This is a genomic window from Pseudomonas sp. o96-267 (genome assembly GCF_003935465.1).
In the GTDB taxonomy this organism is placed as follows: domain Bacteria; phylum Pseudomonadota; class Gammaproteobacteria; order Pseudomonadales; family Pseudomonadaceae; genus Aquipseudomonas; species Aquipseudomonas sediminis.
Genome location: NZ_RHQP01000006.1, coordinates 86,568 through 182,942, shown reverse-complemented (window position 1 = coordinate 182,942; position 96,375 = coordinate 86,568). Strand labels below are relative to the sequence as shown.

Genomic DNA, 96,375 nt, shown 5'->3' with positions numbered 1-96,375 from the left:
CAAAATGCCATGGCAATGCGGCATGATGCTCCGGCTTCAATTCAATAACCGTGTTGCACTCAGCTCCTGCAACCGCCATAGATTTCGGCCGTTCGGGCAGAGCCTGTCTGCACACTGATATTTTGTCGCCTCACAGTCCCAGTAGGTGAGGAGCAAAAAGCGGCGCATATTTAAATAATATCTTTCTGAATCACACAGGAAGCTCCGCTCACTAAGTCTCTGATTTCACTGTCGTTCCATTTTTAGCTGTGTATGCGCAGATTTACCTGATCTCGACACGATTCTCGCCGCCATTGCCGCAGGCCTTTTCATCCTGGGCTTCGCATAATGTATATTATGTTAAATTCATATTCCAGCTATCCAATCTCTGAAACTTCAGGTGAAGTGAATTCAGGTGTTTCCCGGCACCTCTAGCGCCTCAGCTCCTTCACCGTATGGGAAAGGTACGCATGCCGCTCTCTCGCCGCTAGAATGCTCGTACTCCCCGGATTGCGAAGTAGTTATGCCAAGGACGTCGAAGAAGAAGCCTGCTGACAACTCCCCGAAACCTGAAAGGCAAGCTCGCCAGAAGAAAGTCTCAAACCCCGCCTCAACCGGTGGCCGTGGGGGTTCCTTTGAGCGCCGTGTACAGGCCATGCGTCTCCTTGCGATGTGCCTAGGGATCCCGTGCGCGGGCGTGCGGGACAATTTCACTATTGTAAGCTTGCTGTTCCAAGGGCGAGTTATGGAGCACAACACCGACGACCTGGTGGTGTTCACTTTACGGCCGAGCACAGGGCAGAAAGCACGACACAATCTTGTGACTTCGGTGTTATGTTGCAATTGATCGACTATTGCTTTGAAGCCATGTTCCGGCACCCGAAGTGCCCCGAAGACTGGGATGTCTATGGCTTTCAATTACTGTTGGTCAAGCTGACGCCTGCTAGGTTGCGAGAGCTGACCCACGAGGCTATCCGAATCAAGATAGCCCTCGCTAAGGAACGTGCTGCCCGAGCAACCAAGACAATCTCATTTGCCGCTCAGATTATCTATGGCCGACTGGTTCCTTTCTACGTGACCACCACGCCGTTCGCGTTCGCAGATGAGCTCATCCAGAACGCAACTACCCCACTGCTCATCTCGTCTAAAGGCGAAGAGACGCAGGCCAACCCTAATATCGAATAAAAACCTGGTTAGGTTCCGCGTCCCCGGGGCGCAATGGCCGGAATGCGCAGCGCTCCCAAGCGGGCATTTGAAGCATCCTGTCCATGGTGCACGAGCATCTCTCAGAATGGACGAACACTGAGCTAAAGGAGCGATTACAGGTGGAAATCGCCCGCAGCTTCCGGTTGATAAAGCACTTTACTGATCTCGATCCGGAGAGTCCGATCGGAAATCCGCCAGTCGATGGCGTCTCCCTCCTGGTAGCCGAGAATGGCCGCGCCGATATCGGAACACACCGAATATTTGCCGGCGCGGCTGTCGGCGTCTTCGGGATAGACCAAGGCCACTTCGATCTCTTCGTCGTCCAGTTGCAGCAAGGCCCTGGAGTTCATCGTGACGACATTGCACGCCACTTCCTCTTGCTTGACGACAACAGCACGCTCGAGCTCATGTTCGAGCTCGACAATGGCCGGCCCCTCCTCGAGTGCAATTAGGTTCTCGAGCCTGGCCTTGTCGATTTCAGTGATTTGGATTCCTGTAACGTCGGTACCGGCACTTTCGCGCAGGAACTGGCGATAACACCCCGCCGTCATGGAAAACGATTTCAATGTCGGCGTTTCGTTCTCGAGCATAAAACCGCTGCGCACAAAAGCTTTCAGCGAGCGCACGTTGTCCGGGTGAATCTTGGCGATGAGCTTCTCGGCGCGCATGTCGAGAAAAGCCAGTTTCATGCCTTCGCGGATGGTACGGGCGCCGAGATTTCGGCCCCATTTGTTACTGTCTCCGATGACCAGGACGATCTCGCACTCCCGGCCGGTCTTGACCAGACGGACAAAGCCCACAGGTTCGTCATGTCGGTCATAGGCCATAAAGAAACGGCCGCCCCGGTTGAACAGATGGGTCAGGATCGGCAACTGCGTCCGATCGATGACTTCCGCGATGGAACGGGAAACATGACGCGAGTCGCTCAGATAGCAGGTGACGCGCTCATCCTGCAACCACTCCATCAGCGTCAGCGCGTGTGCCCGAGTAATTTCAGGGCACAGCGAAATGAAAGGCTTGTTCATCTTCACCACACACTTATATGTAAAGAATGAAAGCCCTTCATGGCTATGGCCATGACGGTTCTTTCGGCGACCGGTTACTTTAAGCCATAACGCGAGTAAAGCCGAACCGTCTGCGCTCTTTTCTCTTCGACAGCCTGCACAACGGGCTGAACCGCCCTCTCCTGCAGTTGCCGCTACAGCTGTGTGCGTATGACTCTTTCGAATTCCACACTACAGCTGCTGTGCTCCTGCAACTGCTGACGGAACTGTGGTGACAGCTGCTCCGCGAGCACTTGCTCGAAACCATGGCGAATTTGTTTTTCGGTTTGCAGTGCCGCGCGTAAACGGGCGCGGCCGCGCTCAGGCAACAGCGAGGCGCTCAAACTGTTCCAGGCATGGCGAAGTACGCCGAACAGGCTGGGATGCTGTGTCGGTCGGCCGCCATAGGTAACGATCTGATTGCGCAGGCAGTCCATCAAGACCAAGCATTGCTGTTCGCGCTCAGCGAATAGCCGCTGCTGTTCAGATTTACTCGTGCTGCCTGCAAGACGTCGATAGCTCAAGCTGGCGTCGTGGCACGTCAGCAGAAGGTGGTTGAGCTGGGCGATGGTCTTGTCCAACGTCGGCATGCACTATTCCTCCCCCCTGCGTGCTCGAATGCAAAGAACTGACGCCGGGTGCGCGCAATGCGCACGCCCGGCAAGCGGGAGCAATCAGTTTCTTGCGCGTTCGACGTTGCGCAGCGCGCGCACTTCATCGTGATTGCGCAGCACGCCCTGGTACTGACGCTCGACCAGGCTGCGGATTTGCGGTGGCAGATTCTTGGTCAGCGCTTCGCTGTAGCGTTCCTTGGCGACGTCTTCGCCGCGTTCGGCTTCGTTGAGAATGGCCTCTTCGTCCTTGCCGGTGACCAGTGATTTCAGGTCGACCCAGCGGCGATGCAGGTCTGCACTCACGCTGGTGCTGTCCTCGGGTTCGCCGCCCAATTCCAGGACGGTTCGTTGCAGCTCTTCCGCCGCTTCAGCGCATTGCCGCGAGCGCTGCGAGAACAGTTGCTTCATGTCGGGGCGTTTGACGTCTTCGGCGCAGACCTTGAAGCCGGCCTCGCCGTCCTTGCTGGTTTCGATCAGCTTGTTGAGGGTGCGTACCAGGTCTTTACGGTCGTCGGTGAGATCCATGTGTCGTCTCCGGGCCGGCTAAACGGCCATTGCTTGGTGGTATGTCCCGTCTTGGGGCCTACATGGATTCCGACGTGCAGGCTGCGCTGATCGTTCAGGGAATATTCCAAGCGGCAAGCTGAGCCGGCTTCAGGTATGCACGCATCAGTTGATACCTCGGCCCGCATGCCGAGGGCGTCTTCGCGGTCATGACCCCTTAGCGCTGGGTTTCAATTTTTTGCGTTTCGATGGATGTGCTGATCATCACAGGCCCGGCAAAAAGCTTGAACGCATGCCAGCCAGTGGAACTCTGTCTACTTCAGGGGAGTTTTGTCAGGGGCCGTTTCGTGACCTGACCGGCGCGATTGCGCCAGATCGAACGAGCATCTTGCTTCCCCAGGGCCGCCGCAGCGTCTCCTCTTTCTCCTTGCGGCGGTTCCTTCTTTTTACCGGAGACGATCCTGGCTCGCTCTGGATAGTGGCCGAACTCAAACACCATTAGGCAGTCACAACGTCGTGGCCTGCCCCACCAGGGCCACGTGCTCGCAACGAACGGACGCATGGAGAGCATCGATGCCACTGCTCAAACTGCTGCATTTCATGGCGCTGATCTGCTGGTGCGGCGCGCTGCTGTACCTGCCTGCGATGATCGCAGCCGGCACCCGCAGTAGTGATGAACTGTTCTATCGCGACCATGCCCACCTCACACGCACGGTCTTCAACCTGCTCGCCACGCCAGCTGCCTTGCTGGCCATCGGCTCAGGCACGGCGTTGTTTCTACGGGAAGCTATTTTCGACCCCTGGTTGATCCTCAAGCTCACCACCGTCGCTGGGATGGTGCTCTGTCACGCCCTGTGCGGCGTACTGATTCTGCGCATCGAACGTGCCACCGAACCTGCACTTCGGCGCAACTGCCTGCTGATTGGCCTACTGCTGAGCGCCCTGATCGGCGCCACGCTGTGGCTGGTGCTGGCCAAACCTTTCTGATCACGGAGTACCCGAGAATATGCCCGGCCTGCCCCGCTCTCTCTACCGTCCAGTAGCTGGCAAGCCGAAGCCGATTCGCTCAGCGTGTATCGACGCCCACGCCGTGTTCGTACACCAGGCGCCCGCCCAGGTAAGCCGCCAGAGCGATCAGCGCGGCGGTCAGGAGCGACAAATACAGTGCCCAGCGTTCCATGCCCTGCTCCGGCCCGGCGTAACGCAGCAACCAGTTGAGCGATGCCAGCGACAGCATCATCACGGCGATAATGGCGTGGCACCAGGCGGTGATCTTGCGCCGGATGCTGCCAACCGTAAGCAGATCGACCAGCCCCGCCATGCTCGCCACCCAGCCACCGAAGGCGCCGACGCCAGCCAGCCAGAGACTCGCGCGCGCCCAGAACGGATCGGCCAACAGCAGATAGGCGATGTCGGTCGCCACCAGACCCAGCAGCGCGGCCACGGGAAAGTGGATCATCATCGGATGCAGCGGATGTCCGGCGATGGCGGCACGACTGACGATAACTTCCTTTATTTCGGCCATCCCGGCCTCCTTGAGCAGGTCAAACGTAAGCGTCATTGGCTGACGCCCTGTTTCAAGTTGACCACGCTGACGCTAGCAGTTCCGTTTCTCGTTGCCTGCGAGGGGCCGCAATCGGCGCTCGACCCGGCCGGGCCGATGGCGCGTGAGGTGGCGATCCTGTGGTGGGCGATGTGCGCCTTCGCCACCCTGGTGCTGATCGTGGTGACAGCGCTGTGGGTGCACGCCATGCGCCGCGAACGGCCGCAAATGGATGCCGCCCGTGCACGCCAGCTGACGTTGCGCTGGCTGGTCGGCGGCGGACTGCTGTTACCAACCCTGAGCGTGCTGCTCCTGCTGCTGTTCGGCATTCCCATTGGCCACCGCATGCTGCCTTTGCCCTTGGCCGGTGAACAGCCGATGCGCATCGAGGTGATCGGCCATCAATGGTGGTGGGAGGTACGCTACCCGGACAGTGGGGTGGTCACCGCCAATCAGCTGCACCTGCCGGTCGGCAGGCCGGTGGACCTCGACGTCACTAGTGCCGATGTCATTCATTCCTTCTGGGTACCGCGCCTGGGCGGCAAGATCGACATGATCCCCGGCAGGGACAACCGCATCCGCCTGCAGGCCGATCAGGCCGGCACCTTTCGTGGCCAGTGCTCAGAGTTCTGCGGCACGCAGCACACGCACATGATTCTCGATGTGCAGGCTCACGACGAAGAAGACTTCGCCAACTGGCTGCAGGCGCGCCGCGAACAACAGGTCAGCGCCCTGCCCGGTCCGGCTGGTGAGGTGTTCGCCGCGCGTTGCGGTCAGTGTCATCGCGTGGCAGGCGTGAGCGAAGGGAATCGCGCGCCGGATCTCAGCGATGTCGGTGCGCGATCGATGCTCGGCGCCGGCGTGCTGAGCAATGAACCAGGCGCACTGTTGCGCTGGCTGCACGAGCACCAACGGCTCAAACCCGGCAACGCCATGCCGCTGCATGACGACCTCGACCCCGATCACCTCAGCACCATCGCCGACTGGCTGGAGACCCTGCGCCCGTGACTACGCCAAGCAACGAACAGGTTGCCGCCCAGGAACAACTGCACGATCAGTTCAACGACGTCTGGGGCAACCCGCGCGGCTGGAAGTCGCTGACCATCGTCAATCACACCACCGTCGGCATTCGCTTCATGCTCACCGGACTTGGGTTCTTCCTGTTCGGTGGCCTGCTGGCGATGCTGGTGCGCACGCAGTTGGCCATACCGGGCTACGACTTTCTCGAGCCGGACGTCTACAACCAGGTTTTCACCATGCATGGCACGGTGATGATGTTCCTGTTCGCCGTGCCGATGATGGAAGGCCTGGCGGTCTACCTAATTCCGAAGATGCTTGGCGCGCGTGACCTGGTGTTCCCACGGCTGTCGGCACTGGGTTACTGGTGCTACCTGTTCGGCGGGCTGATTCTCTGTGCCAGTCTGCTGCTGGGCATCGCGCCAAAGGCTGGCTGGTTCATGTACACGCCGCTGTCCAGCGCGGTGCATACGCCCGGGCCGAACTCGGATTTCTGGCTGATCGGCATCACCTTCGTGGAAATCTCGGCGGTATCGGCCGGTGTCGAGCTGGTGGTGTCGATCCTGCGTACCCGCGCTGAAGGCATGTCGCTGAACAAGATGCCGATCTATGCCTGGTACATCCTGGTGATGGCCATGATGATCGTGGTTGGTTTTCCGCCGCTGATTCTCGGCAGCATCCTGCTGGAGCTGGAGCGCGCGGTTGGCCTGCCGTTCTTCGAAGTGGCGCGTGGCGGTGACCCGATTCTCTGGCAGCACCTGTTCTGGCTGTTCGGCCATCCCGAGGTGTACATCATCTTCCTGCCGGCGGCCGGTATCGTTTCGACCCTGCTGCCGGTGTTCTGCCAACGGCCGCTGGTGGGCTACCGCTGGGTGGTGCTGGCGATCCTCACTACCGGTTTCATCAGCTTCGGCCTGTGGGTGCACCACATGTTCACCGTGGGCATCCCGCAACTGGCGCAGGCGTTCTTTTCCGCCGCGAGCATGCTGGTGGCGATCCCGACCGGTATCCAGGTGTTCGCCTGGATCGCCACGTTGTGGGTCGGGAGGCCGCTGTATCACGTGCCGATGCTGTGGCTGGTGGGGTTTCTGGTGATCTTCGTCTGCGGCGGACTGACCGGCGTGATGTTGGCACTGGTGCCCTTCGACTGGCAGGTGCATGACACCCACTTCGTGGTGGCGCACATGCACTACGTGCTGGTGGGCGGCATGTTCTTCCCGCTGCTGGCCGGCATCTATTACTGGCTGCCGCACTTTTCCGGACGCATGCCGTCGGTACGCCTCGGCAAATGGGGCTTCTGGCTGGTGTTCATCGGCTTCAACCTGACCTTCCTGATCATGCACTGGACCGGCCTGATGGGCATGCCGCGGCGCATTTACACCTATCAGTCCGGTCTGGGCTGGGACCTGCCCAACCTGATTTCGTCGATCGGCAGCTTCGTCATGGCCATCGGTATCGCCACGGTGCTGCTGGATATCGTCCTGCACTTTCGTTTCGGCCAGAAGGCCACGAAGAATCCCTGGAACGCGGACACCCTGGAGTGGAGTACGCATCTGCCGCCCAGCCCCTACAACTTCGTCAGCCTGCCACCGGTGCGCACGCGCCATCCCCTATGGGAGCTGCCCGACCTGGAGGAGCGCATCGACCGTGGTGAATTCGCCTTGACCGTGATCGACCACGGCCGGCGTGAAACCTGGGGCGTAGAGCCGCTGACCGGCAAGGTGCGCGAGATCATCCACCTGCCTGGCAATAGCTGGTGGCCTTTCATCGCCTCGCTGTTCATCGCCTTCACCTGCCTGGGGCTGCTGAGCAAGTTCTACTGGGTCGCGCTGGTGGCCAGCATCGTTGCCGTGCTGGTGCTGCTGCGCTGGAGCTGGGAGAACGGTGCGCACCCACTGGCGGCGCCGGATGCGCGAGTGCAGCCTGGCGAGCCGCCGCTGCACTCGCGCACCTGTGACGGCCCTGGCTTGTGGGGTATGGGCGTGACCCTGCTGGCCAACGGAGCCTTGTACCTGGCGCTGCTGTTCGGCTGGTTCTATCTATGGACGGTATCGCCGAACTGGCTGGTGCCGGACGACCCGGTCATCGATCAGCGTTTGCTGCTGGCCAGCGCCGTGCTGCTCAGCGTCGCCGTACTCTGCCAGCGGCCGGTGCTGCGGCGTCTGCGTCAGGGCCAGGGCGAGCCGGCCACGCTGATCGCCTGCTTCGCCGGCGTGGCGCTGCTCGGCGTACTGCATGCCGCTTTGCTGCTCTGGACCCTGCTTTCTGGCGATCTGGCGCCACGCTCCACTGCACATGACGCGGTGATCACCGTCATGCTTGCCTATAGCCTGGTGCACGGCGCGCTGGCGTCCATCCTCAGCGCCTTGCAGGCGCTGCGCGTGCATTACGGCTACGTGTGCAAGCGCACACCTTACGAACCGCTGGTGGTCGAACAGTTGTGGCAGTACAACCTCGCCGTGCTGTGGATCACCTATTGCAGCGTGGTGCTGTTTCCACCCACCTTCGGAGGTGCGTGATGCAGCCATTACGCAGCCCCTACAACCCGGTTCATATTCCGCTCGGGCTGGTGCTCTGGAGCATCTGGTTCGTGGTCATCTACGGCGGCCTGTCGGTAGGCTGTTCGCTGCTGCCGCCACCTCCTGCACAAGGCCAGTGGACCTGGCTGAACGCCTCGCTAGGTGTGCTCAGCGTGGTTACGGTGGTGGCCCTGCTTGGCCTGGCGCGGCTGTTCCAGCGAGCTGCCAGAAAAGACAGCACCACCCAATCCGAGCGCTTCGTGGCCCGCCTTGCAGCGGGTGTGAACCTGATCGGCGCCATCGCCACCGTCTTCGTCGCCTTGCCGACCCTGAGCCTGCCGCCATGCCTGTAATTGCCCTCGCCCTGCTGTTGCTGCCCGGTACAGCCGCTGCGCATGGCCTGCTCAATGGCCATCTGCACCTGAGCGAGCGCGTGCCGCTGTTTTTGAGCGCCTTGTTGCTTGGTGCTGCCTGGCTGCTTTACGTCATGGGCTGTCGCAAGGTGCGCCCGCATGGTCGGGAGGCGCTGTGGATGCATCTGGCGATGATCATCACCGTGCTCGCTGTGTTCGGCCCCATCGATGACTGGGCGGAAACCAGTACCAGCCTGCACATGGTCCAGCACATGCTGTTCATGATCGTCATCGCACCGCTCTGGGCTCTGGCCCGGCCACTGCCGCAGTGGCGTGCGGTGCTCGGCGGCTGGATGGCCCCGGTGTCCAATGCGATTTTGCGTAGCGGCCGTTATCCGGTAGCGCTGGCGATGCTGCACGGGGCGATGATCTGGGTCTGGCACACGCCGAGCCTGTACATGCTGGCGCTGGAAAATACCTGGTGGCATGCCATCGAACATGCCTGTTTCCTCTTCAGCGCTTGGTTGTTCTGGTGGTCCTGCCTGCGCGCCAACCCGCGGAAGGTGCCGCACGCGCTGATGGCCATCCTCCTGACATTGATGCACACCGGGTTGCTCGGTGCCCTGCTCACCTTCGGCAATGCACCGTTCTACGGTGAGTCCCGAGATCTGGCGGACCAGCAACTGGCCGGGCTGCTCATGTGGGTGCCGGGCAGCCTGGTCTATCTGGCCGCAGCCGGCTGGATCAGTTGGCGCTGGTTGACACGCATCTGGCGACGTCAGGGTGAAAATGCCGGTACTACCCCATAGCGCGTTCTTCGTGCGCGCTAACTTCTTGTGCAACTTCAATCCAAGTCTGCCGACAGCTTCTGGGCGTTTCGGTGAAAGCGTGACGCGCATTTGGTTCAGGGTATTTTTTCTGTCACTGCGAACCAGTTGACTTATTGCTCTGGCGCAAGATGCTGTATGCAAACAATAAAGTTATCGTCGCATTTCCAAGTCCCCGATTCTTTTTAAACTTATTCGTGTGTGCGGAAAATTTGTATAACCTCGGTAAATGATGTCACTTTGGCTTTTGTTTTTACCGATCGTCCCAACTGTTGGTATGCGTGAAGATCAACGCTATGTTTTATGAGGTCATTAAGGAGAGGCTCATGAAACACGACTTGGAAAGTATTAGATCGGCGTTAGCCAATTATGAAGTTGATATGACGCCAAGACCGGACGGCAGCGTCGTGCTTACCGTAGCCCATAAAGAACGGCAACTCGTCCGTGTTCTGGACGGGAGTTGTCCTACTCAGGAGGTGATCAGACTGATTCATTTCGATATGACGCTGGAAGAAGATGGCGAGTCGATCAGCGAAGCGGTCAAACACTGTAATACCAAGCAGTTGCCAACCTATTCGCGCGAGCCGATTTTCCGTACGCGCACCTCCCGTTTGTGGGCCATGAGAAAGCTCACGAAAGAATGAGGGGATACGCACATGCCCAGATGCAAGGATTCAGCAACGATTCGGAACAAGGCCGAAGAGGTGATGGGAAGAATCAGACGGCATATGCCCTATCGGCACCAACTGATGTACGAGTGGCCTTACATGACGGGGGCGACATGCCTCGTGGTTCTTCTGATTTGGCAACCCTTTCACCCAGCGGCGCTGGCAGTAATGCTCTCTCAGCCGCCACCCAGTACCCAGGTAGCCCAGCGTGCGCTTCGGGAGGTCGACTCGAACTGCTATCAGGTGCACAGCGAAGCGCTTGACGAGCAGCCTTGCGAGGAATGTGACAAGGACAAGGTCACCGCCACGCACCCTGAGCGGGATTTTCAGTTCAGCCGCTCCATTCTCACCTGCCGGGATATACACCACGACCCGCTGCGCGCTCGCGCAGCGGACAGGCCAAACAACATGATGATCGAAGTGATCAAGGCCAATCACTCCTTCTAGCCGCCACTGGCGCCCTCGGCTGGCATTTCCAGCCTCTTACCCTGCCCTACCGCTTACCCGCCCCCGATTGTTTGAGCTAACGATTCAAGTGACTGTCGACATGCATAGATGCCAGTCGCGGGATGTATATCATGGGCAACGGGTGAATTTACTTTTTCATTACAGTTGCTGTCGTCAGCGCATTGTCGCTTGCCTGGGTATTCAACTTAGCTTGCCTGATATTGCCGTTGGCAAGATGGCCGGCAAGCCATTTAAGTGAAATCCGGCAAAAGACCATTCGGGCTTTTCTTTATAAATAAGAGGTGCTTATAAGGCGCGCTGCGATCTGTATGGCCAAGTTGCTCTTTATTGGCGCGTCGCAATATTTCTACAGTGGTTATATATGGAGGCATGAAAATGACAGATCAGTACAATTATCTGGATCAGATCACCGCCTACAGCAGTTGCGCCAATGCGTGTGAACAATGCGCATCGGTGTGCCTGCGTGAGAAAGACGCAGGCCATTACCGTTGCATCGAGCTGTGCCGAGATTGCGCAGACCTGTGCCGCCTCACGGCCACCCTGATGTTGCGTGACAGTCCTTACGTGGCAGTGGCCAGCCAACTGTGCCGGATCGCCTGTCTGGCCTGTGCCGAGGAATGCATCCAGCACACCAGTCAGCATTGCCAGGAATGCGCGCATGCCTGTCAGCAGTGCGCAGACGAACCCTTGCTGGAGACAGCCTGAGATGAACAGGAAAACACCGAAGGAAATCGGGCGGACGCCCGTAGCGCGTAGCAACGATAGGTTGCTGGACGACCCGGGTAACGAAGACCCTGGCTCACAGCTCGACGCGCCAGTGCCGCGGCGCCCCTCGACCGGGGCGCAGCAGGAGAAGCCGCCTCGACCTAGCGACGGAAAACCGCGCTAGGCCTGGTGTCGGTTCAGGCTGGAATGCTCTTGGCGCGGGCCTCTCGTGCCCAGATGCGATGTTGCTTGAGCGCCGTCTCGAAGCGCATGTACAGCGGATCGAAGCTGTCGCCGCCGAGCATCCCGTCATCCTCTTCCAGGCCCAGCATGGCCGCCAGCTGAGCGGCATCGCCGCTGAGCGCGACAGGCTTGAGGTGCTTGTAGGCTTCCAGCAGGTAATGCTTGGCCACGCCATCGTCCTGCAGGGTCTTGAGCACGTACTCGCCTCCCGGGACGAATACGGCGTCGACGGTGATCGACGGCTCCGAGGCGAAGCTGCCATCAGGTTGCACTGGCTGGCCGTCGGAGTCCTTCACTGCCGCCGCTGAAGGCGCCAGGAGTTTGGTCACGGCGCCGGCAGCTTCGAGCATCTTCTTCAGGCTGGCGACTTCGTCGGCCTTGCAGCCGGGCGTCAGCAGCCCCGCTACGCGCCGGCCGCGAATATCGCCAGGCAGCAGGTTCATCTGGCTGAGCGCCGGAGAAACCTGCGGCTTGCCTTCCATTTGCGGCGTCGAGGTACTGTCCAGATCGATGCCCAGGTTCTGCGCAACCCGCAGGGCCAGCAGCGGATCGATATGAGCGAGAATGTCTTTCACCTGACGCTCGCGGATGTACAGGCGTTCGACCTTCGACAGCTCGAAGCTGTAGGCATCGACGATGTGCTGCTGCTCAGTCTCACTCATGCTGCGCCAGAACAGCGTGGCCTGAGAGAAGTGGTCGCCAAAGCTGGGCGAGCGCACCCGTACCTTGTGCCCTTGCAGTGGCTCGGGATAGGAGCTGTAGCCACCCCCGCTGGGCGCTGGCGGTGTCTCGCGCGGCCAGTTGCCGTCGATCGAGTTGGGCTCGTAGGAAGCGCGGCCGCGATTGATCTGCTGGCGGTGCGGCGCATCGCGCTGGTTGTTGTGGAACGGACACAGCGGCCGATTGATCGGGATTTCGTTGAAGTTGGGGCCGCCCAGGCGCAGCAGCTGTGTGTCGGTGTACGAGAACAGCCGGCCCTGCAACAGCGGATCGTTGCTGAAATCGATGCCAGGCACCACGTGACCAATGTGAAATGCCGCCTGCTCGGTTTCGGCGAAGAAGTTGTCCGGGTTGCGATTGAGCACCATGCGCCCGACCACGCGCACTGGCACCAGCTCTTCGGGTACCAGTTTGGTCGGGTCGAGCAGGTCGAAGCCAAAGCTCAGCGCGTCCTCCTCGTCCATCACTTGCAGGCCCAGTTCCCATTCCGGGTAGAGGCCGCGCTCGATGTCCTCCCACAGGCCACGACGGTGAAAGTCCGGGTCCTTGCCCGCGAGTTTCTGCGCCTCGTCCCATACCAGCGAACAGACCCCGGCCTTGGGTCTCCAATGAAACTTCACCAGCTTGCTCTGGCCCTCGGCATTGACCAGGCGAAAGCTGTGCACGCCAAAGCCCTGCATCGAGCGATAGGCGATGGGAATGGCGCGATCGGACATGGTCCAGAGCACCATGTGCGCCGACTCCGGGGTTAGCGAGACGAAGTCCCAGAAGGTGTCGTGGGCCGACGCGCCGGTCGGGATCTCGTTGTGCGGCTCGGGTTTGACCGCATGGACGAAGTCGGGAAACTTGATCGCATCCTGAATGAAGAACACCGGCATGTTGTTGCCCACCAGATCGAAGTTGCCCTCCTCGGTGTAGAACTTCACCGCAAAGCCGCGCACGTCGCGCACCGTATCGGCCGAGCCGCGCGGCCCCTGCACGGTGGAAAACCGCACGAACACCGGGGTGCGTTTGCCGGCTTCGCCGAGGAACGCGGCGCAACTCAGGTCGCTGATCGGATCGGTTACCTCGAAATAGCCATGTGCCCCAGCCCCGCGTGCATGCACCACACGCTCGGGAATGCGCTCGTGGTCGAAGTGGGTGATCTTCTCGCGCATGATGAAATCTTCCATCAGCGTCGGCCCGCGTTCACCGCCGCGCAGGCTGTTCTGATTGTCGGCGATGCGCGTCCCGGTGTTGGTGGTCAGCGCCTCCCCTGTCGCGTCCTCGCGGAAACGTTCGAGTTGTTCGAGCTTGGTGTTGCTGTTGCTGCGGTCGAGCGTGTCGCTGCCAGCCATCTGGCTGTTATCGGCGCTGTTCGGTTGCTTGCTCATTGGCTACTCCTGGTTATTCAGTGGCCATGTCATGCATGGTGGCCACGCAAGCGACGGGAAGTCGCTCCGGGTACTTTTTGAGGCGCAGTGCGGCAGTTCCGTTCGACTTGAATTTTTCCGCGAGGCCAGTGATGGCGGGCCGTTGCGCTTGGCCTAGCGCGGCGAATTTGTCCTGAACTTCGTCGCGACCTGCACCTTCTACCCCTGTGAACGCACATCCCAGGAGGATCGAATATGCACCCGTTGAAACCACTGGCCTTACTGGCCGCTGCCGCCTTCGCCATCTGCGCCGTCACCAGCCTGCAGGCTGCCAACAAGTCGGAATCGATCAGCAGCGAGGAATTCGTCGAAGAGGCATCGGCGAAAGGCATCGCAGAGATCGAAACGTCCAAACTGGCCCTGGAAAAATCGCAGAACGAGACGGTCAAGGGCTTTGCGCAGATGATGATCGATGACCACCGTCGGGCGAATCAGCAGTTGGCCGAACTGGCCAAGAGCAAGGACCTGGAAGTCTCCGACGATGCCGAACTGATCAACCAGGCCAAGGCTCTGGTGCTCAAACTGCGCAGCGAGGAAAGCTTCGACAAGGCCTACATGAACAATCAGGTGGTCGCTCACCGCGAAACCATCGAGCTGTTCCGCCGCGCGGTAAATGTCGATGACCAGGAGCTCGCTACGTTTGCTCGTGAGACGCTGCCCAAGCTGGAGCAGCACTTGCAGCGCGCTGAGCAGTTGAACGGCCAGTTACCGGAAGAGTGATCACTTGCCTGCCGGGCTGCTGATGCAGCCCCGCTTCGCCAGGCCAATCAGCCTTGACGCAGACGTTCGTAGTAATAAGGCAACTGCAACAGGGCATAGCGCGCCGTTTGCTCACGCACCTGGTTGCGACCTCCGCTGAACTTCACCGTTTCACTGACGATGCCCTGGTGCTGTTCGAGGCGAATAGCACAGGCGATGCATTGCACGCCGTCCATTTCTCCCTCTGCCTGCGCCAGGCCGGTATTGGCCAGGACGATATCGGCATCGCTGCGTAGCAATGCGCCCAGCGCCATCTCCTGCGCAACCTCTTCGCTGGTGAGACCGAAACGCTCGATGGTGTCGGCACTGACGCCCAGACAACGCTGCTTGGCCTGCGGCGAATAGATGACGAACGCGCAATCAAGTACCTGGCCGCAGCCAGGCACGCCGGCCACCAGTGAGCTGATAAGCCCCGCTGTGCAGGATTCAGCAGTGGCCAAACGCAGCCTGTACTTGCCGAGAAATTTCACCACCTGTTCGACGCTTTGCATCTGCCTGCTCCTGTTAGCTGCCAGGTTGCTCTGTGAAGCGGCCGGGATGGGCAAAGTTCAACCTGTTTACAGGGCGCTCGCTCTGCAAAAAAAGGTCGAACCTTTGTTCGCATCGCCCCGTCAGCTCAAGGGTAAGGGGGAGATCGCGCAACCGTTCATCGCACTCCTCCACGGCCCTCGCCCACAAGGCGAGTCGTCCTCAGGTCCAACCCCATGGAGAGAGACATGGCAAGCGCTGCAGCCTCCGCACACATCCAAGCCACACCCACTCTTTGCGCCGCAGCCAAGCCTCCCTTGCAGATGCACAGCGAGCATCCGCAGCGCAAGCGCGTACTGTTCGTCACCTCGGAGTTCGCTGATCTGATCAAGTGCGGCGGGCTCGGCGATGTTTCCGCCGCTCTGCCCCGTGCGCTGTCGCCGCAACACGATATTCGCTTGCTGATCCCCGGTTACCGGCAAGTGGTGGAAAGCGGCCGACCGATCCGTATCGTCGGACAGTTGCCTGGCCTGGCGGCATTGCCTCCTTGCCAGATCGGCCGTATGGACCTGGCCGATGGGCTTATCGTCTATGTACTGCTCAACCATGCGCTGTACGAACGTGATGGCTCGCCTTACGTCGATGAGCATGGCCGCGACTGGGCTGACAACCACATCCGTTTCGCCCGTCTCGGCCTGGCCGCCGCAGAGATCGCCACGGGCGATGCCGGCATCCAGTGGCGCCCGGAGCTGGTCCATGCCAATGACTGGCCTGCAGCGATGGCGCCGGCCTACATGGCCTGGCGCCAGGCCAATACACCCGCTTTGCTGACCATTCACAACCTCGCTTATCAGGGCCTGTGTGACATGCGTTGCGCCAGTGAACTGGCAATACCCAGTACGGCCTGCGGCGTCGAGGGCCTGGAATTCTATGGGCAGCTGTCATTCCTCAAGGCGGGCATTGCTTACTCGCAGCATGTCACCACCGTGAGCCGCCGCTATGCCCGCGAAATCACCTCGGCGGAACAGGGCTGTGGCCTCGATGGCCTGTTGCGGGCCAAGGTGCAGAACGACCAGCTCAGCGGCATCGCCAACGGCATCGACGAAAGCTGGCACCCCGAGAGCGACCCGCACTTGCTGGAGGGTTTCAGCGCTGGCGACTGGGCGGGCAAACGAGCCAACGCCGAGTACGTCCAGCAATGGCTGGGGCTCGATGACGACGGGCCGCTGTTCGCCGTTGTATCGCGTCTGGTGCATCAGAAAGGCATAGATCTGACCCTGGAAGTGGCCGAACACATCGTCGCGCGCGGTGGCCGCATCGGCGTGATAGGCCAAGGTGAGCCGGCCCTGGAGGTCGCCATGGCGGAGCTGGGTCGACGTCATCCGGGGCGTATCGGCGTGCATATCGGTTTTGACGAAAGCGATGCGCGGCGTCTGTACGCTGGCAGCGACTTTCTGCTTATGCCTTCGCGTTTCGAGCCCTGTGGTCTCAGCCAGATGTACGCCCAGCGCTACGCCTCGCTGCCCATTGCCCGCTGCACCGGCGGCCTGGCCGACACCATCGAGGATGGCGTCAGCGGCTTTCTCTTCGACGCGCCCCCGGCCGCTGCCTATCGCCAGGCCATCGACCGCGCGCTGCAGGTCTTCGACCATCCCGAGCTGCTGGAAGCCATGCGCTGCCAGGCCATGAGCGCCCCGCTCTACTGGCGCCAGTCGGTGCAACCGTATGACCGCCTTTTTCAACGTCTGCTGAGCCAGACCAGTGTTCAACGGGCACCGCGCTGATGTTCAGCCATGGTGCCCGGCCAATGGCCGACGGCCGCGTGCGCTTCGCCCTGTGGGCGCCCAGTTGCCAACAGGTAGAGCTGGAGCTGCGAGATGGCGGGCTGCAGCCCATGCAGGCGCAGGATGACGGCTGGTACGTCGCGCTGATCGAATGCCCAGCCGACACAGCCTATCGATACCGCATCGACGGACAGTGGCCCGTGCCGGACCCTGCCTCGCGCCGCCAGCTCGAAGACGTACATGGCTTCAGCCAGGTCATCGATCACTCGGCCTATATCTGGGATCACCGCGACTGGAACGGCCGGCCCTGGCACGAGACGGTGCTGTACGAGCTACACGTCGGCCTGTTCGGTGGTTTCCAGCAGGTCATCGAGCACCTGCCGCACCTGGCTGATCTGGGCGTCACCGCCTTGCAGCTGATGCCGCTCAATGCCTTCTCCGGAACGCGCAACTGGGGCTATGACGGCGTGCTGCCGTTTGCCCCGGCCAACGCCTACGGTACGCCCGATGAACTCAAGCAACTGATCGAAAGCGCCCATGCCTACGGTCTGATGGTATTCGTCGATGTGGTCTACAACCACTTCGGCCCGGACGGCAACTACCTGGGTGTGTACGCGCGGCAGTTCTTCCACGAAGAGCGCATAACGCCCTGGGGCGCCGCCATTGATTTCAGCCGCCCACAGGTGCGCGACTTCTTCTGCGAAAACGCGCTGATGTGGTTGCTGGACTATCGCGTCGACGGTTTGCGTCTGGACGCCGTACACGCCATCGACGATGACGACTTCCTCAAGGAGCTGGCTGCGCGCGTGCGCTCGGCGCTGCCGCAGCAACGTCAGGTGCATCTGGTGCTGGAGAACGAGCATAACGCCGCGCATCTGCTGCGCGATGGTTTCGATGCGCAGTGGAACGACGATGGCCACAACACCCTGCACGCCCTGCTCACCTTCGAGAACGAGAGCTACTACGCCGACTACGCCCAGGCGCCGACGCGCAAGTTGGCAATCTGCCTGGAACAGGGCTTCGTCTATCAGGGCCAGGCTAATCGTCACGGCCTGCCGCGCGGCGAGCCAAGCGCTGACCTGCCTCCCCATGCCTTCGTGCTGTTTTTGCAGAACCATGATCAGGTGGGCAACCGCGCCTTTGGCGAGCGCCTGACGCTACTCGCCGACGCCGACGCGCTGCAGGCCGCCACCGTGCTCCTGCTGCTGTGTCCGATGGTGCCGCTGCTGTTCATGGGGGAGGAATGGGGCAGCAAACGACCGTTCCTGTTCTTCACCGATTACCACGACGAGCTGGCCAATGCCGTGCGCGAAGGCCGGCGCAACGAGTTCGCCGATTTTTCCCAGTTCAACTCGTCGCACAGCCGCGAAGCCATTGCCGACCCCAATGCCGAGGCTAGTTTCCAGCGCGCGCAGCCAGATCTGGCGCCTGCCCTGGAGCCTGAGCAGCGCGAGTGGCTGACCTTCTATCGCGGCCTGTTGCAGGTGCGCCATAGCCGCCTGCTGCCAGGGCTGGAGCAAGCGCGCAGTCTGAGTGCGCAGGTGTTGGGTGACGGCGCGGTACTGGCGCGCTGGCGACTGGGCAATGGTCCGGCGCTGAGTATCGCCATCAACCTGGGGACCAGCGCCGTTTCCCTGCCTGCAGAGGCCATGCACGGCGAACGCCTGTACACCCTGCGCATCGACGATGCCGACCTGCGTCAGGCGCAATTGCCGCCGCGCAGTGCCCTGGTCACCCTGGAGCCCGCCCGATGAGCGATCGATTACTGGCCGAACTGGCGCAAGCCGCGGATCTGAGCATCGACTGGACCGATGCTTACGGCCAGCCACAGCGCGTATCGGCAGAAGCGCAGCGCAACCTGCTGGAGGCGCTGGGCTATCCGGCGCAAAGCCCTGAACAGATACGCGAAAGCCTGACCTCGCTGGTGCACCGCCAGCATGTGCCGGAAGATTCCGCTCTGCTGCTTCAGGACCAGGGTCAGCCACTGGCCCTGACCCTCTACCCGGCCGAGAGCCCCTATCGACTGACCGATGAGCACGGCAATGTCAGTGAGGGGCGGCTTGACCACGACGGCCATTTGCCGGCGCAACAGCAGCCTGGCTATTACCAGTTGCAGATTCGCGACACTCAGCATGCGCTCGCCGTAGCGCCCGCCGCCTGCATGTCGGTGCAGGAACTATGTGGCAAGACGCGCATCTGGGGCCTTACCGCTCAACTCTACGGCCTGCGCCGCGCCGGCGACGGCGGCCTGGGCGATACCCTGGCGGTGGCGGATCTGGCCCGGCATGCCGCCAATCACGGCGCCGATGCCATCGGCCTGAGCCCGGTGCACGCCCAGTTCAGCGCCGACTTGCGCAGCTACGGTCCCTACTCACCGTCCAGCCGGCTGTTTTTCAATACCCTATATGCCGCGCCCGTCACCTTGCTCGGCGAGGAGCGCGTGCAACGAGCCATTCAAGCAGCCGGGCTGCACAGTGAGATGACCCGGCTGGAGGCGCTGGAACTGATCGACTGGCCAGCCGTGGCCACCACTCGGCAGCGCCTGTTGCGCCAGTTGTATGCGGACTTCTGCCAAACTCCCGGCCAGTTACAGCAACGCTTCGACGCCTTTCGCACAGCCGGCGGCGATGCGCTGCAGCAGCATTGCTGCTTCGAGGCCATCCACGCGCAGCGCTTGCGCGAAGGGACAAGCGGCGATTGGCGTACCTGGCCGGATGAGCTGCGCAGCCCGCATCAAGGCGCCGTGATCCGTTTTGCCATCGAACATGCCGATGAACTGCGCTTTCACGCCTTCTGCCAATGGCTGATCGCCCATGGTCTGGAAGCCGCCCAGGCGACAGCCAGCGGCGCCGGCATGGGCATCGGTCTGATAGCGGATCTGGCGGTGGGCGCCGATTGCGCTGGCAGCCAGGCCTGGTCGCGCCAGGACGAACTGCTGCCACGGGTCACTGTGGGGGCGCCACCAGACGTGCTCAATCGTCAGGGGCAAAGCTGGGGCGTTGCCGCTTTCTCACCGCAGGGTCTGCGCCAGCACGGCTTTCGCGCCTATATCGAAATGCTCCAGGCCAACCTGGCGCATGCCGGCGGCATTCGTATCGACCATGTAATGGGGCTGCAGCGGCTGTGGGTGATCCCCCAGGGCGCGAAGTCGCAGCACGGCGCCTACCTGCGCTACCCACTCGATGACCTGCTGCGCCTGTTGGCGCTGGAGTCGCACCGTCACCGTGCCCTGGTGATCGGCGAAGACCTCGGCACTGTGCCCGAGGGCCTACGCGACAAGCTCGCCGCGCGCAATATCCTCGGCACCCGCGTGCTGCTGTTCGAGCAGGACGACCTGGGTTTCGTCCCGGCCGAACGCTGGCCCGGCAATGCTCTGGCGACCACCACCACCCATGACCTGCCGACGATCAAGGGCTGGCTCGCCGGCCGCGATCTGGAATGGCGGGTGCGCGCCGGCCAGCGCGATGCCGAGCTGCTGGAGGGCGACCACGCCGAGCGTGCCGGTGAGCGCGTGGCGCTGCGCCAACTGTTCGAACGCCAGGGTATGGCGCCCGGCAGCGATGACGATGCCTGCTTGCAAGCCTGTATCGAGCATATCGGCCGCACGCCGGCGCCACTGACCCTGTTGCCGCTGGAGGACGCCTGCGGCCTGGAGCAGCAGCCCAACCTGCCCGGCCCGGGCGATATTCACCCAAACTGGCGGCGCCGCTACCCGCTAAAGGTCAACGAGCTGCTGGAACAGCCAGCTACCAGTGAGCGTCTGGCCAGCCTCGATGGCGCACGCCGGGAGGCTGGCAATGACTGAATTACGCGCCACGCAGCGCCTGCAGCTGCACAAAGATTTCACCTTGCGCGATGCAGCGGCCCAAGTGCCCTATTTGGCTCAGCTGGGTATCAGCCACCTGTATGCCTCGCCGATTCTCACCGCCCGCCCCGGCTCGCAACACGGCTACGACGTGATCGACCCGAGCCGGATCAACCCCGAACTGGGCGGCGAAGCCGCGCTGGTGCAGTTGGTGGACACCCTGCGTGCCCATGACATGGGGTTGATCCTGGATATCGTGCCCAACCACATGGCCGTCGGTGGCGACGGTAACCCTTGGTGGCTGGACGTGCTGGAATGGGGGCAAGGCAGCCCTTACGCCGAGTTTTTCGATATCCAGTGGCAATCCCACGACCCTTTACTCAGCGGCCAGTTACTGGTGCCTTTTCTGCGCAGCGACTACGGCGAGGCGCTGCGTGACGGCACGCTGGAACTGGTGTTCGACGCCAAGCGCGGGCGCTTTCACGCCCAGCACTTCGAGCATCGCCTGCCGCTGACGCCAGCCAGCTACGCCAGCATCCTGCGCCGCAGCGAGGATGAAGCCCTGCGCGAATTGGGTCAGCGTTTCGCCCGCCTGGGCAATGATGAGGCCAGCCGTGCACAGGCCGATCAGTTGTGCATCGAACTGTCCTCTAAGGCGCTCCAGCTAGCGCCCCTGCTCGCCAGCGTTCAAGGCCGTGACGAAGCGGCGCAGCAGCGTCTGCACGCACTGCTCGAACGTCAGCATTACCGCGTCGCCAACTGGCGTACCGCGGCGGACGATATCAACTGGCGACGGTTTTTCGATATCAACGAACTGGGTGCGCTGCGCGTCGAGCATCGGCAAGTATTCGAGCAGACGCATGCCAAGGTCTTCGAGCTGATCGAGCGCGGCCTGATCGACGGCCTGCGCATTGATCATATCGACGGCCTGGCCAACCCGCGTGCCTATTGCAGTCGGCTGCGCCGGCGCATCCGGCAACTGCGCGGCGATGCGCCCTTCCCTATCTTCGTGGAGAAGATTCTCGGCGCCGGTGAACAGCTGCCGCAGGAGTGGCCGGTGGACGGCACTACCGGCTACGAGTTCATAAACCAGGTGTCGCTGCTGCAGCACGACCCGCATGGCGAACTGCCGCTCAGCCAGCTGTGGCAGGCGCAAAGTGGCCGGCCGACAGCGTTCGACGAAGAAATCCTGCAGGCGCGACGTCTGGTGCTGGAGGGCTCGCTGGCCGGTGATCTGGAGGAAGTCGCCCAGCGTCTGCTGCACGTCGCCCGACATGACATCGCCACCCGCGACCTGACTCTCGGTGCCATTCGCCGGGCGCTGCGCGAGCTGATCGTGCATTTTCCGGTCTATCGCACATACGCCCAGGCCTGCGGCCGTTCACAGCAGGATCGGCGCTTCTTTCAGCAGGCATTGGACGGCGCGCGGCAAACCCTGGCCGAAGCTGACTGGCCCTTGCTGCCACATCTCGACGACTGGCTCGGCGGCGCCTTCCTGCGTGCGTTGCCGCCCGGACGCGCGCGGCGTTTGCGTGCCCAGGCGCTGACGCGCTTCCAGCAACTGACCTCGCCAGTGACCGCCAAGGCCGTCGAAGACACCGCGCTGTATCGCGCCGGCGTGCTGTTGTCGCGCTATGACGTGGGCTTCGATGCCGAGCACTTCAGCGCCAGCGTCGAGCATTTTCACCAGGCCTGCGTCGAACGTGCGAACCACCACCCGCTCAACCTGCTGGCCACCGCCACCCATGACCACAAGCGCGGCGAAGACTGCCGTGCGCGTCTGGCAGTGCTCAGCGAACGCGCCGCCTGGTACGCCGAACGCGTCAAACACTGGCAGCGCCTTGCGCAACCGCTGCGTAGCAGTCATCAGCAGCAGGCGCCGGATGGTGGCGAAGAGGCGATTCTCTACCAGGCGCTGATCGGCAGTTGGCCGTTGGGGATGCAAGCGGACGATGACGTCGGCCTGGATGCTTACCTGCAGCGTCTGCTCGGCTGGCAGCGCAAGGCACTGCGCGAGGCCAAGCTCAACAGCGCCTGGAGTGCGCCGAACGACGAACACGAAGCTGCCTGTGCCGATTTCCTGCGGCGCCTGCTGTGCGAGCCAGCTGGGTTGGCCTTGCGCACCGAGCTGGCTGATAGCGTCGCGGCAATAGCTCCTGCTGGCGCCCTGAACGGCCTGGTGCAATGTCTGTTGCGCATGACCACGCCTGGCGTGCCCGATCTGTACCAGGGCTGCGAGTTCTGGGATTTCAGTCTGGTCGACCCGGATAACCGTCGCCCGGTGGACTTCGCCGCGCGACAAAACGCATTACAGGCCAATGATGAGCCAACGGTCATGCTGGCCAGCTGGCAGGACGGGCGCATCAAGCAATGGCTGATCCAGCAGGTGCTGGCGATTCGTGCGGCGCGTCCGTCGCTGTTCAGCCAGGGCAGTTACCAGCCCCTGGCTGTCACGGGCAGACACGCCGCCCAGGTGCTCGCCTTCCTGCGTAGTCACGGTAACCAGCACCTGCTGGTGATCGTGCCGCGCCTGGCCGCCGGCCTGCTCGCAGAGCACGACCTGCCGCATGTTCCCGCACAGCGTTGGGGCGACACCGCCGTGGTGTTACCGGGCGAATTCAACCACTGCCATGTCACCGGCCTGCTCACTCCTTGCCAGGTCGCAGCGCACGAAGCGGCGCCACTTGCCGACGCGCTGGCCGAGCTGCCGGTCAATCTGCTTCGCCTTACCCCTTGATCACAGGAGTTACGCCATGAATGTCGATGAGCAGCGCATACGCGAGTTTGCCTTTCAGATCTGGGAGTCCGAAGGCCGCCCCCATGGCCAGCATGAGCGGCACTGGAAAATGGCCAGCAAGTTGGCCGAAGCCGAGGCGCAAGCCCAACCCACGGCCAAGCCGCGGCGTGTCAGCAAACCCAAGACGGTGCCGCTGAGCGAGGCCGAACAGCCCGCGCTGCTGAAGAAACCCCGTGCCCCGCGCACACCCAAGACGCCGAAAGCCTGAGGTCGCCATCATGTCCAATCACCAGCGCTCACGCGTTACCGAAGGCACGCCGTTCCCGCTGGGCGCCAGTTGGGATGGGCTCGGGGTCAACTTCGCCCTGTTCTCGGCGCACGCCACGCGAGTGGAGCTGTGCCTGTTCGACGAGCGCGGTGAGACGGAGATCGAACGCATCGAGATGCCGGAATACACCGACGAGATCTGGCACGGCTACCTGCCTGACGCCCGCCCCGGCCAGGTTTACGGCTACCGTGTGTACGGTCCCTACGAGCCTGAGGCCGGGCACCGCTTCAACCCCAACAAACTGCTGATCGACCCTTACGCCAAACAACTGGTGGGCAAGCTACAGTGGTCTGAAGCGCTGTTCGGTTACACCATCGGCGACCCGGCCGGTGACTTGAGCTTCGATGAGCGCGACAGCGCGCCGTTCGTGCCCAAGTGCAAGGTCATCGACCCGGCCTTCACCTGGGGCGAGCAACCCAGCCTGCGCACGCCCTGGGATCGCACGGTGATCTATGAAACGCATCTGCGCGGCATCAGCATGCGTCATCCGGCGGTGCCCGAGCCGCAGCGCGGTACCTGCGCCGGGCTGACCAATCCCGAACTGCTGCGGCACATCCGCGAGCTGGGCGTGTCCAGCGTCGAGCTGCTGCCGGTGCATGCCTTCGTCAACGATCAGCATCTGCTGGAAAAGGGCATGAACAACTACTGGGGCTACAACAGCATCGGTTTCTTCGCCCCGCACCCGGCCTATCTCTCCAGCGGTCGCATCAGTGAATTCAAGGAAATGGTCGCGCACCTGCACAAGGCTGGCCTGGAGCTGATTCTCGATGTGGTCTACAACCACACTGCCGAGGGCAATGAGCGCGGTCCGACGCTGTCCATGCGCGGTATCGACAACGCCAGCTACTACCGCCTGCTGCCGGACGAACGCCGCTACTACATCAACGACTCCGGTACCGGCAACACGCTGGACCTGAGCCACCCCTGCGTGCTGCAGATGGTCACCGACTCGCTGCGCTACTGGGCGACCGAAATGCGCGTGGATGGCTTTCGCTTCGACCTGGCAACCATTCTTGGGCGCTACGCCGACGGCTTCAACGAGCGTCACAGCTTTCTTGTCGCCTGCCGTCAGGACCCGGTGCTGAGCAAGGTCAAGCTGATCGCCGAACCCTGGGACTGCGGCCCCGGCGGCTATCAGGTCGGTGGCTTTGCGCCGGGCTGGGCCGAATGGAACGACAAATTTCGCGACAACGTGCGCGCCTACTGGAAGGGCGACCGCGGCGAACTCGGTGAACTGGCAAGGCGCCTCACCGCCTCCGGCGATCTGTACAACCAGCGTGGGCGCCGGCCCTTCGCCTCGGTCAACTTCATCACCGCGCATGACGGTTTCACTCTGCGCGACGTGGTGTCCTACGACCACAAGCACAACGATGCCAACGACGAGAACAACCAGGACGGCACCGACCGCAATCTTTCCTGGAACCATGGCAGCGAGGGCGCCACCGACGACCCATCGATTCGCAACCTGCGCGTGCAGCAGATGCGCAACCTGCTGGCCACCCTGCTGTTCGCCCAAGGCACACCGATGCTGCTGGCCGGTGACGAGTTCGGCCGCACCCAGCACGGCAACAACAATGCCTACTGTCAGGACAACGAACTGAGCTGGGTGGACTGGTCGCTCGACGATGAAGGCCGCGAGCTGCTCGCCTTCTGCCAGCACCTGATCGCCCTGCGTCGGAGCTACCCGATCCTGCGCCGCCAGCGTTTTCTGGTCGGGCACTACAACGAGGAGCTGGACGTCAAGGACGTCACCTGGCTAGCCCCCGACGGCAGCGAAATGACCGAAGAGCACTGGCACGACGAGGAGGCGCGCTGCATGGGCATGCTCATGGACGGCCGCGCGCAACCCTCAGGCGTCAAACGCAGCGGTGCCGACGCCACCCTGCTGTTGCTGCTCAATGCCGGCCACCAGCCCTGCGAGTTCCAGCTGCCCGAAGTGCACGGCGGGCGCCACTGGCTGTGCCTGGTCGATACGCATACCGCGCAAACGGTACCAAGGCCCGTGCCACAGGACGCGGTGGAGCTGCACGGGCGCACACTGCAGTTGTTGGAGTTACTGCGCTAAAGGCCGCCGCGAAAAAAAGCCTGAACCCTGCTTCCGTCTGCCAACTCGAAAAATATAGATGCTGGGACAACCCATGGCGCCGCTCGAGCGGAGCGCCACCTTTCGGCGCGCGTGACGCTTCGCGTCAGTCCCAAGCAAACAATCACCTACGCCGGCCAGCTGGTCGGCCTCGGGAGAGATTCATGAAAGCAGTGGTATTTCACGACATCGGCGACATCCGCCTGGATGACGTGCCAGAACCCGAGGTACAGGCCAGTACCGACGCGGTCATTCGCATTACCGCCTCGGCCATCTGCGGTACAGACCTGCATTTTGTGCGTGGCACAGTGGGCGGCATGCGCAAGGGCACCATCCTTGGTCATGAGGCCGTGGGCATCGTCGAGGCGCTGGGCAGCGATGTGCGCAATCTCAATATCGGCGATCGCGTTGTGGTGCCCTCCACCATCGCCTGTGGCAATTGCAGCTATTGCCGAGCCGGCTACTACGCCCAGTGCGACGAGGCCAATCCCAATGGCAAGCAGGCCGGCACCTCCTTTTACGGCGGCCCGGAAATCACCGGCGCCTTCCATGGACTGCAAGCCGAGATGGCGCGCATTCCCTTCGCCAATATCGGCCTGGTGAAACTGCCTAGCGAGATCAGCGATGACCAGGCCATCCTGCTCTCCGATACTTTCCCCACCGGTTATTTCGGCGCAAAACTGGCCGAAGTCGGTAGCGGCGATACCGTCGCCGTCTTCGGCGCCGGGCCGGTCGGCCAGTTCGCCATCGCCAGCGCCAAACTGCTGGGTGCCGCACGCGTATTCGCCATCGATCACCTCGATGATCGCCTCGACATGGCCCGCCGCCAGGGCGCCGAAGTGATCAACTTCGACCGCGAAGATCCGGTCGACACCCTGCGTCGGCTGACCAACGGCATTGGCGTGGACCGTGCCATCGATGCCGTGGGCATCGATGCCCAGTGCCCTGCCCACGGCCACTCGCCGCGCCAGCCAGAAGGCCACGAATGGCAACCGGGCGATGCGCCCGAGCAGGCCTTGCAGTGGGCCGTCGATGCCCTGGCCAAGGCCGGCACGCTGGGCATCATCGGCGTTTATCCGCACCAGGCACGTGAGTTTCCCATCGGCCAGGCGATGAACAAGAACCTCAGCATCAACATGGGCAACTGCAACCACCGCCGCTACATCCCGCAACTGATCGAGATGGTCCAGGCTGGACGCATCGACCCTGCGAAGATCCTCACCCAGGTCAAGCCCATGAGTGACGCCATCGAAGCCTTTAAGGCCTTCGATCGACGTGACAGCGGCTGGATCAAGGTGCAACTGCAGCCGGCGAAGAACGACGCCAGCCACGGCAGCGAAGAGCAGGTGCATGGCGAGGTGCTTCTCGATCGTGCTATCGCCGACGCCGATCCGCTCGGTGAGTCGCGCTCGAAAAAGCCCGGCAGCCTGTGAGCGAGCGTGACCGAACATGAACAACACCATTGCCAAACCGGAGGTGATCATCGACCGAGTGACACCGGTCAAGCGCCTGCGCGTGCTGACGATCAACACGCACAAGGGCTTCACCGCTCTCAACCGTCGTTTCATCCTGCCGGAATTGCGCAGCGCCGTGCAGTCCACCGGGTCGGACCTGGTATTTCTGCAGGAAGTGCTCGGCGACCATGCCCTACACGCCAAACGCTTCCATGACTGGCCGAGCGTGCCGCAATACGAATTTCTCGCCGACAGCATGTGGCCGCAGTTCGCCTACGGGCGCAATGCCGTCTACCCGGACGGCCACCACGGCAACGCCCTGCTCTCGCGCTTTCCCATTCTCGAACATCACAACCTCGACGTGACGGTCAGCGGCACCGAGCAACGCGGCCTGCTGCATTGCCGTCTCGACGTGCCGGGGCACGATGCCGTGCATGCGGTATGCGTGCACCTGGGGTTACGTGAGGCGCACCGCCGTCAGCAGATGGGGTTGTTGCTGGATTTGCTGGCGACCTTCGAACCCAGTGCACCGGTGATAGTCGCCGGTGACTTCAACGACTGGCGCCTGCGCGCGGACGACCTGCTAGCCCCCCATGGCCTGCGCGAAGCGTTCGAGCATCGCCACGGCAAACCTGCGCGCAGTTTCCCGGCACGCATGCCGCTGCTACGCCTGGATCGGATCTACACCCGCAATGCCTCGGCGCACGAGCCACAGGTATTGTCCACTCGGCCCTGGTCGCACCTCTCCGATCACGCGCCACTGGCAGCGGAGATTCACCTGTGAGTGGCATATGGCGAGACGGCAACCAGCTGCGCCTGCTGATCAATGGCGAAGACTATTACCCGCGGGTGTTCGAATGCATTCGCGCGGCGCGCATCGAGGTGCTGCTGGAAACCTTCATCATCCGTGAAGACAAGGTCGGCCTCGAACTGCAGGAGGTACTGATCGAAGCGGCGCGGCGTGGCGTGCGCATCGTCCTCGCCGTGGACGGCTACGGCACCGCCGACCTGCAGCATGAGTACGTCGCCGCACTGACCCGCGAGGGCGTGAAGATCCATGTTTTCGATCCCAGCCCCCGGCGTTTTGGCATGCGTACCAATCTGTTCCGTCGCCTGCACCGCAAGCTGGTGGTGATCGATGGCCAGCGCGCCTTCGTCGGCGGCATCAACTATTCGGCCGACCATCTCGGCGACTTCGGTGAAATGGCCAAGCAGGACTACGCCGTCGAAGTGGTAGGCCCTATCCTCAGCGACCTGCACGTAGCCATGCAGCGCTTACTACGTCCGGCGCTAAGCGAGCCGAGCCCGGCGCAGCCATCCAGAGAGCCGGTGGGCGATGCGCGCGTGATGCTGCTGGAGCGCGACAACGAGCGCCACACCACTGATATCGAGGACGAACACCTGCGCGCCTTCGAATCGGCGCGCACACGCGTAGTGATTGCCAACGCCTATTTCTTCCCTGGTTACCGCGTGCTGCGCGCCTTGCGCAATGCGGCGCAGCGTGGCGTACAGGTCACCCTGATCCTGCAGGGCCAGCCAGACATGCGCTGGGTCCAGGCCTTCTCGCGCCTGCTCTACAACTATCTGCTACGCGATGGCGTGGTGATCTACGAATACTGCCAGCGCCCGTTGCACGGCAAGGTGGCGCTGGTGGACGACGAATGGTCCACGGTGGGCTCGAGCAACCTCGATCCGCTGAGCCTGGCGCTGAACCTGGAAGCCAACCTGGTGATTCAGGATCAGGCCTTCAACCACTACCTGCATGACCATTTGCTCGAGCTGTCCGCCGAGCACTGCAAGCGCATCGAACTCGAACGCGTGATACGCGGCTACTGGTGGCGCGCGCCACTGGTGTTCCTGTGCTTTCACTTTCTGCGCCGCTTCCCGACCATCGCCGGCTGGCTGCCGGCGCACCGCAAGAGACTGAAACCGCTGGAGCCAGCCGACAAGGCCAGCGGCTATGAAGAGGAAAAAACTGGATGAATGGTGCCCAGAACAACCCCTGGATGCGCTGGGGAAAACGCGCACTGACCCTGTTCTTTCTACTGGCCATACCGGCATTGCTGTACATGCTCGCGCGCAATCTGGACTGGGGCGAAGTGCGCCAGTCGCTCAGCGACTACAGCGTGCAAACACTGGCAGTAGGTGCGTTGATCGCCTGCGCCAGCTATCTGGTGTTCAGTTGCTATGACCTGCTTGGCCGCCAGTACAGCCGCCATCATCTGCCTGCGCGCCAGGTCATGCCGGTGGCGATGGTCTGTTACGCCTTCAACCTGAACTTCACCACCTGGATTGGCGGCGTGGCGATGCGCTACCGGCTGTACATGCGCCTTGGCCTGAGCGCCTCGACGGTGACACGCATCCTCAGCCTCAGCCTGCTCACCAACTGGACCGGCTACATGGCGCTGGCCGGGGTGATCTTCTCCATGCGCCTGGTGCAGTTGCCCGACAACTGGGGCCTGGGCGTCACCGGCCTGCAATTGGTGGGGTTCGCGCTGCTGGGGGTGGTCAGTGCCTACATCGGCATCTGCGCTTTCTCGCGGCAACGCGTGTGGCACTTGCGCGAGCGGTCGATCACCCTGCCCTCACTGAAGATGGCACTGCTGCAACTGTGCCTGGGCGCAAGCAACTGGGCGCTGATGGCGGCGCTGATCTTCTGGCTGTTGCCGGAGGGTGCGGCCTACACCTCGGTACTCGGCGTGCTGCTGATCAGCTGCATGGCCGCAGTGGTGGCGCATATCCCCGCCGGTCTGGGCGTGCTCGAGGCGGTATTTCTCGCCCTGCTGCAGCATCAGTACAGCCAGGCGAGCCTGATCGCCGCCCTGCTCGCCTATCGTGTGCTCTATTACCTGCTGCCTCTGCTGCTGGCCAGCGTCACCTACCTGGTGCTGGAGAAGCGTGCGAAAACCCTGCGCAAGCAGGGTGAGCAGCACATCGAGACCCAGCCCGGCTAGCGAATAGCGAACAAGCGATGCCTGGTGCAATTGCGCCCGGCACCACGGATGCAGAGGCTGCGGTACCCCGTAGGTGCCATCCGGCGGATGGCGGGAACTTGCAAGCGAGGTGGGCGGGTCTACCTCACATCACTCAGCAAAAACGGAGGCCTCCCATGGCCAAGCCACTGCATCTGATCAGCTACATCCTGCACAACCAGCCCCATAGCGTCGAAGTGGAGTCGGAGCGCGAGCAACTCTCGCCAGACCAGGCGCGCTTCTACCTCAGCGCCCTGCACACCTTCGAGTGGCCCAACGAGTTCACCGACGTGCAGGTCACGCGCATCCTGCATCCGAAGAAAGGCGGCAGCACGCCTGCGCACCGCGTACAGCGCTGAAAGCCTGTTCAACCTCTTGCAGTGGGTCGCTGCAAGAGGTTGAACAGGACGCGCCTAGTCTCCCTCACGCTGCGGCAGCGGTACCTGCCAGATATCTTTGGCATATTCGGCGATGGTGCGACCGGAGGAAAACCAACCCATCCGCGCGGTATTCAGCACCGCCGAACGCCACCACTGTTCGGGCCGCTGCCAGCGTTGATCGACCTGGCGCTGCGCCTTCCAGTAGGCATCGAAGTCGGCGCAGACCATGAAGCGGTCCTCGTACAGCAACGCATCCACCAACCCCACGTAGCGCGCTGGATCGTCCGGCGAAAATACCCCGCCGCGAATAGCGCCAAGGGCGGCTTCCAGTCGTTCCGAATCTGCCACCACATCGCTCATCTCCAGGCCCTGGCGCTGCCGGGCGGCAACCTGCTGGGCGGTCATGCCGAAGATGAACAGGTTCTCTTCGCCGACCCGCTCACATATTTCCACATTGGCACCGTCCAGTGTGCCGATGGTCAGCGCGCCATTGAGGGCGAACTTCATGTTGCTGGTGCCGGAAGCTTCCAGCCCGGCGGTGGATATCTGCTCGGAAAGGTCGGCTGCAGGAATGATGGTCTCGGCCAGGCTGACGTTGTAGTTGGGGATGAACACCACCTTGAGCAGCCCACGTACGGTGGGGTCACCATTGATGGTGCGGCTGATGTCGTTGGCCAGCTTGATGATCAGCTTGGCCTGGCGATAACTGGCCGCCGCCTTGCCGGCGAAGATCTTCACCCGCGGCACCCAATCGGTGGTCGGATCGTTGCGGATGGCCTGGTACAGCGCCACGGTGTGCAGCAGGTTCAGCAACTGACGCTTGTACTCGTGGATGCGTTTGACGTGCACATCGAAGATGGCCGTGGTGTCTAGGCTGATCCCCAGCACTTGCCGGACCCGTGCGGCCAGCGCCTCCTTGTTGCGCTGGCGGCAGAGCGCATATTCGTTGCGAAAATCCTGGCGTTCGGCGAAAGGTTCCAGCGCCTGCAGATGATCCTCTGGGCGATGCAGAACCTGCTCGCCCAGCGCATCGACCAGCAGATGAGTAAGCCCCGGATTGACCTGGAACAACCAGCGGCGAAAGGTCACGCCATTGGTCTTGTTGTTCACTCGGTCGGGGTAGAGCCGATGAAGGTCGCGAAACACCGTGTCGCGCATCAGCCGCGTGTGCAGCGCTGAAACGCCGTTGATGCTGTGCGCACCTAGGAACGCCAGGTTGCCCATGCGCACGCGGCGGCCGTAGTCTTCCTCGATCAGCGACACCGCGCGCAGCAGGCGGAAGTCATGGATGTCCTTGGCGCGCAGCGCATCGATATGTTCGGCGTTGATCAGGTAGATGATCTGCAGGTGCCGTGGCAGCAGACGCTCCATCAACGATACCGGCCACGACTCCAGCGCTTCTGGCAGCAGCGTGTGGTTGGTGTAGGCAGTGGTGGCCACCGTCAGTTGCCAGGCTTGCGCCCAGGGCATGCGATGCTCGTCCACCAGCAGGCGCATCAGCTCGACTACGGCGATGGCCGGGTGAGTGTCGTTGAGCTGGATCGCCACCTGCTGCGGCAGGCTTTGCAGGTCCTGATGCAGTCGCAGGTGGCGCTCGATCAGGTCCTGCAGCGAGGCGGAAACCAGAAAGTATTCCTGACGCAGGCGCAGCTCCTGGCCTGCCTCGGTATCGTCGGCCGGATAGAGCACCCGCGAGATACTCTCCGCGCGCACTTCGCCGGCCACCGCGCCGAAGTGATCGCCGGCATTGAAGCGATCCAGCTGCAGGTTTTCCTCGGCGCGCGCACGCCACAGTCGCAGGGTATTGACCGAGGCGCCGCGCCAGCCCACCACCGGTGTGCCGTAGGCGATGGCACGCACCCTCTCCTGCGGATGCCAATGCTGGCGTGTGCCGCCTGCACCGTCGTCCAGGGGCTCCACGCCCCCGCCAAAGCCGATGCGATACGCCACTTCCGGGCGTTCGAACTCCCAGGGATTGCCAAAATCCAGCCAGGTTTCGGTCTGCTCGGCCTGCCAACCATCGACGATCGCCTGGCGAAACAGCCCGTGTTCATAACGAATGCCGTAGCCGTGAGCGGCCAAACGCAGGGTTGCCATGCTTTCCATGAAACAGGCGGCCAGACGCCCTAGCCCGCCATTACCGAGCGCCGCGTCTGGCTCGACCTCACGGATGTGTTCCATCTCCACACCGAGTTCGGCCATGGCCTGGCGCGCCACGTCGAGCAAGCCAAGGTTGCTCAGGTTGTCCACCAGCAAGCGGCCGATCAGAAACTCCAGGGATAGGTAATAAACGCGTTTGGCGCCCTGGCGCTCGACCTGGGCGGAGGACTCTTCCCAGCGGTCGATCATATGGTCGCGCGTGGCCAGCGCCAGCGCCTCGAACCAGTCATGGTCGAAAGCTGTGCTCGGGTCCTTGCCCACGGCGTAACGCAGCTTGGCCAGGATGGCCGCCTTGAACGCTGCTACGGCACTCCCGGCCTCGCTGTGCGATTCGCTCATATCGATCCCCTAACGCGCGCGTAGATTACAGCCGAAACGATGGGTTCGGCTTTTCTTTGTGGCCTTCGCAACGCTGATGAGTTCAGGGTTTTTCTGCCTGCGCCCCATTGATCAAAAAGCCTGAACTTCGACTTGGCGGCTCCCCTCACAACTCATGAACGCCACTGTCGAGGAGATCATCATGCGAGCCATCATTCCCGGCCTTCTGGTCGGCGCGTTAGCGGCCGGCGACGCGTTGGCCGAGGCCTGCTACGTCAGTGCCAGCGCATCCAGCGATGCCATTGCGGAGGTCGAACAGGAGTTCTGCTACGAGTTCACCGGCATGGACAGGGGCGCCATCGACTGGTCGTGCAATAACGCAACCGGCGACATGATCAACAGCGAGCAACGCAAGGTCGCCAGTTGTGCCGAGGCCAAACTGGGCAGTTGCGAAGCGGCGTTGACCCAGGAAACCCTGACCAACTACCGCTCCGGCGACGACGATCGCGGCGAGGCGCGCCCCGCCGTGCCCAATGAGGCCAAGGTGCTCACCCACTATTACCGGGCAGGCGACCTCAAGCAGGTGCGCATCGACTGTGAGAATTCTGGCGGCACCTGGCGGGACAAATGATGGGCGCGTACAAAGGCCTGCTTTTGCTGCCGGGCACCGCTCAGCACATGGCCCATGAACGCATGGTGAGGCGTCAGCTCGGCGAGAAACTCGCCGCCCTGCTCGGTTGCCCCTTCCTCGGCCCGCATCAGCTGGGCACGCAGGTTCGCGGGCGCCACTATTTCTTGCCTGAAGACACCCTGATCGGCGATGTCGGCGCACTGGACATCGGCGGGCCGGACGATTTCTTCGGCGGCCTGGTCGAACATGCCTTTCTCGCCACCAAGGCCATCAGTCATCCTGCCCTCGACGCTCCTCGCCATTTGCCTGTGGGCTGGTCCGAGCGGTTCGCCCGACAGGTCGATGGCGTCACCTTGCAGGGCTTCAGCGTCTTTGCTCTGGAGGATGCCGTAGAGGCCGGACAACACCTGTTACGCGCCGGGCCGATTCGCCTGAAACCGGTGGACGGCACCGGCGGCCGAGGCCAGCAGGTCGTGCGTTCGCCTGATGAGCTGGACAACGCCCTGGCCGCACTGGATGAGCCGCGTGTGAGGGAACAGGGCCTGGTGCTGGAAGAGGACCTGCAGCAGCCCACTACCTACAGCGTCGGCCAGATCCGGGTGGCGGGTATCACCTTGAGCTACCACGGCACCCAGCAGTTGACCGAGGATGGCAAGGGTAACCAGGTCTACGGCGGCTCGCGCCTGACACTGGTGCGCGGTGACTACTCGGCACTGATGACCCTCGACCTGCCGCGAAGCGTGCGTCTGGCCGTGCAGCAGGCGCGCATCTTCGAGATAGCGGCGCTGGAGGTCTACCCCTCCATTCAGGCCTCGCGGCGCAACTACGACGTGGCTCAGGGGCTGAACGCACGAGGGCAGACACGCAGTGGCGTGCTGGAGCAATCCTGGCGCGTCGGCGGGGCCAGCGCGGCGGAAATCTTCGCCCTGGGAGCGTTCATCAAGAATCCGCAGTTGCACACGCTGCAGGCATCGACCCATGAATACTATCGGGACGCACCACCGCCGCCAGACTCGATCTGCCTGTATCAGGGCCAGGACAGCGAGGACGGCCCGCTGGCCAAATACGTCAAAGTGGGGCCGTCATGAGTGCCTGCAGCCAGAGCCTGGACATTCTGGTGGGTGACCAGCACATCGCCGGCACCCTGCTGACCCCACCGAGCAAAGTTCCCGGCGTGCTTTTCGTCCACGGCTGGGGCGGCAGCCAGCAACGCGACCTGGCCCGTGCCCGTGGTATCGCCGGGCTGGGCTGCGTGTGCCTGACCTTCGACCTGCGCGGGCACGAACGCAACGTCGAAGCCCAGGAGCGCGTATCGCGCGAAGACAACCTGGCCGACATTCTCGCTGCCTACGACCTGCTGGCCGCGCACGAAGCGGTCGACCCCGAATGCATCGCAGTGATCGGTACCAGCTACGGCGGCTACCTCGCTACCTTGCTCAGCGTGCGGCGCCCGGTGCGCTGGCTGGCCCTGCGCGTGCCGGCGCTGTACTGGGACGCGCAATGGCAGTTGCCCAAACGCCTACTGGACGTTGCACGGCTCGCCGAGTACCGGCGCACGCCGCAGCGCGCGCAGGACAATCTGGCGCTCGCTGCCTGCTGCGAATTTCGCGGCGACGTGCTGCTGGTGGAGTCCGAGCATGACGACTTCGTCCCGCACACCACGCTGATGAGCTACCGCAATGCTTTTGACAAGGCGCACTCGCTGACCCATCGCACCATGGCTGGTGCCGACCATGGGCTCAGTGAGGACCGTCATCAGCAAGCCTATACGCGCATCCTGATCGATTGGGTCAGCGAAATGGTGGTGGGCGCGCGGGTAGGCGATTACCCGCATCACCTGGTGCGCTATTCCTGAATCGTTGAGCCTTCGATGCCGCGGTTCGTTCTGGGCATTCGCCCACTCAGCCTGCAAAAGGAGACACCGATGAAAATCAGCAAAATCATGACCCGCAACGTCCGCACCCTCGAACCTGAGCGCAGCATTCGCGAGGCCGCCACGCTGATGGCCGATATCGACAGCGGCGCACTGCTGATCAACGAAGGCGACCGTCTGATCGGCATGATTACCGACCGCGATATCGCTGTGCGCGCCGTGGCCGCTGGCCTGGACGGCAGCACACCGGTGCGCCAGGTGATGAGCAGCGATGTGCGCTATTGCTTCGACGACGAGGACATCGAGCATGTGGCCGCCAATATGGCCGATATCAAGCTGCGCCGCTTGCCGGTGCTCAACCGTGAGAAACGTCTGGTTGGCATCGTTTCGCTGGGCAATATCGCCTCCGGTCACAGCCGGATGGCCAACGACACCGTGCTGCGCGGCGTGACCTCCGCTCACTAACCCTCTGTGGGAGGGGCTTTAGCCGCGATAGGCTAAACCTCTCCCACTATGGATTTGGCTGGACCAGAATCATCACTCCAAAGCGCACCTCGCCCTTCGTGCGAGGCGCTTCAGCGGCGACGCTTATTGGGCAGGCCGCAGAATCAGCGTCGCCAACGGCGGCAATTGCAGATTCAACGAATCGGACTGGCCATGAGCGGCCAGTTGCTCGCTGTGCAGCTCACCCTGCGTGCCAGCGCCTGAACCGCTCCAGCAGCTGTCATCGGTATTGAGCAGCACCTGCCAGCGGCCAGCTTGCGGCACGCCGATGCGGTAGCCGTCGAATACCTGCGGAGTAAAGTTGTGCACCACCAGCAGCGGCGCACTACCCTCACCGCCCTTGCGCAGCCAGGCGAACACACTGTTGCGCGCGTCATCGCCGACCAGCCATTGAAAACCGCTGTCCTGGTCATCGAGGCGGTGCAACGCCGGCTCTTCGCGGTACAAGCGATTCAGCTCGCGTACCAGCGCCTGGGCAGCAGCATGCTCTGGGTACTGCAGCAGGTACCAGTCCAGTTGCTGGTCGTGGTTCCACTCGCCCCACTGACCGAACTCGCAGCCCATGAACAGCAGTTTCTTGCCTGGGTGGCTCCACATCAGGGCGAGGAACAGGCGCAGGTTGGCGAATTGCTGCCAGCGATCACCGGGCATACGCCCGAGCAGCGAGCGTTTGCCGTGCACCACCTCGTCATGGGAGATCGGCAGGATAAAGCGCTCGGAGAAGGCGTAATGCAGGCCGAAGGTGATCTGGTGGTGATGGTGCAGGCGGTACATCGGGTCCTGCTGGATGTAACTCAGGCTGTCGTTCATCCAGCCCATGTTCCATTTGTGGCTGAAGCCCAGGCCGCCCTGCTGCACCGGGCGACTGACGCCAGGCCAGGCGGTGGATTCCTCGGCGATCATCAACGCGTCGGGCACTTCGCTGCGCACCACCTCGTTGAGGTGCTGGAGAAATTCGATGGCCTCCAGGTTCTCGCGCCCGCCGTGGCGGTTGGGAATCCACTGCCCCGCTTCACGCGAATAGTCGCGGTAGAGCATCGATGCCACCGCATCCACGCGCAGGCCGTCGACGTGGTACTCGCGCAGCCAGTACAGCGCGCTGGCCAGCATGAAACCGTGCACCTCGGTGCGGCCGAGGTTGTAGATGCAGGTGTTCCAGTCCGGGTGAAAGCCCTCGAACGGGTGCGCGTATTCGTACAGCGCGGTGCCGTCGAACTCGGCCAGGCCGTGGGCATCGTTGGGGAAATGCCCCGGCACCCAGTCGAGAATCACGCCGATGCCGGCGCGGTGGCAGCGATCGACGAAGGCGGCGAAGCGCTGCGGGCTGCCGAAGCGTGAGGTGGGCGCGAACATCGACAGCGGCTGATAGCCCCAGGAACCGCCGAACGGATGCTCCATGATCGGCATCAGCTCGATATGGGTGAAGCCCAGGTCCTGCACGTAGGGAATCAGCCGTTCCGCCAATTCGTCCCAGTCTGGTGCGTGATCGTTATGCCACTGCCAGGAGCCGGCGTGCAGCTCGTAGATCGCCAGCGGTGCCTGCGAAGCATGGCGCTGTTCGCGCTCGCTCATCCACTGCTGATCCTGCCAGACGAAGGCTTCAGCTTGTGGCACCCGTGAAGCGGTGGCCGGCGGCACCTCGGTGGCCTGCGCCATGGGGTCTGCGCGCAGCGGCAGCACACCGTGCTCACCGAGAATTTCGTATTTGTAGCACTCGCCGGGCTGCAGCCGCGGGATGAACAGCTCCCACACGCCGGCCGGGTAGCGCAGACGCATGGGGTGGCGGCGGCCGTCCCAGCTATTGAAGTCGCCAACCACCGAAACCCGCCGCGCATTGGGCGCCCAGACGGCGAAGCGCACCCCAGGCACGCCTTCGTGCTCCATCGGTGCCGAGCCCAGACAGCGCCACAACTGGCGATGGTTGCCTTCGGCGAACAGGTAGAGGTCGGTGTCACCCAGCAGCGGGCCGAAGGCATAGGGATCTTCCGTCTCCTGCACGCTGCCCGGCCAGTGGATGCGCAGGCGGTAGCGCTGCGCCTGGGGCAGTTGCAATTCGAACAGGCCCTGCGGGTCGCTGCAGTGCATGCGTCCCAGCAGCGAGCCGTTGCGGGCCAGCAGGTCCACCGCGTCGGCGTCGGGCAGCCAGACTCGCACCAGGCTCTCGTCGCCTTGCGGGTGTGGGCCGAGGAAGCTGAAAGGATCGCCATCTTCGGCGCGCTGCAGGCGCTGCACTCTGTTCTGATTCAAGGTCGCACTCCCGGCAATTGATTAGCGAGATCCACCAGCCCCTGCAACGGGACATCGATCCAGTCGGGGCGGTGGCCGCTTTCGTAGACGATTTCATAGACAGCCTTTTCCAGGCAGAACAGGTCGAGGGCGGCGCCCTCGCCGTAGCGTTGGTGCCATTCGTGGGGCAAGCCGTTGGCGGCCAGACGATAGGCATCGAGAAAGGCACTGCACGATTGCTCGCGGTAGCGCGACACCACGTCGCGAACTACCTGCTGGGCGTTCGCCGCGCCTTCCACGCCACCGGCGTTACGCTGTGCTACCGCTGCCGCGTAGTCGAAGGAGCGCAGCATGCCGGCGACGTCCTTGAACGGGCTGTGGCGCTGGCGGCGCTCCTCCAGCGAGCGGTTGGGCTCACCCTCGAAGTCGATGATGTAGGCATCGCCCTGCACCACCAGGACCTGGCCCAGGTGAAGGTCGCCATGCACCCGTATGCGCAGGCCACCTGCCGCCTGCGTTGCCAGGCGGGTGACCGCTTCCAGCAACGGTTTTTTCCTGGCCAGCAGCCAGTCGGCCTGTTCGGCTGTCGCCGGGCTCAGGGCGTCACGCTGACGAGCCAGAGCCTGTAGGGCTTCCTGCAGCTGCGCGGTGATGGATTTGGCCCAGTGGGCGCTGTCGCGCTCGCCGCTGAGCTGATAACCGAAGTCCGGATTCTCAACCGGCCGCGCCAGTACCGTGTGCATTTCGCCGACGCGTTTGCCGAGTACGCCGGCGAACTGCTGCAGTTCGCCTAGCGCATCGACATCCGGATTGACGGTGCCGCCGGCCAACTGATCGCGGATGGCGCGGTCGAGAGTGTTGAGCGTCCATTGCCAGGCGTCGCCCTGATTGTCCAGATAACGTTGCATCACCATCAGTGTATGGGGCTGGCCTTGCTCGTCGACCCGCACCACTTCGCCAAGAAATGGCGCGACATTGGCGTAGCCGTGATCGGTCAGGAAGCGCCCCATCTCCACCTCCGGGTGGATACCGGGGAAGCCGCGGCGCAACAGCTTGAGCAACAGCTGCTCGCCGATCAGCACCGAACTGTTGGACTGCTCGGCCGAAAGCAGCTTGAAGTCGTTCTCGTCGATACCGTCGAGCACCAGCAGCGCCACCTCGGCGCGGAACTGCAATTCGCCGCCAGCGCTGCGCAGCACTGCCTGCTCACGCAGCAGGCGCAGGACCTGCTGGCTGAACTGCGGCAGGCTGAAGGCATCGGTCAGCAGCTCCACATGGCGGCCCCGGCGCAGCCGGGCCAGTGCCAGTTGCTGCGGCAGGTCGTTACCCTCGGCGCGTTCCGGCACAGCCGCCAGCGGCAAGCGGTAATGCTCGACGCCACCAGCCCCCGTCACCTGTACCTCGGCTAGCAGCGGCGCGTTGGCATCGTTGCCAAGTGGCATCGCGTACAACACGCTGACGGCCGGGCGCTGTTCACCCGCGAACCAGCGGCGCTTGGGCAGATACAACGGCAGCGACTCGCGCTCCAGCGTCTGCCGTGCGCGCCCGTCCATCACTTCGTTCAGGGCGCGCCCCAGCACCAGGGTCTGCAGCTCCGGCATACGCTCCACCGGTTTCAGGTGCCAGCTGGGCATCTGCGAGGCGTCGGCCAGGTAGAACCAGTAGAAACCGTACGGCGGCAACGTCAGCAGGTAGGTGAGCTGGCCAATGGGCGGGAACGAGGCGCCGCCGATCATCTCCACTGGTACCCGGTCGCGGTACTCAGCCAGTTCCAGTTCGACGGCCTGGGCCGCGCTGGACAGGTTGGCCACGCAGAGGATCTGCTGCTCGCTGCCATCCTCGCCTCGATGCACGCGCAGGTAGGCCAGGATGCGCCGGTTACTCGGCGCCAGCATCGTCAGCGCGCCACGGCCGAAAGCCTTGTGCTGGTTGCGGATGGCGAGCATGCGCCGCGTCCAGTTGAGCAGCGAATGCGGGTCGCGCGCCTGCGCCTCGACGTTGATGGTCTGGTAGCCGTACAGCGGGTCCATGATCGGCGGCAGTACCAGGCTCGCTGGATCGGCGCGGGAGAAGCCGCCGTTGCGGTCCACCGACCATTGCATCGGCGTACGCACGCCATCACGGTCGCCGAGGTAGATGTTGTCGCCCATGCCGAGCTCGTCACCGTAGTACAGCGTCGGCGTGCCGGGCATCGACAGCAGCAGGCTGTTGAGCAGCTCGATGCGCCGCCGGTCACGCCCTACCAGGGGCGCCAGGCGCCGGCGAATGCCGAGGTTGATCCGTGCGCGACTGTCGGCGGCGTAGTAGTTCCACAGGTAGTCGCGCTCGTCGTCGGTGACCATCTCCAGGGTCAGCTCATCGTGGTTGCGCAGGAAGATGGCCCATTGGCAACTGGGCGGAATCTCCGGCGTCTGACGCAGAATGTCGGTGATCGGGAAGCGGTCTTCCTGGGCGATGGCCATGTACATGCGCGGCATCAGCGGGAAGTGGAAGGCCATGTGGCATTCGTCGTCCTCGCCAAAATACGGACGGGTGTCCTCCGGCCACTGGTTGGCCTCGGCCAGTAGCAGGCGATCCGGATAGCGCGCATCCAGTTCGGCGCGGATGCGCTTGAGCACGGCATGGGTCTCCGGCAGGTTCTCGCTGCTGGTGCCGTCACGCTCGATCAGGTACGGAATGGCGTCCAGGCGCAGGCCATCGACGCCCATGTCGAGCCAGAAGCGCATCACCCCGAGCACGGCTTCGAGCACCTTGGGATTGTCGAAATTGAGGTCCGGCTGATGCGAGTAGAAGCGGTGCCAGAAGTACTGGCCGGCCATCGCGTCCCAGGTCCAGTTGGACTTCTCGCTGTCGATGAAGATGATCCGTGTGCCGGCGTACTTCTCGTCGCTGTCAGACCAGACGTAATAATCACGAGCCTTGGAGCCCTTCTTCGCCCGGCGTGCGCGCTGGAACCAGGGGTGCTGATCGGAGGTGTGGTTGATCACCAGCTCGGTGATCACACGCAGGCCGCGCCGGTGCGCCTCGGCGATGAAGCGCCGGGCGTCGGCCAGGCTGCCATAGTCCGGGTGGACATCGTTGTACTTGGCGATGTCATAGCCGTCGTCACGCCGTGGCGAGGGATAGAACGGCAGCAGCCAAAGGGTATTCACACCCAGCTCGGCGATGTAGTCGAGCTTGTCGATCAGGCCCTGAAAGTCGCCGATGCCGTCGTTGTTGGCGTCGAAGAAGGACTTCACGTGGACCTGATAGATCACCGCGTCCTTGTACCACTGCGGGTCGTTGAGGAAGGTCTTGCCGGCGCTGCGCTTGGCCATGGTGATACTCCGTTGTTCACCGGGCGGTCTGGACTCGCCATATGCTGAAAGGCAGGTGCCAGGGTTCGATGCGCATCCACTGCACCTTGCCGTGCCAGGTCCAGCGGTGGCCGTTCATCAGGTCTTCACCGGCCACCGAGGCATCGTCTGGCAGGCCCAGCTCCCACAGCGGCAGTTCGAAGTGCGCTTCCTGGGCGTGATGCGGATCGAGGCTGATGGCGATCAGGATGAAGTTGCTCAGATCAGCCGTGCGCTTGCCGAAGTAGAGGATGTTGTCGTTCCACGCGGTGTAGGCCTGGAAGCCCAGATGGGTCTGCAACGCCGGGTTCTCGCGGCGAATCTGGTTGAGCCGGGTGATCTCGGCGTTGATGTTGCCGGGGGCCTGGTAGTCGCGTGGCCGCAGCTGGTACTTCTCCGAATCGAAGTACTCCTCCTTGCCCGGCACCGGCTCGGCCTCGCACAGCTCGAAGCCCGAATACATGCCCCACAAGCCGGAGCCCATGGTCGCCAGCGCAGCGCGGATGAGAAAGCCGGGCCGGCCGCTGCGCTGCAGGAAATAGGGATTGATATCCGGCGTGTTGACGAAGAAGTTCGGCCGATAGCAATCGCGCCAGGGCGGCTGGTTAAGCTCCTCGAAGTAGGCCTGCAGCTCGGCCTTGGTGTTGCGCCAGGTGAAGTAGGTGTAGCTCTGGCTGAAGCCGAGCTTGCCCAGGCGCGCCATCATGGCCGGGCGGGTGAAGGCCTCGGAGAGGAAGATCACCTCGGGATGGGGTTCACGCACGTCGGCGATCAGCCATTCCCAGAACGGCATCGGCTTGGTGTGCGGGTTGTCGACGCGAAACAGCGTCACGCCCTGCTCCACCCAACCCAGCACCACATCGCGCAACGCCAGCCACAGATCCGGCATGGCGTCTTCGGCATAGAACTCGACGTTGACGATGTCCTCGTACTTCTTCGGCGGGTTCTCGGCATGGCGAATGCTGCCGTCCGGGCGCCAGCTGAACCAGCCGGGGTGCTGCTTGAGCCAGGGGTGATCGGGTGAGCACTGCACGGCGAAATCCAGCGCCACTCCCAGGCCATGTTCGCGGGCCACTTGTACCAGTTGGCGAAAATCCTCGAGGCTGCCGAGCTGCGGGTGCACGGCCTCATGACCGCCCTCCTCGCCGCCGATGCCGTATGGGCTGCCGGGGTCGCCTGGGCCGGCCTTGAGGCTGTTGTTCGGCCCCTTGCGGTGCGCCCGGCCGATGGGATGAATCGGCGGGAAATACAGCACATCGAAGCCCATCCGGGCGATCTCGGGGATGCGTGCGTGCACGTCGGCGAAGGTGCCGTGGCGCTGCTCGTCGCCCAGCGAGCGGGGAAACAGCTCATACCAGCTGGCGAATTCGGCCAGGCTGCGCTCGACGTCCAACGGGTAGTTCGGCGTGCGCAGCAGGTGCGGCCGATATTCGGCGCGGCGCATCAGCTCGTTGACCGAAGGATCGATCAGCACCGCCTCGCGTTCAGACTGCGATTGCGAGGCCTCCATGCGTTCGATCAGCGCTGTAAGCTCGGCACGCAATGGTTCCGGGGCCTGCGCGGCGATACGCCGGACCAGCTGCGCGCCCTCCTGCAGTTCGAGTTCTACCGGCACACCGGCACCGAGCTTCTTCACCAGTTCCTGGCGGAAGCTGGCGTAAACGTCCAGCCAGGCCTCGATGGCGAATTCGCCACGGCCCTGCTGGTCGATGCGCAGCTCTGCGCTCCAGTGATCATTGCCCAGCGCCTGCATCGGCTTGCGCTGCCAAGTGGCTTCGCCACCTGCGCGCCACAGCAGGTCGGCGGCCAGTTGCTCATGTCCATCGCTGAATATCACCGCACTGACCGGCAACGGCCGGCCGCTCAGGCATTTGCTGGCGAAGCGGCCACCTTCAATGATCGGCTGTACCGCTTCAATGGCGATTCTGGGCTGGGCAATGGCGTGTCTGACGGTCTGGTCGGCATGCTGCGGGGACGGCATCTTTCCTGGCTCCTCTACGCCTGGCAGACGTGTTCGAAGGGATGGGCAGACAGGTTTGCGACAGCGCGCGAAGCGCTGCACCTGTCAGAAATTCCGAGGCGGAGGCAGTGGGAAAAGTTCAGGCAGTTTTTGCCCGTTCACCGGGCTGACGGCTATTGCCTGTCGCCCGGCTTTTCATCGGCCTGGTCGTCCGGCTTGGTTCTGGTGCCTGGATCTACCATCAGTGGCATGAGGTGTAGCACCACCAGCACAATCACCGTGGACAGCACGGCGGTGGCCTCGCGCCCGAGGCCGACCGCCACGCCGATGGCGGCCGAGGCCCACAGGCCGGCTGCGGTGGTCAGGCCTTTGACGTCGGAAATGTTCTGGCCTTTGAGGATGGTGCCGGCGCCGAGAAAGCCGACGCCCGCGGCGATGCCCTGGATCACCCGGCTCATTGCATCGGCTTCGGCGCCGTCCTGTTCCAGGGCCATGACGAAGATCGCTGCGCCGAGGCAGACCAGCATGTGCGTGCGCATGCCGGCGGCCTTGCCCATCACCTCGCGTTCGTAGCCGAGCAGGCCGCCGAGGAACATGGCCAGAATCAGGCGCAACGTGGCGCGGGTGATGTGCTCTACCTGGCCGAGGTCAGAAAACTCCTGCGCCAGGGTCGTGAGAATTCGTTCGAGTACGTCCATCGTCGTTCAATCTCCATGGATGCTTTGCATCAGAGCGAATCCGGTGCGCAGAGGTTCGAGTCATCGTTGCCGCCGGTTATCCGAAACCGGGAACCTGTGCTCCATAAGGCATTCAGTTCCCTTAGAGACCCAAACCAGTAGGGAGAACGCTCATGCCACGTGGCAGCAAAGACAAATACACTGCTAAGCAGAAACGCAAGGCCGAACACATCGAGGACAGCTACAAGGAGCGCGGCGTACCCGAAGACGAGGCCGAGGCGCGCGCCTGGGCCACGGTCAACAAGCAGTCCGGCGGTGGTGAAAAAGCCGGCGGTTCCGGGCAGAAGACCAGCGCGGCCAGCAAGGAGGCTGCTCGCAAGTCCTCGGCACGGCGTGCGGTGGCGACCCGCGAGGGCGTGCCCCGGCCCGGCCGGCGCCTGGAAACGATGACCAAGACCGAGCTGATGGACCTGGCACGCAAGCGGGATATCAGCGGGCGCTCCAGCATGAGCAAGGACGAGCTGCTGCAGGCGCTACGCAAGGCCAGCGCCTGAGGCGGCGGGCAATGACTAGGCCGGCCTGAAGGTCTCGTCATTCTCGCGCAGGATTCCCGCGCAGGCGGGAACCCAGAACGCCCTGCGAGCCGGACTCCCGCCTACGCGGGAGTGACGTCCATCAAGACACCAGTTCTCGCTCACGCTCCACGCGCTCGCCGCAATCGCAGCCAGCGCTCTGGCACGGGACCATGCCCTTGGGGTGACGCTGCATGCAGGCTTCGCAGCAATACAGCAGATCTTCGCCCGCCACTTCGTGCACCCACTCGCGAGACTCGACCGCGCAATCGCAATGTGGGCATGCACAGGTATGTGCGTTCATGGCTCGCCCTCCTCGTCGGTGGATACCACTTCATCGGTCCAGGGTTTGCCATCGAGCGGAGCCGAGCGCGCCAGTTCCGCTTCGTCGAGGCCAAAGCCGCCACCGACCTCACTCTCCTCGACCACGCTCAGCTCTTCATCGAGAGCGCCATCGCCGCCACGCTCAAGCGGCGAGCGTGCACCGCTGTCATCGATCAGCGTATCCGGGCTGAGATCGTCGAGGCTGACGTTGTCCTCATGCTCGCTTTCGCCGAGAGTCGCCGCGCCGGTCAGGCCGATTTCATCCTCTGGGTTGGACGATGGACGCGCGGTCGGCTGCAAGGTGGGCTCGCCGGTGCCGAGGCTGTCTTCGTCATCGCTGAAGTCCAGTGGTTGGTCATCGATTCGTTCCGCGGTGGAGCCTGGAGTAGTGTCTTTCATGGGATACCTCCTTCGAACGATATGGGCCGCGCATGGCGACGACGCAGATGCACCATCGCCCGTGCGCTCGACTCAAGGCGAAATCGGGTCGCTGGCAGGAAAGGTTTCTTCCAGCGCATGATTCAGCCGACTTTCCTGGCGCCCCTTGACCCGCTCCATTTCCTTCTGCAGTTTCGGTAGCGCCGCGCGCAGATCGGCCACGCACTCACGCAGGCATTGGAGTTCGCTCTTGGGGTCGCTGATCAAGCCCTTGACCACGCAATGTCCGCTGATCCCGCGCTGCAGCAGCGCAGCGCCGCCAAGGGCCTTGAGCACGCCTGACGAGCCGCCCTGGCAAACGCCGGCGACGATGGCGGTGGCGCCGGAGGCGAGTGAGATGGCACGTTCCAGACGATGAACGTTATGGGTCAGTGACATGGCGTTTCTCCTTAGCGTTGGATGGAGGAGCCCATTGCGGCCCCCGTGAGATTTAGAAAGTCAGGTGCACGGCAAAGGTTCAGGCTATTTGCCGAACGTCCTGCAGGGCGGTCTGCTGCATCAGCCTGTCGACCACGTCGAACAGCGCGGCGCGATGCTCGGCGCCACCGCTGCGAGCGCGGCGGTAGGTAATGAGCTGGGACTCGGCGCTGCCGCCGACACGCGCCAGCTTGCGCGCGTGGCTAATGATCCAGCTGTCCTTGGGCGCAATCTGCTCACCGATGCAGGCCAGCACCTCGTCCAGCCAGGCCGAGAATGGCAAGGTGCTCTGGCTACGCGGTTCGATGAACAGCCCGCGCAGGCCCCGGCGCTTTGCGCGCCAGCGGTTTTCCAGGGTAAGGATGCGGGTCAGCGGGTCATCGAACCAATCATCGTGCGGGGCTTCCAGGGCATGGCCGAGCATGGCGCGAAACAGCCCGGCGATGCACAGGGCATCGTCCAGACGCGGGCAGGCATCGGCGATGCGCAGCTCCAAGGTGGGGAAACGCAATGACGGGCGAATGTTCCACCACAGATTGAGGGCCGAGCCGATGCAGTCGGTATCGGTCATCACCTTCAAGTAGCGCCGGTACTCGGCGTCATCGCGAAAGTGATCGGGAATACCCATGCGCGGCCATTCATCGCACACTGCCTGGCGATAGCTCATCAAACCGCACGGGCGGCCATCCCAGAACGACGAGGACGCACTTAGCCCCAGCAATAGTGGCAGCCAAGGTGTCAGCCGGTTCATCAGGCGGATGCGATCGACGCCTTCTGGCACACCGACATGCACATGCAGACCGGCCAGCACGCTGCGGCTGGCGACGATCCGATAGTCGTCGAAGATCGCCCGGTAGCGCGCCATATCGGTCGCCTGCACGCTGCGCCATTGCCCCAACGGATGGGTGCCGGCAGCGAGAATGCCGCAGCCGAACTCGCTGGCCAGCGCGGCCATGGTCGTGCGCGCCTGACCCAGACAGTCGCGCGCCTCATCGAGGCTGTGCAGCACTGGAGTCACCACTTCGAACTGCGCGGCGAACATCTCTCGCGTCACTCGCTGGCCCAGCGCGCGACGACTGGATATGGCGAATGCCTCGACCCCGTGCTGCGCTACGCGGCGGCTGGCCAGGTCTGTCAGAAAATACTCTTCCTCGATGCCGAATGTGCTCGCTGCCATGACTCGCCTGCTCCCGTTATTCCTGTAGTTGAGAACCGTCGGGAGGCCTGAGTTCAACCTCTTTGATCAGTTGTCGGGCAGCGAAAATTCATGGGGAATCTTTATTCGGGTGAACAGCTCCTATGCAACACATCGCCCTCTTATAGATGGACTTATTCAGGAGATCTGCCCCATGTCGATAGCCAGTTTCATCGACAGCCCCGGAGCCCAGCCCGTTTCGCTCGCTCCCGTTTCAGGCCCGTTTCAGAGCCTTTATCAGCAGCTGTTGGCTGAGCCCGAACCGGGCCATCCGCAGGCGCGCGAGTTTCTGTTGGAGTGCTTGCAGGAAGTGGCGGAGCTACCCTGCGAGCTGCCACAAAGCCCCTTTGAACTGGCGGCCTGGTCGCAACGTCATCACAAGCAGGTAGCAGCGGACTACGCTGACTATCTCGCCAAGCGACATGCCGGTGAAGGCCGCCGTTACTTCCCGCGCAAAGCGGATGCCCTGCACTTTCTACGAGCCGTGGCACCAACGAAACTGGTCGACGGTGCCTGGCTGTACGGCGTTTTGCCGCACTGGCGCGACTATCGCGTGTATCCGCTGGTGCGCACCTACCTGGAAGAGCTTGGCGATGGGCTCGCGGCGCAGAATCACGTACTGATCTACCAGCGCCTGCTGGCTGGCCAGGGCTGTGACGACACACTGGAACTGGATGATGGCCTGTATCGCCAGGGTGCGATCCAACTGGCGCTGGGCCTGCTGGCCGACGAGTTTCTGCCTGAAGTGATCGGCTACAACCTCGGCTACGAACAATTGCCGCTGCACCTGTTGATCAGTGCCTTCGAGCTCAATGAGCTGGACATCGACGCCTACTATTTCAAGCTGCACGTCACCATCGACAATGGCTCCAGCGGCCACGCTGCCAAGGCCGTACAGAGCGTGCTGACCAACCTGCCGCGCGTGGGCGACGCCCAGGTGTTCTACCAGCGTGTGCTGCGTGGCTACATGCTCAATGAGCTGGGTGTGGGCTCGACGGACGTGATCGAAAGCTTCGACCTGGAGCAACAGTTGCTGCAGATGTTCGAGCAAAAGCGTGCGGTTGCCAGCCAGGTGCATTCTGACTACTGCCGCATCGCCGGTCGCACGGTCAATGAATGGCTGGGCAGCACCAGCAGTGTGGCGAGCTTTCTCGAAGCGCTGCAAAGCAATAACTGGATACGCCGCGACACGGACCCGGCCTGCAGCCGTTTCTGGCGCCTGATGCAAGGCCCTGGCGCCGCCATGTTCGGTGTTTTCAGCAACTACGAGCGCCAGCTGCTGCACGACTGGATTGCCGGCAGCTGGCAACCGGACGCGCCAGCGAAACCCTTCCGTCCACGGCGCCGGCCACAACCCGCACTCTCGCTCGCAGGCGGTACGCAGCATGGCGAACTGGACCGCGAACGCCGCGAGCTGATTCAGGAGCTGCAAGGTATGGACGTCTATCGCCGCGAAGCTCGTCTGATCGGCCTGCAGGCGCCCGCACAGCATTGGTCCAGTGCTGGCCTGGCAGCCACTCGTACCTTCGCGGCGCTGATCCAGTAGCCGCCCTGCCCCTGGAACCCGCGCATGCTCGAACCCGCCTTCAACGCCCCGCAGAGTCTCGCCCTGCTACGCCTGGGTACGCTCTTGCGTGCCCGCGGTTATCGCTTCGTCACCCCGACGCCGCTCACTCATCAGCGCGTCAACCAGCGTCCGGGTAATGCGTTGGCCAAGGACTTGCGCGATGTTTTCGGCTGGAGCCGGCCGTTCGCTGACGGCGTGCTGGATGAGGAAATCGTCGAATGCATGGGCGAGGCCGAAGTGCTGCAATCTCACGCGCAAGGCTGGATCAGCCAGGTGCGCTGGTCCAGCCTGGGCGACGGGCTCTATGTGCACTCGCGTTTTCCAACGGAGGAAAGCGACGCGGTGTTCTTCGGCCCCGATACCTACCGTTTCACCCGCCTGCTGCGCGATTACCTGACGCACAGCAATCAGCCGCTACGACGTATTGCCGATATAGGCTGCGGCGCCGGCCCAGGCGCGATCACGGCGGCCTTGCTGCGGCCGGGTGCTGAAGTGATGGCACTGGATATAAACCCCAAAGCGCTGAACCTGACCGCCGTGAATGCCCGACTGGCCGGCATCTACAACCTGCGCATACAGAGCAGCGATCTGCTGCGCGATGTGGATGGACAGTTCGATCTGATCATCGCCAACCCGCCCTATATGCTCGATCCACAGCAGCGCACCTATCGCCACGGCGGCGGCAAGCACGGCGCCGGGCTGTCCCTGGCGATTTTCGATACGGCGATGGAAAGACTGGCGCCCGGCGGCACGCTGTTGCTCTACACCGGGGTAGCGATCGTCGATGGCGAGGATCCGTTGCTCAATGCCATACGCTTATCGCTGCGTGACACCTGCTGGGATTGGGACTACGAAGAGATCGATCCGGACGTGTTCGGTGAAGAGTTGCAGAAAGCCGAGTATGCCCAGGCTGAGCGTATTGCCTGCGTGGCGTTGCGCCTGACCTATCAGCCTGGTCTGCGCCAGCGCTAGGCGCTGTAAGAAAAAGGTTGTAGTACCTGCGCCGAACATACGTAGGCGCAGGCCACCACTTGTACTCAAGCCGCTTTGGCTTGCGCGCCGCTCTTCAGGGATTTGCGCAGCACTTCCATCGATTCGCCCAGTTGCTCCAGTTGCTGCTTGCTCAGCAGCTTGCGGGCCTGCGGGAACATGTCGCGCTCCTCTTCCTCGATGTGGTGCTCCAGCAGCTCCTTGAGCACCTTGACCCTGCCTGCGAATTCGAGCGTGGATGGCGACGTCTTCTTGATGTCGGGCAGTACCAGCGCCTCGACGGCACGGTGCTCCTCCTTCGCTTCGATGGCCAGCACGGCGTCATCCTTGCTGCCAGCGCGCCTGAAGGCGGGATAGAAAATCTGCTCTTCGAGTTCGGTATGGACCTTCAATTCCTGCTCGATCTTGAGCAGCAGCTTTTTACGCGTCTGCACCGCTCGCTCAGTGGTTCCTTCCAGTTTGCTCAGCAGGTCTTTGACGGTTTCGTGGTCCTTCTTCAGCAGTTCGATGGCATTCATCGTGTTGCTCTCCTCAGGTCTACCAATCACATCTACAAAAATGCCAGGGCCCGCTGCAAAGCGGGCCCCGGTATGACAGTCACGACTCGCGGCTGCTTTTGGTTTTCTGACCACCTTTGCGTCCGGCCTCGGCGGCTCTCTGACGGTCATTGGCAAAGTTGCCGCCGCTGTTGTGACCGCCCTTACGGCCGGCCTCGGATGCTTTCTGACGATCGTTTGCGAAGTTACCCGGATTTTTACTGGTCGCCATTGCTGGTACCTCCTGATAGTGACTCGCGAGGCGTTATTGCCTCTACATAAATGAGGCAGGCTCTGCCACGAGTCGTTCAGGCTTTTTTCATCAGCCGTTGACCACGCTGCCGCCGTTGACATGCAGCATCTGCCCGGTGACGTAAGAGGCATCGTTGCTGGCCAGATAAACGAATGCCGGGGCAACCTCTGCAGGTTGTCCGGGGCGCCCCAGCGGCGTGTCGGCGCCGAACTCGGAGACCTTCTCGGCGCTGAAGGTGGACGGGATCAGCGGCGTCCAGATCGGCCCGGGTGCAACGCCATTGACGCGAATGCCACGCGGCGCCAGATTGATCGACAGCGAGCGGGTGAACGAGGTGATCGCGCCCTTGGTCGAGGAATAGTCGAGCAACATCGGGTTGCCCTTGTAGGCCGTCACCGAACTGGTATTGATGATGCTCGAGCCCGGCTGCAGATGCTCCAGCGCGACCTTGGTCAGGTGGAACATGGCGAAGATATTGGTGCGGAAGGTCTGCTCCCACTGCGCCTGGTCGACGGCCTCGAGGTTATGCTCGGGATGCTGTTCGCCAGCGTTGTTGATGAGGATGTCGATACGTCCCCACTTGGCGATCACCGCGTCGACCACGCACTGGCAGAAGCCGCCGTCGCCCACGTCACCAGCCAGGGCGATGGCTTCGCCGCCGTGATGTTTCACCTCGTCGAGGGTTTTCTGCGCATCTTCATCCTCGTTCAGGTAAACCAATGCAACCTTGGCGCCTTCCAGGGCGTAGTGCACGGCGACAGCGCGGCCAATACCGCTGTCGCCGCCGGTGATGATCGCCACCTTGCCGGTCAGTTTGCCGGCGGCGCGGTAATCATCGGCAAGGTAGATCGGCTCAGGGTGCATGGCGTGTTCGACACCAGGTTGCCGCTGCTGATGCTGAGGCGGCAGGGTCTTGTCGTTCATCCTTCACTCCTCCTTTCGCTGGCGTTCAGACGGCCTTCAGTTGCGGGCTCGCAGTCATCACTGGATGGGTCTTGTGGCGGTTCTCGAAGCAGAAGTTGGTGGCCTGCACGTAGCCTTCGGCCGAACCACAATCGAAGCGGCGACCCTTGAACTTGTAGGCCAGCACACAGCCCTGCTGGGCCTGCTTCATCAGCGCGTCGGTGATCTGGATTTCGCCGCTCTTGCCCGGCTCGGTCTGCTCGATCAACGAGAAGATGTCCGGTGTGAGGATGTAGCGGCCGATGATCGCCAGATTCGACGGTGCGTCTTCCGGGTTGGGCTTCTCCACCATGCTGTCGATGCGGAAGATATCGTCGCGCAGCGCCTCACCGGCAATCACGCCATAGCGCGAGACTTCGTCCATCGGCACCTCCTGGATGGCGACGATGGAGCAGCGGAACTGTTCGTAGAGCTTGACCATCTGGGTCAGCACGCCGTCGCCGTCAAGGTTCAGGCACAGGTCATCGGCCAGCACCACGGCGAAGGCCTCGTCGCCGATCAACGGGCGGCCGGTCAGAATGGCGTGGCCCAGGCCCTTCATTTCCACCTGACGGGTGTAGGAGAAGGTGCATTGATCGATCAGGTGACGAACACCACTGAGGGATTTTTCCTTGCCGGTGTTGGATATCTCGTGCTCCAGCTCGTAGCTGATATCGAAGTGATCCTCCAGCGAGCGCTTGCCACGACCGGTGACGATGGCGATTTCATTGAGCCCGGCCTGCAGTGCTTCTTCGACGCCGTACTGGATCAACGGGGTGTCGACCACCGGCAGCATTTCCTTGGGCATCGACTTGGTAGCGGGAAGAAAACGGGTGCCGTAACCGGCTGCGGGAAACAAACATTTCTTGATCATGAGTTCTATACCAATTGAGTGACTCGGTAATAGAACCTGACCCGTTTAGAACCTTTACGGTTCAAGATATTTCAGCAGGCGCCGTTTCGCTGCTGCACGTTTTGCGACGTTCGGCACCTCGACCTCAGCACGTGGATGCCGAGGTGCCGCTGCAAGCAAGAAGCCCTCCCTATGCGGGATAACGGCTCACTTCGATCAGATTGCCGTCCGGGTCGCGAAAGTACACCGACTCGATAGGGCCAATGGCGCCGGTGCGCGCCACCGGCCCCTCTTCTACTGTCACGCCCTGCTCGGCCAGATGAGCCATGACTCGCTCCAGCGGCCACAGGGTGATCAGGCACAGATCGATGGCGCCTGGGGTCGGCTTGATCGCCTTGGGCTCGAACTCACGCCCGGCCTGATGCAGATTGAATTTCTGCTGGCCAAATAGCAGAGCACGGCGCCCGGCGCCGAAACGCTCGTGGCGCATGCCCAGTACGCGCTGGTAAAAGTCGACGGTGGTGTCGATATCCGCCACCGTCAGTACCAGATGGTCCAGTCTCTCGATCATGCTCAATGCCTGTCCAGAAGATGAAAACGCGGCAACCCCAGGTGCCAGTGGATTGCCGCCAGACGAGCGGCCAGCACCACGAACATTGCCGCTGCGGTGTCGAGCCAGTGCGGCGTGCCCAGGGCACGCAGGCCGATAAAGGTCAGCGCGCCGGCGATGCAGGCCGTGGCGTAGATTTCCTTCTGGAAGATCAGCGGAATCTCGTTGCACAGCACGTCGCGAATCACCCCACCAACCACACCGGTCATCACCCCCATGATCACGGCGGTACTGATCGGCGTGCCGTGCTGCAGCGCCAGCTCGGTGCCATACACGGTGAACACGGCCAGACCGAAGGCGTCGGCGATCAACAGACCTTTCTCGTGAATAGGCCGGGTCATGCGCACCCAGGCCACCGTGCCCAGCGCCGCCAGGGAGGCGACCAGGATGTAGGTGTCATCGCGAATCCAGCTGACCGGATGATTGTCCAGAATCAGATCGCGCAGCGTGCCGCCGCCCAGCGCGGTGACGATGGCCATCACCAGCACGCCGAACAAGTCCATGGACTTGCGCCCCGCCATCAGCGCACCGGTGATGGCAAATACCGCCACGCCGAACAGGTCGGCGACATAGAAAAGCTTTTCCATGCTGTCCTCAGCGGCTGACCGGCGTACGCAGGGTGACGAACTCCTCGGCAGCGCTCGGGTGCACGCCGATGGTCTCATCGAAGATCTGCTTGGTCGCACCGGCTTTCAGCGCAACAGCCAGGCCCTGGACGATCTCGCCGGCCTCCGGGCCGACCATGTGGCAGCCGAGCACGCGGTCGCTGTCGGCATCGACCACCAGCTTCATCAGCGTGCGCTCGGGGTTCTCGGTCAGCGTCAGCTTCATCGGGCGGAAGCGGCTCTCGAAGATCTTCACCTTGTGCCCGTCCTCGATAGCCTGCTCCTCGCTGAGGCCAACGGTGCCGATGTTCGGCAGGCTGAACACGGCGGTGGGGATCATGCTGTAATCCAGCGGCCGGTACTCATCGGGTTTGAACAGCCGGCGCGCCACGGCCATGCCTTCGGCCAGTGCGACCGGGGTCAGCTGCACGCGGCCGATCACATCGCCAAGGGCGAGAATCGATTGCGCGGAGGTCTGGAACAGGTCGTCGACCTCGACGTAGCCGCGCTTGTCCAGTTTCACCTCGACGTTTTCCAGGCCGAGGTTATCGAGCAGCGGCCGGCGACCGGTGGCGTAGAACACGCAATCGGCCTCCAGTACGCGACCATCCTTGAGCGTCGCGGCCAGGCTGCCGTCAGCGTTGCGTTCGATGCTGGCGATGTCGGCGTTGAACTGCAGGTCCAGGCCCTTCTTGCTCAGTTCATCGCGCAGGTGCTCGCGCACCGCACCATCGAAGCCACGCAGGAACAGGTCACCGCGATACAGCAACGAAGTCTGCGCGCCCAGGCCATGGAAAATCGAGGCGAACTCCACGGCGATATAACCGCCGCCGACCACCAGTACGCGCTTGGGCAACTGCTTGAGGAAGAAGGCTTCGTTGGAGCTGATGGCGAGTTCGCGACCTGGAATGTCGGGAATCTGCGGCCAGCCGCCAGTGGCGATCAGAATGCGTTCAGTGCTATGACGCTGGCCGTTCACTTCGACGGTATGCGCATCGACGATACGCGCATGACCTTCGAACAGACTGACACCACTGTTGGTCAACAGGTTGCGGTAGATGCCATTGAGGCGTTCGATCTCGCGGTTCTTGTTGGCGATCAATGTCGCCCAGTCGAAATTCGCTTCCCCCAGCGACCAGCCGAAACCGGAGGCCTGCTCGAAGTCATCGGAGAAATGCGCGCCGTACACCAGCAACTTTTTCGGTACGCAACCGACATTGACGCAGGTGCCGCCCAGATAGCGGCTCTCGGCGACCGCAACGCGGGCACCATAACCAGCGGCGAAGCGCGCCGCACGTACGCCGCCGGAACCGGCGCCGATCACGAACAGGTCGAAGTCGTAACTCATGGGGTATCTCCTTGGCAGACGAGGAGCATACCGTAAAGGCCCGCGCTAAGCTGAACGCCGGAGGTGGAGAACATGCGCCCGACCCTGACTCATCTGGCCCTGCACGTCCCCGATCTCGACGCCTGCATCGCCTTCTATCAACGTTTCTGCGCCATGCAGGTGATCCACGAGCGCCCCGGCAAGGGCACACGCATCGTCTGGATGGCCGAGCCAGGCAAGGAACACCAGTTCATCTTCGTGATCATGCCGGGTGGGCAAGACCGCAGCCTGGCTGCCAATGACTACAGCCACTTCGGCTTTGCCCTGGGCAGCCGCGCAGAGGTCGATCGCATCGCCGCCATGGCCGAAGACGACGGCTGCCTGATCTGGGCACCACGCGACGAACCCTATCCGGTTGGCTATTACTGCGGCCTGCGCGACCCGGCCGGCAACTACGTCGAGTTCAGCTACGGCCAGCCGCTCGGGCCTGGCTCCGAGAAAATGCCCATCCCCTGAAATGCAAAACGCCACCCGAAGGTGGCGTTTCGTTTACCTGAAGGCGTATCAGAACGCCTTGCCGGTCTTGTACAGGTTCTCGAAGCAGAAGTTGGTCGCGTCGATGTAACCCTCGGCGCTGCCGCAATCGAAACGCTGGCCCTTGAACTTGTACGCCATCACACAGCCCTGCTGGGCCTGGCGCATCAGCGCATCAGTGATCTGGATTTCGCCACCCTTGCCCGGCGGCGTGCTGCGAATCAGATCGAAGATATCCGGGGTGAGGATGTAGCGACCGATGATCGCCAGGTTCGACGGCGCGTCCTCGGGCTTGGGCTTCTCCACCATGTTGCTGACACGGTAGATGTCATCGCGGATCATCTCGCCGGCGATCACGCCATACTTGGACGTCTCGTCCTTCGGCACTTCCTGAATCGCCACGATGGAGCAGCGGAACTGGTTGTACAGCTTGACCATCTGCGCCAACACGCTATCGCCTTCCAGGTTCAGGCACAGGTCGTCAGCCAATACCACAGCGAACGGCTCGTCACCGATCAGCGGCTGACCGCAGAGGATGGCGTGGCCCAGGCCTTTCATTTCGACCTGGCGGGTGTAGGAGAAGCTGCACTCGTCGATCAAACGACGGATGCCAACCAGGTACTTCTCCTTGTCGGTGCCCTTGATCTGGTGTTCGAGCTCGTAGCTCACGTCGAAATGGTCTTCCAGCGCACGCTTGCCGCGACCGGTGACGATGGAGATCTGGTTGAGGCCAGCCTCGAGTGCCTCTTCAACCCCATATTGAATCAGTGGCTTGTTCACCACCGGCAACATTTCCTTGGGCATTGCCTTGGTAGCAGGCAGGAAGCGCGTGCCGTAACCGGCAGCGGGGAACAGGCATTTCTTGATCATGGGACTCCCTAGTGGGGATGGTTGGAATGCGCGCTCAGTCTATCAAGCCGCGCTAGCCTTACAACTGCCGCTTGCAGGTCGACCGATGCCGCGATAAAGAAAACCCAGCTCCGCCAGCTGATCGGCGTCATAGATGTTGCGCCCGTCGAACAGCACCGGCATGCGCATCACGCCGCAAATACGCGGGAAGTCTGGCTGACGGAACTGCTTCCACTCCGTCACCAGCACCAGCGCATCGGCACCCTGGGCGACGGCATAGGGCGATTCGCTGAGCATCAACTGCCCCGCCTCCACGGCCGACGCATAGCGCGCAGCCACAGCTGCCGTGGCGGCAGGGTCGCAAGCCTGCACCTTGGCACCCGCCGTTAACAGCGCGTCGAGCAATACCAAACTGGGCGCCTCGCGCAGATCGTCAGTACCGGGCTTGAATGCCAACCCCCAGAGCGCGACGACCCGCCCCTGCAAGTGGCTATTGAAATGCTCGCGCAAAGCCTGGAACAGCAGCGTCTTCTGCAGCGCATTGCGCGCCTCGACCGCACGCAGGATGCCGGGCTCAATGCCCTCGTGCTCAGCCGTGCGGATCAACGCTTTCACATCCTTGGGAAAGCACGAACCGCCGTAGCCACAGCCGGCATAGATGAAGTGCGTGCCGATGCGCCGGTCGCTACCGATACCACGGCGTACCTCTTCGATATCCACACCAAGGCGCGCGCAGATGCCCGCCATCTCGTTGATAAAGGAAATCTTGGTCGCCAGAAAGGCATTGGCCGCGTACTTGCTGAACTCCGCAGCGCGCACGCCCATGCACAACAGGCGATCGTGATTGCGCAGAAATGGCGCATACAGCCGGCGTAGCAACTCGCGCCCACGCTCCTCGTCACAGCCGACAATCACCCGATCAGGGCGCATGAAATCCTCGACGGCAGAGCCTTCCTTGAGAAACTCCGGATTGCTCGCCACGGTCACCCGCGCCCGTTGCTCCCGACGCGCCAGACCAGCGTTGATGCGCTGCGCCACACGCTCAGCGGTGCCCACCGGCACCGTGGATTTGTCCACGACCAGGCACGCATGATCGAGCCGTTCACCCAGCTCGTCGGCAACCGCCAGCACATGGCTCAGATCGGCAGAACCGTCCTCGCCACTGGGCGTACCCACCGCAATGAAAATCACCTCGGCGCGACGGATGCCGGCCTTCAACTGCGAAGTGAAACTGAGCTGCCCACCGGCCAACTGCGCCTTGAGCATCGCCTCCAGGCCAGGTTCATAGATCGGTACCTCGCCTCGCGCAAGCATCGCGACGCGCTGCGGATCTCGCTCGACGCAGACCACCTGATTGCCCATCTCGGCAAAACAGGTGGCCGTCACCAAACCTACGTACCCTGCTCCAATCACGCATATCTGCATCGCAGCATCCTCCTGGCCGATGCTGCGATTGCAACCAATCGCGGTGGCAGCGATATGACGGAACGACGAAGGAATGATGACAGGCGTGTATGTACGCATCATGGGTACGCATAGCGTGAAAACTGTGGGGACCAGAAAAACAAAAGCCCCTGTAGGTTTACCTGCAGGGGCTTTGCGAAAGTGGTGGTGAAGAACAGATTCGAACCCGTTTCGGTAGCGTGTCAGTCCGTGCCAAACCCGCTCAATAGCGGCTTTCCGCTCCCCTCACCGGCTCGTTTCGTCGCTATTCGGTTCTATGATTTCGACACTCAACCGGCACGCAGCTCGTTGATCAACTCCGGGTGCCGGCCCAGGATCTTGAACAACTGCACCAGCGGTTGCGGTGCTTCCGTACTGCCTCGCTCGTAGCGAGAAAACGCATTCGGCCCACCGCCGAACAGCTCGGCCGCTTCACGCTGGCTCAACCGCAACTGCTTACGCACGCTGCGAATCAGCTCCTGATTGCCGTCCTGGGCGTTCACCTGCTGGCGAAACTCGTTCATGGCACGCATAACGCGCTCACTCTCAGCCGGCGCAGTCAGGGACTCGCCGCACGCATCGCACCAGTCAGCCGTTACTGCAGTAATTTGGGTGGTCTGCCCCTTGTAGGTGAAGGGCATATCGCGGGTGTCGTGAACCAGTTCCGCCCCGCCGCATACTGGACATTTCATGGTCACTTCTCCTTGAAGGAAACGATCAGCAGATCGGCCACCAGCGTGAACTTCAGATAGACCTGCCCGAATTCGGTGTCGGGTCGGTAAACGTCCTGCCAGCTAGTATGATCCGCATAGGTTGTCATGCTCTTGAAAAAGTCGCGGCTGTTCAGGGCACTGATGACGGCCAGCATGTCGGCCATCTCCATACCCAGCTCAGCGCCCCCTTCCAGGGCTACGCGGGTGAAGCGATAACGCTGATCGGCTACGGCCTGCTTCACCAGCTCAAGCTTGAAATGGGGTTTGCGCTTTTCCATGCCGCACAAAATAACCTTTTAGGTTAATCTCTTCAAGGGAGCCTCCATGCCAAACGACAAACGCCAGCAACTACGCAATCAGTTGCTGGCTGGTGCCGAATCCAAGCCAGCAAAGCCTGCCAACCAGCGATATTTCGCTAGCCTGCGCGAACGTGTACGGCACTCCAGGCAGTCACCTGCTCCATCGAATTGAAGCGAGCAGTTGGCTGATTAGCGTCTTGAGCCGAGAGAAGAGCGACAAGCCAGAAATCAAAAAGCCCCGAAAGCTTGTCAGCTTTCAGGGCTTTAGGTATTGCGAAAGTGGCGGTGAAGAAGAGATTCGAACTCTTGATACGGTTTCCCGTATACACACTTTCCAGGCGTGCTCCTTCAACCACTCGGACACTTCACCGGATCTCGACGTTTTGGCGTTTACCCCGTCGAGGCGCGCTAATGTAGTCGAATGTTTTCCCGATGGCAAATTTTTTTTAAAGGATTCATGCGCTTAAGAGCGCAGCGGGTTTTCCTCGTGCTCCTCGCACGGCAGCTCGTCGAAGCGCATGTGGCCGAATAGCAGAAAACCCAGGGACATGAACAGGCCCAAGCCGAATAGCAGCAGCACGCCGGATGGGCTGCGCAGGTAGAAGGTTTCGCTGAGCACGACCGATGCCAGCAGCAGGCCGATCACGGCAAGCATATAAAGGATGGAGTAGAGGGTGTTCATGGGGCAGCTCCTTCGGTTCGCCGCTCACCTTAAGGGCCTGGCTTTGCTTTCGACCAATTGCCATCCGGCATTGCCGCGATAGGCAAAAACACTGACCAGCCAGTCAGCCGCGGCGCTTTACCAGAGCGCTTCGGCTGAGTACCTTCTGCCCACATTCGCCCCCAAGGCTCTAACAAGGAAAACCGCCATGAGCGACCTGATCAGCTACCAACTCGACGACGGCATCGCCACCCTCACCCTGAGCAATGGCAAGGTCAACGCCATCTCGCCTGACGTGATCGCTGCGTTCAATGCCGCCCTCGACCGCGCCGAACAGGATCGCGCCATCGTCGTCATCACCGGCCAGCCGGGGATTCTTTCCGGCGGCTATGACCTGAAGGTGATGACCTCGGGCCCGCAGAATGCAATCAACCTGGTCGCTGCTGGCTCTACCCTGGCGCGGCGCATGCTCGCTCACCCCTACCCGATCATCGTCGCCTGTGCCGGTCATGCCGTGGCCAAGGGTGCGTTCATCCTGCTGTCGGCCGATTACCGTATCGGCGTGGAGGGTCCGTTCAATATCGGCCTGAATGAAGTGCAGATCGGCATGACCATGCACCACGTCGGTATCGAGCTGGCTCGTGATCGTCTGCGCAAGTCTGCGTTCCACCGTTCGGTGATCAATGGCGAGATGTTCGACCCGGCTGGCGCGGTAGATGCCGGCTTCCTGGACAAGGTGGTGCCGGCCGAGCAATTGCAGGCTACCGCTCAGGCGGTGGCGCAGCAGATGAAGAAGATCAACATGACCGCGCACAAGAACACCAAGCTGAAGGTGCGCAAGGCGCTGCTGGAAACCCTCGATGCCGCCATCGAGATGGACAAGCAACACCTGCTGTAAGCATTCGGTAACCCATAAATGAAAAGCGCCGCTTCCGTTGAGGTCGCGGCGCGTTTTCTTTGCGCGTCTAGCCAATTAACCCGCCGGCGAATGTCGGTGCGCGCGGCGCACCCTACGGGTCAGCCGGAATAATCCAGGGCCGTCCAGGCTCGGCTCAGGCCTTGCGCGAGCACGCAGCCGGGCTTGCTCAGTTGCTCGTTGAAGGCGGCCGGCAACAGCGTGGTTTCACCCTCTGCAGCGCCATGACGCTCGGTCAGCCACTGCAGCTTGCCGCAGTTGGGCGTTTCGATCACGTAACTGGCGGCAATGTTGGAGTGATGGCTGGGCAGTCGAATCACGTCGAGCACTATGCCCGTCTCCTCGACACGCTGGCCATCGGAGACCAGTACGGCCCAGGCCTGCTCGCCCTCGATCACCAGGTAGGCACCGTTGGCCTGTGGTCGATCAATCTGCGGTTGCGCGCAGCCGCTCAGCAGGGCCAATAGCACAATCGTCATCAGCATCTGTTGCATTGCCAATACCCCCTCGCAAGGCGCCCACCTTCAGGTGGTGGACGGGTTGTTGTCGCCTAAGTGAGGCCAATATCACCCAATACTGTTTATTTGTACAGTATTTTTCGATTAGGCTATATCGCAGGTAAATGATCGATTGCACAGGAGCGCCATCATGCTGGACGTACTGCAGCTAAAACACCGAGTGAACCGCATGCCGCTGGAGCGGGTACGCGAGATGGTCGAGGAACTACAGCTCGAGGGCATCGTCACCGAGAGCCACACCCCTTTCAATCGTCAGCACTTCAATACCTGCTTCGCCGAGATCGAGGCGCTGCTGCAGCGCGCCGGCTACCATCGGCAACTGGATGTGGTCGGCTACCAGGGTCTGGCCTATGCGCTGTTCGATCCGGCTCGCTGGGAAGCCGTCGAAGTGCTGCGCTGGCTGCGCGACTTCGTCGAGGAGGCGCGCGTTCAACCGGCGTCCTGAGAGTGCGCTACGAACCAAAAAGGCTCAGCGACGCCCGCTCATGCACGGCATTGGCTCAGAAGCATGTGGGGTGAGCCAAGCCTGCGCTCGCTCCACACACTTCAAAATTCTCTCAGAACACAGCTGCAACTTATTGATCCTAAACAGCTAGCCTCTGGAAAGCTGGTATCCGGCCACTACCTGTCAGGTGCCACATGCCGCTACTCGGCCGCTGCGCACAAAAGCTGGCAAGCCCCTTGCTAAGTCCCTGTCAACCATCCTGCGTAGCACGCCAACGGCGGCGGGCCGAGGATCACGGACAACGGCGTCCGTCAGGTCACCTTCCTCTCATTGAGGCGGCCTGGCGTACGCCGTTTTTTGTTTATGCGCCTGACAAGGATTAGACCCATGACCGATCGTGATTCGAACAAGCCCCTGGCCACCAGCCGCCGCAATTTCCTCAAGCAATCCATCGCCCTGGCCGGCGCCGTGAGCGGCATCGCCGCACTCGGCCTGTCGGCGCCGGCTTCGCTGCGCAGTGCAGCCTGGGCGGCCGGCTCCGACGCGCCGGAAAAAGCCGCGCTAAACGTCGGCTTCATTCCCCTGACCGATTGCGCTTCGGTGGTGGTCGCCGCCACCCAGGGTTTCGGCGAGAAGTACGGGCTGACCATCAATCCGAGCAAGGAGGCCTCCTGGGCCGGCGTGCGCGACAAGCTCAACACTGGCGAACTGGATGCTGCTCATGTGCTCTACGGCATGATGTACGGCGCTCAGCTCGGCCTGGCGGGGCCACAGCGGGACATGGCAGTGCTGATGGGGCTGAACCAGAATGGCCAGGCCATCACCCTGTCCAAGCAACTGCGTGAGGCCGGTGTGACCAACGGTGCGCAACTGGCCGAACACGTGAAAAAAGGCGGCAATCCGCTGACCTTCGCCCAGACATTCCCAACTGGTACCCACGCCATGTGGCTGTATTACTGGCTGGCCAGTGTCGGCATCAACCCCATGAGCGATGTGAAGACCATCGTCGTGCCGCCGCCGCAGATGGTCGCCAATATGCGTGTCGGCAACATGGATGGCTTCTGCGTCGGCGAGCCCTGGGGCGCGCGGGCGATCTTCGACAAGATCGGCTTCACCGCCACCACCACCCAGCAGATCTGGCCGGATCACCCGGAGAAGGTGCTTGGCACCACCCGCGCCTTTATCGAGCAGTATCCCAACGCGGCGCGCGCGCTGATCATGGCGATTCTCGATGCCAGCCGCTTCATCGAGGCCAGCGAGGAGAACCGCAAGAGCACCGCCAAGCTGATTTCCGGCAAGGCCTACGTCAACGCGCCGGTGCAGGTGATCGAGCCGCGCTTTCTCGCCCAGTACGAGGACGGCCTCGGCAACAGCTGGAAGGACGAACATGCCATGGCCTTCTGCAAGGACGGCAGCGTCAACTTTCCCTATCACTCCGACGGCATGTGGTTCCTCACCCAATTCAAGCGCTGGGGCCTGCTCAAGGATGCGCCGGATTACGCCGCCGTGGCCGCGCAGATCAACCAGACCGCGCTCTACGCCGAGGCTGCCAGCGCCCTCAAGCTGGCCGTGCCGAGCAGCCCGCTGCGCAGCAGCACGTTGATCGACGGCGTGGTCTGGGACGGCAGCAATCCGGCCGCCTACGCCGACTCCTTCGCCATCAAAGCCTGACCGGAGGTGACCATGAATGCGCCCCTGAAAACACCACTGCCGCCAATCGCCAAGCCGCGCCTCTCTGCGCAGGCCTTGCTACCCAGTGCCGCCGCACTGGGTAGCCTGCTCAAGGCCGGCATCGCCCCGCTGCTGGGTATCGTCGCCTTCATCGGCTTCTGGTCGCTGCTGGCGCAATACAGCGAGGGCCTGCCCGGCCCCTTGAGCACCTGGCAAGCCGCCCTGGTGCTGTTCGCTGATCCTTTCTACGACAACGGCCCCAACGACATGGGCATCGGCTGGAACATCCTCAACTCGCTCGGCCGCGTCGGGGTCGGCTTCGGCCTGGCGGCGCTGGTGGGCATTCCCCTGGGGTTCGCCATCGGCCGCTTCGCCTTTCTCGCGGGGATGCTGGCACCGATCATCAGCTTGCTGCGGCCGGTCTCGCCGCTAGCCTGGCTGCCGATCGGCCTGCTGGTGTTCGAGGCGGCCGGCCCGGCGTCGATCTGGGTCATTTTCATCAGCTCGATCTGGCCGATCATCCTCAACACCGCAGCCGGCGTGGCCAGCGTGCCGCAGGACTACCTGAACGTGGCCCGCGTACTCAAGCTGTCGGAGTTCAAGGTGCTGACGCGCATCCTGTTTCCCGCCGTGCTGCCGCACCTGATGACCGGCATCCGCCTGGCCATTGGCGTGGCCTGGCTGGTGATCGTCGCCGCCGAGATGCTCACCGGCGGCATTGGTCTGGGCTTCTGGGTGTGGGACGAATGGAACAACCTCAACGTCGAGCACATTCTCATCGCCATCATCATCGTCGGCCTGGTGGGCCTGGCGCTGGAGCAGATGCTGCTGTTGATCGCCAAACGCTTTGACTACGCAAGCTGAAGAGGCGCATTCGCCCAACCCCGTAGCCCGGATGCAATCCGGGAACGCGATCTCCGTTTCCCCGGATTGCATCGGGGCTACGCAAGCTTACAAATCAGTTCAATAGTAGACGCCAAGTCGTTGTTTTAAATTAAAGTGCCTCTGACTAAATCCGGGGCACAGCGCCAGAACGGGAGAACTCCGATGGACAAATTCGTGGAGCTGACCGCTGTCAGCAAGCACTTCGACACCAAGAAAGGCCGCTTCCAGGCACTGGCAGACGTCAACCTGAGCATCGCCCGCGGCGAGTTCGTCGCACTGATCGGCCACTCCGGCTGCGGCAAATCCACCGTGCTCAACCTGATCGCCGGCCTGCTCGACGCCAACGAAGGCGGGCTGATCTGCAATGGCCGCGAGATCGACGGCCCCGGCCCCGAACGCGCCGTGGTGTTCCAGAACCACAGCCTGCTGCCCTGGATGACCTGCTTCGGCAACGTCCACCTGGCCGTGGAAAAGGTCTTCGGCGCGCGCGAAAGCAAGGCCCAGCTCAAGGCCCGCACCGAGCAGGCGCTGAACATGGTCGGCCTCAGCCATGCCATGCACAAGCATCCCAACGAGATCTCTGGCGGCATGAAGCAGCGCGTCGGCATCGCCCGTGCCCTGGCCATGGAGCCCAAGGTGCTGCTGATGGACGAGCCGTTCGGCGCCCTCGATGCCCTGACCCGTGCACATCTGCAGGACGAGCTGCTGCGCATCGTCGGGCAGACCCAGAGCACCGTGGTGATGGTCACCCATGACGTCGACGAGGCCGTGCTCCTGTCCGATCGCATCGTGATGATGACCAACGGCCCGGCCGCCACCGTCGGCGAAATCCTCGCCGTCGACCTGCCGCGCCCGCGCGACCGCCTGGCGCTGGCCAATGACTCGCAGTACCACGCCTACCGTACCGCCGTGCTGGAGTTTCTCTACCAGCGCCAGCAGCGCCCGGCCGCCTGAGGGTCAAAACCGCTCTGGCTCAAGGGCTGGGGCGGCGGAACCTCTGGCCCTTTGCAGGGACGAACAAGGGCCCTCAACCGACAAGCAGAGAACCCCGTGCTCGACCTCACCACCTGGAATCTGTCGATTCCCACCGAACCAGCGCCGACCACTATCACCACCGAACGGCTGAATAACAGCTATACAAGTCGTTACTTTCGGCGCAATGCCGACGGCAGCGTGACCTTCTGGGTGCCGGTCACCGGCTCGACCACAGCCGATACCCGCTATCCACGCAGCGAGCTACGCGAAACCCAGCACGACGGCAGACTCGACAACTGGCTACATGCCAGTTCGGACAGCTACCTCAGCGCCGTGCTGCAGGTTGATCAGGTGCCCAGTCGCAACAAGGTGGTGATCGGCCAGATCCACAGTACCGACGTGCCGGGCAGCCAGAACGACCCGCTGCTCAAGCTGCAATATCACTATCGACGTGGCGTTGGCCGGGTGGAGCTGCTGCTGCGCGCTCGCCCAGGCGACAGCGACGTGCAAAACATTCTGCTGGCCGAGAACATCCAGCTTGGCGAGCGCTTCGGCTACGACCTGCGCGTCACGCCCAGCGGACGCATCGGCATCAGCGTGGCCAGCACCGATGGCGACAATGGCTCGCTCTACCGCCAGTTGAGCAGCAGTTGGAGCAAGCAGTACCTGTACTTCAAGGCGGGCGCCTATATCCAGGACAATTCCGGAGCGGATAGCGAAGGTGGTCGCGTCACGTTCTATCACCTCAACAGCCTGCACCGCTGAGGAACGCGGCGGTTTACAATCGCCGCCCTCCTAGACGAAGGCTCGACCATGGCACGCCTGACCCTCGATTTTCCCGAAGACCAGTACTGCTACAGCACTCACCTGACCGTGCGCGTTACCGACATCAACGGTGCCAACCATCTGGGCAATGACTCGATGATCTCGATGATTTCCGAGGCACGCGCCCGTTTCCTCTTCGAGTTCGGCATTCGCGAAACCGACGGCAAAGGCACTGGCATCATCGTCACCGACCTGGCCACCACCTACAGGGCCGAGGCCCATGCCCGCGACCAGCTGCTGTTCGAGGTCGGCGTGATGGATTTCAACCGATATGGCGGTGATATCACCTTCCGCATCACCCGTCCGGCTGACGGCACGCTGGTGGCCATGGCCAAGTCCGGCTTCGTGTTCTTCGATTATCGTCAGTCGAAGGTGGTGCCGATGCCGGAAGCCTTCAGCGCCAAGTTCCCCAAGGTCAATCGGCTCGACTGACTCAGCGATTCCAATGCTTCAGGGCCCCGGGCGAACAGGCGTCTGGCAAAACTTGCACAGTTATTGCTGCTAATAACGTGACACATTGTCATTCGTCTGCTACGCCTAGGTCAGAACAGAAAAAAGGGGGGATCGAGGATGACCGACACCTACCGCCGTGCCCGTCAGGCGGGGCTGCTCAGCAATCTGCTGGCACTCGCCCTGCTGACCGCGCCGCTACCCACTCACGCAACCAGCGTTGCCCAACTTTCCAGCGTCCAGTCTCAAGCCACTCTCAGTACGCAGCGATCGCCCCATTCGGGGGCATAGACGGCGCAAACGCCTCGTTTTACGGCAGTACTGCGCGTATTGAAGGTGCGTAGCACCTGATCCCAGGGCCTCTGCTCGGTTGGCTCGGCTCTTGCTTATTCCCTCGCACCAGGTAGCCAACGGCGGCCACCTCCCTCACGACAAAGACGTCGCCTCACCTCGCCTTCATGGCCTGTGGTGAAGCGGCGTTTTTTTTTTCGTGTTCGCCCCAGTGACCGGGGCCGGCGCAGGCATCGCGATCCGAGCCTGCACCGCAATCGCGCAAACCTGCTGTGGCTTCGGCCGCAGGGCCCTGCACCACAAGTGCACGGCCTTCCCGGCAGGCGCGGCCGCCGTGTCCACGACCACGGTTCGCCGCGCCTGGCCGGGCTCCTTCTCGCTGATGAGGTGATCGATGAATACAAGTTTCTGGAAAGCCGGCCACGCCCCCACCCTGTTTGCCGCCTTCCTCTATTTCGACCTGAGCTTCATGGTCTGGTACCTGCTCGGCCCACTGGCGGTGCAGATCGCTACCGACCTCGACCTCAACGCCCAGCAACGCGGCCTGATGGTGGCCACGCCGATTCTCGCCGGCGCCGTGCTGCGTCTGCTGATGGGCTTTCTCGCCGACCGCCTGTCGCCGAAGACCGCCGGCCTGCTCGGCCAGGTGGTGGTGATCGTCGCGCTGTTCTGCGCCTGGCAGATCGGCATCGGCAGCTACGAGCAGGCGCTGCTGCTCGGCCTGTTCCTCGGCTTCGCCGGCGCCGCCGTCGCCGTGGCCGTGCCGCGGGCCGCACAGTGGTACCCGGCGCAGCATCAGGGCAAGGCCATGGGCATTGCCGGCGCCGGTAACTCCGGTACCGTGCTGGCGGCGTTGTTCGCCCCCGGCCTGGCCGCGCTGTCCGGCTGGCAGAACGTGTTCGGCTGGGCGCTGATCCCGCTGCTGGCGACCCTGGTGATCTTCGCCCTGGTGGCCAAGAATGCGCCGGAGCGACCCAAGCCCAAGGCCTTCGGCGACTACCTCAAGGCCCTCGGCGATCGCGACAGCTGGTGGTTCATGTTCTTCTACAGCGTCACCTTCGGCGGCTTCATCGGCCTGGCCAGCGCCCTGCCCGGCTACTTTAGCGACCAGTACGGGCTGAACCCGGTGACCGCCGGTTACTACACCGCCGCCTGCGTCTGCGCCGGCAGCCTGCTGCGCCCGCGGGGCGGCGCTCTGGCCGACCGCATCGGCGGCATTCGTACACTGCTGATGATGTATACCATCGCCTCGCTGTGCATTGCCGTGGTGGGCTTCAACCTGCCCAGCGCGACCGCTGCCCTGGCCTTTTTCGTCGCAGCCATGCTCGGCCTTGGTGCTGGCAATGGCGCGGTGTTCCAGCTGGTACCGCAGCGCTTTCGCAGGGAAATCGGCGTGATGACCGGGTTGATCGGCATGGCCGGCGGCATCGGTGGTTTCTTCCTCGCTGCAGGCCTGGGCACCATCAAGCAACATACCGGCGACTACCAGCTGGGCCTCTGGCTGTTCGCCAGCCTCGGCGTGCTGGCCTGGATCGGTCTGCATGGGGTCAAGCAGCGCTGGCGCACCACCTGGGGTAGCGCCGCGGTGACCGCCGCACGGGTGTGAGCGAGTTCTCGACGACCGGCCACACTCCGTAGGGTGCGCCGCGCGCCCCAGCGATTTGCGTCGAATCTGGTGCGCACGGCGCACTCTACGGTCCAAAGATCTACGGAAACCGCATCATGGCCCTGCAACTGAGCATCGGCGAAACCAGCGCCACCGGCCCGCGCAGCGAGAACCAGGACGCCCTGCGTGTGGTTACCCCGGCGCCAGCCCTGGCTGCCAGCAAGGGCTACCTGCTCGGTCTGGCCGATGGCGTCAGCCAGTGCGCCGACGGCGGCCTGGCCGCACGTGCGACCCTGCAGGCGCTGGCTCTGGACTACTACTCCACCCCGGAAACCTGGCCGGTTCAGCACAGCCTGGACCGCCTGCTCATTGCGCATAACCGCTGGCTACAGGCCAACGGCGGCGGCCAGCCGCTGCTGACCACCCTCACCGCCCTGGTGCTGCGCGGGCGGCGCTACACCCTGGCGCATATCGGCGACAGCCGCGCCTACCTGTGGCGCAACGGCCAGCTGCTGCGCCTGACCGAGGACCATGTGTGGGAACAGCCGGGCATGCAGCACGTGCTCAAGCGCGCCATGGGGCTGGATCAACACCTGGTGGTGGACTACCGCGACGGCGAGCTGCAGGCCGGCGACCGTTTCCTGCTGGTCAGCGACGGGGTCTGGGCCTGCCTCAGCGACAAGCGCATCGGCGAGCTGCTGCAACAGGGCGACGACGCCGAAGCGATCTGCCAGGCACTGGTCGACGAAGCGCATCACGCCGGCAGCCAGGACAACGCCAGCGCCCTGCTGGTGCACGTCGAGCAGCTCCCAGAAGCCGCGCTGGCCGACACCCTGGCCCAACTCGAACATTGGCCTCTGCCGCCGCGCCTGCGTGAAGGCCAGGAGTTCGAAGGCTGGCAGGTCGAAGGCCTGCTCGGCGAATCGCGCCAGTCGCTGATCTACCGGGTGCGCGATGCTGACAACCTGCCCTGGCTGCTCAAGACCCTGCCGCCCAGCCGCGCCGGCGAGGAACAGGCCGGCCCGGCGCTGTTGCAGGAGGAATGGTTCCTGCGCCGCGTCGCCGGTCGCCACTTCCCCGAGTTGCATGCTCTACCGCAGCGCCAGCATCTGTATTACGTGCAGCGCGAATATGCCGGCCAGACCCTGGCCACGCGCCTACGCCAGCACGGCCCGCTGAGCCTGGCCGACTGGCAGGACCTGGCCCCGCGCCTGATCAAGGCGCTCGGCCTGTTGCACAGGCGCAATATCATCCACCGCGACATCAAGCCGGAGAACCTGCTGCTCGGCGACGACGGCGAGCTGCGTGTGCTGGACTTCGGCCTGGCCTACTGTCCGGGCCTGACCCGCGACGAGGCGCATGCCCTGCCCGGCACGCCCAGCTATATCGCCCCGGAAGCCTTCGCCGGCAGCCCGCCCAGCGCCCAGCAGGATCTCTACGCCGCCGGCGTGACCCTCTATCACCTGCTTACCGGTCACTATCCCTATGGCGAGGTCGAGGCCTTTCAGTATCCGCGCTTCGGCCAGCCGACCCCGGCCAGCCGCTATCGCCCGGACTTGCCTGCCTGGCTCGATGAGGTGTTGAACCGCGCGGTAGCCGCCGCCCCAGCGCAGCGCTTCGAGACCGCCGAGGAGTGGCTGCTGGCACTGGAAAGTGGCGAGCGCCAGTCCCTGAACAACCGCCCACGACCGCTGCTGGAGCGCGAGCCGCTGCTGGTGTGGCGCAGCGTGGCGCTGGTGTCGCTGCTGCTCAACCTGCTGCTGGCGTTCCTGCTGCTCAAATAGCCCACCCCGCACCAAAGCAGCGCAAAACGCATCTCAACGGTGCATAAACCCAACCTACAGCGCCAGCCAAGTGACTGAAAAGCCTGAAAAACCGTGACCTGATCGAGTTGGCACAAGGGCTGCATTCATAACTACCACAAACCACATAAAGCGCGACCTTCAACGACGAAGGCTGCACTTCCCGATAGAACGGGACCTGGACAAAGGCGTCCTCGCTAGGTGACTAGCGGGACGCCTTTTTTGTTTTTTTATGGCCTGCCATCCCTGGCGGCCACTCTTCGAGCCGTCGCGGAGCGACGTTAAAAATTGCTCCCGACAATTTTTTCGACCGTGATTTTTCTTCAGGAGATGGCCGGCATGCAAAAACTCAAGCTGGTGATGATCGGCAACGGCATGGCGGGTGTACGCACCCTCGAGGAGCTGCTCAAGCTCGCCCCCGATCTCTACGACATCACCGTGTTCGGCGCCGAGCCGCACCCCAACTACAACCGCATCCTGCTCTCGCCGGTACTGGCCGGCGAGCAGACCTTCGAGGAGATCGTGCTCAACGATCTCAACTGGTACGCGGAAAACGACATCAAGCTGCTGCTCGGGCGCAAGGTGGTCAAGATCGACCGCAAGAAGCGCTTGGTCATCGCCGACGATGGCAGCGAGGCCGAGTACGACCGCCTGCTCATCGCCACCGGCTCCAACCCCTTTATCCTGCCGATTCCGGGTAAGGACCTGCAGGGCGTGATCGGCTATCGCGACATCGCCGACACCCAGATGATGATGGACACCGCCAAGACTCATAAGCACGCAGTGGTCATCGGCGGCGGCCTGCTCGGCCTGGAAGCGGCCAACGGCCTCAAGCTGCGCGGCATGGATGTCACCGTGGTGCATATCGGCGACTGGCTGCTGGAGCGCCAGCTCGATAGCACCGCAGGCCGTTTGCTGCAGAAATCCTTGGAAGACCGCGGCCTGAAGTTCCTTCTGCCCAAGCACACCGCCGAGCTGCTGGACAACGGCGAAGGCCGCGTCTGTGCGGTGAAGTTCAAGGATGGCGAAGTGATTCCCGCCGACCTGGTGGTGATGGCCGCCGGCATCCGCCCCAACAGCGAACTGGCCGAGAGCGCCGGCATCGCCTGCAACCGCGGCATCCTGGTCAACGACACCATGCAGACCTATGACCCGCGTGTCTACGCCATCGGCGAATGTGCCAGTCACCGCGGCATCGCCTATGGTCTGGTGGCGCCGCTGTTCGAGCAGGCCAAGGTCTGCGCCAACCACCTGGCCCAGCTCGGTTTCTCCCGCTATCAGGGCTCGGTAACCTCGACCAAGCTCAAGGTCACCGGCATCGACCTGTTCTCCGCCGGCGAATTTATGGGCGGTGAAGGCACCGAGACCATCACCCTTTCCGACCCCATCGGCGGCGTGTACAAGAAGCTGGTGATCAAGGACGACGTGCTGGTCGGCGCCTGCCTGTACGGCGACACCGCCGACGGCGGCTGGTACTTCCGCCAGATCCGCGAGAACCACAACGTCAGCGAGATCCGCGACCACCTGATGTTCGGCGAAGGCGCCATCGGCGACGTCGGCCACCAGGGCGCCGACAAGACCGCCAACATGCCCGACAGCATGGAAATCTGCGGCTGCAACGGCGTGTGCAAGGGCACCATCGTCAAGGCCATCCAGGAGAACGGGCTGTTCTCGGTCGACGAGGTGAAGAAGCACACCAAGGCCGCCAGTTCCTGCGGCTCCTGCGCCGGCCTGGTGGAGCAGATCCTGATCAGCACGGTCGGCGGCGCCGCCGACGTCAAGCCCAAGAGCGAGAAGGCCATCTGCGGCTGCAGCGACCTCAACCACGGGCAGATTCGCAAGGCCATCCGCGAGCAGCACCTGACGTCCATGGCGCAGACCATGGCCTTTCTCAACTGGAGCACGCCCAACGGCTGCGCCACCTGCCGTCCGGCGCTGAACTACTACCTGATCTCCACCTGGCCGGGCGAGGCCAAGGACGACCCGCAGTCGCGCCTGATCAACGAACGCGCCCACGCCAATATCCAGAAGGACGGCACCTACTCGGTGGTGCCGCGCATGTGGGGCGGCGTGACCAATCCCTCCGAGCTGCGCCGCATCGCCGATGTGGCCGACAAGTACAACGTACCCATGGTCAAGGTCACCGGCGGCCAACGCATCGACCTACTGGGCATCAAGAAAGACGACCTGCCAGCGGTGTGGAAGGATCTGGACATGCCCTCCGGCCACGCCTACGGCAAGTCCATCCGCACGGTGAAGACCTGCGTCGGCAGCGAGTTCTGCCGCTTCGGCACGCAGAACTCCACCCAGCTGGGCATCGACCTGGAGCACGACCTGTTCAACATGTGGTCACCGCACAAGGTCAAGCTGGCGGTCTCCGGCTGCCCGCGCAACTGCTCCGAGGCCGGCATCAAGGACGTCGGCATCATTGGTGTGGACTCCGGCTTCGAGATGTATATCGGCGGTAACGGCGGGATCAAGACCGAGGTGGCCGAGTTCTTCGTCAAGGTCAAGACCGCCGAGGAAGTGCGCGAGTACAACGCCGCCTTCCTCCAGCTGTACCGCGAGGAGGCCTTCTACCTCGAGCGCACCGTGCACTACCTGCAGCGCGTCGGCATGGAGCACATCAAGAAGGCGGTGCTGGAGGACGAGGCCAACCGCAAGGCCCTAGCCGCACGCCTGCACTACGCCCTGTCGTTCGAGCAGGACCCGTGGAAGGAGCGCATCGAGACGCCGCAACTGAAGAAAGAGTTCGACACCATCAAGGTCGTGCAAATCGAGGAGGCCACCGTATGAACTGGCTGGATATCTGCGCCCTGGAAGAGATCAACGTGCTCGGCTCGCGCATCATCGCCGGGCCGAAAGGCGATATCGCCATCTTCCGCACCAGTAACGATGAAGTATTCGCCCTCGACGACCGCTGCCCGCACAAGGGCGGGCCGCTGTCCCAGGGGCTGATCTACGGCAAGCGCGTGGCCTGCCCGCTGCATAACTGGCAGATCGAGCTGGAGTCCGGCGAGGCCGTGGCGCCGGACGTGGGCTGCGCCCATCGGCACCATGCCAAGGTGGAGAGCGGCCGCGTGTTGCTGGCATTCGCGCAACGCAACTAGCCAGCCCTGTAGGAGGCGCTTCAGCGGCGACGGTCGCGGCTGAAGCCCCTCCCACCAGAACTTCCCCGCGCCTCAGGAGCTCCGAACATGGCCAGCCCCACTCAAGTCACCGCCTCCACCTGCTGCTACTGCGGCGTGGGCTGCGGCGTGCTGATCGAGCACGACGGCGAGAAGATTCTCGGCGTCGCCGGCGATCCCAGCCACCCGGCCAACTTCGGCAAACTGTGCAGCAAGGGTTCGACCCTGCACCTGACTGGCGACCTTGATGCCCGCGCCCTGTACCCCGAGCTGCGCCTGGGCAAAGGCCTGGCCCGCACCCGCACGGACTGGGACAGCGCCCTGGACCACGCCGCGGCGGTGTTCGCCGAGACCATCCGCGAGCACGGCCCGGACAGCGTGGCCTTCTATATTTCCGGCCAGTTGCTGACCGAGGATTACTACGCCTTCAACAAGCTGGCCCGCGCCCTGGTCGGCACCCACAATATCGACTCCAACTCGCGCCTGTGCATGTCCAGCGCGGTGGTCGGCTACAAGCGCAGCCTCGGCGCCGACGCCCCGCCCTGCAGTTACGAAGACATCGAGCGAAGCGACTGCCTGCTGATCGCCGGCTCCAACATGGCCTACGCCCACCCGGTGCTGTTCCGTCGTCTGGAAGAAGCCAAGGCGCGCCGTCCGGAGATGCAGATCATCGTCGTCGACCCACGGCGCACCGACACCTGCGAGCTAGCCGATCTGCACCTGGCGATCCTGCCCGGCACCGACGTGGCGCTGTTTCACGGCATCCTGCATATCCTGCTGTGGGAAGGCTGGATCGACCGCCGCTATATCGACGCCCATACCGAAGGCTTCGAGGCGCTGAAGAACCTGGTGCGCGACTACAGCCCGGCGGCCACCGCCGATATCTGCGGCATCAGCCTGGACAGCCTGCAGCGCTGCGCCGAGCTGATCGGCAAGGCGCCCTCCTTCCTTTCTCTGTGGTGCATGGGGCTCAATCAGTCCTCGTCCGGCAGCGCGAAGAACAGCGCGCTGATCAACCTGCACCTGGCCACCGGACAGATCGGCAGGCCCGGCGCCGGCCCCTTCTCGCTGACCGGCCAGCCCCACGCCATGGGCGGCCGCGAGACCGGCAGCCTGAGCAACCTGCTGCCGGGCCACCGCGAGGCGGGCAACGCCGAACACCGCGCCGAAGTCGCCGCCTACTGGGGCGTCGACGCCCTGCCGGAGACGCCGGGGCTGTCCGCCATCGAGCTGTTCGATGCGGTGCACGACGGCCGCATCAAGGCGCTGTGGATCGCCTGCACCAATCCGGCGCAGTCGCTGCCGAACCAGAACAAGGTGCACGAGGCTCTGGCCGCCTGCCCCTTCGTTGTCGTTCAAGAGGCCTTCTTCACCACCGAGACCTGCCGCTACGCCGACCTGCTGCTGCCCGCCGCCAGCTGGGGCGAGAAGGAAGGCACGGTGACCAACTCCGAGCGCCGCGTCAGCCATGTGCGCCGCGCCGTGCCAGCGCCCGCAGAGGCGCGGCCCGATTGGTCGATCACCTGCGACTTCGCCCGTCGCCTGGAACCCCTGCTCCGCCCCGGCCTGCCCAGCCTGTTCGATTTCGCCGACAGCGAAGCGCTGTTCGAGGAATACAAGCACCTGACCGCCCAGCGCGACCTCGACCTCTCGGGGCTGAGCTACGCGCTGCTCGATGACCGAGGTCCCCAGCAATGGCCGTTCCCGTCCGGCGCACGCCACGGCACCGCGCGGCTCTATGCCAATGGCCGCTTCCCCACGGCCAGCGGGCGCGCGCAGTTTCATGCCGACCCCTACCGTGCGCCGAAGGAAAAGCGCGAGGCGCGTTACTCGCTGACCCTCAATACCGGTCGCCTGCGCGATCAGTGGCACGGCATGAGCCGCACCGGCACCGCCGCGCGCCTGTTCGGCCATGTCGAGGCCGCCGTGCTCGGCCTGCACCCGGACGAGCTGCGTCGTCGTCGCCTGCAGGACGGCGATCTGATCAAGCTGCGCAGCCGTCGCGGCAGCCTGATCCTGCCGGTACAAACCGACGAATCGGTGCGCCCCGGTCAGGCCTGGCTTCCGATGCACTGGGGCGATCGCTTCCTCAAGGGTTTGGGCACCAACGTTCTGACCCAGCCGGCTTTCGATCCGTTATCCAAACAACCGGAGCTCAAGCATGCTGGTGTCGAGGTGGACAAGGTCGAGCTGCCCTGGCAGCTGTTCGCCCTGGTTGAGGGCGAGGTGCAGAGCCGCTTCGAGGCCCTACGCCCGCTGTTCGAGGAGTTCGCCTACGCCAGCCTCACCCCCACCGGCCGCGCGCGCCCCGCGCGGCTGCTCCGCGCCGCCAGCGCCGTGGCGCCGCAGCCAGAGCTGCTGGCGCAGATCGACCGCCTGCTGCGCCTGAATGAAGGTCCGGTGCTGGCCTACGACGACCCGCGCCGTGCAGTAGGCAAGCGTGTGCGTATCAAGGATGGCCGCATCGTCAGCATCCGCCTGGCCGGCGAAACCGCCGCCAGCGAGTGGCTCAGAAGCCTGTGGCTGGACGGCCAGGCCGACGCCGAGCTGCGTCGCTGGCTGCTCGCCCCGGTCTCCGCGCCGCCGGGCAATGCAGTCGCCAACACGCGCGGCAAGACCCTGTGCAACTGCCTGAACGTCAGCGAAGGCGCGGTGTGCGCGGGCATCGCACGCGGCCTGGACCTGGACGGCCTCAGGCAGGAGCTCAAGTGCGGCACCAGCTGCGGCTCCTGCGTACCCGAAATCAAACGTCTGCTGGCTCAACAGCCCACTGCAGTGAACGCATGAGTTGATCGTACCCACGCTCTGCGTGGGTACGCAGCCCGAGACGCTCCGCGTCTCATGGGACGCAGCGCGTCCCCCGAATCCTTTCCACGCCGGAGCGTGGGAACCAGCGGCAAACGCCGGCACGTGACACGAGAGAGGTGGTGAACATGAGTGCAAAAGTCTGGCTGGTAGGTGCGGGCCCAGGTGATCCCGAGCTGCTGACCCTCAAGGCGGTCAAGGCGCTGAACCAGGCCGAGATCGTGATGATCGACGATCTGGTCAACCCGGCCGTGCTCGAGCACTGCCCCGGCGCGCGTATCGTCTCGGTGGGCAAGCGCGGCGGTTGTCGCTCCACCCCGCAGGCCTTCATCCATCGCCTGATGCTGCGCTATGCGCGCCAGGGCAAATGCGTGGTGCGCCTCAAAGGCGGTGATCCGTGCATCTTCGGCCGCGGCAGCGAGGAAGCCGACTGGCTCGGCGAGCACGGCATCGAAGTGGAGATGGTCAACGGCATCACCGCCGGGCTGGCCGGCGCCACCAACTGCGGTATTCCTTTAACCTTGCGTGGTGTGGCTCGCGGCGTCACCTTGGTCACTGCCCATACTCAGGATGACAGCTCATTGAACTGGACAGCCCTGGCCCAAAGCGGCACGACATTGGTGGTCTATATGGGCGTGGCCAAGTTGGCGGACATTCGTGACGGCCTGCTCGCTGGCGGCATGAGCAATGAGATGCCGGTAGCGATGATCGAGAACGCCTCGCTGCCCGAGCAACGCGAATGCCGCAGCCACCTCGCAACGATGCAGGACGACGCGATGGCCTTCGCTCTGAAAAGCCCGGCCATTCTGGTGATCGGCGAAGTCGCCCGCGCCAGCACCCAGATCAGCATGCCCCTGCTCCTGCATGCGTGAATGCTTCACGCACCTGCGAGGCCGTTGTTTGCCCGTCGCCCCCTCGGCGGGCTTTTTTATTCCAGAAAAGAAAAAACCCGGCCGAGGCCGGGTTTTTCTTAAAGCACCAGAAGCATTACTGCTTAACTTGGGCTTCTACTTCAGCTTCAACGCGACGGTTGATAGCGCGACCAGCGTCGGTGGCGTTGTCAGCAACCGGACGGGTTTCACCGTAACCGGCAGTGCTCACGCGGCTACCGTCAACACCGTACTGGTTAACCAGTACTTCACGAACGGCGTTTGCACGACGCTCGGACAGTTTCTGGTTGTAAGCGTCGCTACCAACGGAGTCGGTGTGACCTTCAACAGTGGTGGTGGTCTGCGGGTACTGATTCATGAAGTCAGCCAGGTTCTTGATGTCGCCATAGCTTTCTTCTTTGACGCGGTCTTTGTCGAAGTCGAACTTGACGTCCAGCTCAACGCGAACAGCTTCCATTACCGGCTCAGGAGCAGGCTCTGGCATCGGCTCAGGTGCAGCAGCTACGACCGGAGCCGGAGCAGGCTTGCTGCCACCACCGAAGTTCAGACCAACACCCACGCCAGCTTGCCACTCGGTGTCGCCCTGGTCGATGTTGTACAGAGCGTCAACGCCAGCACGGGCGTAGAACATTTCGGTGAAGTAGTACTTGGCACCAGCGCCAGCGATAGCCAGGGTGGAGTGGTTGCGACCACCGCTGTTGGCATCACCGATGCTCTGATGGCCGAAACCGGCAGAGACGTACGGACGCAGACCAACACCCGGCTGACCGAAGTGGTAGATGGCCTTCAGGTCGGTCAGGTTGCCCTTGATGTTTTTGCTGCCTTGCGAACCTTCGCCACGCAGGTCGTGGTATTCGCCGTAGGACAGCGCCAGTTCGACGTCGTCAGTCAGGTAGTAGCCGATGCTGCCACCGAACAGGTTGCCTTCGTTGTGCGCGTAATCACGCTGAACGTCGGTGAAGTAGCGATTGACGAAGCCCTCCACCTCGACGGCGCCTTGGCCTTGCGCCAGCGCGCCGAAGGAGGTTGCGGCAACGAGAGAGCCAATGACTACGCCCAAGGTGTTTTTTACTTTCATCCGTTAAATCCCCATCTTGGTGGTTAATAAGTCACCGTTAATTCAGTCGGCAACTTGTTGGCGATTTTATCAGGTTTCGCCACTCCCTTAGTGGTCGGAATGCTGAACTAAGTTTCGGAGGTTTCCGAAAATTTATCCCGCAACCGATCCAATGCTCGCTTGTAGCGCATTTTTGTTGCGCTCAAGCCCATGTGCATGATGTCAGCAATCTCTTGAAACTCGAGCTCTGCGACAAAACGTAGCACTAGAATCTCGCGATCGATCGGGTTGACGTGAACCAACCAGCGATCCAGACCGCCTCGCTCCTCGACTTTGGGTGTCTTGTCGTCGGAAGCTTCTTCGAGCGGGTCCAAACTTAAGGCGTCAACCAATCGACGCTTTCGCCGCTCTTTTCGATACTGAGTAATGCATTCGTTATAAGTAATGCTGTAAAGCCAGGTCTTGAACTTGGATTTACCCTCAAAGTTCTTAAGGCCATAGAGAACTTTGAGCATCACCTCCTGACAGACATCATCGGCATCCCTTTCGTTCCCTAAATAACGTGCACAAACGTTAAATAATGTGCGCTGGTAGCGCCTCATCAGCTCTTCATAAGCACGAGTTATATGAAAAAGCTCGTCGTGGGCGCGCGCCACCAGCTCTTCATCAGTGAGCTCGCGGGGGTCATAGCGCGTGGGCAAGGGCTGGGCTTTGTTCAAAACGAGTCGGGCCGACGGTCAGGACGAAAAGCGCCCGGCAGGTCACGCCTGTCGGGCAGCTGCATAAAATAACAGATTGGCGTCAGCGACTGTTCACGCGTTGCTCGAGCATCACTCGATTTGCCACCGATACCAGCTCACCGGTATCGGTCAACAGGGTGGTTTTCACTGTGCCGATCTCTTCGATCTGCCCTTCGACCTCACCAACCTGCACTTGTTGCCCGACCTGATACAGCTCGCGCACATAAATGCCAGCGAGAATCTGGCTGGCGATATCGCGGCTGCCCAGCCCCAGCGCCAGCGCGACCGCCAGACCAACGGAGATCAGTACGATGGCAATCACGTTGTTGAGCAGATCGGTCTTGATCTCCAGCTGGCCGATGGCCACCGAGATACTGATGATGATCACCAGACCTTGAGCGACACGCCCCAGCCCGTTGGCGTACTCGAGGCCAACACCTTCGGCAGCACCGCGTATCAGGCTGCTGACCAATTGCGCCAGCAGCACACCGGCAAGCAGCACCAAGGCAGCGCCGAAAACTTTCGGCAGATACAGCGCCAGCACGTCGAGCGTCGCGGAAACGCGTTGCAGACCAAGCGATTCAGCGGCCGACACCAGGAAGATCAGCAGCACGAACCAATAGACGATCTTGCCGACCAGGGTCGATATCGGTGCGTGAATGCCGACGCGCGCCAGCAGCTTGGTCAGACCGGTACCTGTCATCAGGCGGTCCAGGCCGACCTTGCCGAGCAGCTTGGACAGCAGCGTGTCGAGCAACTTGGCGACGACGAAGCCAAGCAGCACCAATACCAGTGCAACGAACAGGTTAGGTATGAATCCAGCAACCTTGGTCCACAACGCGGTCATCGCGGAGATCAGGCTTTGGGTCCAGGGATCGAGTTCCATTTCAGTCGGCCTTATCAGCAGAAGCAGAGGATTGGTTACGGCGCGAAACCGGCGCGACATGCGCCGAACCGTTGTTCAGAGCGATCATCAGAGCCTGCGCCCAGTGGCCTATCAGACTGAACAGGTCACCAGCACCGACCTGGCGATTGGCGGTCTTGAGAACCCGGTGCAGGCAAGCATCGTCGTCATGGCTGGACGGCGAGGACTTGAGCAAATCGCGTAGAGACTCTTCGAATGGATCGTGCATGCGCACCTCACGGGATGTCACGGCTAGACGAAGTAGCCAGCGGATGAGTCACACATCACAGCCAACGCCAACGGCGAAAAAGCAGCAATTGGGCCAGTGCCAGAAGGACCATGAGGCCGCAGGCGATGAAGAAGCCAACGGGGTTTTCCGCCCCGGGGATTCCGCCAACGTTGATGCCCAGCAAACCGGTCAGAAAGGTCAGTGGCAGGAACAGGCCAGTGATCACGGTGAAGCGGTACATGATGCGGTTCATGCGCTCACCAAGACGCCGGCTTTCTGCCTCCAGCACCAGGCCGACGCGCTCACGAATCAACTCCAGCTCTTCCAGATAGCGGGTCAGGCGGTTGTTCAACTCGTTCCAGTAGTCACCGTCGTCATCGACGAACCAGGGCTGTCGATTGCGCGCCAGTTGCGCGTAGAGATCGCGCTGCGGCGCCAGGAACCGACGCAAGCTGGCCGCCCGCCGACGTATCTGCAACACCAGACCGTGATCAGGACGATAGCGCTCATCGCCATCAAGGCCATCTTCCTCGACGTCGAGCTGCTCACTCAGCTCGGCAATCAGATCATCGACGCGACTGGTGAGGTGACGGGCGAGCTCCAGGAGCAGCTCGGACGACGTCTTCGGCCCCTTGCCCGCCAGCAGATCAGCAATCAATGCATCGGTTGCGTGCAATGGACGCTGACGCAGGGAGATCACCCGCCGGGCATCAGCGAAGATTCGCACCGATACCATGTCTTCCGGCTCGGCGCCGGGATTACGGTTGACGCCGCGCAAGAACAACAGCAGCTCGTCGTCGGGCAGAGGCAGCAGACGTGGCCGGGTATTTTCCTCCAGCAGCAGGTTGCAGCTGAATTCATCCAGCCCGCTGTGCTCGCGCAACCAGTGTTGTGACTGTTCCTGGCTGCGATCCCAGTGCAGCCACAGGCTTTCCTGTTCACCTAGCAGCAGAGTGTCCAGTTCTTCGCGACTGATGCTACGCGCACCGCCACGACCATCGAGCACGAAGGCGTGCAACAGCGCCGAATCCTGATCCTGCATCGGATTATTCCGGCATGTTCAAGGCTTGCGGGGAAACGATGACGCCGTTGTTGTCGGCGTACAGGTAATCGCCGGGCTTGAAAGTCACACCGCCAAAGGTGACGGGGACATTCAGGTCGCCGATGCCGCGCTTGTCAGTCTTCATCGGATGACTGGCCAACGCCTGCACGCCCAGATCGGTCTGCGCGATGACGTCGACATCACGGATGCAGCCATATACGACGATGCCTTCCCAGCCGTTCTTGGCCGCCTTCTCGGCCAGCATGTCGCCAAGCAGTGCACGTCGCAGGGAGCCGCCGCCATCCACAACCAGCACCTTGCCGTGCCCTGGCAGATCGACCTGCTCCTTCACCAGCGAGTTGTCCTCATGGCACTTGATGGTGACGATCTGGCCACCGAAAGAATCGCGGCCGCCGTAGTTGGCGAACATCGGCTCGACGACCTGGACCAGTTCCGGATAGGCATCGCACAGATCAGGGGTGATGTAGTGCATGACAGAGCTCCTTTCGACAATGGATGAGAAGGCAGCCACCTTCATGGACCTGCTTGAAGCGAGTCAATTCAGCATCGGGCTATCGCTACGAACCCGCCCGACAATGAACGACAAGCAAGCAGGCGAACCTGAAATGACCGCCTACGCATGATGCGTCACATCTTACCGCTAAGCCCGTGCCGAAGAAACGGCCGGGACGATCTCAAACAGCAGCTCAAGATCCTATAGCAGAGGCCTGCTCGGCAAAACCGGCGGGTAGTTGCAGATGCTGCAACCAATACTCGGTCAGTGGCCATACCTCACGCTGCGCCTCTTTGCTGACCAGCATTTCGATATGCCCGAAGTCGCTGGAGAAGCCGTTTTCCTTGCCTAGCAGCAAGAACTGCGACGGCGCTGCACTGCACTGCTCCAGCAGCTTGCGACAGGCCCAGGCAGGGTCTTGCTGATCGGCTGCCGCCCCTACGGCCAGAATCGGTATGCGCACCTCAGTCAGGCCAGCCCACCAATCCTGATCGGCATCGCCGAAACGACCGAATAGCTTGAGCCAGCGCAGGGTTTCCAGTGCCAGGCCGGTCGGTTCGTCTTCGGGGCCGCGCTTCAGCCGGCGCCCGGAAAGGTAAGGGAAGGCACGCAACAGCAGGCGGCCGCCCCACTCCACCGGCGGCAACTTGAGAGGCCAGTAGATACGACTGATCTGGCTGCCGAACAAGGCTACCGAGCGCGCACGCGCCTCATCGAGATAACCACCGCCCAAGGCTGCCGCCAGAATCACTCCGCCGAGGGAATGACCGATCCAGTGCGAGGTTTGCCCGGTCTGCTCGATGATGAAATCAGCAATGGCTGGAAGGTCATAGCGCACGTACAGCGCCACGTGGTTATCTCGATAGTTTTCGTTGCGCGGCGACAGGCCGTGGCCGCGCATTTCCGCGATCCACACATCGAACCCCGCACGCGCCAGGTAAGGCCCCAGGCCAATGGCCTTGGGTGAATACCAGAAGCGCCGATTGGAAAAGCTGCCATGCAGCAATACCACAGGGACGCCGCGCTCGCCTTCGGCACCTGCGCGGCCGAGCCGGGTCAGGGCCAATTCGACGCTGGAGTCGGGGCTGTTGTTGGGTTTGAGAAGATAGACATCCTCGCTCAGATCACCGCGTAATTCGGCGCTGATCAGGGCGACGGGGAAAAGCTCACTGCTGCTTTGCATGGATCAGGTGACCGCAATGGCGCTATGCCACAAAGGAAATCAGGCCAGGAACGGCCCTGTTGCCAGCCGCTCAAGAGAAACGCCGCAACTTCTATGCGAAATCGCGGCGTTTTTCTTGAACCTTCGCCTCTACGCAAGGCGGGTTACACCCGCCCTGCGCAATGAACATCAGGCAGGCTGAGTCTCGGCCAGGAAGAACCAGGTGTCGAGTACCGAGTCAGGGTTCAGTGACACGCTCTCGATACCTTGCTCCATCAGCCACTTGGCCAGATCCGGGTGGTCCGACGGCCCCTGACCGCAGATGCCGATGTATTTGCCAGCCTTGTTGCAGGCGGCAATGGCATTGGCCAGCAGTTTCTTCACGGCCGGGTTACGTTCATCGAACAGGTGGGCGACGATGCCGGAGTCACGGTCCAGGCCCAGGGTCAACTGGGTCAGGTCGTTGGAGCCGATGGAGAAACCGTCGAAGAACTCGAGGAACTCTTCAGCCAGAATGGCGTTGGACGGCAGCTCGCACATCATGATGACCTTCAGGCCATCCTGACCGCGGGCCAGGCCATTGCTGGCCAGTAGCTCGACCACTTGCGACGCCTCGCCCAGGGTACGCACGAACGGCACCATGATCTCGACGTTGGTCAGGCCCATCTCGTTGCGCACTTTCTTCAGCGCGCGGCATTCCAGCTCGAAGCAGTCGCGGAAGGATTCGCTGATGTAGCGCGAAGCACCACGGAAGCCCAGCATCGGGTTCTCTTCTTCCGGCTCATACAGCTTGCCGCCGATCAGGTTGGCGTATTCGTTGGACTTGAAGTCCGACAGACGCACGATGACCTTCTTCGGCCAGAACGCCGCGGCCAGGGTGCTGATGCCCTCGACCAGCTTCTCGACGTAGAAGTCGACCGGATCACCGTATCCGGCGATGCGCTTCTCGACGCTGTCCTTGATCTCCGGCGGCAGGCCAGCGAAGTTCAGCAGTGCCTTGGGGTGCACACCAATCATGCGATTGATGATGAACTCCAGGCGGGCCAGGCCTACGCCTTCATTCGGCAGTTGAGCGAAGTCGAAGGCACGGTCCGGGTTACCGACGTTCATCATGATCTTGAACGGCAGGTCCGGCATGGCGTCGACCGAGTTCTTACGAATGTCGAAGCCCAGTTCGCCTTCGAAGATGAAGCCGGTGTCGCCTTCGGCGCAGGACACGGTGACGCCCTGACCATCTTTCAGCACCTGGGTGGCGTTGCCGCAACCGACCACGGCCGGAATGCCCAGCTCACGGGCGATGATCGCCGCGTGGCAAGTACGGCCGCCACGGTTGGTGACGATGGCACTGGCGCGCTTCATCACCGGCTCCCAGTCCGGGTCGGTCATATCGGAGACCAGCACGTCGCCGGGCTGCACCTTGTCCATCTCGGATACGTCGTGGATCACCCGCACCTTGCCGGCGCCGATGCGCTGACCGATGGCGCGGCCTTCGACCAGCACGGTGCCCTTCTCTTTCAGCAGGTAGCGCTCCATCACGGTGGCGCTGGCGCGGCTTTTCACGGTTTCCGGACGGGCCTGCACGATGTACAGCTTGCCGTCGTCACCGTCCTTGGCCCACTCGATGTCCATCGGGCGGCCGTAGTGTTTCTCGATGATCAGTGCCTGCTTGGCCAGTTCGCTGACCTCGGCGTCGGTGATGCAGAAGCGCGCGCGCTCGGCACGGTCGACTTCCACGGTCTTGACCGAACGACCGGCCTTGGCTTCGTCGCCGTAGACCATCTTGATCGCCTTGCTGCCCAGGTTGCGACGCAGAATGGCCGGGCGGCCGGCTTCCAGGGTCGGCTTGTGCACGTAGAACTCGTCGGGGTTCACCGCGCCCTGCACGACGGTCTCGCCGAGACCGTAGGCGCCGGTGATGAACACCACGTCACGGAAGCCCGATTCGGTGTCCAGGGTGAACATCACACCGGCGGTGCCGGTTTCCGAACGCACCATGCGCTGCACGCCAGCGGACAGGGCGACCAGCTTGTGGTCGAAGCCCTGGTGCACGCGGTAGGCGATGGCACGATCGTTGAACAGCGAGGCGAAGACTTCCTTGGCGGCGCGAATCACATTGTCCACGCCACGGATGTTGAGGAAGGTTTCCTGTTGGCCGGCGAAGGAAGCGTCCGGCAGGTCTTCGGCGGTGGCGGAGGAACGCACGGCCACGGCCATGTTGTCGTTGCCGGCGCTCATGGTGGCGAAGGCTTCACGAATCTGCTTGTCCAGCTCGGCGGGGAACTCGGCGTCCATCACCCATTGGCGAATCTGCGCGCCGGTCTTGGCCAGGGCATTGACGTCATCGACGTCCAGGGCATCGAGCGCTGCGTGGATCTGCGCATTCAGGCCGCTTTGCTCGAGAAAGTCGCGGTAGGCCTGAGCCGTAGTGGCGAAACCGCCGGGCACCGAAACGCCGGCGCCGGCCAGGTTGCTGATCATCTCGCCGAGGGATGCGTTCTTGCCCCCCACATGCTCAACATCGTGATTGCCGAGCTTATCGAGGGAAACTACGTACTCTACCAAGGTGATCTCTCCACTAACTGTATTGGAAAAGCTCAGTGGGCTGCGCAATGTCGAACGACCGAGGTCGCGCGATTGTGGCCTTGCCCTTGTATAAGTAACAATGCCGAACCCGGTGGGCCCGGCGTAAAACGCGGCCTATCATAGCCAAGAATCGACCTCAGCTTAAGGCCTTTGGCGCAAATGAAACGAACCGCTTTCTTCATCTCCGACGGCACCGGCATCACCGCCGAAACCCTGGGCCAGAGCCTGCTCGCGCAGTTCGAGAACATTCAGTTCACCAAACTGACCCGCCCTTACATCGACAGCGTCGATAAAGCGCGCGCCATGGTACAACAAATCGATGCCGCCGCCGAAAGGGACGGCGCCCGTCCGATCATCTTCGACACCATCGTCAACCGCGATATTCGTGCGATTCTCGATACCGCCAATGGTTTCATGATCGACATCTTCTCGACCTTCCTCTCGCCACTGGAGCAGGAGCTGAGCTCGCACTCCTCCTACTCCGTCGGCAAGTCGCACTCCATCGGCCAGCACTCCAACTACATGGAGCGCATCGAGGCGGTCAACTTCGCCCTCGACAACGACGATGGTGCCCGCACCCACTACTACGACAAGGCCGACCTGATCCTGGTCGGCGTGTCGCGCTGCGGCAAGACGCCAACCTGCCTGTACATGGCCATGCAATACGGTATCCGCGCCGCCAACTACCCGCTGACCGAAGACGACATGGAGCGCCTGCAGCTCCCAGAGTCGCTGAAGAAGTACCGCGACAAGCTGTTCGGCCTGACCATCGACCCGGATCGCCTCACCGCCCTCCGCCACGCGCGCAAGCCCAACAGCCGCTACGCCAGCTTCGCCCAGTGCGAGTTCGAAGTGCGCGAGGTGGAAGGTCTGTTCCGCCGTGAAAACATCGCCTTCATCAACTCCACACATTTCTCGGTCGAGGAGATTTCGGCCAAGATCTTGGTGGAAAAAGGTGTTGAACGACGCCTTAAATAAGTTTCGTAACTAGCTGTTTTAAAAATAAAAAGACTCGAAACCTCGAGTCTTTTCTAAGTTAGAGCATCAGAAACTTCCGCCCGGCACTCGCACCCAGCCCTCCATGAGGATGCGCGCACTGCGGCTCATCACTGCCTTGGTCACTGTCCACTGACCATCGACCAGACGAGCCTGTGCACCAACCCGCAAGGTGCCGGACGGATGGCCAAAACGCACCGCCTCACGCTCGCCGCAACCGGCAGCCAGGTTGACCAGAGTGCCCGGTATCGCCGCCGCCGTGCCGATGGCCACCGCGCAGGTGCCCATCATGGCGTGGTGCAGCTTGCCCATAGAAAGCGCACGCACCAGCAGGTCGACCTCGCCGGCCCTGATATCCTTGCCGCTGGACGTGCGGTAATCCTTGGGCGGACTGACGAAGGCGATCTTCGGGGTGTGCTGACGTGTCGCAGCCTCCTCGGCCGTTTTGATCAGCCCCATGCGCAGCGCACCGGCAATGCGGATCTGCTCGAAACGCGCCAGTTGCGCCGGGTCGCCATTGATGGCCTCACGCAGCTCGGTGCCCTGGTAGCCGATGTCCTCGGCATTGACGAAGATGGTCGGGATGCCGGCGGTGATCATGGTCGCCTTGAAAGTGCCGACGCCGGGCACTTCGAGGTCATCGACCAGATTGCCGGTGGGAAACATCGAACCGCCATCCTCGCCGTCATCGGACGGGTCGAGGAACTCCAGCACGATCTCCGCTGCTGGGAAGGTGACGCCGTCCAGCTCGAAATCACCGGTTTCCTGCACCTGGCCATTACTGACCGGCACGTGGGCGATGATGGTTTTCTGGATATTGGCCTGCCAGATACGCACCACACAGGTACCGCTTTCAGGAATACGCGCTGGATCGACCAGGCCGGCATGGATGGCGAAGGCGCCGGCGGCGGTGGACAAGTTGCCGCAGTTGCCGCTCCAGTCGACGAAGGCCTTGTCGATGGAGACCTGGCCGTAGAGGTAATCGACGTCATGCTCGGGCTGAGTGCTTTTCGACAGGATCACGCACTTGGAGGTACTCGAGGTGGCACCGCCCATACCGTCGATCTGCGCCGCATACGGATCGGGGCTACCGATCACGCGCATGAACAGCTTGTCGCGCGCCTCGCCAGGCACCTGGCAACGCTCGGGCAGATCCTGCAGGCGGAAGAACACGCCCTTGCTGGTGCCGCCACGCATGTAGGTGGCGGGGATTTTCACTTGCGGCAGATAAGCCATGAGTGCAGTCCTGAAAGAATGATGATGCAGGTTTTTCCCGGATCACATCCGGGCGAGCGCTACCGTTTCTTGTAGGAGCGAGCTCTGCTCGCGAATAGCCTCGCGGAGAAGCTTCGTTCGCGAGCAGAGCTCGCTCCTACGGAAGGTTGTACCGGCCCGCTTAGGGCGCCTCTAAAAACGTAGGCGAGGCAGCCAGTGCAAGGCAAAAACAGGCGAAAAAGCGCAGTTTACGCGCTGTAAATGAGCATTTTGAGCCTGTTTTTAACGCAGCAATGGCAACGCAGGTAGTTTTTAGAGGTGCCCTTAGGGCCGGTCGTTACATCAAGCCACCGCACCTTCGAGGAAGTCCTTGGCGAAGCGCTGCAGCACGCCGCCGGCCTTGTACACGCTGACATCCGCCGCGGTATCCAGTCGGCAGGTCACCGGCACCCGAACCACCTCGCCGTTGCGGCGATTGACCACCAGGGTCAGGTCGCAGCGCGGCGAGATATCGCCCTCGATGTCATAGGTTTCGGTGCCATCCAGACCCAGGGTCAGACGGGTAGTGCCCGGCTTGAACTCCACCGGCAGCACGCCCATGCCCACCAGGTTGGTGCGGTGGATGCGCTCGAAGCCCTCGGTGACGATCACTTCCACACCCGCCAAACGCACGCCCTTGGCCGCCCAATCCCGCGACGAGCCCTGGCCGTAGTCGGCACCGGCGACGATGATCAGGTTCTGCTTGCGGTTCATGTAGGTCTCGATGGCCTCCCACATGCGCATTACCTGGCCTTCCGGCTCGACGCGGGCCAGCGAACCCTTCTTCACCTGCCCGTTGACCACGGCCATCTCGTTGACCAGTTGCGGGTTGGCGAAGGTGGCGCGCTGCGCGGTCAGGTGGTCGCCGCGGTGGGTGGCGTAGGAGTTGAAGTCCTCTTCCGGCAGGCCCATTTTCGCCAGGTACTCACCGGCGGCCGAGTCCGCCAGGATGGCGTTGGACGGCGACAGGTGATCGGTGGTGATGTTGTCCGGCAGAATCGCCAGCGGACGCATGCCCTTGAGCGTGCGCTCGCCGGCCAGCGCGCCTTCCCAATACGGCGGACGGCGAATATAGGTGGACATCGGGCGCCAGTCGTACAGAGGGCTTTCCGCCTCCTGCACGCTGCCCAGGTCGAACATCGGGATATAGATCTGCTTGAACTGCTCTGGCTTCACCGAAGCGGCAACGATGGCGTCGATCTCTTCGTCGCTCGGCCACAAATCCTTCAGCGTGATCGGATTACCCTGAGCATCGGTACCCAGCGCATCCTGCTCGATATCGAAGCGCACGGTGCCAGCGATGGCATAGGCCACCACCAGCGGCGGCGAGGCCAGGAAGGCCTGCTTGGCATAAGGATGGATGCGCCCGTCAAAGTTGCGGTTGCCCGAGAGCACTGCAGTGGCATACAGATCGCGGTCAATGATTTCTTTCTGGATCACCGGATCGAGCGCGCCGGACATGCCATTGCAGGTGGTGCAGGCGTAGGCAACGATGCCGAAGCCAAGCTTTTCCAGCTCCGGCAGCAGACCGGCTTCTTCCAGGTACAGCTTGGCAACCTTGGACCCCGGCGCGAACGAGGTCTTCACCCAGGGTTTGCGCACCAGGCCCAGCGCATTGGCCTTCTTCGCCACCAGACCGGCAGCGATGACGTTGCGCGGGTTGGAGGTGTTGGTGCAACTGGTGATGGCGGCGATGATCACTGCACCATCCGGCATCAGACCTTCGGCCTCTTCGACCTTGCCGCTCTGCAGCTTGGCTTCGTCGGCGATGCCACGCTCGGCCAGCGCCGAGGTCGGCAGGCGGCGATGCGGGTTGCTCGGGCCAGCCATGTTGCGCACCACGCTGCCCAGGTCGAAGCGCAGCACGCGCTCGTACTCGGCGGTTTTCAGCGCGTCGCTCCACAGGCCAAGGGTCTTGGCGTAGTGCTCCACCAACGCCACCTGCTCCGGCTCACGCCCCGTGAGCTTGAGGTAGTCGATGGTCTGGCCGTCAATATAGAACATCGAGGCCGTGGCGCCATACTCCGGGCACATATTGGAGATGGTCGCGCGGTCGCCGATGGACAGGCTGTCCGCCCCCTCACCGAAGAACTCGACCCAGGCACCGACCACTCGTTCCTTGCGCAGAAACTCGGTGATCGCCAGGACGATATCGGTGGCGGTGATACCTGGCTGGCGCTTGCCGGTGAGCTCGACGCCGACGATATCGGGCAGGCGCATCATCGACGGGTGGCCGAGCATCACCGTCTCGGCCTCCAGGCCGCCGACGCCAATGGCGATCACGCCCAGGGCATCCACGTGCGGAGTGTGCGAGTCGGTGCCGACGCAGGTATCGGGGAAGGCAATGCCGCCGCGCGCCTGGATCACCGGGCTCATCTTCTCCAGGTTGATCTGGTGCATGATGCCGTTGCCGGCCGGGATCACGTCGACGTTCTTGAACGCAGTTTTCGTCCAGTCGATGAAGTGGAAGCGATCCTCATTGCGGCGATCCTCGATGGCGCGGTTCTTCTCGAACGCATCCGGGTCGAAGCCCGGCGCCTCCACGGCCAGCGAGTGATCGACGATCAACTGGGTCGGTACTACGGGGTTAACCTTGGACGGGTCACCACCCTGGTCGGCGATGGCATCACGCAGGCCTGCCAGGTCGACCAGCGCGGTCTGGCCGAGAATGTCGTGGCAGACCACGCGCGCCGGGTACCAGGGAAAGTCCAGGTCGCGCTTGCGATAGACCAGCTGGTCCAGCGATGCGCTCAGATCCTGCGGATCGCAGCGGCGCACCAGCTGCTCAGCGAGTACGCGCGAGGTGTAGGGCAGCTTGTCCCAGGCACCGACCTGGATCGCCTCGACCGCCTCACGTGCGTCGAAGTAATCCAGTGCAGTGCCGGGCAAGCGCTTGCGGTATTGGCTATTCACGGTGTCATTCATCTTATTTACGGTCCTTGAGCGGCACGAACTTCAGGTCTTCAGGGCCTGTGTAGTTGGCGCTCGGGCGGATGATCTTGCCGTCGATGCGCTGCTCGATGACGTGCGCCGACCAACCGGCAGTGCGGGCGATGACGAACAGCGGGGTGAACATGGCGGTGGGCACGCCCATCATGTGGTAGCTCACGGCGCTGAACCAGTCGAGGTTGGGGAACATCTTCTTGATGTCCCACATGATGGTTTCCAGGCGCTCGGCGATGTCATACATCTTGGTATTGCCCTGCTCCACGGACAGCTCGCGGGCCACTTCCTTGATCACCTTGTTGCGCGGGTCGCTCACGGTGTAGACCGGATGACCGAAGCCGATCACCACTTCCTTGCGCCCTACTCGCTCGCGGATATCCGCCTCGGCTTCGTCCGGGCTGTCGTAGCGCTTCTGCACCTCGAAGGCCACTTCGTTGGCGCCGCCGTGTTTCGGCCCGCGTAGCGCGCCGATGGCGCCGGCGATGCAGGAGAACAGGTCGGAGCCGGTACCGGCGATCACCCGCGAGGTGAAGGTCGAGGCGTTGAATTCATGCTCGGCATACAGATTGAGCGAGGTGTGCATGGCTCGCACCCAGGACTCGCACGGTTTTTCGCCATGCAGCAGGTGCAGGAAGTGGCCGCCGATGGAGTCGTCGGCGGTCTCCACATCGATGCGCTTGCCGTTGTGGCTGTAGTGGTACCAATACAGGAGAGCCGAGCCGAGGGAGGCCATCAGTTTGTCGGCGATATCACGGGCGCCCGGATGGTTGTGGTCGTCCTTCTCCGGCGCCAGGCAGCCGAGTACGGAGACGGCGGTGCGCATCACGTCCATCGGGTGGGCTGATGGCGGCAGTTGCTCCAGAGCCGCCTTCACCCCTGCTGGCAGGCCGCGCAAGGCCTTGAGCTTGGCCTTGTAGCCGGCCAGCTCGGCAACGTTGGGCAGCTTGCCGTGCACCAGCAGGTGGGCGATTTCCTCGAACTCGCAGCGGTTGGCGAAATCCAGCACGTCGTAACCGCGGTAGTGCAGGTCGTTGCCGGTACGACCGACAGTACACAGCGCGGTGTTGCCGGCGGCGGTGCCGCTAAGGGCGACGGATTTCTTCGGCTTGAAGCCTGGCGTGGTTTCGGTGGCGCTCATGGTTATCTCCTCAAATCTTCTTGTTCTGCTTACTGTCAGCGGTAGCGAACCGTAAGAGCGGATTCATCCGCGAATCGCGAATAAATTCGCTCCTACACAAAGCAAATCCGTGCGCCGCTTTACTTCTTGCCGGCGGCGAACAGCGCGTCGAGCTTCTGCTCGAAGGCGTGGTAGCCGATGCGGTCGTAGAGTTCGGCGCGGGTCTGCATCTGCTCGATCACATCCTTCTGGTGGCCATTCTGGCGAATCGAGGTGTAGACACTTTCCGCCGCCTTGTTCGCCGCGCGAAAGGCCGACAGCGGATACAGCTGGATGGCGACGCCGACCGAGGCCAGTTCGTCGCGGGTGAAAAGCGGCGTAGCGCCGAATTCGGTGATATTGGCCAGCACCGGCACATTCAGCTCTTTGACGAAACGTGCATAGGTCGGCAGGTCGTAAGCCGCTTCGGCGAAGATTGCATCGGCGCCGGCCTCGACATAGCGCAGGCACCGTTCGATGGCGGCGTCGACACCTTCAGCCTGGATGGCGTCAGTACGGGCGATGAGGAAGAAGTCAGGATCGGTCTTGGCATCAGCGGCAGCTTTCACGCGGTCGCACATTTCCTCGCAGGAGACGATCTCCTTGCCCGGACGGTGGCCACAGCGCTTGGCGCCGACCTGATCCTCGATATGCGCGGCGGCGGCGCCGGCCTTGATCAGGTTCTTGATGGTGCGCTCGATATTGAAAGCCGACGGGCCGAAACCGGTGTCGATGTCCACCAGCAGCGGCAGATCGCAGACATCGGTGATACGGCGTACGTCGGTGAGCACGTCATCCAGGGTGTTGATGCCCAGATCCGGCAAACCGAGCGAGCCGGCCGCGACACCACCACCAGACAGGTAGATGGCACGAAAGCCTGCGCGCTTGGCCAGTAGTGCGTGGTTGGCGTTGATCGCGCCGATCACCTGCAGTGGTTGCTCTTCGGCGAGGGCCTGGCGGAAGCGCTGGCCGGCGGAAAGCTGGGTCATGAATCACCTCGAGTCTTGGATGAAGTGGCGAGCGTCTCTCTATAGTGACGCTCGATATTGCGTTTGGAGGCGCCGATATGGCGGCGCATCAGCAGCTCGGCCAGTTCGCCGTCACGGCCTTCGATGGCATCGAGAATGCGGTGGTGTTCGGCGAAGGCCTGGTGTGGCCGGTTGGGTGTGGCGGAGAACTGCAGGCGGTACATGCGCACCAGCTGATAGAGCTCGTCGCACAGCAGTTTGGCCAGGGTGCGGTTGCCGCTGCCCTGGATGATCCGGTAGTGGAAGTCGAAGTCGCCTTCCTGCTGGTAATAGCCGACACCGGCCTTGAACGCGGCGTCCTGCTCATGCAGCTCCAGCACTCGGCGCAATTCATCGATCTCGTGCTGAGTCATGCGCTCGGCGGCCAGACGGCAGGCCATGCCTTCCAAGGACTCGCGAATCTCGTATAGCTCGACCAGTTCGTCATGACTGAGCGATACCACCCGCGCCCCCACATGCGGGACGCGCACCAGCAGCTTCTGTCCTTCCAGACGGTGGATGGCCTCGCGCAACGGACCACGGCTGATGCCATAGGTGCGCGCCAGCTCAGGCTCGGAAATCTTGCTACCCGGGGCGATCTCGCCCTTGACGATGGCAGCCTGAATCAAGCGGAAAACATGTTCGGAAAGTGTTTCCGAATCCACCTGGGGCGCTGTAGACACTTCGGACTCGAGCAGCATGATTGTCGACACCACAGAGATACAATGACCATGAAATTACGTCAAAAAGCCATAAAGGTCAAAGCAGACCAAAGTATTGTCGACAATGTTTCCAGCCAAACCAGGCGAGCGAGCCGCGACCTTACTTGCAGAAAGCTACATAAGCGTCTGTCGGCACGGAAAATCTCCATGTTAGAATCCGCGCATTCATGCCCGGCTATCGCCTTTTGCCATGGCTGCTAGACTTCATGGCAGGCCGTTGTATGGCAGGATGCCGCCAGACGCTGCCCTTCACCTGCCCCTGGCAATACCCTCTCAAGGACACATGAGACTGAAACCCTTCTCCTTACTGATCTGCCTGCTGACCTTGTGCCCGGCTCTGGCCATGGGCAAGTCAATCTATGGTCTGAACGAATATATCCACGTAGAAGAACTGGACCTGCAGGTAGCCGCCAAACTCGATACCGGCGCAAAAACCGCGTCCTTGAGCGCCCGTGACATCAAGCGCTTCAAACGCGACGGAGAAACCTGGGTGCGTTTCGTGCTGGCCATCGATGATGCCCATGAGCGCACCATCGAGCGTCCGCTATCACGTATCAGCAAGATCAAACGCCGTGCTGGCGACTTCGATCCCGATGAAGGCAAGACCTACACGGCACGCCCGGTAATCGACCTTGAATTGTGCATGGGCAAGACCCTGCGCACGATCGAAGTGAACTTGACCGACCGAAGCGCATTCCAATACCCGCTTCTGATCGGCTCCGAAGCGCTCAAGCATTTCGAAGCCATGGTCGATCCAAGCCTTAAATATGCAGCTGGCAAACCCAACTGCACCGATGACGCAACCCCTGGCGAGTAATTCCCATGCGCTCTCTGAACCTACATCTGAAAGTCCTGATCACCCTGCTGGTGGCCTTGGGCGTTCTGATTACGGCATACCAAATCTTCATTCTCGGCATTCCGGTGACCGAGGACGAGACCGACGATCTGTGGAACATCGATGCCAGGGTCGAATTCCAGGCGACGCCGCGTGAGCCGGTGAAACTGCAGATGTTCGTGCCGCCGCTGAACCAGGATTACGTAAGCCTCAACGAGAGCTTCATCTCCAACAACTACGGTGTCAGCGTCAACCGTGTCGACGGCAACCGCCGCGTCACCTGGTCGGCCCGTCGCGCCAGCGGCAAACAAACCCTCTATTACCGTCTGGTACTGACCAAGCGTTACAGCGGTGAGCAGACACCTGCAAAAGGTCCGATCTTCCGCGACAGCATCCCGGTCGAAGGCCCTGAGAAGATTGCGGCCGAAGCCCTGCTGGCTCCGATTCGCCAGCACTCGGCGGACGTCGAGACCTTCATCAGCGAGACCATCAAGCGCGTCAACAACGCCAATGACGATAATGTCAAGCTGCTGCTTGGCGGCGATGCCTCCACCGTCAACAAGGCCAAGGTCGTCGAGCTGCTGCTGTCCATCGCTCACGTGCCGATGGAACGCGTGCACACCATTCGCCTGCAAGCCGAAGTCGCTCAATCGCCAGAACTGTGGCTGCGCAGCTTCAACGGCCAGAAGTGGTTGTACTTCAACCCCGAATCCGGTGAGCAAGGCCTGCCGGCCGACCGCCTGGTCTGGTGGATCGGCGATGGCGATCTGGTAAGCCTCGAAGGCGGTCGCCAAGCCTCTGTCAGCTTCAGCCTGAACAACAGCGAGATGAACGCCATCCGCCTGGCCAAGCTGACCGACGAGAACACCGACGCCAGCTTCCTCGAATACTCGCTATACGGCCTGCCGCTGCAGACCCAGCAGACGTTCATGATCATGGTGATGATCCCGATCGGCGTGCTGGTCATTCTGATCCTGCGCAACCTCGGCGGCCTGCAGACCCTGGGTACCTTCACCCCGGTACTGATCGCCCTCGCCTTCCGCGAAACCCAACTGGGCTTCGGTATCTTCCTGTTCACGGTGATTACTGCCCTCGGCCTGTCCCTACGCTCCTACCTGGAACATCTGAAGCTGCAGATGCTGCCGCGCCTGTCGGTAGTGTTGACCTTCGTCGTGGTACTGATCGCCGCTATCAGCCTGTTCAGCCACAAGCTGGGTCTCGAACGCGGTCTATCGGTTGCGCTGTTCCCGATGGTGATTCTGACCATGACCATCGAGCGCCTGTCGATCACCTGGGAAGAACGTGGCGGCAGCCATGCCTTCAAGGTCGCCATTGGCACGCTGTTCGCCGCCACTATCGCGCACCTGCTGATGAGCGTGCCCGAGCTGGTGTACTTCGTGTTCACCTTCCCGGCGATCCTGCTGATCCTGGTGGGCTTCATGCTGGCGATGGGTCGCTACCGCGGTTATCGCCTGACCGAACTGTTCCGTTTCAAAGCCTTCCTCAAGGACTAAGACCATGTTCGGCCTGATCAAGACGTGGAAGGCCCTTGAAGCCAAAGGCATCATGGGCATCAACCGACGCAATGCGGACTACGTGCTGAAGTACAACAAACGGCACCTGTACCCGATCGTCGACGACAAGATCATCACCAAGGAGCGGGCCATCGAGGCCGGCATCGATGTGCCGGAAATGTACGGCGTCATCGAGACCGAGAAGGACATCGACAAGCTCGATCAGATCATTGCCGGGCGCAATGACTTCGTGATCAAGCCGGCGCAAGGCGCTGGCGGTGATGGCATCACCGTTATCGCCGACCGCTTCGAGGATCGTTTCAAGACGGTATCCGGCAAGATCGTCAGCCACGAGGAGCTGGAGCAGCAGATCTCCAGCATCCTCTCCGGGTTGTATTCGCTCGGTGGTCACCGTGACCGTGCGCTGATCGAATACCGTGTCACCCCTGACACCATCTTCAAGAGCATCAGCTACGAAGGCGTGCCGGACATCCGCATTATCGTGCTGATGGGCTACCCGGTGATGGCCATGCTGCGCCTGCCGACACGCCAATCCAATGGCAAGGCCAACCTGCACCAGGGCGCCATTGGTGTCGGTGTCGACCTGGCCACTGGCATCACCCTGCGTGGTACCTGGCTGAACAACAAGATCAGCAAGCACCCGGACACCACCAACGCAGTGGACGGCGTGCAACTGCCTAACTGGGACGGCTTCATGAAGCTCGCCGCCGGCTGCTATGAGTTGTGCGGCCTGGGTTACATCGGTGTGGACATGGTGCTGGATCAGGACAAGGGCCCACTGATTCTCGAGCTCAACGCTCGCCCCGGGCTGAACATCCAGATCGCCAACGACTGCGGCCTGACCCACCGCGCCCATGCCGTGGAAGCGCGCCTGGAAGAGCTGAAAGCCAAAGGCATTCAGGAAGACGCCGAAGAGCGCGTGCGCTTCTCCCAGGAGCTGTTCGGCCACATCGTCAGCAAGGAAGTCTGACCAGCTAGCGCCGGGGGGGGGGGGGGGGGGGGGGGCGGCCCCCCCGCCCCCGCCCCGCGGACGGGACCGAAGAAAGGAGAGCCAGAGCAACACACACCCACCACGCCCAGCCC

Annotated in this window: 87 protein-coding genes, 1 tRNA gene and 1 pseudogene; 47 read left to right on the top strand and 42 right to left on the bottom strand. The window is 62.5% G+C overall.

Translation table 11 applies throughout. The features are described from left to right. Window positions 1-813 precede the first annotated feature (813 nt). A complete protein-coding gene (locus EGJ86_RS06110) occupies window positions 814-1,164 on the top strand; it encodes a hypothetical protein (protein ID WP_125834426.1) in 351 nt (116 codons plus the stop codon). Window positions 1,165-1,298: 134 nt separating this feature from the next. Here EGJ86_RS06110 and EGJ86_RS06105 read toward each other — a convergent pair whose 3' ends face one another. From EGJ86_RS06105 to EGJ86_RS06095, 3 genes are all read right to left on the bottom strand, one after another. Then, on the bottom strand, window positions 1,299-2,210 hold the full coding sequence (locus EGJ86_RS06105; RefSeq protein WP_125834425.1) for a bifunctional GNAT family N-acetyltransferase/nucleoside diphosphate kinase regulator: 912 nt from the start codon (window positions 2,208-2,210) through the stop codon (window positions 1,299-1,301). A gap of 173 nt (window positions 2,211-2,383) precedes the next feature. Beyond that, window positions 2,384-2,818 carry a DUF2383 domain-containing protein gene (locus EGJ86_RS06100; protein WP_125834424.1) on the bottom strand — a complete coding sequence of 145 codons (435 nt, stop codon included), beginning with the start codon at window positions 2,816-2,818 and terminating at the stop codon, window positions 2,384-2,386. Window positions 2,819-2,902: 84 nt separating this feature from the next. Continuing rightward, window positions 2,903-3,367 carry a PA2169 family four-helix-bundle protein gene (locus EGJ86_RS06095; protein WP_125834423.1) on the bottom strand — a complete coding sequence of 155 codons (465 nt, stop codon included), beginning with the start codon at window positions 3,365-3,367 and terminating at the stop codon, window positions 2,903-2,905. 552 nt (window positions 3,368-3,919) lie between these two features. Between EGJ86_RS06095 and EGJ86_RS06090 the strand changes: the two genes are divergently transcribed. Continuing rightward, window positions 3,920-4,333 (top strand): CopD family protein, encoded by a 414-nt coding sequence (locus EGJ86_RS06090; protein WP_125834422.1) that lies wholly within the window; start codon window positions 3,920-3,922, stop codon window positions 4,331-4,333. A gap of 79 nt (window positions 4,334-4,412) precedes the next feature. Here the strand turns inward: EGJ86_RS06090 and EGJ86_RS06085 are convergent, their stop codons facing one another. Then, window positions 4,413-4,871, bottom strand: a complete 459-nt coding sequence (locus EGJ86_RS06085) for a DUF2231 domain-containing protein (RefSeq protein ID WP_106732306.1) — start codon at window positions 4,869-4,871, stop codon at window positions 4,413-4,415. A 135-nt stretch (window positions 4,872-5,006) separates the two neighbouring features. Between EGJ86_RS06085 and coxB the strand changes: the two genes are divergently transcribed. The 7 genes from coxB to EGJ86_RS06050 all read left to right on the top strand — a co-directional run bounded on the left by coxB (window position 5,007) and on the right by EGJ86_RS06050 (window position 11,446). Beyond that, window positions 5,007-5,897, top strand: a complete 891-nt coding sequence (gene coxB / locus EGJ86_RS06080; RefSeq protein ID WP_125834431.1) for a cytochrome c oxidase subunit II — start codon at window positions 5,007-5,009, stop codon at window positions 5,895-5,897. Continuing rightward, on the top strand, window positions 5,894-8,425 hold the full coding sequence (ctaD, locus tag EGJ86_RS06075) for a cytochrome c oxidase subunit I (RefSeq protein WP_125834421.1): 2,532 nt from the start codon (window positions 5,894-5,896) through the stop codon (window positions 8,423-8,425). The genes coxB and ctaD overlap by 4 nt, the downstream gene beginning before the upstream one ends. After that, window positions 8,425-8,778 (top strand): hypothetical protein, encoded by a 354-nt coding sequence (locus EGJ86_RS06070; protein ID WP_106732309.1) that lies wholly within the window; start codon window positions 8,425-8,427, stop codon window positions 8,776-8,778. The genes ctaD and EGJ86_RS06070 overlap by 1 nt, the downstream gene beginning before the upstream one ends. Further along, window positions 8,769-9,587 (top strand): cytochrome c oxidase assembly protein, encoded by an 819-nt coding sequence (locus EGJ86_RS06065; protein WP_125834420.1) that lies wholly within the window; start codon window positions 8,769-8,771, stop codon window positions 9,585-9,587. The genes EGJ86_RS06070 and EGJ86_RS06065 overlap by 10 nt, the downstream gene beginning before the upstream one ends. Window positions 9,588-9,931: 344 nt before the next feature. Beyond that, window positions 9,932-10,249 (top strand): hypothetical protein, encoded by a 318-nt coding sequence (locus EGJ86_RS06060; protein ID WP_125834419.1) that lies wholly within the window; start codon window positions 9,932-9,934, stop codon window positions 10,247-10,249. Window positions 10,250-10,393: 144 nt separating this feature from the next. Continuing rightward, window positions 10,394-10,720, top strand: coding sequence for a hypothetical protein (locus tag EGJ86_RS06055; RefSeq protein WP_256672345.1), 327 nt, complete (start codon window positions 10,394-10,396; stop codon window positions 10,718-10,720). Window positions 10,721-11,116: 396 nt separating this feature from the next. Continuing rightward, the gene (locus tag EGJ86_RS06050) at window positions 11,117-11,446 is read left to right on the top strand and encodes a four-helix bundle copper-binding protein (protein ID WP_125834418.1); all 330 of its coding nucleotides are present in this window, start codon (window positions 11,117-11,119) and stop codon (window positions 11,444-11,446) included. A 197-nt stretch (window positions 11,447-11,643) separates the two neighbouring features. Here the strand turns inward: EGJ86_RS06050 and katE are convergent, their stop codons facing one another. Beyond that, entirely contained in the window at window positions 11,644-13,782 is a 2,139-nt protein-coding gene (gene katE / locus EGJ86_RS06045; protein ID WP_125834417.1) for a catalase HPII, read from the bottom strand. A 234-nt stretch (window positions 13,783-14,016) separates the two neighbouring features. Between katE and EGJ86_RS06040 the strand changes: the two genes are divergently transcribed. Next, on the top strand, window positions 14,017-14,541 hold the full coding sequence (locus tag EGJ86_RS06040) for a DUF4142 domain-containing protein (RefSeq protein ID WP_125834416.1): 525 nt from the start codon (window positions 14,017-14,019) through the stop codon (window positions 14,539-14,541). Between the two features lie 47 nt (window positions 14,542-14,588). Here EGJ86_RS06040 and EGJ86_RS06035 read toward each other — a convergent pair whose 3' ends face one another. Beyond that, a complete protein-coding gene (locus EGJ86_RS06035) occupies window positions 14,589-15,071 on the bottom strand; it encodes a CinA family protein (protein WP_125834415.1) in 483 nt (160 codons plus the stop codon). Window positions 15,072-15,296: 225 nt separating this feature from the next. On the opposite strand from EGJ86_RS06035, the gene glgA reads away from it, so the two are divergent. The 11 genes from glgA to EGJ86_RS05980 all read left to right on the top strand — a co-directional run bounded on the left by glgA (window position 15,297) and on the right by EGJ86_RS05980 (window position 30,570). Beyond that, the gene (gene glgA, locus EGJ86_RS06030; protein WP_125834414.1) at window positions 15,297-16,832 is read left to right on the top strand and encodes a glycogen synthase GlgA; all 1,536 of its coding nucleotides are present in this window, start codon (window positions 15,297-15,299) and stop codon (window positions 16,830-16,832) included. Window positions 16,833-16,855: 23 nt separating this feature from the next. Further along, complete coding sequence (gene treZ, locus EGJ86_RS06025) at window positions 16,856-18,586, top strand: malto-oligosyltrehalose trehalohydrolase (RefSeq protein WP_125834413.1); 1,731 nt, start codon at window positions 16,856-16,858, stop codon at window positions 18,584-18,586. Then, window positions 18,583-20,637 (top strand): 4-alpha-glucanotransferase, encoded by a 2,055-nt coding sequence (malQ, locus tag EGJ86_RS06020; protein ID WP_125834412.1) that lies wholly within the window; start codon window positions 18,583-18,585, stop codon window positions 20,635-20,637. Before treZ ends, malQ begins: the two co-directional genes overlap by 4 nt. After that, complete coding sequence (locus tag EGJ86_RS06015) at window positions 20,630-23,374, top strand: malto-oligosyltrehalose synthase (protein ID WP_125834411.1); 2,745 nt, start codon at window positions 20,630-20,632, stop codon at window positions 23,372-23,374. Before malQ ends, EGJ86_RS06015 begins: the two co-directional genes overlap by 8 nt. 16 nt (window positions 23,375-23,390) lie before the next feature. Next, the gene (locus tag EGJ86_RS06010) at window positions 23,391-23,642 is read left to right on the top strand and encodes a DUF2934 domain-containing protein (protein ID WP_079783734.1); all 252 of its coding nucleotides are present in this window, start codon (window positions 23,391-23,393) and stop codon (window positions 23,640-23,642) included. A gap of 10 nt (window positions 23,643-23,652) precedes the next feature. Continuing rightward, window positions 23,653-25,767, top strand: a complete 2,115-nt coding sequence (gene glgX / locus EGJ86_RS06005; RefSeq protein WP_125834410.1) for a glycogen debranching protein GlgX — start codon at window positions 23,653-23,655, stop codon at window positions 25,765-25,767. A gap of 182 nt (window positions 25,768-25,949) precedes the next feature. Further along, complete coding sequence (locus tag EGJ86_RS06000; RefSeq protein WP_125834409.1) at window positions 25,950-27,218, top strand: zinc-dependent alcohol dehydrogenase; 1,269 nt, start codon at window positions 25,950-25,952, stop codon at window positions 27,216-27,218. A gap of 16 nt (window positions 27,219-27,234) precedes the next feature. Further along, on the top strand, window positions 27,235-28,023 hold the full coding sequence (locus EGJ86_RS05995; RefSeq protein WP_125834408.1) for an endonuclease/exonuclease/phosphatase family protein: 789 nt from the start codon (window positions 27,235-27,237) through the stop codon (window positions 28,021-28,023). Continuing rightward, a complete protein-coding gene (clsB, locus tag EGJ86_RS05990; RefSeq protein WP_125834407.1) occupies window positions 28,020-29,222 on the top strand; it encodes a cardiolipin synthase ClsB in 1,203 nt (400 codons plus the stop codon). Before EGJ86_RS05995 ends, clsB begins: the two co-directional genes overlap by 4 nt. Beyond that, window positions 29,219-30,193 (top strand): lysylphosphatidylglycerol synthase domain-containing protein, encoded by a 975-nt coding sequence (locus tag EGJ86_RS05985; protein WP_106732323.1) that lies wholly within the window; start codon window positions 29,219-29,221, stop codon window positions 30,191-30,193. Before clsB ends, EGJ86_RS05985 begins: the two co-directional genes overlap by 4 nt. A gap of 155 nt (window positions 30,194-30,348) precedes the next feature. Further along, complete coding sequence (locus tag EGJ86_RS05980) at window positions 30,349-30,570, top strand: hypothetical protein (RefSeq protein ID WP_106732324.1); 222 nt, start codon at window positions 30,349-30,351, stop codon at window positions 30,568-30,570. A gap of 54 nt (window positions 30,571-30,624) precedes the next feature. Here EGJ86_RS05980 and EGJ86_RS05975 read toward each other — a convergent pair whose 3' ends face one another. Further along, entirely contained in the window at window positions 30,625-33,090 is a 2,466-nt protein-coding gene (locus EGJ86_RS05975; protein WP_125834406.1) for a glycogen/starch/alpha-glucan phosphorylase, read from the bottom strand. A gap of 181 nt (window positions 33,091-33,271) precedes the next feature. Between EGJ86_RS05975 and EGJ86_RS05970 the strand changes: the two genes are divergently transcribed. From EGJ86_RS05970 to EGJ86_RS05955, 4 genes are all read left to right on the top strand, one after another. Further along, window positions 33,272-33,700, top strand: a complete 429-nt coding sequence (locus EGJ86_RS05970) for a hypothetical protein (RefSeq protein WP_256672341.1) — start codon at window positions 33,272-33,274, stop codon at window positions 33,698-33,700. Next, window positions 33,700-34,788, top strand: coding sequence for a DUF3182 family protein (locus EGJ86_RS05965; protein WP_125834429.1), 1,089 nt, complete (start codon window positions 33,700-33,702; stop codon window positions 34,786-34,788). Before EGJ86_RS05970 ends, EGJ86_RS05965 begins: the two co-directional genes overlap by 1 nt. Continuing rightward, window positions 34,785-35,555 carry a S9 family peptidase gene (locus EGJ86_RS05960; protein WP_125834404.1) on the top strand — a complete coding sequence of 257 codons (771 nt, stop codon included), beginning with the start codon at window positions 34,785-34,787 and terminating at the stop codon, window positions 35,553-35,555. The genes EGJ86_RS05965 and EGJ86_RS05960 overlap by 4 nt, the downstream gene beginning before the upstream one ends. 69 nt (window positions 35,556-35,624) lie before the next feature. Then, complete coding sequence (locus EGJ86_RS05955) at window positions 35,625-36,038, top strand: CBS domain-containing protein (protein ID WP_125834403.1); 414 nt, start codon at window positions 35,625-35,627, stop codon at window positions 36,036-36,038. Between the two features lie 123 nt (window positions 36,039-36,161). Here EGJ86_RS05955 and glgB read toward each other — a convergent pair whose 3' ends face one another. The 4 genes from glgB to EGJ86_RS05935 all read right to left on the bottom strand — a co-directional run bounded on the left by glgB (window position 36,162) and on the right by EGJ86_RS05935 (window position 44,296). Next, complete coding sequence (gene glgB, locus EGJ86_RS05950; protein WP_125834402.1) at window positions 36,162-38,324, bottom strand: 1,4-alpha-glucan branching protein GlgB; 2,163 nt, start codon at window positions 38,322-38,324, stop codon at window positions 36,162-36,164. Next, window positions 38,321-41,620, bottom strand: a complete 3,300-nt coding sequence (treS, locus tag EGJ86_RS05945) for a maltose alpha-D-glucosyltransferase (protein WP_125834401.1) — start codon at window positions 41,618-41,620, stop codon at window positions 38,321-38,323. Before treS ends, glgB begins: the two co-directional genes overlap by 4 nt. 16 nt (window positions 41,621-41,636) lie before the next feature. Then, window positions 41,637-43,619 (bottom strand): alpha-1,4-glucan--maltose-1-phosphate maltosyltransferase, encoded by a 1,983-nt coding sequence (locus EGJ86_RS05940; RefSeq protein ID WP_125834400.1) that lies wholly within the window; start codon window positions 43,617-43,619, stop codon window positions 41,637-41,639. Window positions 43,620-43,771: 152 nt separating this feature from the next. Then, the gene (locus EGJ86_RS05935) at window positions 43,772-44,296 is read right to left on the bottom strand and encodes an MgtC/SapB family protein (RefSeq protein WP_125834399.1); all 525 of its coding nucleotides are present in this window, start codon (window positions 44,294-44,296) and stop codon (window positions 43,772-43,774) included. Between the two features lie 152 nt (window positions 44,297-44,448). Here EGJ86_RS05935 and EGJ86_RS05930 point away from each other — a divergent pair, with 152 nt between their 5' ends. Further along, window positions 44,449-44,829 (top strand): Rho termination factor N-terminal domain-containing protein, encoded by a 381-nt coding sequence (locus EGJ86_RS05930; RefSeq protein ID WP_125834398.1) that lies wholly within the window; start codon window positions 44,449-44,451, stop codon window positions 44,827-44,829. A gap of 121 nt (window positions 44,830-44,950) precedes the next feature. Here EGJ86_RS05930 and EGJ86_RS05925 read toward each other — a convergent pair whose 3' ends face one another. From EGJ86_RS05925 to EGJ86_RS05910, 4 genes are all read right to left on the bottom strand, one after another. Then, a complete protein-coding gene (locus EGJ86_RS05925) occupies window positions 44,951-45,151 on the bottom strand; it encodes a hypothetical protein (protein ID WP_125834397.1) in 201 nt (66 codons plus the stop codon). After that, the gene (locus tag EGJ86_RS05920) at window positions 45,148-45,570 is read right to left on the bottom strand and encodes a hypothetical protein (protein ID WP_125834396.1); all 423 of its coding nucleotides are present in this window, start codon (window positions 45,568-45,570) and stop codon (window positions 45,148-45,150) included. Before EGJ86_RS05920 ends, EGJ86_RS05925 begins: the two co-directional genes overlap by 4 nt. Window positions 45,571-45,642: 72 nt before the next feature. Continuing rightward, the gene (locus EGJ86_RS05915) at window positions 45,643-45,987 is read right to left on the bottom strand and encodes a DUF2892 domain-containing protein (protein WP_125834395.1); all 345 of its coding nucleotides are present in this window, start codon (window positions 45,985-45,987) and stop codon (window positions 45,643-45,645) included. Window positions 45,988-46,066: 79 nt separating this feature from the next. Further along, window positions 46,067-47,203, bottom strand: coding sequence for a carboxylate-amine ligase (locus EGJ86_RS05910; protein WP_125834394.1), 1,137 nt, complete (start codon window positions 47,201-47,203; stop codon window positions 46,067-46,069). A 172-nt stretch (window positions 47,204-47,375) separates the two neighbouring features. Between EGJ86_RS05910 and EGJ86_RS05905 the strand changes: the two genes are divergently transcribed. Then, window positions 47,376-48,767, top strand: coding sequence for an iron-containing redox enzyme family protein (locus tag EGJ86_RS05905; protein ID WP_125834393.1), 1,392 nt, complete (start codon window positions 47,376-47,378; stop codon window positions 48,765-48,767). A gap of 24 nt (window positions 48,768-48,791) precedes the next feature. Continuing rightward, window positions 48,792-49,760 (top strand): class I SAM-dependent methyltransferase, encoded by a 969-nt coding sequence (locus tag EGJ86_RS05900; RefSeq protein WP_125834392.1) that lies wholly within the window; start codon window positions 48,792-48,794, stop codon window positions 49,758-49,760. Between the two features lie 65 nt (window positions 49,761-49,825). On the opposite strand, the gene EGJ86_RS05895 is transcribed toward EGJ86_RS05900, so the two are convergent. The 7 genes and pseudogenes from EGJ86_RS05895 to gorA all read right to left on the bottom strand — a co-directional run bounded on the left by EGJ86_RS05895 (window position 49,826) and on the right by gorA (window position 54,925). Continuing rightward, the gene (locus tag EGJ86_RS05895) at window positions 49,826-50,296 is read right to left on the bottom strand and encodes a hemerythrin domain-containing protein (RefSeq protein ID WP_125834391.1); all 471 of its coding nucleotides are present in this window, start codon (window positions 50,294-50,296) and stop codon (window positions 49,826-49,828) included. A 100-nt stretch (window positions 50,297-50,396) separates the two neighbouring features. Next, window positions 50,397-50,528 (bottom strand): annotated as a pseudogene (locus tag EGJ86_RS05890) (general stress protein); the annotation flags it as partial. A gap of 108 nt (window positions 50,529-50,636) precedes the next feature. Next, window positions 50,637-51,491 carry an SDR family oxidoreductase gene (locus EGJ86_RS05885; protein WP_125834390.1) on the bottom strand — a complete coding sequence of 285 codons (855 nt, stop codon included), beginning with the start codon at window positions 51,489-51,491 and terminating at the stop codon, window positions 50,637-50,639. A gap of 25 nt (window positions 51,492-51,516) precedes the next feature. Next, a complete protein-coding gene (gene galU / locus EGJ86_RS05880) occupies window positions 51,517-52,383 on the bottom strand; it encodes a UTP--glucose-1-phosphate uridylyltransferase GalU (protein ID WP_099524218.1) in 867 nt (288 codons plus the stop codon). Window positions 52,384-52,552: 169 nt separating this feature from the next. Continuing rightward, complete coding sequence (locus tag EGJ86_RS05875) at window positions 52,553-52,933, bottom strand: VOC family protein (RefSeq protein WP_125834389.1); 381 nt, start codon at window positions 52,931-52,933, stop codon at window positions 52,553-52,555. 2 nt (window positions 52,934-52,935) lie between these two features. After that, window positions 52,936-53,559: a trimeric intracellular cation channel family protein gene (locus tag EGJ86_RS05870; RefSeq protein WP_003460159.1), complete on the bottom strand. Its 624-nt coding sequence runs from the start codon at window positions 53,557-53,559 to the stop codon at window positions 52,936-52,938. Between the two features lie 7 nt (window positions 53,560-53,566). Continuing rightward, window positions 53,567-54,925, bottom strand: coding sequence for a glutathione-disulfide reductase (gene gorA, locus EGJ86_RS05865; protein ID WP_125834388.1), 1,359 nt, complete (start codon window positions 54,923-54,925; stop codon window positions 53,567-53,569). A gap of 72 nt (window positions 54,926-54,997) precedes the next feature. Between gorA and EGJ86_RS05860 the strand changes: the two genes are divergently transcribed. Then, window positions 54,998-55,420 (top strand): VOC family protein, encoded by a 423-nt coding sequence (locus EGJ86_RS05860; protein WP_125834387.1) that lies wholly within the window; start codon window positions 54,998-55,000, stop codon window positions 55,418-55,420. Window positions 55,421-55,468: 48 nt separating this feature from the next. On the opposite strand, the gene galU (EGJ86_RS05855) is transcribed toward EGJ86_RS05860, so the two are convergent. The 6 genes from galU (EGJ86_RS05855) to EGJ86_RS05830 form a co-directional block, all read right to left on the bottom strand. Then, window positions 55,469-56,308, bottom strand: a complete 840-nt coding sequence (galU, locus tag EGJ86_RS05855; protein ID WP_003460169.1) for a UTP--glucose-1-phosphate uridylyltransferase GalU — start codon at window positions 56,306-56,308, stop codon at window positions 55,469-55,471. 42 nt (window positions 56,309-56,350) lie between these two features. Then, complete coding sequence (locus EGJ86_RS05850) at window positions 56,351-57,712, bottom strand: UDP-glucose/GDP-mannose dehydrogenase family protein (RefSeq protein WP_125834428.1); 1,362 nt, start codon at window positions 57,710-57,712, stop codon at window positions 56,351-56,353. A 308-nt stretch (window positions 57,713-58,020) separates the two neighbouring features. Next, window positions 58,021-58,422 carry a type II TA system antitoxin MqsA family protein gene (locus tag EGJ86_RS05845; protein WP_125834386.1) on the bottom strand — a complete coding sequence of 134 codons (402 nt, stop codon included), beginning with the start codon at window positions 58,420-58,422 and terminating at the stop codon, window positions 58,021-58,023. Window positions 58,423-58,424: 2 nt separating this feature from the next. Beyond that, window positions 58,425-58,721, bottom strand: a complete 297-nt coding sequence (locus EGJ86_RS05840; RefSeq protein ID WP_106732347.1) for a type II toxin-antitoxin system MqsR family toxin — start codon at window positions 58,719-58,721, stop codon at window positions 58,425-58,427. A gap of 301 nt (window positions 58,722-59,022) precedes the next feature. Continuing rightward, window positions 59,023-59,112, bottom strand: a tRNA-Ser gene (locus EGJ86_RS05835). Between the two features lie 93 nt (window positions 59,113-59,205). After that, the gene (locus EGJ86_RS05830) at window positions 59,206-59,424 is read right to left on the bottom strand and encodes a hypothetical protein (protein ID WP_125834385.1); all 219 of its coding nucleotides are present in this window, start codon (window positions 59,422-59,424) and stop codon (window positions 59,206-59,208) included. A 187-nt stretch (window positions 59,425-59,611) separates the two neighbouring features. Between EGJ86_RS05830 and EGJ86_RS05825 the strand changes: the two genes are divergently transcribed. Beyond that, complete coding sequence (locus EGJ86_RS05825) at window positions 59,612-60,301, top strand: crotonase/enoyl-CoA hydratase family protein (protein WP_125834384.1); 690 nt, start codon at window positions 59,612-59,614, stop codon at window positions 60,299-60,301. 119 nt (window positions 60,302-60,420) lie between these two features. Here the strand turns inward: EGJ86_RS05825 and EGJ86_RS05820 are convergent, their stop codons facing one another. Continuing rightward, complete coding sequence (locus EGJ86_RS05820; RefSeq protein WP_003460092.1) at window positions 60,421-60,813, bottom strand: hypothetical protein; 393 nt, start codon at window positions 60,811-60,813, stop codon at window positions 60,421-60,423. A gap of 154 nt (window positions 60,814-60,967) precedes the next feature. Between EGJ86_RS05820 and EGJ86_RS05815 the strand changes: the two genes are divergently transcribed. The 12 genes from EGJ86_RS05815 to cobA all read left to right on the top strand — a co-directional run bounded on the left by EGJ86_RS05815 (window position 60,968) and on the right by cobA (window position 76,592). Then, window positions 60,968-61,282 (top strand): transcriptional regulator, encoded by a 315-nt coding sequence (locus EGJ86_RS05815; RefSeq protein ID WP_125834383.1) that lies wholly within the window; start codon window positions 60,968-60,970, stop codon window positions 61,280-61,282. 387 nt (window positions 61,283-61,669) lie between these two features. Next, window positions 61,670-62,953, top strand: a complete 1,284-nt coding sequence (locus tag EGJ86_RS05810) for a CmpA/NrtA family ABC transporter substrate-binding protein (protein WP_112210028.1) — start codon at window positions 61,670-61,672, stop codon at window positions 62,951-62,953. Between the two features lie 12 nt (window positions 62,954-62,965). Further along, complete coding sequence (ntrB, locus tag EGJ86_RS05805) at window positions 62,966-63,817, top strand: nitrate ABC transporter permease (RefSeq protein ID WP_125834382.1); 852 nt, start codon at window positions 62,966-62,968, stop codon at window positions 63,815-63,817. Between the two features lie 183 nt (window positions 63,818-64,000). Then, window positions 64,001-64,792: an ABC transporter ATP-binding protein gene (locus EGJ86_RS05800; protein WP_017676827.1), complete on the top strand. Its 792-nt coding sequence runs from the start codon at window positions 64,001-64,003 to the stop codon at window positions 64,790-64,792. Between the two features lie 96 nt (window positions 64,793-64,888). Then, a complete protein-coding gene (locus tag EGJ86_RS05795; protein WP_125834381.1) occupies window positions 64,889-65,578 on the top strand; it encodes a polysaccharide lyase family 7 protein in 690 nt (229 codons plus the stop codon). Window positions 65,579-65,626: 48 nt separating this feature from the next. After that, window positions 65,627-66,070, top strand: coding sequence for a thioesterase family protein (locus EGJ86_RS05790; protein ID WP_125834380.1), 444 nt, complete (start codon window positions 65,627-65,629; stop codon window positions 66,068-66,070). 703 nt (window positions 66,071-66,773) lie between these two features. Further along, window positions 66,774-67,985, top strand: a complete 1,212-nt coding sequence (locus EGJ86_RS05785) for a NarK/NasA family nitrate transporter (protein WP_125834379.1) — start codon at window positions 66,774-66,776, stop codon at window positions 67,983-67,985. A 116-nt stretch (window positions 67,986-68,101) separates the two neighbouring features. Further along, window positions 68,102-69,769: a bifunctional protein-serine/threonine kinase/phosphatase gene (locus tag EGJ86_RS05780; RefSeq protein WP_125834378.1), complete on the top strand. Its 1,668-nt coding sequence runs from the start codon at window positions 68,102-68,104 to the stop codon at window positions 69,767-69,769. 357 nt (window positions 69,770-70,126) lie between these two features. After that, the gene (nirB, locus tag EGJ86_RS05775) at window positions 70,127-72,583 is read left to right on the top strand and encodes a nitrite reductase large subunit NirB (RefSeq protein ID WP_125834377.1); all 2,457 of its coding nucleotides are present in this window, start codon (window positions 70,127-70,129) and stop codon (window positions 72,581-72,583) included. Further along, window positions 72,580-72,897, top strand: a complete 318-nt coding sequence (gene nirD / locus EGJ86_RS05770) for a nitrite reductase small subunit NirD (RefSeq protein WP_003460074.1) — start codon at window positions 72,580-72,582, stop codon at window positions 72,895-72,897. The genes nirB and nirD overlap by 4 nt, the downstream gene beginning before the upstream one ends. Before the next feature lie 87 nt (window positions 72,898-72,984). Next, a complete protein-coding gene (locus EGJ86_RS05765) occupies window positions 72,985-75,702 on the top strand; it encodes a nitrate reductase (RefSeq protein WP_125834376.1) in 2,718 nt (905 codons plus the stop codon). 146 nt (window positions 75,703-75,848) lie between these two features. After that, window positions 75,849-76,592 carry a uroporphyrinogen-III C-methyltransferase gene (gene cobA, locus EGJ86_RS05760; protein WP_125834375.1) on the top strand — a complete coding sequence of 248 codons (744 nt, stop codon included), beginning with the start codon at window positions 75,849-75,851 and terminating at the stop codon, window positions 76,590-76,592. Between the two features lie 115 nt (window positions 76,593-76,707). Here cobA and EGJ86_RS05755 read toward each other — a convergent pair whose 3' ends face one another. The 8 genes from EGJ86_RS05755 to ppsA all read right to left on the bottom strand — a co-directional run bounded on the left by EGJ86_RS05755 (window position 76,708) and on the right by ppsA (window position 84,820). After that, the gene (locus tag EGJ86_RS05755) at window positions 76,708-77,688 is read right to left on the bottom strand and encodes an OmpA family protein (RefSeq protein ID WP_099524260.1); all 981 of its coding nucleotides are present in this window, start codon (window positions 77,686-77,688) and stop codon (window positions 76,708-76,710) included. Window positions 77,689-77,795: 107 nt separating this feature from the next. Then, a complete protein-coding gene (gene sigX / locus EGJ86_RS05750) occupies window positions 77,796-78,386 on the bottom strand; it encodes an RNA polymerase sigma factor SigX (RefSeq protein ID WP_072423905.1) in 591 nt (196 codons plus the stop codon). An 82-nt stretch (window positions 78,387-78,468) separates the two neighbouring features. Further along, window positions 78,469-79,293 (bottom strand): mechanosensitive ion channel domain-containing protein, encoded by an 825-nt coding sequence (locus EGJ86_RS05745; RefSeq protein WP_125834374.1) that lies wholly within the window; start codon window positions 79,291-79,293, stop codon window positions 78,469-78,471. 1 nt (window position 79,294) lies between these two features. Next, on the bottom strand, window positions 79,295-79,546 hold the full coding sequence (locus EGJ86_RS05740) for a CrfX protein (protein ID WP_371916923.1): 252 nt from the start codon (window positions 79,544-79,546) through the stop codon (window positions 79,295-79,297). A gap of 49 nt (window positions 79,547-79,595) precedes the next feature. Further along, on the bottom strand, window positions 79,596-80,582 hold the full coding sequence (locus EGJ86_RS05735; protein WP_125834373.1) for a zinc transporter ZntB: 987 nt from the start codon (window positions 80,580-80,582) through the stop codon (window positions 79,596-79,598). Window positions 80,583-80,586: 4 nt separating this feature from the next. Next, window positions 80,587-81,075: a ribonuclease E activity regulator RraA gene (rraA, locus tag EGJ86_RS05730; protein WP_125834372.1), complete on the bottom strand. Its 489-nt coding sequence runs from the start codon at window positions 81,073-81,075 to the stop codon at window positions 80,587-80,589. A 214-nt stretch (window positions 81,076-81,289) separates the two neighbouring features. Further along, complete coding sequence (locus tag EGJ86_RS05725; RefSeq protein WP_125834371.1) at window positions 81,290-82,279, bottom strand: alpha/beta fold hydrolase; 990 nt, start codon at window positions 82,277-82,279, stop codon at window positions 81,290-81,292. Between the two features lie 168 nt (window positions 82,280-82,447). Beyond that, window positions 82,448-84,820 carry a phosphoenolpyruvate synthase gene (gene ppsA, locus EGJ86_RS05720; protein ID WP_125834370.1) on the bottom strand — a complete coding sequence of 791 codons (2,373 nt, stop codon included), beginning with the start codon at window positions 84,818-84,820 and terminating at the stop codon, window positions 82,448-82,450. On the opposite strand from ppsA, the gene EGJ86_RS25280 reads away from it, so the two are divergent. Together EGJ86_RS25280 and EGJ86_RS05715 are read left to right on the top strand one after the other, a co-directional pair. After that, complete coding sequence (locus tag EGJ86_RS25280; protein WP_230874291.1) at window positions 84,767-84,964, top strand: hypothetical protein; 198 nt, start codon at window positions 84,767-84,769, stop codon at window positions 84,962-84,964. The genes ppsA and EGJ86_RS25280 overlap by 54 nt on opposite strands. Window positions 84,965-85,000: 36 nt before the next feature. After that, on the top strand, window positions 85,001-85,819 hold the full coding sequence (locus tag EGJ86_RS05715; protein ID WP_125834369.1) for a pyruvate, water dikinase regulatory protein: 819 nt from the start codon (window positions 85,001-85,003) through the stop codon (window positions 85,817-85,819). Window positions 85,820-85,885: 66 nt separating this feature from the next. Here EGJ86_RS05715 and prpF read toward each other — a convergent pair whose 3' ends face one another. The 5 genes from prpF to EGJ86_RS05685 all read right to left on the bottom strand — a co-directional run bounded on the left by prpF (window position 85,886) and on the right by EGJ86_RS05685 (window position 92,901). After that, window positions 85,886-87,073, bottom strand: a complete 1,188-nt coding sequence (gene prpF, locus EGJ86_RS05710; RefSeq protein ID WP_106732365.1) for a 2-methylaconitate cis-trans isomerase PrpF — start codon at window positions 87,071-87,073, stop codon at window positions 85,886-85,888. Between the two features lie 321 nt (window positions 87,074-87,394). Further along, complete coding sequence (gene acnD / locus EGJ86_RS05700) at window positions 87,395-90,004, bottom strand: Fe/S-dependent 2-methylisocitrate dehydratase AcnD (protein ID WP_177432780.1); 2,610 nt, start codon at window positions 90,002-90,004, stop codon at window positions 87,395-87,397. 13 nt (window positions 90,005-90,017) lie between these two features. Then, the gene (prpC, locus tag EGJ86_RS05695; RefSeq protein ID WP_125834367.1) at window positions 90,018-91,175 is read right to left on the bottom strand and encodes a 2-methylcitrate synthase; all 1,158 of its coding nucleotides are present in this window, start codon (window positions 91,173-91,175) and stop codon (window positions 90,018-90,020) included. A 119-nt stretch (window positions 91,176-91,294) separates the two neighbouring features. After that, window positions 91,295-92,182, bottom strand: coding sequence for a methylisocitrate lyase (gene prpB / locus EGJ86_RS05690; RefSeq protein WP_125834366.1), 888 nt, complete (start codon window positions 92,180-92,182; stop codon window positions 91,295-91,297). Next, window positions 92,179-92,901 (bottom strand): GntR family transcriptional regulator, encoded by a 723-nt coding sequence (locus EGJ86_RS05685; protein WP_099524290.1) that lies wholly within the window; start codon window positions 92,899-92,901, stop codon window positions 92,179-92,181. The genes prpB and EGJ86_RS05685 overlap by 4 nt, the downstream gene beginning before the upstream one ends. A 304-nt stretch (window positions 92,902-93,205) precedes the next feature. On the opposite strand from EGJ86_RS05685, the gene EGJ86_RS05680 reads away from it, so the two are divergent. The 3 genes from EGJ86_RS05680 to EGJ86_RS05670 are packed head-to-tail and all read left to right on the top strand — an operon-like array spanning window position 93,206 to window position 96,262. Continuing rightward, window positions 93,206-93,739 (top strand): ATP-dependent zinc protease, encoded by a 534-nt coding sequence (locus EGJ86_RS05680; RefSeq protein ID WP_099524292.1) that lies wholly within the window; start codon window positions 93,206-93,208, stop codon window positions 93,737-93,739. 5 nt (window positions 93,740-93,744) lie between these two features. Then, window positions 93,745-95,271, top strand: a complete 1,527-nt coding sequence (locus EGJ86_RS05675) for an inactive transglutaminase family protein (protein WP_106732369.1) — start codon at window positions 93,745-93,747, stop codon at window positions 95,269-95,271. A gap of 4 nt (window positions 95,272-95,275) precedes the next feature. Further along, window positions 95,276-96,262: an alpha-L-glutamate ligase-like protein gene (locus tag EGJ86_RS05670; RefSeq protein WP_099524298.1), complete on the top strand. Its 987-nt coding sequence runs from the start codon at window positions 95,276-95,278 to the stop codon at window positions 96,260-96,262. Window positions 96,263-96,375: the final 113 nt, after the last annotated feature.

Coding starts and splice junctions, on each gene's coding strand:
- EGJ86_RS06110 (WP_125834426.1), top strand. CDS start 814: ATGTTGCAATTGATCGACTATTGCTTTGAAGCCATGTTCCGGCACCCG.
- EGJ86_RS06105 (WP_125834425.1), bottom strand. CDS start 2,210: ATGAACAAGCCTTTCATTTCGCTGTGCCCTGAAATTACTCGGGCACAC.
- EGJ86_RS06100 (WP_125834424.1), bottom strand. CDS start 2,818: ATGCCGACGTTGGACAAGACCATCGCCCAGCTCAACCACCTTCTGCTG.
- EGJ86_RS06095 (WP_125834423.1), bottom strand. CDS start 3,367: ATGGATCTCACCGACGACCGTAAAGACCTGGTACGCACCCTCAACAAG.
- EGJ86_RS06090 (WP_125834422.1), top strand. CDS start 3,920: ATGCCACTGCTCAAACTGCTGCATTTCATGGCGCTGATCTGCTGGTGC.
- EGJ86_RS06085 (WP_106732306.1), bottom strand. CDS start 4,871: ATGGCCGAAATAAAGGAAGTTATCGTCAGTCGTGCCGCCATCGCCGGA.
- coxB (WP_125834431.1), top strand. CDS start 5,007: ATGGCGCGTGAGGTGGCGATCCTGTGGTGGGCGATGTGCGCCTTCGCC.
- EGJ86_RS06070 (WP_106732309.1), top strand. CDS start 8,425: ATGCAGCCATTACGCAGCCCCTACAACCCGGTTCATATTCCGCTCGGG.
- EGJ86_RS06065 (WP_125834420.1), top strand. CDS start 8,769: ATGCCTGTAATTGCCCTCGCCCTGCTGTTGCTGCCCGGTACAGCCGCT.
- EGJ86_RS06060 (WP_125834419.1), top strand. CDS start 9,932: ATGAAACACGACTTGGAAAGTATTAGATCGGCGTTAGCCAATTATGAA.
- EGJ86_RS06050 (WP_125834418.1), top strand. CDS start 11,117: ATGACAGATCAGTACAATTATCTGGATCAGATCACCGCCTACAGCAGT.
- katE (WP_125834417.1), bottom strand. CDS start 13,782: ATGAGCAAGCAACCGAACAGCGCCGATAACAGCCAGATGGCTGGCAGC.
- EGJ86_RS06040 (WP_125834416.1), top strand. CDS start 14,017: ATGCACCCGTTGAAACCACTGGCCTTACTGGCCGCTGCCGCCTTCGCC.
- EGJ86_RS06035 (WP_125834415.1), bottom strand. CDS start 15,071: ATGCAAAGCGTCGAACAGGTGGTGAAATTTCTCGGCAAGTACAGGCTG.
- glgA (WP_125834414.1), top strand. CDS start 15,297: ATGGCAAGCGCTGCAGCCTCCGCACACATCCAAGCCACACCCACTCTT.
- treZ (WP_125834413.1), top strand. CDS start 16,856: ATGGCCGACGGCCGCGTGCGCTTCGCCCTGTGGGCGCCCAGTTGCCAA.
- malQ (WP_125834412.1), top strand. CDS start 18,583: ATGAGCGATCGATTACTGGCCGAACTGGCGCAAGCCGCGGATCTGAGC.
- EGJ86_RS06015 (WP_125834411.1), top strand. CDS start 20,630: ATGACTGAATTACGCGCCACGCAGCGCCTGCAGCTGCACAAAGATTTC.
- EGJ86_RS06010 (WP_079783734.1), top strand. CDS start 23,391: ATGAATGTCGATGAGCAGCGCATACGCGAGTTTGCCTTTCAGATCTGG.
- glgX (WP_125834410.1), top strand. CDS start 23,653: ATGTCCAATCACCAGCGCTCACGCGTTACCGAAGGCACGCCGTTCCCG.
- EGJ86_RS06000 (WP_125834409.1), top strand. CDS start 25,950: ATGAAAGCAGTGGTATTTCACGACATCGGCGACATCCGCCTGGATGAC.
- EGJ86_RS05995 (WP_125834408.1), top strand. CDS start 27,235: ATGAACAACACCATTGCCAAACCGGAGGTGATCATCGACCGAGTGACA.
- EGJ86_RS05985 (WP_106732323.1), top strand. CDS start 29,219: ATGAATGGTGCCCAGAACAACCCCTGGATGCGCTGGGGAAAACGCGCA.
- EGJ86_RS05980 (WP_106732324.1), top strand. CDS start 30,349: ATGGCCAAGCCACTGCATCTGATCAGCTACATCCTGCACAACCAGCCC.
- EGJ86_RS05975 (WP_125834406.1), bottom strand. CDS start 33,090: ATGAGCGAATCGCACAGCGAGGCCGGGAGTGCCGTAGCAGCGTTCAAG.
- EGJ86_RS05970 (WP_256672341.1), top strand. CDS start 33,272: ATGCGAGCCATCATTCCCGGCCTTCTGGTCGGCGCGTTAGCGGCCGGC.
- EGJ86_RS05965 (WP_125834429.1), top strand. CDS start 33,700: ATGGGCGCGTACAAAGGCCTGCTTTTGCTGCCGGGCACCGCTCAGCAC.
- EGJ86_RS05960 (WP_125834404.1), top strand. CDS start 34,785: ATGAGTGCCTGCAGCCAGAGCCTGGACATTCTGGTGGGTGACCAGCAC.
- EGJ86_RS05955 (WP_125834403.1), top strand. CDS start 35,625: ATGAAAATCAGCAAAATCATGACCCGCAACGTCCGCACCCTCGAACCT.
- treS (WP_125834401.1), bottom strand. CDS start 41,620: ATGGCCAAGCGCAGCGCCGGCAAGACCTTCCTCAACGACCCGCAGTGG.
- EGJ86_RS05940 (WP_125834400.1), bottom strand. CDS start 43,619: ATGCCGTCCCCGCAGCATGCCGACCAGACCGTCAGACACGCCATTGCC.
- EGJ86_RS05935 (WP_125834399.1), bottom strand. CDS start 44,296: ATGGACGTACTCGAACGAATTCTCACGACCCTGGCGCAGGAGTTTTCT.
- EGJ86_RS05930 (WP_125834398.1), top strand. CDS start 44,449: ATGCCACGTGGCAGCAAAGACAAATACACTGCTAAGCAGAAACGCAAG.
- EGJ86_RS05925 (WP_125834397.1), bottom strand. CDS start 45,151: ATGAACGCACATACCTGTGCATGCCCACATTGCGATTGCGCGGTCGAG.
- EGJ86_RS05920 (WP_125834396.1), bottom strand. CDS start 45,570: ATGAAAGACACTACTCCAGGCTCCACCGCGGAACGAATCGATGACCAA.
- EGJ86_RS05915 (WP_125834395.1), bottom strand. CDS start 45,987: ATGTCACTGACCCATAACGTTCATCGTCTGGAACGTGCCATCTCACTC.
- EGJ86_RS05910 (WP_125834394.1), bottom strand. CDS start 47,203: ATGGCAGCGAGCACATTCGGCATCGAGGAAGAGTATTTTCTGACAGAC.
- EGJ86_RS05905 (WP_125834393.1), top strand. CDS start 47,376: ATGTCGATAGCCAGTTTCATCGACAGCCCCGGAGCCCAGCCCGTTTCG.
- EGJ86_RS05900 (WP_125834392.1), top strand. CDS start 48,792: ATGCTCGAACCCGCCTTCAACGCCCCGCAGAGTCTCGCCCTGCTACGC.
- EGJ86_RS05895 (WP_125834391.1), bottom strand. CDS start 50,296: ATGAATGCCATCGAACTGCTGAAGAAGGACCACGAAACCGTCAAAGAC.
- EGJ86_RS05885 (WP_125834390.1), bottom strand. CDS start 51,491: ATGAACGACAAGACCCTGCCGCCTCAGCATCAGCAGCGGCAACCTGGT.
- galU (WP_099524218.1), bottom strand. CDS start 52,383: ATGATCAAGAAATGTTTGTTTCCCGCAGCCGGTTACGGCACCCGTTTT.
- EGJ86_RS05875 (WP_125834389.1), bottom strand. CDS start 52,933: ATGATCGAGAGACTGGACCATCTGGTACTGACGGTGGCGGATATCGAC.
- EGJ86_RS05870 (WP_003460159.1), bottom strand. CDS start 53,559: ATGGAAAAGCTTTTCTATGTCGCCGACCTGTTCGGCGTGGCGGTATTT.
- gorA (WP_125834388.1), bottom strand. CDS start 54,925: ATGAGTTACGACTTCGACCTGTTCGTGATCGGCGCCGGTTCCGGCGGC.
- EGJ86_RS05860 (WP_125834387.1), top strand. CDS start 54,998: ATGCGCCCGACCCTGACTCATCTGGCCCTGCACGTCCCCGATCTCGAC.
- galU (WP_003460169.1), bottom strand. CDS start 56,308: ATGATCAAGAAATGCCTGTTCCCCGCTGCCGGTTACGGCACGCGCTTC.
- EGJ86_RS05850 (WP_125834428.1), bottom strand. CDS start 57,712: ATGCAGATATGCGTGATTGGAGCAGGGTACGTAGGTTTGGTGACGGCC.
- EGJ86_RS05845 (WP_125834386.1), bottom strand. CDS start 58,422: ATGAAATGTCCAGTATGCGGCGGGGCGGAACTGGTTCACGACACCCGC.
- EGJ86_RS05840 (WP_106732347.1), bottom strand. CDS start 58,721: ATGGAAAAGCGCAAACCCCATTTCAAGCTTGAGCTGGTGAAGCAGGCC.
- EGJ86_RS05830 (WP_125834385.1), bottom strand. CDS start 59,424: ATGAACACCCTCTACTCCATCCTTTATATGCTTGCCGTGATCGGCCTG.
- EGJ86_RS05825 (WP_125834384.1), top strand. CDS start 59,612: ATGAGCGACCTGATCAGCTACCAACTCGACGACGGCATCGCCACCCTC.
- EGJ86_RS05820 (WP_003460092.1), bottom strand. CDS start 60,813: ATGCAACAGATGCTGATGACGATTGTGCTATTGGCCCTGCTGAGCGGC.
- EGJ86_RS05815 (WP_125834383.1), top strand. CDS start 60,968: ATGCTGGACGTACTGCAGCTAAAACACCGAGTGAACCGCATGCCGCTG.
- EGJ86_RS05810 (WP_112210028.1), top strand. CDS start 61,670: ATGACCGATCGTGATTCGAACAAGCCCCTGGCCACCAGCCGCCGCAAT.
- ntrB (WP_125834382.1), top strand. CDS start 62,966: ATGAATGCGCCCCTGAAAACACCACTGCCGCCAATCGCCAAGCCGCGC.
- EGJ86_RS05800 (WP_017676827.1), top strand. CDS start 64,001: ATGGACAAATTCGTGGAGCTGACCGCTGTCAGCAAGCACTTCGACACC.
- EGJ86_RS05790 (WP_125834380.1), top strand. CDS start 65,627: ATGGCACGCCTGACCCTCGATTTTCCCGAAGACCAGTACTGCTACAGC.
- EGJ86_RS05785 (WP_125834379.1), top strand. CDS start 66,774: ATGAATACAAGTTTCTGGAAAGCCGGCCACGCCCCCACCCTGTTTGCC.
- EGJ86_RS05780 (WP_125834378.1), top strand. CDS start 68,102: ATGGCCCTGCAACTGAGCATCGGCGAAACCAGCGCCACCGGCCCGCGC.
- nirB (WP_125834377.1), top strand. CDS start 70,127: ATGCAAAAACTCAAGCTGGTGATGATCGGCAACGGCATGGCGGGTGTA.
- nirD (WP_003460074.1), top strand. CDS start 72,580: ATGAACTGGCTGGATATCTGCGCCCTGGAAGAGATCAACGTGCTCGGC.
- EGJ86_RS05765 (WP_125834376.1), top strand. CDS start 72,985: ATGGCCAGCCCCACTCAAGTCACCGCCTCCACCTGCTGCTACTGCGGC.
- cobA (WP_125834375.1), top strand. CDS start 75,849: ATGAGTGCAAAAGTCTGGCTGGTAGGTGCGGGCCCAGGTGATCCCGAG.
- EGJ86_RS05755 (WP_099524260.1), bottom strand. CDS start 77,688: ATGAAAGTAAAAAACACCTTGGGCGTAGTCATTGGCTCTCTCGTTGCC.
- EGJ86_RS05745 (WP_125834374.1), bottom strand. CDS start 79,293: ATGGAACTCGATCCCTGGACCCAAAGCCTGATCTCCGCGATGACCGCG.
- EGJ86_RS05735 (WP_125834373.1), bottom strand. CDS start 80,582: ATGCAGGATCAGGATTCGGCGCTGTTGCACGCCTTCGTGCTCGATGGT.
- rraA (WP_125834372.1), bottom strand. CDS start 81,075: ATGCACTACATCACCCCTGATCTGTGCGATGCCTATCCGGAACTGGTC.
- EGJ86_RS05725 (WP_125834371.1), bottom strand. CDS start 82,279: ATGCAAAGCAGCAGTGAGCTTTTCCCCGTCGCCCTGATCAGCGCCGAA.
- EGJ86_RS25280 (WP_230874291.1), top strand. CDS start 84,767: ATGCTCAACATCGTGATTGCCGAGCTTATCGAGGGAAACTACGTACTC.
- EGJ86_RS05715 (WP_125834369.1), top strand. CDS start 85,001: ATGAAACGAACCGCTTTCTTCATCTCCGACGGCACCGGCATCACCGCC.
- prpF (WP_106732365.1), bottom strand. CDS start 87,073: ATGGCTTATCTGCCGCAAGTGAAAATCCCCGCCACCTACATGCGTGGC.
- prpC (WP_125834367.1), bottom strand. CDS start 91,175: ATGAGCGCCACCGAAACCACGCCAGGCTTCAAGCCGAAGAAATCCGTC.
- prpB (WP_125834366.1), bottom strand. CDS start 92,182: ATGACCCAGCTTTCCGCCGGCCAGCGCTTCCGCCAGGCCCTCGCCGAA.
- EGJ86_RS05685 (WP_099524290.1), bottom strand. CDS start 92,901: ATGCTGCTCGAGTCCGAAGTGTCTACAGCGCCCCAGGTGGATTCGGAA.
- EGJ86_RS05680 (WP_099524292.1), top strand. CDS start 93,206: ATGAGACTGAAACCCTTCTCCTTACTGATCTGCCTGCTGACCTTGTGC.
- EGJ86_RS05675 (WP_106732369.1), top strand. CDS start 93,745: ATGCGCTCTCTGAACCTACATCTGAAAGTCCTGATCACCCTGCTGGTG.
- EGJ86_RS05670 (WP_099524298.1), top strand. CDS start 95,276: ATGTTCGGCCTGATCAAGACGTGGAAGGCCCTTGAAGCCAAAGGCATC.